Here is a 115063-nt window from a genome sequence, read left to right on the forward strand (position 1 = left end):
GGACGAGAGCTACCGCTTCGGCCTCAACGCCTTCAAGGTGCTGGGCGGCTCCTTCGCCATGGCCCGGTACATCGCCAAGGAGATGGGCCGGGACGTGTCCGACATGACCTATGACTATCTCACCAGCGAGGCCTTCCGCAAGGAGTTCGGCCAGGCCACCTTCTTCACCGCCACCGACGGCAACCACGGCCGGGGCGTGGCCTGGGCCGCCAACAAGCTGGGCCAGAAGGCCGTGGTCCACATGCCCAAGGGCTCCAGCCAGTCCCGCTACGACAACATCGCCAAGGAGGGCGCCCAGGTCACCATCGAGGACGTCAACTACGACGACTGTGTCCGCATGGCCGCCGCCGAGGCCGAGCAGACCGAGCACGGCGTCATCGTCCAGGACACCGCCTGGGAGGGCTACGAGGAGATCCCCTCCTGGATTATGCAGGGCTACGGCACCATGGCCAGCGAGGCCGCCGAGCAGCTGCGCCAGTGCGAGGTGAACCGCCCCACCCATGTGTTCGTCCAGGCCGGCGTGGGGTCCCTGGCCGGCGCTGTGGTGGGCTACTTCACCAACCTCTACCCCAATAACCCGCCCAAGTTCGTGGTCATGGAGGCCGCTGCCGCCGACTGCCTGTACAGGGGCGCGGTGGCCGGGGACGGCTCTCCCCGCATCGTCACCGGCGACCTCCAGACCATTATGGCCGGTCTGGCCTGCGGCGAGCCCAACACCCTGTCCTGGGACATCCTGCGCAACCACGTCACCGCCTTCGTCTCCTGCCCCGACTGGGTGTCCGCCAAGGGCATGCGGATGCTGGGCGTGCCCGTGAAGGGCGACCCGGTGGTCATCTCCGGCGAGTCGGGCGCCGTGGGCATGGGCGTGCTGGACGCCATCATGTCCGACGACGCCTATAAGGACCTCCGGGAGGCCCTGGAGCTGGACCGCTTCAGCCAGGTGCTCATGTTCTCCACCGAGGGCAACACCGACCCGCTGAAGTTCCGCCGGGTGATTTGGGACGGCGAGTACCCCACCACCGACTCTCCCCAGCGCGCATACTGAGCAGAGAAAACGTTTGGGATGGAACACACTGAAATGGAGGACGAATACCATGGATTTTGAGCAGATCAAGAAGGTTTCCGAGAGCTACCGCGCCGACATGACCCGCTTCCTGCGGGAGATGATCTCCTACCCCAGCGAGAGCTGCGAGGAGAAGGAGGTCGTGGCCTGCATCAAGCGGGAGATGGAGAAGCTGGGCTACGACGAGGTGGAAGTGGACGGCCTGGGCAACGTCATCGGCTGGATGGGCCAGGGCGACAAGATCATCGCCATCGACTCCCATATCGACACCGTGGGCATCGGCAACATCAACAACTGGACCCACGACCCCTACAAGGGCTATGAGGACGACGAGGTCATCTACGGCCGCGGCGGCTCCGACCAGGAGGGCGGCATGGCCTCCGCTACCTACGGCGCCAAGATCATGAAGGACCTGGGCCTCATCCCCGAGGGCTACAAGATCATGGTCGTGGGCTCCGTTCAGGAGGAGGACTGCGACGGCATGTGCTGGCAGTACATCGTCAACAAGTTCTTCCCCGCCAAGGGCATCAAGAAGGAGCAGGTGGAGTTCGTTATCTCCACTGAGCCCACTGACGGCGGCATCTACCGCGGTCACCGCGGCCGCATGGAGATCCGTGTGGACGTGAAGGGCGTCTCCTGCCACGGCTCCGCCCCCGAGCGCGGCGACAACGCCATCTACAAGATGGCCGACATCCTTCAGGACGTCCGCGCCCTCAACGAGAACGACGACGCCGACGACAAGGAAGTCAAGGGCCTCGTGAAGATGCTCAACCCCAAGTACAACCCCGAGCACTACGAGGACGCCCGTTTCCTGGGCCGCGGCACCTGCACCACCAGCCAGATCTTCTACACCTCTCCCAGCCGCTGCGCTGTGGCCGACTCCTGCTCCATCTCCATCGACCGCCGCATGACCGCCGGCGAGACCTGGGATTCCTGCCTGGATGAGATCCGGAACCTGCCCAACGTGAAGAAGTACGGCGACGACGTGAAGGTGTCCATGTACATGTACGACCGTCCCTCCTGGACCGGCGAGGTGTACGAGACCGAGGCCTACTTCCCCACCTGGATCAACAAGGAGAACGCCGCCCACGTCCAGGCTCTGGTGGACGCCCACCACGCCCTGTTCGGCGAGGAGCGCATCGGGCCCGAGGGCGCCATGCACCTGCGTCACCGTCCTCTGATCGACAAGTGGACCTTCTCCACCAACGGCGTTGCCATCCAGGGCCGTTACGGTATCCCCTGCGTTGGCTTCGGCCCCGGTGCTGAGAGCCAGGCCCACGCCCCCAACGAGATCACCTGGAAGCAGGACCTGGTCACCTGCGCCGCCCTGTACGCCGCCGTGCCCGGCCTGTACAAGGAGGAGAACAAGACCGCCGATGTGTCCCAGTTCCGCGCCGGCAAGACCGATAATGACATTAAGTAAGAACCGCTGAGCAAAGCGTAACATACAGAAGCGCTGAACCCACCAAAACAATTTAAATATTTGAAAAGGAGTCGATCCACATGGACGCCAAACTGCAGGCCTATATTGACAAGCTGAACGCGCTGAACTTCAAGGAGATGTACGAGGGCGACTTCTTCCTGACCTGGGAGAAGACCGACGACGAGCTGGAGGCCGTGTTCACCGTGGCCGACGCCCTGCGCTACATGCGTGAGAACAACATCTCCACCAAGATCTTCGAGTCCGGCCTGGGCATCTCCCTGTTCCGCGACAACTCCACCCGTACCCGCTTCTCCTTCGCCTCCGCCTGCAACCTGCTGGGCCTGGAGGTCCAGGACCTGGACGAGGGCAAGAGCCAGATCGCTCACGGCGAGACCGTCCGTGAGACTGCCAACATGATCTCCTTCATGGCCGACGTCATCGGCATCCGTGACGATATGTACATCGGCAAGGGCAACGCCTACATGCACGAGGTTGTGGACTCCGTCACCCAGGGCCACAAGGACGGCGTGCTGGAGCAGAAGCCCACTCTGGTCAACCTGCAGTGCGACATCGACCACCCCACCCAGTGCATGGCCGACATGCTGCACATCATCCACGAGTTCGGCGGCGTGGAGAACCTGAAGGGCAAGAAGGTCGCCATGACCTGGGCCTACTCCCCCAGCTACGGCAAGCCCCTCTCCGTGCCCCAGGGCGTCATCGGCCTGATGACCCGCTTCGGCATGGACGTTGTCCTGGCCCATCCCGAGGGCTATGAGGTCATGCCCGAGGTCGAGGAGGTCGCCAAGAAGAACGCCGAGAAGTCCGGCGGCACCTTCACCAAGACCAACTCCATGGCCGAGGCCTTCAAGGACGCCGACATCGTGTATCCCAAGAGCTGGGCTCCCTTTGCCGCTATGGAGGAGCGCACCGACCTGTACGCCAAGGGCGACAGCGACGGCATCAAGGCTCTGGAGAAGCGCCTGCTGGCCCAGAACGCCGAGCACAAGGATTGGTGCTGCACCGAGGAGCTGATGAAGACCACCAAGGACGGCAAGGCTCTGTACCTGCACTGCCTGCCCGCCGACATCAACGGCGTCTCCTGCGTGGACGGCGAGGTCGAGGCCACCGTGTTCGACCGCTACCGTGACCCCCTGTACAAGGAGGCCTCCTACAAGCCCTACATCATCGCCGCCATGATCTTCCTGGCCAAGTGCAAGGATCCCCAGGCCGTCCTGAAGGCCCTGGAGGAGCGGGGCGCCAAGCGCCAGTTCAGCCTGTAAGCAGTCCCATCCATACGGGCAGGGGCAGGGAGCCACCCTCTCCCCCTGCCTCTGCCCAGTCCCCGGCCCGCCCGCAGATACGGCACTCGGTATGTGCGGCCGGGCCGGGGTTTTCTTTCACAGGAGGTAATATTTTATGGATAAAAAACGCATTGTTATTGCGCTGGGCGGCAACGCCCTGGGCAGCAACCTGCCCGAGCAGATGATCGCTGTCAAGCAGACCTCCAAGGCCATCGCCGACCTCATCGAGGAGGGCCATGAGGTGGTCATCGCCCACGGCAACGGCCCCCAGGTGGGTATGATCCAGGCCGCCATGACCGAGCTGACCCGCTCCAACCCGGAGAAGTACATTCCCTGTCCCCTGTCCGTGTGCGTGGCCATGAGCCAGGGCTACATCGGCTATGACCTCCAGAACGCCCTCCGTGAGGAGCTGCTGGACCGGGGCATCAACAAGGGCGTGGCCACCGTGCTGACCCAGGTGGAGGTAGACCCCGCCGACCCCGCCTTCAAGAATCCCACCAAGCCCATCGGCGCCTTCATGACCAAGGAAGAGGCCGACAAGATGGTGGCTGAGCGGGGCTATGACATCATTGAGGACGCCGGCCGCGGCTACCGCCGTGTGGTAGCCTCCCCCAAGCCCCAGGGCATCGTGGAGATTGACACCATCCAGGCACTGGTGGAATCCGACCACGTGGTGGTGGCCTGCGGCGGAGGCGGCATTCCTGTGTTCACCACGCAGGGGCACCATCTGAAGGGCGCCGCCGCAGTCATCGACAAGGACTTCGCCTCCTGCGTCCTGGCCCAGCAGCTGGACGCCGACTGCCTCATCATCCTCACCGCCGTGGAGAAGGTGGCCATCAACTTCGGCAAGCCCGACCAGAAGTGGCTGGACTCCCTCACCCCCGACGAGGCCCGCAAGTACATGGACGAGGGCCACTTCGCCCCCGGCTCCATGCTGCCCAAGGTCCAGGCGGCGGTCCAGTTCGCCCAGTCCAAGGAGGGACGCACAGCCCTTATCACCCTGCTGGAGAAGGCCAAGGACGGCATTGCCGGCCGCACCGGCACCCGCATCCAGGCCTGACGGCTTCGCCCTGTAATAAGCGCGCCCCCGCTGTTACGGCGGGGGCGCGCTCTCATACGGCCGAAAGTCAAAAAAGGAGGCGCGTCCAGCGGACGCGCCTCCTTTTGACATATTACAGCTTCTCGGTAAAGCTCATGCAGCCGGTGGGGCAGTTTTCCACACAGGTGCCGCAGCCGGTGCACTTCATGGGGTTGACCTGGGCCAGGCAGTGGTCCATGGTAATGGCCCCCTCGGGGCACACCTTGCTGCACTTGCCGCAGCCGATGCAGCCGGCCTTGCACACGTCCATAACGGCCTTGCCCCGGTTGTAGTTGGAGCAGCGGTCAAAGACCTTCTGCTTCTTGGGGAAGATACCGATGACATGGTTGGGGCAGGTCTTTTCGCACAGGCCGCAGCCGATGCAGGCATCCCGGTCCACCACGGCCACTCCCTTTTCAATGCGGATAGCCTGCTGGGGACAGACGGAGACGCAGTCGCCGTTGCCCAGGCAGCCAAAGGCGCAGGCGCCGGCGCCGCCGAAGAGCAGCTTGGCGGCGGCGCAGCTGTGGACGCCCTCATAGTTCATGCGGGCCTGGGTCTTTTCGCAGGTGCCGCCGCAGCAGACCACGGCCACCCGCTCCTCCACGGAGCCGGCCTCCACGCCCAGCACACCGGCCACCTGAACGGCGCAGCCGGCGCCGCCGGGGACGCACAGGTTGGTGCGCTTCTCCTCGCCGGAGGCCAGAGCCTTGGCATAGCCGTCGCAGCCGGCATAGCCGCAGGCGCCGCAGTTGGCGCCGGGCAGGCACTCACGGATGGCGGGGAACATGGGGTCTTCCTTCACCGCCATAACGGTGGACGCGATGACCAGCATGACGGAGCAGATGATTGCGATGATAACAACCAGAATAACTGCAAACAGAATCGGATTCATGCCGTCACCCCCTTAATTTCCAAACAGCGTCTCCACCACGCCGGCGAAGCCGTTGAAGGAGGCGGCCACGATAGCGGCGGAGACCAGAGTGATGGGCAGGCCCTTGAAGGAGTCGGGGGCGTCGCAGGTCTCGGTGCGCATGCGGACGCCGGCGAAGATGACCATGGCCAGGAAGAAGCCCAGGCCGGAACCGAAGGAGTTGGCCATGGACTGGGCGAAGTTGTAGCCCTCGGTAATGTTCAGCACGGTGACGCCCAGCACGGCGCAGTTGGTGGTGATGAGGGGCAGGTAGATGCCCAGGGACTTATACAGGGCGGGAATGTACCGCTTCAGGATGATCTCCACCAGCTGCACCAGGGCGGCGATGACCAGGATGAACACGATGGTCTGGAGATAATCCATGTTGTTGGGGGTGAGCAGGAAGGTCTGAATAGGCCAGGTGACGGCAGTGGCCAGCAGCATGACGAAGATAACGGCGATGGACATACCGGTGGCCTGGTCCAGCTTTTTGGACACGCCCAGGAAGGGGCAGATGCCCAGGAAGCGCTGCAGCACGTAGTTGTTGACGAAGACAGCGCTCATGATGATAAAGAGGAGGTTTCCCCAATCCAGTTCCATTCCTTAGGCCTCCTTTCCAATCTTACCGCACACAGCGGCGTTGGGACAGTTGCCGCAGCCGGTGGCGGCGTGCTTCACTTTCCCGTGGGTAATCCTGGCCACCAGGGCGATGAGGCAGCCGAACACGAAGAAGCCGCCGGGCGTCTGGGTCAGGATAGGAATATTGTAGCTGGAGAAGAAGGGCACGGAGATGCCGGCGAAGGTACCGGAGCCCAGCACCTCGCGGATGGTGGACATGACCAGCAGGGTCAGGGTGAAGCCGATGCCCATGCCGATGCCGTCCAGGGCGGACTCGCCCACAGTGTGCTTGCTGGCGAACATCTCAGCCCGGCCCAGGATGATGCAGTTGACCACGATGAGGGGCAGGTACACGCCCAGGGCGTTGTACAGGTCCTGGAAGTAGGCCTGCACCAGCATCTGAACCACGGACACGAAGCCGGCGATGACCACGATGTAGCAGGGGATACGGACGGAATCGGGGATGATCTTCCGCAGCAGGGAGATTAGAATGTTGGAGCAGATCAGGACGATGGCAGCCGCAATGCCCATGCCGATGGCGGTGGACACCGAGGTGGTGGTGGCCAGGGTGGGGCAGGTGCCCAGCACCAGGACCAGAACGGGGTTCTCCTTGATGATGCCGTTGGTCAGAATGGAGAGCTTGGAAGGTGCGTTATTTGCTTTCATCTCAGCCCGCCTCCTTTACAGTCTGGAGATTGGCGATGGCCAGGTTGACAGCGTCCTTCACGGCAGAGGAGGAGATGGTGGAGCCGGAGATGCTGTCCACCTCGTCAGCGCTGGTCACGCCGGCAAACTGGCTGGTGAAGTCCTCCTCGCCGGCCAGGGTGCCCAGGCCGGGCGTCTCCTGGGAGCAGTCAGCCACAACGCCCAGAATGGTGTCGTCAGCGTCAAAGAGCACGGCAACCTTGATCTCGGACATCATGCCCTGAGCGGCGCCGTATACCACAGTGCCCGCGTCGGACACCTTGCCGCCGGCCACATCGGTGAAGGATGCGCCGGGGTAGTACTGGGCCAGCACATCGTCGGTCAGGTTGGCGGGAGCCTCGGCAGCCCCGGCGGTCTCGCCGCCCTTGTCCGCGTCAGAGCCGCCGGTGGAGCCGCCGGTGACGGCATCAGCCGCCTTTACGGTCTCCAGATTGGCAATGGCGATGTCCACAGCGCCCTTGATGGCGTCGGAGGTGATGGTAGCGCCGGAGACGCTGTCCACCTCGCTGCCGCTGGAGACGCCGATAAAGCTGTCCATAAACTCGCCCTCACCCAGAGGCTGGCCATAGCCGGGGGTCTCGGAGGAGGTGTCAGCGATGGCGCCGATGATCTTGCCGTCGGCGTCAAAGAACACGGCCACGTTCACGGGGCCCATCATGCCGGTCTCGGAGGCGTACACCACGGTACCCGCGTCGGACACCTTGCCGCCGGCCACGTCGGTGAAGGATGCGCCGGGGTAATACTGAGCCAGCACATCGTCGGTCAGGTTGGCAGGAGCCTCATACACCGTGGCCTCCACGGTGCCGCCGGTGGCCAGGGTGTAGGCGTCAAAGGCGGCCTGGATGGCAGTTTTCATGCCGTTGGAGGACATGGTGGCGCCGCTGGTGGCCTGGATGCCGGAGGCGTCGGTCATACCGATGAGCTGCTGCTGGAAGGCAGAGCCGTCGTCAGTGACCACGGTGCCGATGCCCTGGCTTTCGCCGTGGCTGAGGACTTTGGTGCCGGTAATGGCGCCGCTGCTGTCCAGACCCACCATGACGGACATGTCGCCGCCGTAGCCCCGGCCAGTGGCGGTGACCACATAGCCCGCGCCGTTGCCGGCGACCTGAATCTCAGTGACGCCCTCGGGCAGCTCCACGTCGCTCATAACCTGGAAGTCGCTGCCTTCGGGGAGCACCACCTGGAGGGCGGCCTGGGCGGCTGCGGCCTCCTGGGCGGCGATAACGGGGGCGGTGAGCTGGTTGGTGACGGCCAGCGCCGCGGTGATGACAAGGCCGATGCAGGTCAGCACCACAATGGGAGCCAGGAGCTTCCAGACCTTGTTCTCCTCCTTGTTTGGCTTCTGAATCATGCCTTTTCACCTCCAAACGCCTTGTGCTTGGTCAGCTTGTCAATGTGGGGCGTGAGAATGTTCATCAGCAGGATGGCGTAGCTGACGCCCTCGGGGGTAGCGCCCCAGAGGCGGACCATCATGGTCAGCAGGCCGCAGCCCACGCCGTAGATCAGCTTGCCCACATTGGTCATGGGGGAGGTGGTGTAGTCGGTAGCCATAAAGATGGCGCCCAGGAGCAGGCCGCCGCCCAGGAGCTGGATGGACAGGTCCTGCTGGGCGATCAGGGAGACAACAGCCACGGTGCCGATGTAAGCCACGGGGATATGCCAGGAGATGACCTTCCGCACCAGCAGGTAGATGCCGCCGATGATGAGGGCCAGGGCGCAGGTCTCGCCCAGGGAGCCGGCGTGGTTGCCCAGGAACATGACGGCCAGGCCGGGGTTGGCGGCGCCGTCGGCCAGGGGAGTGGCGGTGGAAACACCGTCCAGACTGAAGGTGGTCATAGCGCCGTTGAAGCCGCAGATGAGCAGCACCACGCGGGCGGTGATGGCGGGGTTGGCGAAGTTCTGGCCGATGCCGCCGAAGAGCTGCTTGACCACCACGATGGCGATAACGCTGCCCAGGGCGGCAATCCACAGGGGGATGTCGTAGGGCAGGCAGAAGGAGAGCAGCACGCCGGTGACCACGGCGGACAGGTCCGTGATGGTGACGGGCCGTTTGACCGCCTTCTCAAAGATAAACTCGGAGAGCACCGCGGCGGCCACGCACACAACGGTAACCAGCAGGGCGTCGATGCCAAAAATCACAATGGACGCAATGAACGCAGGAGCAAGGGCGATGAGCACGTCCCGCATGATAGACTGGGTGTCGTCCTTGGCCCAGATGTGGGGCGCGGGGGTTACGGAGAGCAGCTTCACTGCTTGCTCACCTCCTTCTTGGGCTGGCTGGCCAGGAACCGCTTGGCCAGCTTGTTGTTGGTGACCAGATCGCGGCGGGCGGGGCACACATAGGCGCAGCAGCCGCACTCGATGCACAGGTCGGCGCGGATGCTCCGCAGCCACTCCACATCCCGCTGCTCATAGGCCTTGGAGATTTCAAAGGCCATCAGATTCATGGGGCAGTGGTCCACGCAGCGGCCGCAGCGGATGCAGGCGGTGGTGGCGGGCTTGGCGGCGTCCTTCTCGTTGAGGGCCACGAAGCCGTTGTTGTTCCACAGCAGGGGGAAGTCCAGGTCGGGCAGGGCGATACCCATCATGGGGCCGCCGGCGAAGATCTTGGCGGGCTCACCCTTGAAGCCGCCCACAGCGGCGAACAGGTCGCCCACAGGGGTGCCGATGGGGGCCGTCACCACGCCGGGGGTCTTGACGGCGGAGCCGTCCACAGACACGGTCTTGCTCACCAGGGGCATGCCGGTGCGCAGATACCGTGCAATAAAGGCGGCGGTATTCACGTTGAGCACGATGCAGCCGGCGTCCTTGGGCAGCTTGCCGCCGGGGACGGTACGGCCGGTGGTCTCGTGGATGAGCATCTTTTCAGCGCCCACGGGGTAGTACTCCCGCAGCTGCTTGATCTCCACGCCCTCCATGCCCTGGAAGGCCTCTGCCAGGCCCTGAGGGGGATGCTTGACGCCCACAATGGCCTTCTCGATGCCCAGCATCTGCTTGACGATGCGGACGCCCTCGGCCATGTCGGCGGCGTAGTCCCGCATGGCGATGTAGTCCACCGTGCAGTAGGGCTCGCACTCGCTGCCGTTGATGATCAGCCGGTCCACAGTGGCGTTGAGCTTCACCCAGGTGGGGAAGCCGGCGCCGCCCAGGCCCACCAGCCCGCTCTTGCGGACGGCGCTGAGCAGCTCCTCCATGTTGGTAACAGTGGGGACCTCAATGCCGTCCCAGACGGTCTGCTGTCCGTCGGAGGCGATGACAATGCAGTCCACCACGCTGCCGTTGGGCATGCGGAGGGACTCGATTCCCTCCACCGTGCCGGACACACTGGCGTACATGGGTACGCCAATGCCTTGCCCCTGGGAGGCAATCGGCTGGCCAACGGCCACCGTGTCGCCCTTCTTCACCAGAATGGTACTGGTGTTGGCGCCCAGAAGCGACAGGGGTATCCGGACCCGCGCGGGCGCCGTCATCTGCACGGGGGTGCAGGAGGCGGTGTTTTTATGACCCGCCAGGCGGATTCCTTTTCCCATTCCCATAGTTCTTGACCACTCCTTTTCTAAAAGGCACGCGGCGTCCCGCGTGATTTGGGACAAATTCTGACACTTTTGTTATGCTCCGCGTTCCGCGGGGTACTGCCGGACACGGGGCAAGCGCCGCTCCCTCTCTCGAAGGGCGCTCAGCCGTTGTTCAGCAGGGTCAGACGATCGTTAAGCCCGGATGTCCAGCTGACCTGGTCATCCCGGGTGATAAAGACGGCTTCCACGCCGTCCAGGCCCTCCACAAAGGCGGTCCCCTCCTCCAGCCCCATGGCGAACACAGTGGTGGAGAGGGCGTCGGCGTCAAAGGCGTCGCTGGCCAGTATGGTGATGCCCGCCAGCTCGTTTTGCACGGGCCAGCCGGTGGAGGTGTCCAGAATGTGGTGATAGCGCACGCCGTCCAGATCAAAGCCCCGCTCGTAGATGCCGCTGGTGACCACAGCGCTGTCGCTGACCGGCACAACGGCGATGCTCTCGCCGGTGGTGGAGTCGGGGTCCTGAATGCCAATGTTCCAGTCGGAGCCGTCGGGCTTGGAGCCGATGACGAGCACATTGCCGCCGAAGTTGAGCATGCCGCAGGTGATGCCCCGATCCACCAGGAAATCCTTGATGCGGTCGGTGATGTACCCCTTGGCGATGGCGCCCAGGTCAATGGTCTCCCCCGCAGGGAGCTGGACCCCCTCGTCGTTCACATCCACCTTGGTGTAGTCCACGTGAGACGCGGCCTCAGCCAGTTCGGCCGCGTCGGGCAGCACACCCCGGTTCTCGCCGGTGAAATCCCACAGGGCCACACAGGGCTCAATGGTGATGTCAAACTTGCCGTCGGAGAGCGCGGAGTACTCCAGGGACTTCCTGATAATGTCCAGGGTGTCCTGGCTGACGGCCACCCGCTCGCCGTCTGCGTGGTTGATCTTCCACACATCGGAGCCCTCCTTGGTCTTGCTCAGCAGGTCGTCATACCGCTGGCACTCGGCCATGGCGTCATCCAGAAGGCTCTCGTCGTCGGTGTAAGCCTCAATGGTGATGACGGTGTCAAAGAAAAAGCCCACGCGGCTCTGCTTGGGCAGGCCCGCCTCCACAGTGGAGCCGGCGGTGGGCGCCGCTGAGGTCCCAGCGCCCTGGGGCTGACAGCCGGAGAGCAGGCTCAGGGCCAGCAGGCCGGCCAGAGCGGCGGCGATGGTACGGTGTTTCATTTATGTTCCTCCTGGGGATGCTCCTGTTTGGGTTCCTTGCCCGGCATGGACACGTTCTCCAGCCCGGAGGCCCGGAGCCCCTGAATGGCGTATTTGCCTGCAATGCCGGTGAGGACGCCGGTGACTACGGCGGCTACCAGCAGGAAGGGCACATAGCCCATGAGCGCGGCGGTGTTGACCATGAAGGCGGCCACGGCGGTCTGGCCCACATTGTGGAACACAGCGCCCACCACGGACACGCCGATGATGGACACGCCGCTGCCGCCCAGCTTCTTGACCAGCAGCATCATCACCAGGCTGCACAGTCCGCCGCCAAAGCTGAACATCATGGCGGACACGCCGCCGTACATCAGCCCGGACAGGCCCACTTTTAAGACCATGAGCAGGAAGGCGCTTTTGACGTCCAGCAGGTAGATGGCGTAGAGCAGCACCGTATTGGCCAGGCCCAGCTTGATGCCGGGGATGCTGCCTGGCATGGGAATCAGGTGCTCAATATAGCCAAGAACCACGGCTGCCGCCGTGAGAAGGGCCATGCGGGTCAGCCAGCGGACCGCCTGATGGTTCCTCCGCCGGTTCATGCGGTCTCCTCGCTGGCCAGACGCAGCTCGATGGAGATGCCGTTGGGCAGGCATACGATCCAGTTGCGCATGGGCCGGGTGTCCACGTTATCCTCAGTCATGGTGCCCTGCTCCACGCAGTCCTGATTCTCACAGGTGGAGTCAGCCATATACACCTTGCCGTCCTTAATCTGAATGTGGTTGACCATGCCGCTGCCCTGGTCGATTTCAATCAGCTTGTCCTCACTGAGGGGATCGGCCTCATAAAGGGCGTCGTTGACATAGATGTAGACGAAATCTTCCAGTCCGCTCCCGCGGGACTGAAACAGATTGGCTGCCATAAATGCGGCAAAAGCTACAACCAGTACCGCCGCAATAATGACGATGTCACGTTTCTTCATGGAAGTGCTGTCCTCCAAGCATGTGTTCATTTGGGCGTGAAGCTGATGCGGAGACAGGTTCTGCCGCCCCCGCGCGGAATTCCATAGCCGTTGCGGCCTGGGGGAACAAAACCGGCTTTGCCATATGTTTGCATGACAAAGCGCCCGTCGAAACGAGCTGTATTAGTATACCGCGACTTAGCCGGATTCGCAAGCAGTTTATACAATATTTGTTCACTTTTCTCCCGGCCTTTTCCCATTTTTACTACAATGCCCTTAATTCAAGCAAAAAAGACGGGGAGTTTGTGAAATTTGTAGCATAATTGACCAAGGGGGCTGGTATTCGTTTTATTCATTCGGAAATGTATTCCTGTGCTTGACAAACATCTGTTCTAATGCCATAATATTCGTACAAACGTTCCTATACTTTTGGAGGGCTGTCCCATGGAGCTGATGGATAAGCTGACCATACTCACCGACGCGGCAAAATATGACGCCGCCTGCACCTCCAGCGGGCTGGATCGGGCGGGCCGTCCGGGGACCATGGGCTCCACCATGGCCGCGGGCTGCTGCCACTCCTTCTCCGCTGACGGGCGGTGCATCTCCCTGCTGAAGGTGCTGCTCACCAACCGCTGCATCTACGACTGCCAGTACTGCGTCAACCGCCGGTCCAACGACGTGCGCCGCACCGCCTTCACCCCCCGTGAGCTGTGTGAGCTCACCATCGGCTTCTACCGGCGCAACTATATCGAGGGATTGTTCCTGTCCTCCGCCGTGTGGGGCAGCCCGGACAAAACCACCGAGCTGATGATTGAGACCCTGCGTCTGCTGCGGGAGGAGTACGCCTTCGGCGGATACATCCACGCCAAGGCCATCCCGGGGGCCGCCCCCCTCCTCACCCACCGGCTGGGCCTGCTGGCCGACCGGCTCTCGGTAAACATCGAGCTGCCATCGGAGCAGTCCCTGGGCCTCCTGGCCCCCGACAAGGCCAAGACCTCCATCCTCACCCCCATGGCCCAGATCCGGGACGGCATCGCCGCCTCCAAGGGTGAGCTGGCCCTGTCCCGAAAGGCGCCCAAATTCGCCCCGGCAGGCCAGTCCACCCAGATGATTGTGGGGGCTACGCCGGAGACAGACTTTCAAATTCTCCGCCTTACCGAGGGGCTGTACAAGAAATACCAGCTCAAGCGGGTGTTCTTCTCTGCCTATATGCCGGTGTCAAACAGCAAGCTCCTCCCCGCTCCCCAGGGCTTCAAGCCGCCCCTGCTGCGGGAGCACCGGCTCTATCAGGCAGACTGGCTGCTGCGGTTTTACCACTTTGAGGCCAGCGAGCTGCTGGACGAGGCCCACCCCAACTTCAACCCTCTGGTGGACCCCAAGTGCTCCTGGGCACTGGCCCACCCGGAGTTTTTCCCCGTGGAGGTGAACACCGCCGACTATGAGGTTCTGCTGCGGGTGCCGGGGGTGGGCGTCACCTCGGCCCGGCGGATTCTCTCCGCCCGGCGGTGGGGGGCCCTCACCTTTGCGGGGCTGAAAAAGCTGGGGGTGGTGCTCAAGCGGGCCCAGTATTTCCTCACCTGTTCGGGAAAGACGGCGGAGGGCCTGCGGGTGAAGGAGGACGGCATCCTCCGCCATCTGGTGGCACTGGAGCGGCCCATGCTCTCCAGGGAGGCGCCGGAGCAGCTGAGCCTGTTTGAGGAGACGGGATAATGGGAAACTATGACATGACGGGCTGGCCCCAGGTGGCCTATACCTACGATGGTACCTTTGACGGCTTTCTCACCTGCGTCTACGAGAGCTACGTCCACCGCGAGCGGGCGGCGGCATTCTCCGCCCCGGGCCAGGCCCAGATCTCCCTGTACCCCGGACGGCCGGTGGAAACTCACCCGGAACACGCCCGGCGGGTGCGGCAGTCCCTGCCGCGCCGGCTGTCTCCCCGGGGGGCCCGGCTGGTGACATACGGCTTTCTCACCGCCCTGCCTGACCGGGAGCAGAGCCTGTACGACTTCCTGGCTCTGGGGTTCCGGCGGGGGCCGTCAGTGCTCCACGACCTGACCGACCAGCGTGTGTTTGTCCTGGACCGGGCGGTAAAGCACCTGACGGGGGAGGCCCATCTTCTGAAGGGGTTTATCCGCTTTTCCGACCAGAGCGGCGTCCTGGTGGCGGAGATTGAGCCCAAAAACCGGGTGCTTCCCCTGCTGCGGACCCACTTCTGCGCCCGGTACCCGTCGGAGGCCTTTGTCATCTACGACCGCACCCACCGGGAGGCCCTCTTCTACCGGCCGGGAGAATGGGCCATCGTGCCCCTGGAGAACTTTCGGGCGGCCGGGCCGGACAAAAGCGAGCGGGACTGGCGGGCCCTGTGGCGGCGGTTCTACCACACCGTGTCCATCGAGGGGCGGTACAATCCCCGCTGCCGCATGACCCACATGCCAAAGCGGTACTGGGGCTGCATGACAGAGTTTCAGACGGAGGACACGGAGCGGCCAGCCCTGCCGCAGCGGCCGGAGTAGAGGCGCAGGGTGCAAAACAAAAACAGGGACCGGAGCGGAGCTCCGGTCCCTGTTTTCGCGCTTACTCCTCGTCCCAGTCGGCGTAGTCGTCGTACTCAGAGCGGCAGCAGCATGCTCTCTTTTCGGCGATTTTGTCCCGGGCGCAGCCTAAAAACGCGGTAATCTTGTCCCAGTAGGCGATGACGCAGCAGGCAGCGGCGGCCACTACCATGCAGACAGCCACCAGTTTCAGCACAAATTGGACGACCTTTCTCATGTCTGTCGCCTCCTATTATGAAATGATGGTAATAGTGTACACGTTTTTTGCACAAATTACAATGACCTGTACAAACTTTTTCCCTTGTATTTTGAACGGAAATAGAATAAAATAAAGGAACGAATGAGAAGAAACCAGCTGCCTCACGGCAGTCATTTTCCATAGAAAGGAAGGATCCCCATGAAGCTGCAGACCGAAAAGGGCGAGATACGCATCAGCAGTGATGTGTTCAGCAACATCACCGGCGCCGCCGCCACCAACTGCTATGGCGTCAAGGGCATGGCTGTGCGCTCCACCACCGACGGGCTGGTGCATCTGCTGCGCAGAGAGTCTATGGCCAAGGGCGTCAAGGTCCGCTATCACGACGACTCCACTGTCTCCATTGAACTCCATATCATCGTGGACAACGGCGTCAACCTGACGGCTGTGTCCCGCTCTATCATGAGCGAGGTCAAGTACGTGGTCAGCCGCACCACCGGCGTGGAGGTCCGCAACGTGGACGTCTACATTGATTCCATGGTGATCGGCTGAGAATGCGCTCCGCCGGACATGTATGACAGAAAGGAACATCGACATGAGAGATACCATTGACGGGGCGTCGTTTCAGCGGATGGTGATTCACGCCGCGGCCTCCATCAATTCACGCAAGCAGGAGATCAACGAACTCAACGTTTTCCCTGTGCCTGATGGCGACACCGGCACCAATATGTCCCTGACCATCTCCACCGCCGCGGCGGAGATGAAGAAGAAGGCCGCGTCCACCGTGGGCGAGGCCGCCGCCATGAACGCCTCCGCCCTGCTGCGGGGTGCCCGCGGCAACTCCGGCGTCATCCTGTCCCTGCTGTTCCGGGGCTTCTCCAAGGCCGTGAAGGACAAGGAGACCATTGACGGCCGGGATCTGGCCGTGGCCCTGGACTGGGGCGTGGCCGCCGCCTACAAGGCGGTTATGAAGCCCGCCGAGGGCACTATTCTCACGGTCTCCCGCCTCTCTGCGGCTCAGGCCGCCGCCACTGCCCGGGAGAACAACAGCGTAGAGGCTGTCCTCCAGGCCGCCATTGAAGAGGGCCACATCGCCCTGGACAACACCATCAACCAGAACCCGGTGCTCAAGAAGGCCGGCGTGGTAGACGCCGGCGGCAAGGGCTTCCTGGTGATTCTCCAGGGTATGCTGGACGAGCTGCGGGGCGAGCCCATGCCCGAGGGCTCCGATGACGGCGCTCCCGCCGCCCCCAAGGACCGGGCCGACTTTGAGAGCTTCTCCACCGAGGAGATCAAGTTCGGCTACTGCACCGAGTTCATCTGCGCCCGGGACAACAAGAAGAAGGACCCGGAGGCCCTCCGGGGCTTCCTCAACGCCCTGGGCGACTCTCTGGTGCTGGTGGAGGACGACGATATCATCAAAGTCCATGTCCACACCAATCACCCCGGCAAGGTGCTGGAGGAGGCCCTGACCTACGGCGCCCTCCAGACTGTGAAGATTGAAAACATGCGCAACCAGCACAGCGAGATTCTGGAGGAGGCGGCCGCCCAGCAGGCGCCCGCCCAGGAGGAGCACAAGGCTGCCGCGCCGGAGAAGCCCTATGGCTTTGTGGCGGTGTGCGCCGGCGAGGGCGTGGCTGCCGTGTTCCGGGATCTGGGCGCCGACGGCATCATCAGCGGCGGCCAGACCATGAACCCCTCCACCGAGGATATTATGCGGGAGATCGACAAGACACCCGCCGAGGTGGTCTTTGTTCTGCCCAACAACAAGAACATCATTATGGCTGCCGAGCAGTGCACCCGCCTGGTGGAGGGCAAGCAGGTTGTGGTCCTGCCCAGCAAGACCGTCCCCCAGGGCATCTCCGCCATGCTGGCCTTTGACCCGGACAGCTCCGTGGAGGAGAATACCGAGGCCATGTCCGAGGCGCTCAAGCGGGTGAGTACCTCTGAGATCACCTATGCCGCCCGGGACTCCGATTTTGACGGCTTTGCCATCAAGCAGGGGGATTATCTGGCGCTGGCTGAGCACCAGCTCTTCGGCACCGACAAGGATATCTATGCCCTGCTCCGCCGTCTGGCTGAGGCACAGCCCCAGCAGGACGCCGAGTTTATCACTGTGTTCTACGGAGAGGACGTGCAGGAGGCCGACGCCCAGAAGGCCCTGGCTATTTTCCAGGAGGCCTGTCCCAAGGCGGAAATTACCCTTCTGGCCGGCGGACAGCCTGTGTATTATTACATGATCTCCGCTGAATAACGCATTTACGCGCACGGGGGCGGCCGGCTGGCCGCCCCTGTTTTTATGAAAAAGGGAGGACTTCGCAATGTACGACTTTACCACCCTCCGCCCCCGGCGGAACATGGGCGCGGAGAAATGGTCCGCATTTGAGGCCATGAATGTGGATAACCCGGCCCTGGTTCCCTATTCGGTGGCGGATATGGAGTTTGCCGCGGCCCCTCAGATTACCGCCGCCATCCAGAAGGCCGCTTCCTTCGGCGTCTACGGCTACACCATTGCCGATGGCCCCTATAAGCAGGCGGTGTGCCGCTGGATGGCACGGCGCCACCACTGGAGCGTGGAGCCGGAGTGGATATTCCAGACCTTCGGCGTAGTGCCTGCCATGAATCTGGCTGTCCACGCCCTGACCCTGCCCGGCGAGGGGGTCGTCATCCAGCCGCCGGTGTACCCGCCCTTCCGCAGGGTGGTGGAAAACACCGGCCGCAGAGTATGGGAGAACCCTCTGAGGCTGGAGAACGGCCGGTATGTCATGGACCTGGAGAGCCTGGAGACGCTGGCAGCCCGGCCTGACGTGAAGCTGTTCTTCCTCTGCTCCCCCCACAACCCGGTGGGCCGGGTGTGGACCAGAGAGGAGCTCCAGGCGGCGGCGGACATCTGCGCCCGCCACGGCGTCACTGTGTTCTCTGATGAGATTCACGCCGACTTTGTCCATCCCGGGCATGTCCACACCCCTTTTGCCGCCCTGGACGGTCCCGCCGCCCAGGGGTGCATCGTGGGCACCTCCGCCAGCAAGAGCTTCAACCTGGCCGGACTGGCCACCGCCAACATCATTGTCCCTGACGATGGCCTGCGCGCCGCCCTGCTGGACAAGCAGGTGGGGTATACGGGAGAGTATACAAACTACTTCGGCCTGGCTGCCACCCGGGCCGCCTATGAGGAGGCGGAGGACTGGCTGGAGGAGCTTCTGGAGGTAATCCGGGGCAATTATGAGTACTGCAAGGCGTTTCTCAGGGAGAAATTCCCCTCCGTCATCACCTATCCCATGGAGGGAACCTATCTCATGTGGTGCGACTTCCGCAGCCTGGGCCTGACGCCGGAGGAACAGGAGAAGTTCTTCCTCTCCTGCCAGCTCTGCCTGGACGAGGGCTATATCTTCGGCCCCCAGGGCGCGGGTTTTGAGCGCATCAACCTGGCCTGTCCCCGCCAGTGCCTGGAGGCGGCCATGGAGCGCCTGGACCGGGCGGCGGAGGGGCTGCCCCGCTGAGTGTTTTACCTGTGAAAGCTCTGCCTCGGTATGGTGCTTTTTGCCCCATATTGTCTTGCTTTTCGAACTAGATGCTTAAATGATAAACATATTGACTTCTTCTGAAAGGAAGTTATGCTCAGGACGCGGCCTGCGCTGTCGTGCCGGCGTTCGCCCCCCCCTGAACCCATGCGGAAGGCGGCCCGCCTGCCCTGCCGGGCCTGAGTGCAGTCTGAACTGCAAATAAAAAAGTCCCGGGAGAGAAGAGAACTTCTCTCCCGGGACTTTTGCATTACAGCACCTTGGACAGGAAGTCGATGGTGCGCTGCTCCTTGGGGTTTGCGAAAAAGGCGTGGGGCTCGTTCTGCTCCAGAATGTGGCCGCCGTCCATAAAGAGCACCCGGCTGCCCACCTCACGGGCAAAGCCCATCTCGTGGGTGACCACCACCATGGTCATGCCCTCATTGGCCAGCTCCTTCATGACGTCCAGCACCTCGCCCACCATCTCAGGGTCCAGGGCGGAGGTGGGCTCGTCAAAGAGCATCACCTTGGGCTTCATGGCCAGGGCGCGGACAATGGCGATGCGCTGCTTCTGGCCGCCGGAGAGCTGGCTGGGGTAGGACTCGGCCCGGTCCTTCAGGCCCACCCGGTCCAGCAGCTTCATGGCGGTCTCATCGGCCTCTTCCTGGCCCATCAGCTTGGTCTGCACCGGGGCCAGCGTGATGTTTTTGCGGATGGTCATGTTGGGGAACAGGTTGAAGTGCTGGAACACCATGCCCATCTGCCGCCGGACGGCGTTGATGTCGGTCTTTTTGTCGTTGACTACGGTACCCTCAAAGATGATTTTGCCCTTGGTGGGGGTCTCCAGCAGGTTCATGCACCGCAGGAAAGTGGACTTGCCCGAGCCGGAGGGGCCGATGATAACCACCTTTTCTCCCTGTTCGATGTGCTCGGAGATGTCGTCCAGCACCAGGTGGCTGCCAAAGGACTTGCTCAGATGTTCAACGTCTATCACTGGTACGCAGCCTCCTTTCCATGCGGGCGAAGATGATGGACAGCACCTTGGTGATGCAGAAATAGGCCACGGCGATGATAAGCAGCGGGCCGAAGGCGTCGTATGTCTTGCTCTGAATGGCGGAGTAGACCTTGGTCAGGTCGGTCAGGGCGATGTAGCCCACCACGGCGGTCTCCTTCACCAGCACGATGAATTCGCTGGTATAGGTGGGCAGGCAGTTCTTGATGGCCTGAGGGAAAATGATGTGCCACATGGTCTGGGTCTTGGTGAGACCCAGGGAGCGGCCGGCCTCCATCTGTCCCGGGTCCACGGCGTTGATGCCGGAGCGGTAGATCTCTGCCATATAGGCCGAGGAGTTGAGGCCAAAGGCCACAATAGCCACCACCATTTTGTTGTCCGTGACGTTGAGGAGCACCACGTTGTACATAATCAGCAGCTGCACCACCACAGGGATGCCCCGGATGATGTCGATGTAGGCCTGGGCGGGCCAGCGCAGGATCTTGTATCTGGACAGCTTCATCAGGCACAGCACCATGCCCAGCACGGTGCTGATGCAGATGGCCCCCAGGGTGATGGACACCGTCACCCCCAGGCCGTCCAGGTACAGCCGCCACCGGTCCTGGTAGAGAAAGGCCTGATAGAGCTTGTCCAGCAGGTCGAGGAGCATTTCCACGGCAATCCCTGCCTCCTTGTTATAAATTGGTCATAGGGCGCAGGAGAGCCTGCTCCGCACAGGGGGCGGCGCAGGCTTCCTGGTATATCGCTTGGATTGTGGGCGCGGGGCTCAGGCCTGGGGCTTGGCCACCACGATGGACTGCACGGCCTCATAGTAGCCGTCGGTGAAGTTGGCGTTCTCCTCCCGCTCCTCGTTGCGGGTCAGGCCGGCGGCAATGAAGTCAATCCGGCCGGACTGGAGGGCGGGGATGAGGGCGTCGAAGTCCATATTCTCAATCTGCAAGTCGTAGCCCATGGTGGCGCAGAGATAGGTGGCGTAGTCAATGTCAAAGCCCACCGGATTTCCCGCGTCGTCCAGATACTCAAAGGGCTCGAACTCGCAGTTGGTTCCCATCACCAGGGTGCCCTTGGACTCATAAGCGGGCAGCTCGGGCAGCTGGGCATCCTCATTCTTGGAGATGTCCTTGTCCACAATGGCGTCGAAGGTACCGTTCTCCTTCAGGGTGGCCATGGCGGCGTTGAACTCCTCGGCCAGGGCGGCGCCCTCGTCGTTCTTCTGAGTAGCGATGGCGTAGGTCTCGCTCTCCTCGCTGGCGGGGAAGGGCAGCAGCATCAGCGCGTCAGGATTGGCGTCCACCAGGGACTGGGCGGGGTTGGTGTCGATGATGACGCAGTCCACGCGGCCGTTCATCAGCTCCATGCCGCACTGGGCGGCGGCCTTGAAGGCGCTGACCTCGGCGCCCTCGATGGCGTCAGCCACGTCGTTTCCGGTGGTGCCCTCCTGAACGGCAATCTTGGCGCCCTTCAGGTCGTCCACGGAGGTCCAGGCGGCGGGGCCGGTGACCTCAGCGGTCTGGCTCCCACTGGGAGCGGTGCTGCCGGAGGGAGCGGGGGTGCCGACGTCGTCGCCGGTGGTATCGCTGCCGCAGCCGGAGAGCAGGGAAAGGCTCATGCCGGCGGCAAGGGCAATTGCAAGAATTTTCTTCCAGGTTTTCATGCTCATTCTCTCCTTAGAATCCATCCGGGATTTTTGATTGACTGGATTATACACCTCATGCAGGAATAAAGCAAGTATTTTTTGGATTTTTGTGGGTTGCATTCAAAAATAGCTGAATGAATATTCAATATGAGACATTTTGACCAGTACGCGGAGAGAAAAGGGACCGGCGCCGCAGCCGCGGCGCCAGTCCCAAGGGTAATCAGTCAAAGCCAAGGCCGAAATAGCCCGCCCGCTCTTCGCTCCAGGCCTGTCGGAGGTCCTCTTTCAGCCATTTGATCATAGCGAAGGGCTGGATATAGCTGCCAGGCAATCCGTCCCAAAGAGCGGGGGTGCGGATGAAGTACCGGTCGGCCTGGAGGGATTCTTTGAGCAGAGAGACGGCGTTCTCCATCAGGGAGGGGGAAACCAGAAGCTCCTTGATGACCAGACTGCTGTTGCCGGTGTACTCCACAGCGGCGCAGCCCTCGCGGCCGTCAATGACCACCCGGTAGAGTCCGCCGCCGCTCAAGTGAGACACGCCCTCCTGAAAGGCCAGCAGCGCCTCGCCGTACTGGGTATGGAAGGTGCCTGCGAGAAGCCGCTCGCGCAGGCCGCCATAGGCGGCGGCGCCGACCGCCTCCAGACAGCTCCCGGCCGGGGCGGGAGGGATCATGCTCTCCAGCAGCTCCAGTTTCCGGGTAGAAAAGCAGTCGGTAAAGTCCACGGTCTCAAAGAACTTGAACAGACCTGCCTCAGCAGGCACCACGGTGATGCAGTCCACATCCCGTTCCCGCAGGTACAGCTCCGAGTACCGGAGCAGCGCGCGGCCATGGCCCTGCTTGCGGGCGTTGGGGTCGGTGGCAAGGGCGTACACATAGGCGGAGGACAGCCGCTCCCCGTCCGGCAGCTCCAGCTCCAGGGGCAGCAGGGCCAGCATGCTGCGCAGGACCCCGTCTTCTGTCAGAATCATAATGTCTTGCGGCTTGGCGCAGGTGCGGTAAAAAAGGTCGATATACGCCTCGTCGTCACCAAAGGCCGCCTTCCAAAGTGCCTTCTGATCCTTCAGCTCCTCCGCGTTGGAGGGACGGATCTCTACCATAGTATCACCCATCCTTCTATATTGAATGCTCGCCCCTTTGAGGCGGCGCCTGTGTGCCTTATGCCTGCCAGACTGCGCTGTATTTCTCCACCATCAGGTCGGGATAATAGGACTCCTTGGCCTTCCGCAGGCCCTCCACCCCCATGTCGTCCTCCCGGTTCAGGTAGCGGACGTTGGGGTGGTGTTCCCGCACCCAGCGGGCAAACTCACGGTTGATGATGGTGTAAGCGCCCTGAAGCTCGCCGTAGGCCTTCTCGAAGTGGACGTCATAGGTGTCGGAAGAGAGCATATCGCCCATCGTGAAGGCCACCACCTCACCGTATACCCGGATCAGCCCGCCCTCCAGGCCGAGCTCGTGGTAGTGGTCTATGGCCAGGCGGAGGGCGCGGCCCTCGTCGCCTAGGTCCCGCTCTTCGGCGGCGCCCTCCCGGATCATGCTCCGGCGGTACCACTCCTTATCCATCTCCAGGCACTCGGCCAGGGTGTCCGGGGTGATGGGCTCGTAGACCCAGGAGGGGTTGTTCTCCAGAAAGCGGTTGATATGGTTGCGCTTTCCGTGGAGCTTCTTGCCGCCCAAATCGGCCAGCCGGTCAATCTCATAGAGATAATCCCAGCCGTCCCGGTCGGCTTCAAACCGGAACTGGCCGGGGAACAGAGCCTCCAGCTCTTCGGTCTGCGCCTTGGGAATGCAGACCAGCCGCAGAGGCTGGCCCTGGGCCTCCGCATCAGCCCGGAGGGCGTTGATGATGGCTGTGCGGTCCCCGCTGCCGGCAGGGTAGAGGTAGCTGCAGCCCAGGCCGCCGCACAGGCGCACCAGGAGGAAATTGTCCGCCTGAGCCACTTGGTGGCGGTAGGCATCCTTCCAAGTATATAGGTTGGTAAAATTATATTCGCAGCCCCGGTAGTCGGAACGGCGGAGCAGCTGATCCATCCAGCCCTTATCCGCCAGCTGGGGCGTCCGAAAGTCTATCATAACAGGTATGCGCTCCAATGCTAAAAATTTTGCGCCGGATAAACTGCTGGCGCTTTCGTTTTATTGTACCACATTTCCTAGTTGGAGACAATGAATTTGTTACCAGAGCGGCATTTTTTTGCCGCCTGTATCCGACGGAAACAGAGAAAAAGAGAAGAGGAAATTGTGAACTTTTTCACGCAATAAAGGCGAAAAACAGAAAAGAATGTGAAGAAAATAACTCTGCTTCACAGAAAAAGAAAAATATGCTATGATAGGACAAAGGAGGGAGCATATATGACAGTCGTCCGAAAGTTCCACAGCGCGGAGGAACTCCGCCGCCTGCGCCGCATGGCCTGTTCCGTCCCTGAGGAGGTGCTGCTCCGGGAGCTGGAGGGGGACGCGCTGGCCGACGCCAAGTCCCTCATTGGCCTTTTTGCGCTGGATTACTCCCGTCCTGTCTGTATCGTTACCGACTCCCAGGACTTGCTCTCGCAGCTGGATTATCTGGACGAAAAGACGAAGTGTATGCCATCCTGAAATTAAGGACAAACTAAAGCTGTGAAAAATTGAACTCACGCCAATAATTATAGAATATAGGGTTAAAATTAGAACTCAAGAAATTTATTAATTAAAAAATAACGGGATAATAAGACATAAGATTCCGGTTAACTGGAAATGAAGATTGTGGAAAGCGACCATTGATTCAGACAAGCCTCTGATGATATACTGAGAGTGCCTAAAGGAGGTGACCTTAAATGGTTTTTGAAGCAAAGTTCGATTCCTTCAGCGAGATTGCCGAGGTGCAGAAGCTGGCCCAGGCAGTGGAAGAGCCGGTGTTTTTTGAGTCCGGGGACGGTTCTGTGCGCATTGACGCAGGGTCCTTTATCGGCCTGTTTGTACTGGACTTCTCCAAGCCGGTCAAGGTCGTCACCGACTCTGTGTATGTGATTCGCCGCCTGGAGCTGGCCAGCAGAGCAAAAGCGGCGCAGAAGGCATAAGCGCCTTCTCACAATAAAAATGAAATAAAGTGCGGCGCACTGTACAGACAGTGCGCCGCCTTTTATTTTATGATGGAGGGTTTCAGGCCACAGGTCTGGGACCCTCTCATATTATTGCTCTGCGCGGAAATAGACAATTCCGGTAGCGCCGGGACCGGCATGCGTGCCCACGACGCTGCCGATATCGCTGGTAAAGACAGTAGCGCCGGCGATGGCGCCGGCAAAGAAAGCCTGGCACTCGGCCATGGCCTCGGGGGCGTTGGAATGGCCGAAGCCCACGGGCAGAGACAGGTCTGGGGCCTCTTTTTCCATCCGCTTGGCAATCCACTGGAAGGCGGCCTTCCGGCCCCGGGCCTTGCCGATGCCCTCCACCAGCCCGTTCTCAATGGTGATGATGGGGGAGATGCCCAGCAGTCCGCCTACCACAGCGGTGGCGGTGGAGATGCGCCCGCCCATCTTCAGGTACTTCAGGGTGTCTACCACAGCCAGCAGGCGCACCCGGCCCGCCAGCGCCTCCAGGCGGGCGGCAAGCTCTCCCGCAGACAGCCCCTGGTCCCGCAGGGAGGCGGCCACCTCCACCAGCAGACCCAGAGCAAAGGTTACAGTACGGGAGTCCACAATGTGAATTTTGTCCTCGCCGTCCACCATATCCCGGGCGATAAGGGCGCTCTGGCAGGTGCCGGACATAGCCCCGGAGATAAAGATGCCCACAATTTCATCCCCCTGGTCCAGGTATTTCCGGAACAGGGCGGCAAAGACCTCCGGGTTGATCTGAGAGGTGGTGGGCAGGGTCTCCGCCTTGGACAGCCGATCGTAGAACTCCGCGTTGGTGATGTCCACGCCGTCCCGGAAAATCTCCTGGCCGAACTGGACCGAGAGGGGAATGACGTCCACCCCAATGGCCTCCCGGCGCTGGGGAGAGAGATCGCTGGTGCTGTCGGTGATAATACGGATCATTTCAAATACCTCCTGCTGCATGCTGGCAGCATCATACTGTGCGTTTCTGAAAAAACGGCTTTATGCCTCCGCTCCGGCATAGGAGGAGAACATCTTCTCGCGGAAAAACAGGGATACCTGCCCCAGCGCCCTGACAAAGACCTGCGCCTCCTCCTGGGTGAGAAAGCCGAGCAGATTCTCCACCATCTCCTCGTGGAAGCGTTCATGGGCCTGGTTGGCATGGCGGGCCTTCTCCGTGGGAAGGATACGCACGACGCGCTTGTCGTGCTCGTCCCGGCGGCGGATTAAATAGCCCTTTCGCTCCAGCAGCGACACTGCTGTGGTCAGCGTACCCGCAGTTACCCGCTGGGCCGCAGCAATGGCGGTGGCCCGGTTGTCCAGCCCCTGGTCCGCCGCGCGGCAGACCTCTTCAATCAGGTGGAGCTCCCGAAGGGACAGCTCCTTCCGCTCGCTGGAGAGGGCCAGCTCCTCGGTCTTGAGAATATCGTGAAATACCTCAACTAAAAAGCGGTTGAGTTCCTCCCGGTGCTGATCCACGGCGTTCGCCTCCTTTTTATGTTGTTTATGTTGCGGCCATACCCTGCGGATACAGCACACAGCGCTTTATTCAGCAGACATTATATAAAGGGATGGACAAAAAAGTCAAGTATGTTTTGAAAGCCAAATTAAATGCCTGTCATACCCATCTGCCCCGCCGCATAGTCTTTCCCATGAAGGGATGGGATACGGATGAAAAAGGACAGGCACAGCGGAATACAGTGGGGGCGTCTGCTCCGGCGGAGCGCGGCACTGCTGATGGTCACAGCGGCGCTGTGGGCCCTGCTGACGGCGACGGGAGCGGGGGCGGCCGCCGAGGCCTTCAAGGCCATGGGAGAGGACGGCAGCCTGGTTTCCGCCCTGCTGCGGGCGGAGCTGGGAGAGGTGGAAGGGACCGGCGGCCCCTTTGACGCCCTGGACCAGTGGGGCAGGCTGGTGGTGGGCCAGTCTGTTCTGCTGCGGAGCAACGGGGATGCGGTGGCCCGGCAGCTGGCCGGGAATGACAGGGGGGAGACGGAGCGGCCAGAGCAGGAGGACCCGGAGACGCCCGCCCCCACCCCGGAGACAGAGGACCCGGAGGACCCGGCCAACCTGCCCGCCGTCACCACGGCGCCGGATGACATTATCCCCCGCACCCTGGTGCCCACATCGGACAGCGGGTATACCCAGGCCGACGGAGTATATATCTATAACACCACCGGCGTGTCGTTTGACGCCGCCGCCCTGGCGGCTGCGCCGGTGGATATCACCCTGGGGGACCCGTCTCAGCCCCAGATTCTCATTATGCACACCCACGCCACCGAGGCCTACACGCCTGACGGCACGGACGTCTACGTCCAGACCGACAACAGCCGCACGCTGGACAACACCCAGAACATGGTGCGGATTGGAGAGGAGATGAAGGAGGTTTTTGAGGAGATGGGGCTGTCCGTCCTCCACGACGAGACCCCCTACGACTACCCCCAGTACAACGGGGCCTACTCCCGCTCCGGGGCGGGGGTGGAGGCCTATCTGGAGCAGTACCCGTCCATCAAGATTGTGCTGGATGTCCACCGGGACGCCCTCATCGGAGAGGACGGCACGGTCTACAAACCCCTCACCACAGTGGACGGACAGGACACCGCTCAGGTCATGCTGGTTATGGGCAGTCCCAATGCGGGCGACTACCCGCGCTGGATGGAGAACCTGACCCTGGCAATGAAAATTCAGAAGAGTATGAACACACTCTACCCCACGCTGGCCCGCCCCATCACCATGCGCAGCAGCTCAGTGTACAACCAGGCGCTGACCAATGGTTCTCTGCTGGTGGAGGTGGGCGCCCACGGCAACACCCTTCAGGAGGCCATCCGGGGCGCCCGGCTCTTTGCGCGGGCGGCGGGGCAGGTGCTGCTGGAGCTGGAGGAGTAAGGAGAGGACAAAGGAAAAGCCCGGAGGGTCCCATGACCCTCCGGGCTTTTTGCGCCTGGCGCCGGAAAAACAGGGCCGCCGTCGGCCTCTTTCATATTCTGTGCGTCAGCGCTCATAGGGGGTGATAGCCACCTTGACGCAGCCGTCCAGGTGGTGTTCGAAGATGTCATACCCGCGCATGATGTCGTTGAGGGGCATGGTGTGGGTAATGAGAGGGCGGCAGTTGAGCTTTCCACCCTCGATGAGCTTCATCAGGGCGTCATTGTGGCAGGCGTCCACGCCGCCGGTCTTGAAGGTCAGATTCTTGCCGTACATCAGGTGGAGCGGCAGGCTCTGGGCCTCCTCGTACATGGCGATGAGGGAGACGATGCCGTTGGGGCGGGCTGCCTGCCACGCGGTCTGGAAGGTATCCTTGCCGCCCGCCGCCTCGATGACGGAGTCGGCGCCCCGTCCGCCGGTGAGGCCCTTCACCACGGCATCCAGGTCCTCCTTGCCGGGGTTGACGGTCACGTCGCACCAGCCGTTCCGCTTGGCAAAGTCCAGCCGCTGGCCGATGACGTCCACCGCCACAATACAGGCCGGGCCGAAGAGCCGGGCGCACATCATGGCGGTGCAGCCCACCGGTCCGGCGCCCAGCACTACCACCGTATCGCCGGGCTGAATCTCCGCCAGCTCCGCGCCGAAGTAGCCGCTGGGCAGCACACAGGAGAGCATGATGACATCCTCGTATTCCAGGCTGTCTGGGATGGGGGTCAGGCCGTTGTCGGCAAAGGGCACCCGGACATACTCGGTCTGACAGCCGTCAATGCGGCAGCCCAGTTCCCAGCCGCCCTTTACGCAGTTGTTGACAAAGCCGCGCCTGCAAAACCAGCAGTCGCCGCAGAAGGTCTCCACGTTGGCGGCCACCCGCTGGCCGGGCCGGATTTTTTTGACGGCGCTCCCCACAGCCACCACTTCTCCGGCAAACTCGTGGCCCAGGATCACGTTCTCCCTGGCCCGGGGAACGGCGCCGTTGCGGATATGAAAGTCGCTGGTGCAGATGCTGGACAGGCCCACCTTCACAATGGCGTCGCCGGGGTCCAGCAGAGTGGGGACAGGCCGCTCCTCAAAGCGAAGGTCCCCCTGGCCGTGGTATACCACGGCCATCATGGTCCTGCTCATGTCGTCTCACTCCTCTTTGGCTGGCCGGACACATCTCCGGGGGCTGCATTTTGGGCGATGAGGTCCAGAATGGTCTGCCAGGGCAGCACCTCGGCGCAGTAGTTGACCTGGAGCAGGCTCAGGCCGAAGTCGTGCTCCACCTGGGTGGTGGACTCCACGCAATCCTCCGCTACTATGATGTGGTAGCCCCGCTGGAAGGCCTCGATGGCGGTCTGGGCTACGCAGACGTGGGTGCGCCAGCCGGTGAAGATGATGGTCTCGGTGCCCAGCTTTTTCAGGGTGGCCTGGAGCTTGGTGCCGATAAAGGCGTTGAAGTAGTTCTTTTTCAGCACATAGTCCTCCGGCGCGGGGGTGAGCTGCCCGATGATCTGGGCGCCCCAGGTGCCCTCCAGGCAGTGGTCGGGCCAAATCTCCAGCTCCGGGTCATTCCGGTGGTGGGAGTCCCGGACGTAAATGACCGGAATGCCCATGGACCTGGCCCGCTCCAGCATGGCCCTCAGGGGCTTGATGATGTTGTAGATGCGGCGGCAGGACATGGAGCCTCCGTCCAGAAATTCGTTTTGCAGGTCGGTGCTCACAATGGCGTACCGGCTGCGGTTCTCTGCGGCCCGAACCTTGTCGCCAATGGCGCTCCGGCAGTCATTCTCCCGCAGCACCCGGTCCAATGTGTCCCGGACCCGCTCCAGCTCCCGGATCTGGTCCTCCACATCAAAGAGCTGCCGCTTCAGGTAGCTGCGCAGATCGGTATCCGGGTCGTTGAGGATGGCGTCGATGTCCTCCAGAGAGAATTTTTGCTCCCGGTAGAAGTGAATCTGATGCAGCCGGGCCACATCTTCCTCCGAATAAAGCCGGTATCCGGCCGGCGAACGCTCCGCCGGCCGGATTAAACCGATTTTTTCATAGAAACGAATGCCCTTGACGGTGAGACCGGTCTCGTCAGCCGCTGCCTTGACGGTCAGCATTCGCGGCCGCTCTTCCGCCGTCCGCGATGGCCGCCCGGAGGCGGCAGGACGGGTCATAGCCGATCCAGAATGGTGGCGCTGTCGGTGACGGCGCCGAAGTGGGTCTCAATGTCCCACAGGGAGGACTCCTGCTCCCGGGGGCCGGTGGCCCGGACGCAGTCTCTGGGCACCACCACCTGATAGCCCCGGAAGAAGGCATCATGGCAGGTGGAGCGGACGCAGATGTTGGTCACAACGCCGGTGACCACCACGGTCTTGCGGCCCAGCTCCCGGAGCACCAGGTCCAGGTCGGTCTGGTAGAAGCCGCTGAACCGGCGCTTGGGGATCTGGTAGTCCTCAGGCTGGGGGGCCAGCTCGTCGATGACCTGGGCGCCCCAGGTACCCTCAATGCAGTGGGGGGCCCGTTTGTCAAACTCCTTGTCGTACTTGCCGGCCCGATGGGTATCGTTGATAAAGATGATGGGCAGCTTCTTGGCCCGGAAGGCGGCGATGAGCCGCTGGGTGGGCTCTACGGTCTCCATACCCTCGGGCAGCACCATGGCGCCGCCCTCCTTGCAGAAGTCGTTGACCATGTCCACAATGAGCAGAGCGGGGTCGGTCAGTTCGAAGTTGGAGCCGTCATCCACAAAATGTTCTGCGAAGCCTTTCATAAGTATAAAATCCTTCCTTTCACATGGGATTGAGGTGGAATTAAGTGCGGGTTTTCACACCGCTGCCCATGATGGCGCCCAGCACCGCCTTGACCACAAAGGCCACGATGATGCCGTTGACCACAGGCATGCCGAACGGAATGCGGGTGACGATAAAGCCCAGAATCCAGGCGATAAAGCCGGCGATGTTGATGGTGGGCAGCTCCACCTTGTCGGGGTCGGGGTAGTCCTGCTTATAGGTCACCAGGAAGTCGGCAAAGAAGATGCCGCCCAGCGGGGGCACGGTGGCGGACAGGAAATCGATATAGGAGCCGAAGTAGTTGTAGAAGCCGATGATGGCGAAGATAATGCCGATGACGCCGAAGCCGATGACCAGCCAGGTGCGCTTGGCCTTGGGCACCACGCTGTTGAGGGTCATGGAGCCGGAGTAGACGCAGCCCTGGGCAGTGGACCAGATGTTGAGCACCAGCACCAGGAAGGCGGGGGCCAGCAGGCCCTGCATGGACAGCATGATGGCCACGTCGGGGGTGCCGGTGACCACGGAGCCGATGGCGCCGGAGAGGAGCATAAAGGTGTTGCCCAGCATCAGGGTAATAATCATGACGATAATGGCGGAGCGGATGCTCTTGGAGAAGCGCATGATGTCGGGAGTGAACATGACGGCGCCCACCGCGTAGGAGCCCACGCCCAGGCCCACGGCGTAGCTGTAATCAATGGGCTCTGCAGGGACAATGCTGTTCATGTCGGCAATGCCGCCGGCGTCGTTGACTGCAATGACCATGGAGATGATGCCGAAGATAATGATGAGGGGCACGGCAATGTTGCTCAGCCAGGTCATCCACTTCATACCCCGCATGGCGGTAAAGGTCATGCCGATGCCGCCCAGGATGGCCACGGGAATGATGGGGATTATGGGGAAGAGGGTATTGGTGGTCTGGCCGATGAGGTAGGCGTCAATGGAGAACCAGCCGATAGTGGTGACCACCACAATGGCCACAGGGACGTAGGTGCCCGCCTTGCCGAAGGAATACTTGCTCAGCAGGCCGGTGCTCATGCCGGTCTTGGCCGAGATAACGCCCATGGCGCAGGCCAGCACCGCAAGAATTACGCTGCTCAGCAGCGTGGCGGTGACGGTGTCGGTAAACGTCAGGCCCACGCCCATGCTGCCGCCGGCCTGCATGCTGGTGACCACGAACACATAGCCCAGGGAGACGGTCAGCAGGCTCAGGGCCGACCTCCGGGCCGATTTGGGAACGCGCTGGTTACTGTACTCGTCGCTGTTGGCCGCTTCCGTGTTAACCGCTGCTTTGGTCTCTTTCACAATACACATCCCTTTCTCAAATAGAATTCGGACAGCCGATCCTCACGCCGGACGCCGTGTTTCGCCGCCCCTGCCACACACTCGGGGCGGTATTGTGAGACGGGACAGCACCCGCCTCCGCCCGCCGCAGCGAACCTCTGTTCAACTCCAACTATAAACCATCCTCTTAGGGGAATGTCAAGGGAATTTTGTATAAAATAAATTTAAAACAGAGGGAAAACTTTTTGATTTGCGGCGTTTTGCACATAAAAGGAAAGGAAAGAGAAAGAAAAACGGGGGCGCGGCCCCAATATGATGTTTTTTTCACAAAGGAGTATACAAAAAGCCGCCCTTCCGCGCCTGATTCAGGCGCGGAAGGGCGGAAGCACAGAAAAGGGGGAGGCTCAGGCGCCATAGACAATGGTCACCGCGTGGCGGCAGGCCTCAATTTCGGCCGTCTGGGGCGCGCCGCCGTACTCCCCGTCCAGGGTCCAGGGAGTCTCCTCGGCACAGGTGATCTTCAGCCGGGAGGTGTGGAAGCCCATCACGCCTGCGGCCTCGTCGGTGGTCTGCTTCATCAGGGCGGCGATGGCCCCCTGGAGCTCCATGGGGTTCCGGGGGGTGCGCACCAGTATCACCTCAAGCAGCCCGTCGTCCAGGGCCACCGAGTCGGCGGGAAGGCCCAGCATGCCGCCCACGCAGACGGTGTTGCTCACCATGCCGAAGATGAACTCCTCCTCCAGCACGCCGCCGTCATACTCTACCTTGGCCTGGTAGCCCTTCAGATTGCCCAGCCGGGAGATGCCCTCCAGCACATAGGCCAGGTGGCCGAACATGTTCTTCACCTGCTGGGGCGTGTCGTAGGCCACGTCCGTGAAGGCGCCGAAAGCGGCCACATAGACAAAGTAACGCTCGTTGAACCGGCCGATGTCCACCGGCCGGGGCACGCCCTCCGCCGCCACGGCGGCCATGGCCTCATACCCCTTGGGCAGCTTCAGATTGCGGGAATAGTCGTTGGTGGTGCCCGCGGGAATATATCCCAGCTCAGGCCGGCGGCTGACTTCCATCAGGCCGGTGACTACCTCGTGGAGGGTGCCGTCGCCGCCGCAGCAGACCAGCCGGTCAAACCCGCTGCCCAGCCAGGCGGCGGTGTAGGTGGCGTCCGACTTGCCCTGGGTGGGCCGGACGGTTACCAGCCATCCTGCCTTGGTGAAGATGTCCAGCACATCGGCCAGCTTGGCGCGGATCTGCCCCTTGCCGGCGTGGGGGTTGTAGATAAAGAGCAGTTTCTTCATAATTCCTCCGAGCAGATAAACTTGGCGGACCCTCCGGCTTTGAGGCGGAGGGGGAGCAAAAAAGAGAGTAAAAGCAGCGGCGGTCCGCAGGGGCCGCCGCATATATGGGAGTGATTTGGAATGGGCAGAGCCGCGTTCCGGACGGATGGAGCCGCCGCCCGAAAACTTAATGGTCTCATTATACCGTATCCTATGGGAAATGCAATCGGGCTTTGCCCAGGACGGAAAAATTGTAAACCTGTTCTTGCCTTTTTTCACAAAAAGCACTAAACTATTACTTTAACAATCTGTTGTGTGCAAGTGACAAGTAAGCAGAGGAGGAGTTTCCATGAACCGCAAGGCGCTTGCCGCCGCCTTTCCCGTCACAGTGCCGGTGCTGATGGGCTATCTCTCCATCGGCATTGCCTTCGGACTGATGCTGGAGCGGGCGGGCTACAACTTTATCTGGGCGTTTTTTATGAGCCTGACCATCTATGCCGGGTCGGGCCAGTATCTGGGGGTAGAGCTGCTGGCTACTGCCGCCGGACTGGGCACTGTGGCGGTGATGACCCTGCTCATCAATTTCCGCCATCTGGTGTACGGGCTGTCCATGCTGGAGAAGTTCAGGGGCATGGGCTGGCGGAAGTTCTATATGATCTTTTCCCTCACCGATGAGACTTATGCCCTGCTGGCCGGCGCCGCCGTGCCCGTGGGCGTGCGCCCCAGGGACTTTTACTTTGCTGTGGCAATTCTGGACCAGCTGTACTGGATTGCCGGGTCGGTCATCGGCGGCGTGGCCGGCGGCCTGCTGTCCCTGGATATCACCGGCATCGACTTTGCCATGACCGCCTTGTTTGTGGTCATTGCCGTGGATCAGTGGAAGTCGGCCAAGGAGCACCTGCCCGCCTTTCTGGGCGCGGGCTGTACCCTGCTCTTTCTCATCCTGGTGGGAGAGGAACAGATGCTGCTCCCTGCTCTGGGCGCCATTGTGGCGGCCCTGCTCCTTCTCCGGCCCCGGCTGGACAGGCAGGACGCCGAAGGAAAGGAGGCGGACACATGACCAGCGCAATGCACGCCGTGCTGGCCATCGCGGTGATGGCTGTGGTCACCTTTCTCACCCGGGCGCTGCCCTTCCTGCTCTTTGACCGGGGCGGCAATCCCCCCAAGCTGGTGCTCTATCTGGGCCGGGTGCTGCCCCCCGCCATCATTGCCATGCTCATTGTCTACTGCCTGCGGGGCCTGCGCGGCGCCAGCCTGTTCACCCCCGCCGGATGGCTGCCCCAGGTCATCGCTGTGGCGGCGGTTATCCTGCTCCACCTGTGGAAGCACAACAACCTGCTGTCCATCTTTGGCGGCACAATCCTGTATATGGTGCTGGTGCAGGTCGTATTCGCATAAAAAAGGCGCTGCCGATGCCGGCAGCGCTTTTTTGCGCCTTTAGGAGAGCAGGCTGGCCATGACCGCCACCAACGGCAGGGTGATGACCGACAGCAGAGTGGACAACGTAACCATCTGGGCGGCGGAGCCCACGTCCCGGTTGTACTGCTGAGCCAGGATGCCGCTGGTGCCTGCGGTGGGGGTGCCGGCCAGAATGACCATAGAGCAGTACACCAGAGCGGGCAGGCGGAAGGGCAGGAGCAGCAGGGCGGTAATCAGAGGGATGACAATGAGCTTGAAGATGGAAGAGACATACAGGTCGGGGCGGCGGAAGGTGCGGCCCAGGTCGGTGGAGGCCATTTGGCCGCCGATGACCACCATGGCCAGCGGGGTGTTCAGGTCGCCCAGAAAATCCACCGCGTTGCCCACCATGGAGGGCAGCCGCATCCCGCTGAGAAACAGCGCCAACCCCACAGCCAGACCGATGGTCCCCGGGTTGATAAGGGCCTGGCGGACGGATATTTTCTTCTGCCCGCCCACCAGGATCACTCCGTGGGTCCACTGGAAGAGGTTGAAGGTGATGGTGGCCACCACGGCGAAGATAACCGCCTCCTCCCCCAGTACAGCCTGGAGCAGAGGCATGCCCATAAAGCCGTTGTTGGCGTACACGGTGCCAAACCGGAGCACCAGCCGGGTATCCTCCGGACTGGAGCGGAAGAGCAGGGGCAGCAGGGAACAGAACACCACATAGTAGGCCGCAGTGATGAGGAACATAACGCCGATGTTCCGAAGAAGGCCGGGGTCGGGGTCGATCTGCATGGAGCTGATAATGACGCAGGGGATGGCCACATAGAGCAGCAGGTTGGACAGCTGCCCCAGGGTTCCAGGGGAGAGCCGCCCCAGCTTGGCCATGACAAAGCCCACCCCCATCAGTAGAAAGAGGGTGACCACCTGTCCCGCTACCACCAGCAGATTGTTGAAGATATCCCACATACCAGGAACCTCACATCCATACAGAATTTCCTTTTCAAGGGAAAGACGCTAAATATTATTATAATCCGCCCGGACTGCGGATGCAAGGGCGCCGGGCTGCCCCTTAGAAAGGGGCAGGACAAAAAGAGCGGGCGGGGAAGGTTCCCCGCCCGCTCAGATTGGGAAAGACAGATGGAGTTAGCCGGCGTCGGCGGCGGTGTCAACCGTGAGGATGAGCACGCCGTCAGACTGGACGGCCTGGATGCCCAGCAGGGTGCTGACGGCATCCGCAGAGACATAGTAGTTGCCCTGGTATACCTGGGCGGTCACCTCTACCGGCTGGCCGTCCACCAGGACGGTGATGGCGCCGGAGGCCTCAAAGGCGGGGATGGTGACGGCGGGCAGGGGATCGGCGGTATAGGCGGCGCCGGTGGTGATGATCACCTGGCCGTCAATCCACTCCACATTAAACTGCTTGCCGGTGCCGTTGAGGGCAGAGGCCAGATCCCGCAGGCGGTAGAAGCCGTCCAGAGCGGCGGCGGCCTTGGGGGCGCCGTCCACCAGCACGGGGGCGTTGTCCTTGGCCTGCGCCACCAGGGCGTCATAATCGGCCAGGTTGTAGCTCGCGCTGTAAGGAGTGGGCAGCAGGCCGGCGTTGATGTAGCCGATGAGCTCGGCGCGGCGCGGGTCGTCCTCGTTCAGATCCACGCCCACGATTTTCCAGTTGTTGTCAACGGTGGGAGCCACGGGGGAATGCTCGGCAAAATAGGCCACAATCATGTCCCGGATGGAGTTGGAGGACTCCCACTCCTTGGTGGCGGACACGATGCCCTGGGCCTTCAGAGCGGAGGAGTAGCGGTAATTGTTCACTGCCAGGGTGAGGGTCTGGTCATCCTTCAGGGGCTCGCCCTTGAACATAACGTTCTTGATGCGCTCACCCTTGGGCTGGGACAGGTCGATCTCATAGTCCACACCGGCGAACATATCATAGAGATAGTCGGGGTACTCGGGGTCGAAGGAGATGTTGATGTCGCCCTCCTTCCACTGGTTGTAGCACTCAGCGGACCACTCCATATAGGCCTTCAATTCGGCGCCGGTGACCTGGACCCGATAGAGGGTATTGTCGAACTTATAGATGTCGAAGATGTTGCCGTAGTTGATGTCCCCGGCGGGCAGATCGCTGGTGTTCTTGAACAGGGCTGCGGCGGACACATCGGCCCCCGAGTTCTCCAGCTGGACCTGGTTGATGAGGTCCATGACGGCGGTGTCCTCCAGCCTGCCCTGGGGCAGACCGGCGATCTCGTTGTCCGGCTGGAATTTGGCGGTGGTGGTGCCCAGGGGAGGCAGGGGCTCGCCGCTCTCGTCGGTGCCGCCGGCAATGTAGTCAATGGTCTTCTGATGGGCCTCGGCCACCAGGGGAATGTCCCGGATCTCCTGGCTGGGGGCAACATCCGTCATGTCCACGATCTCCACGGTGGCGTCGACCACATTCTTGTCGGCATCCAGGGTGAGATCGAAGCGGGCGATGTCCCGGCCGCCGTTGCGCACGCCGCCGATGACCACATTGCCCTGCTTCTCGTTGACCACCACATGGTTATGGGCCACCTGAAGCACGTCGATCTCCGGATTATCGTCCAGAATCTTCTGGGCGGAATCGGAGCCGCCCTCCTCGTCAAACTCTGCGTACATGCCCATGTGAGCGGAGACCACGATGACGTCGGCCTTGTCGCCGATCTCGTCGATGGCCTTGTCCACGGCCACGCTGGCGGCCTCATAGACGGCGTCGTCGATGCCCTCCTTGCCGCCGTCCCAGATGGGCACATCAGGGGTGACCACGCCGATGACGGCCACCTTGACGCCGCCCCGCTCCACAATGGTCCAGCCGGCGCCGGTAACCGGCTGGCCGGCGGCGTCGGTGACGTTGGCGGCCAGCACCGGGAAGTCGGCCTGGCTCAGGATGGCCTGCATGATGGGAATGCCCCAGTTGAACTCGTGGTTGCCCACGGTCATGGCGTCATAGCCCATGTAGTTCATGGCGGCGATGACGGGATGGGGCTCCTCGGGCGTCTTGTTATAGAGGTCGTCGGTCATAATGGTGCCCTGAATGTCGTCGCCGGCGTCAATCAGGATGGTGTTGGGATTCTCCGCCCGCACCTGCTGGATATAGGTGTAGAGGCGGGCCATGCCGTTGTTGGTGCTCTCGGCATTGTCCTCATAGGAGTAGCCCCAGATATTGCCATGCATATCCGAGGTGCCCAGAATGGTGATGTGGGTCTCGCCGGCGCCGGCGGCCAGGGCCGCGGGGACCAGGGAGACCAGCATGGCCGCGGCCAGCAGGCCTGCCAGCAGGGTGCGGACGCCGCTTTTTCTCTGTCTCATGTTCATCGCTCCTTCTGTCCGTTTTTTCAGGTTCCGGGACCTGAGATACCTCTATTGTAGATGTTTTGCATGAAATCTTCAATAGACATCTGAACAATCGTACATAAAATTTCCGGCAGGGGCGCTGCGGAATGCAGTACCCCTGCCGGACAGGGCGGGCACAAAACGCGGGGATGCAGAGGCGAACTCAGCGCTTTAAAATGATCAGAACAAGGTCAATCAAAATGAGGCAGGCAGAGGCCGCTATCATGAAAGACCAGAAAGCGAAATTATAATTCAGCTCGCGCAGGCCGGCAATGATAACAAATGTAGGGCCTATAATGGTCAGGATTCGCTTAATTGTCAGATCCCTGTCCCGCTTGCGGGCCTTCCACGCCTGCCAGAACTCAGACATAGTTTTCATAGGCAAGCTCCCTCTGCCTCTCATAATCCTCAAAGATATTTTCCGGAATCGTAAAGGTTGTGCCGGCTTCAAGCAGTGTTGGCTGATCCAAACTTCCGACCTTTGCCCAACCTTCATATGTCATGGTTTTTCCGCCGCTATAATAGGGGCCGCCTCCATTGATGAGCACGTATCTCCAATAGACTGCGCTCCCGGTATACTCCAGAAGCTCACTATTACTGGTTATTATAGAGACTCCGCCGAAAATAGCGGACAATATACCAAATGTCATTGCAGTGCTGGGATTAAACGCTAATATAGTAGCAAGAAAAGACGCTACGCTTGTTCCTGACGAAACTTCATGCAGTCTTGTACGATTCATTTCATAGCTCAGATTTTCTTTATAGTTATATTCAATGCCACCAATAATTTGAGAAACCAGACCGGTCCAGTTATAATTTGTATGCTGCGGCCCGTGGATATCTTCTAGCTGGTCCATCAGCGAACGGTACACGTCTGTATCCTCGGCCATCGGCGTAATTGCGGGAGCTTCGCGCACCGTAATATCCACCAGCGTGCTTTCGTCCCTGTGCTCCAAACAGTACTCTTTCAGAGAGGCGCGAAATTCATTGCCTTTAAATGTCTGCATATCACTTCCGGTTAAGGTATCGAGGCTAAGCTCATCCTTTGTCAGCCACAGGGAATGGGCAGGTTCTCCTATGTCTGCCCATACAACCTCTATCGCACCTGTGTCGAATAATGTAATTCCGTAGATTGTCTCGCCATTGGAGTAAAACTCCGTTGACTGTGTATCAGTAAAATAGCTGTCGATGAGGGTATATCCATTCTCTTCCCAGGTATAGCGTTCTGAAAGGGTGGATGTTGAGGACGCCGCGGATACGACAGAAAAACAAGGGAGGATGAAACTCAGGATAAGAAGCATGGAAAGCAGCTTTTTTTCATAAAATAACCTCTTTACTATTAAAGACAGAAAACAGGCTTATGAATCGTGATGTCAAAAAAGCAATGCACATAAGCCGTTCTTTTTTCAAAACGGCTTATGTGCATCAAAAATAAATTTATTATGACCTTTCCAGTAAGGAAAGCGGCAGAAAAAATTCCTGTCTTCCTTGGGAGAGCTATCGCACAATTTGATACCCATATAAAATCTCCACTTAATAAAACGACAGCGACAGGCTTCCACTATTCTTGTTATTATTATATATAGTAAAAAATAGAATGTCAACAATTTTTATGAATATTCCTGCGGTATTCCGTCTCAATGTGGCCTCCGCCGTATTTTCATTGACAAAGACCCGGCAGACTCGCTATACTGAGTTCGATTATGGAAAAGAGAAAGGAAGAATCGTTTTGTCCTCCAAGCGTCAAGGCAGGCGGGGCTATCTCCGCATTTTTGCCTCCTACTACCGCCCCCACTGGAAGCTCTTTGCCCTGGACATGGTGTGCGCCCTGTTCATCTGCATTGTAGACCTGGCCTTCCCCTACTTCTCCCGGCTGGCCATGAAGGACCTGCTGCCGGAGAAGCTGTTTGTCACCTTCTTCACCGTTATGGCTGTGCTGGCGGCGGCCTATGTGCTCAAGGGCGTGTTCTACTATATTGTCACCTACTGGGGCCACCTGCTGGGGGTGCGGATGGAGGCGGACATCCGCCGGGACCTGTTCGCCCACATGCAGGACCTGTCCTTCTCCTTCTATGACAAAAACCGCACCGGCCAGCTCATGAGCCGTGTTACCGGCGACCTCTTTGAGATCACCGAGCTGGCCCACCACGGCCCCGAGGACCTGTTCATCTCCACCGTCACGCTGGTGGGCGCGTTCATTATCATGCTCACCATCCGGTGGGAGCTGGCCCTCATTGTGTTTGCGGTGGTGCCCCTCTTCGCCCTGTTCACCATCTTCCAGCGCAAGCGGATGATGCGCTGCTCCACCGAGGTAAAGCAGCGCCTGGCGGGCATCAACGGGGAGGTGGAGTCCTCCATCTCCGGCATGCGCACCGCCAAGGCCTTTGCCAACGAGGCCGCCGAGAGCGCCAAGTTCGCCGCCGCCAACGACCAGTTCCGCAACGCCAAGCGGGGCTACTACAAGGCCATGGCCACCTACCAGTCCGGCCTGGAGCTGGCCATGGGCATGATGAGCGTGCTGGTCATCGCCTTCGGCGGCATGCTCATCATGCAGGGCAAGATGGACCTGGCCGACCTGACCGCCTTCTCCCTCTACGTCACCACCTTTATCACCCCCATCCGCAAGCTCTCCGCCTTTGTGGAGCAGTTTATGCAGGGCATGGCGGGCTTCAAGCGGTTCGTGGAGCTGATGGAGGTGGAGCCTGAAATTCAGGACGCCCCGGACGCTGTGGCTCTGACAGACGTAAAGGGCGATATTCTGGTGGACGACGTGACCTTCCGGTACGAGTCCTCCGCCGAGGATGTGCTCTCCCATGTGACCCTCCACGTCCGCCCCGGCGAGACGGTGGCGGTGGTGGGGCCCTCCGGCGGCGGCAAGTCCACCCTGTGCCAACTCATCCCCCGGTTCTACGACGTGACCGAAGGCCGCATCCTGGTGGACGGCCACGATGTGCGCACCCTGAAGCAGCACTCCCTGCGGGAGAATATCGGGATTGTCCAGCAGGATGTGTTCCTCTTCGCAGGCACTATCTACGACAACATCCGATATGGCCGCCCCGACGCCACCAACGCCGAGATCGTAGCGGCGGCCAAGCTGGCGGAGATCTACGACGACATCATGGACATGCCCGACGGCTTCCAGACCCAGGTGGGCGAGCGGGGCGTCATGCTCTCCGGCGGCCAGAAGCAGCGGGTGTCCATCGCCCGCATTTTTCTGAAAAACCCGCCCATCCTCATTCTGGACGAGGCCACCTCTGCCCTGGACTCCGTTACGGAGGAGCACATTCAGTCTGCCTTTGACACTCTGGCGGAGGGCCGCACTACCCTCATCATCGCCCACCGGCTGTCCACCATCCGCTCCGCCTCCCGCATTATCGTCATCGACGGCGCGGGCATCCGGGAGGAGGGAACCCACCAGGAGCTGCTGGCTGCCGGCGGGGAGTACGCCCGGCTGTGGAACGCCCAGAAGGGTGGACAGACAGCCTGACTTTTCCACCACGGAGGTGTTTTTGTGCATAAATTCAGACGTTTTACCCTGATTGCCCTGGTACTTGCCCTGCTTCTGCTGTCCGGCTGCGGAAGAGAAACGGCCGCTGCCGGCGGCTTTGCCGGTGTGGGCGGCCGGGCACGGGAGCTGACAGAGGAGGAGACCGCCGCCGCCCGGGAGAGGGTGGAGGCCCAGCTGGGCCTGCTGGCCGGTCAGGTGACGGAGGAGGAGTTTGACGCCTGCCTGGATCTGATGGAGCAGCTCTGGCCGCTCCGGCAGGAGCGGCTGGACAAGGATAAGTGGGAGAAATCCACCCAGGAGCAGCGGCTTGTGGACAAGCTCAACGGTCTCTACGAGGAATACACCGTCCGCTATATTGGCGACGGCGGCACATGGGGGTACGGCTACCCGGAGGAGCGGACCCTGGCCGTCTTTGACATTACGTCCAGCGGGGCGATTGTCCGCAGCCAGACGCAGCCCAGCCAGGACTCCGGCCGGGAGGAGTACACCGAGGCTGACTTCCAGCTCCTCTGGGACCAGATGACCGCTATGCTTCCGGAAGACGCCTGGGAGGATTTCGTCCGTTTTACTGTGTTCACCGACGGGGAAAACGAGACCCTGGCCTATGTCCGGCAGGCGGACAACACGGGGGAGAAGTGGGAGATCGCTGTGGACCCGGCGGACGCCGGGGACGGGCAGATGTTTGTGGAGACTGTGCTCCACGAGTACAGCCACTATCTGACGCTCAATGACGGACAGGTGAAGTACACCACCCGGCAGACCGCCTCTACTTATAACGAGCTGGGCATGGTATGCCGGGAGGGATCTTACCTGGACGATTTCTACCAGCGGTTCTGGACCGGCTATCTGGACGACCGCCTGTCCGACATGGATACTTACAACTTCTTCCTCCGCCACGAGGACGATTTTGTCACTGACTATGCCTCCAGCAGCCCTTCGGAGGACATTGCTGAGAGCTTTACCTACTTTGTCCTCCAGGACAAGCCGCGGGAAGGGGATGCGGTGTGGGAGCAGAAGCTGAATTTCTTCTTTGCCTATCCCGAGATGGTGTCCCTCCGCTCGGATATCCGTACCTGCCTGGGCCTATCCTGAACGCAACTGTCCCCCGGGCTCTGCCTTATGCAGAGCCCGGGGGACAGTTTTGCCTGTTTTAATACCGGTTCACCCAGCCCGAAATGAGCAGAGTGGGCACCAGCCACATGACCATGAAAATCAGCAGGTTGGCGGGAGAGAGGGAGACATAGGACTCCACAAAGGTGAGGTAAAAGGCCAGCAGCACGCCGACGGCAGAGCCCACAGAGGCCAGGGCGGCGCTGCCCTGTACCGCCTGCCGCAGCCTGCGGCCGCCCACCACCGCCTCGGAGAAGGGGCCCAGCCCCTCCCGGCAGAGGACGGCGCACAGGGTGTCGCTGTGTTCCTGGTCCGGATCGGACAGCTCGGTCCGCCGGGCCATCTCGGGAAATTCCATTTTCTCCACCGGCAGCTTGAACCGCTGGCGGAGCATGGCGGGAATCAGGTTGAAGTCCCGGGTACACAGCACCGGGCCGATTTTGTTGCGGATGAGGGCGGTGAGGGCAGGGCGCACCGCGCCGTGGAGACTGTAGTTCAGGGCGAAGAGTCCGGCCAGCTCCCCGTCAATGGCGCAGAACACTGCGTTCTTCACGTTGAGCCCCTGGGGCAGGGCCACCTCCATCAGGTGCATGAAGGCAGCCGAGCCCACCAGAATCTGCTCCCCCCGGATGTCTGCGGCCAGGCCGCCCTCACACCGCTCAAAGGCGGAGCAGCGGCGGTAGATGGCCCCCTGGGAGCGGAGCAGGTCGTGGAAAATCTTGTCCAGGCCGCTGCCTGAGTCCCGGATGAGGGTGGCGGTTACTGCCACCACCTTCTCCACCGAGAAGTTGCCGAAAATTTTGATGCCGTTGAGGGCCACCGAGCCGGGGGGAAAGAGATCGGTATCGGTGAGGAGAATGCCCGCACCGGCGCCTCCGGCTACCCCGTCCCAGCCGGCGATGGCGGCGCCCACGCCGGACAGACGGCGGCACAGGCTGTTCCACGGCATGCCGAAGCACAGGGCCGCCGAGAAGGAGGCTGCCGCGGTGAGAGTGGCGGACAGGCACCAGAGAATCAGCTCCGGCCGCTGCCGGCCGAGAGAGGAGAGAATGGAGAAGAGAAACGCGGCGATAAACAGCAGAGGCGCGGTGACCCGGAAGACCCGCTGGGCCCCGTCGGCGCCCTGGATCTGGCTGCCGAAGCCCGCCGGGTCTCCCGACCACTTGGTGTAGGCCTCCCGGCCGTTCCACTTACCCGGGTCCAGGGTAACCAGATAGGGCTCGTGGGCTGAGGCGGCGGTGCGGCAGGCGTTGCGCTGCCCCTGCCGCTTGAGGACAGCGCCCCACATGGTCAGGCCCAGAGCCAGAGCGGACACAGCACAGTAGGGCAGCTGCCCCGCCCGGCCGCCCAGGGAGATCATGGTGAGTGCGTCGGCCAGAGTTGCGATACAGGAGAAGGACACCAGAGTGTCCATGCCCATCTGAAGCCGCAGCAGGTGGAACAATCCCCGCAGCAGCACGTCAATGCCCAGCAGCATAACTACCCCCAGCATGCCCGCCAGGGTGTACACCTGGAGCTCATAGGAGCTGGACAGCATGCCGGGCAGGGGCATGCCGAAGAAGGGCGCCAGGGTGAGATAGATCAGAGGCAGGGACAGCAGCAGTACCATGGCGGTGCGCATCCGCAGAAACTTGAGTCCCCGGCCGTACCGCTTGAACAGCTCCGCCGGGGGAATGTCGGGGGCGGGCGGGATGACGCGCCGGGGCGGGCGGATGCGGAAGGGGGGGCGCTCCTCCTCCCGGTCCACGCCGGGGAGATACTGCTCCGCGCGGCGGACCTCCTCGTCGTCCTCGATCCCCTCCTCCTCAAACATGTGGTCGGCATACTCGTCGGCCTTCCGGCGCAGGGCGTCCAGCTTGGCGGTAAAAAAGGACTTCTCCTCCCCGCCCTGGACGCCGTCTCCGACCTCAGACGCATGGGCGGAGCGGTCCTCCTGCGGGGCCGCCTCCGGTTCTTCCGGCTCATCAATCCCGCCCGGCGCCTCTTTCCCCCGGGGGGAGGGGGCGGCGGGCCCACCGCCCTTGTCCTCCCCGGGCGGCGGGGCGGGGCGGACCTTTTTGCCGGGAAAGCGCACCACATTGTCGCCCGTCCCCTTCCGCCTGCCTGCCCGATGCTCCGGAGGCAGGTCCTGCTGGGGAATGACGGGCAGGGGGATGGTGTCGTCGTCCAGGCCGCTCTCACGGCGGTCTCGGTATTCGGCCAGAATCTCCTCCAGGGTGAATTCCGGCGTAGGCTCGCCGTGTGTATTCAGTTCGTCATCCCGATCCTTCGGCATAGGGCCTTCGTCCTCTTTCTGGGGTGTGGTTGGGGGTTACAGCCCCCGCTGGCGCACGGCCTCGTACAGCAGGATGGCCGCTGCGGCGCTGGCGTTGAGGGAATTGAGCTTCCCCTTCATGGGAATGCTGACCTTAAAGTCGCACTGCTGAGACACCAGACGGCCCATGCCGTCTCCCTCGCTGCCGATGACAATGGCGGCGGGGCCCTTCAGGTCGGCGTCATAGAGGCTGGTGGATCCGTCTGCGGCGGTGCCGAAGATCCACAGCCCCTCGTCCTTCAGCTCCTTGAGCAGGGCGGTCAGATTGGGCACCCGGGCCACCGGCACGTAGGACACCGCCCCCGCCGAGGTCTTGGCCACCACGGCGGTGAGGCCGGCGGAGCGGCGCTTGGGGATAATGACGCCGTGGGCGCCGGCGCACTCGGCGGTGCGGATAACCGCGCCCAGATTGTGGGGGTCGCTCAGCTCGTCGCACACCACGATGAGAGGAGGCTCCCCTTTTTCCCGGGCGGCGTTGAGAATGTCGTCCACAGTGGCATATTCCCGCACGGCGGCCATGGCGATGACCCCCTGGTGGGCGTGGGTGCGGCTCATGCCGTCCAGCTTCCGCCGGTCGGCCTCCACCACCACTACGCCCTTTTCACGAGCCGTGGAGGCGATATGGCCCAGGGTGGCGTCGGTTTCGCCTCTGGCCAGAAAAATTTTGTCAATCGGCGTGCCCGCCCGGAGGGCCTCAATAACCGCGTTGCGGCCCTCAATCATGCCGTCGGCCTCGGCCTCCGGCTCTCTTCTGCGGTTTTTCTGCTCTCGCATGGCATGTCCAGCCTTTCTGTTCAGTCCATAGATAAAAACAGTATAGCACATTCCTCTAGGGAGAAAAAGATAAAAATCCCCGCCGGGCGAAAAAACTGTCCGGGAGAGGGCAAGAAAATTCCGCTGTACCCCTCGCACTTCATAGAAAGTTTACAGCTTTCCGCCGGGGGCTTCCTTGTAATTCATAGTTGTCTGTGGTAAAATGACAGACAGTTTCTAATAAGAAATATCCTGATTTTCCGGCCTTTACCGGCTCAGGATTCTGAGAACAAGGAGGGCAAAGTGTTGAAGCCCGATAACCAGAAACGCAACAACCAAAATGGCGGCGGCCCCAACAACAAGAAAAATCTTGTGGGGCTCATCTCCATCATCCTGTGGGCGCTGATTCTGACGCTGCTGCTCCAGTCCGCCTTCTCCCTCTTCGAGGGATCCGACCATGTGGAGATTCCCTACTCCACCTTCCGGGAGTGGGTGCGGCAGGACTATGTGGAGCGCGTGGACGTCCAGAGCAACCAGCTGGTCATCGACCTGAAGGACGGCTTGGGCGCGGTCCAGAAGACCAAGGACGGGGATGTGACGGTCATTGACCTGACCACCGGGGAGACCCCGGCGGAGGACTGGACGCCCCCCCAGCCCGACGAGAGCCAGAGCGGCGGCAGCCAGCTGACCCAGCAGGTGGGCGGGCTGGCATTGCTGACCCAGCAGACCGGCGCCTACACCTCAGCGGTCACTGCGCCTCCCTTCAATGACCTCTCCATCATCGACCTGCTGGACGAGCACAACGTGGAGTACGGCACCGCCGTGGTCAGCAGCAGCACCGTCATCCTCAGCGCCCTGGTGCAGATGGTCCTGCCCTTCATTATCATGGTGGTGGCCATGGTGTTCCTGTTCCGCTTCATGTCCAGCAAGATGGGCGGCGGCGGACTGGGCGGCGTGGGCAAGGCCAACGCCAAGGTGTACGTGGAGAAAAAGACCGGCGTCACCTTCAAGGATGTGGCCGGTCAGGACGAGGCCAAGGAGAGCCTGGTGGAGATCATCGACTTCCTCCACAACCCCCAGAAATACACCGAAATCGGCGCCAAACTGCCCAAGGGCGCATTGCTGGTGGGCCCTCCGGGCACCGGCAAGACCCTGCTGGCCAAGGCCGTGGCAGGCGAGGCCAACGTGCCCTTCTTTTCCATCTCCGGCTCCGATTTCGTGGAGATGTACGTGGGCGTGGGCGCCAGCCGCGTCCGGGACCTGTTCAAGGAGGCCAGCAAAATGGCCCCCTGCATCGTGTTCATCGACGAAATCGACACCATCGGCAAGAGCCGCAACGACCGCTTCTCCGGCGGCAACGACGAGCGGGAGCAGACCCTCAACCAGCTGCTGGCCGAGATGGACGGCTTTGACCCCACCAAGGGCATCATCCTCCTGGCCGCCACCAACCGGCCCGAGGTGCTGGATCAGGCCCTGCTCCGGCCCGGCCGGTTCGACCGCCGGATCATCGTGGACCGGCCCAACCTGGCCGGCCGTCTGGCCACCCTCCAGGTCCATACCCGCAACATCCGCCTCAGCGACGACGTGGACCTGAAGAAGATCGCCATCGCCACCGCGGGCACCGTGGGCGCCGACCTGGCCAACCTGGTCAACGAGGCCGCCCTCCGGGCCGTACGCATGGGCCGCAAGGCCGTCAACCAGCAGGACCTGCTCACCGCCTTCGAGCTGGTCATCGCCGGCACCGAGAAAAAGGGCAGCGTGCTCACCGAGTTCGAGAAAAAGCTGGTGGCCTACCACGAGGTGGGCCACGCCATGGTGGCCTACAAGCAGAAGAACTCCGAGCCGGTGCAGAAGATCACCATTGTGCCCCATACCCAGGGCGCCCTGGGCTACACTCTCCTCATGCCCGAGGAGGATAAGACCGAGCTGCGCACCAAGGACGAGCTGCTGGCAAAGATTACCGTGTCCATGGGCGGCCGCGCCGCCGAGCAGGTGGTGCTGAACACCATGACCAACGGCGCGTCCCAGGACATCCAGGACGCCACCAGCGTGGCCCGCAGCATGGTCACCCTCTACGGTATGAGCGACCGCTTCGGCATGATGGGCCTGGCCTCCCGCCGCAGCCAGTATCTGGACGGAGGGTACGGCATGGACTGCGCTCAGAACACCGCCGCTGATGTGGACACCGCCGTCCACGACATTCTGGAGACGTGCTACCGCCAGGCCGTCCAGGTCATCCAGGATAACCGGGAGGACATGGACAAGGTGGTGGCTTACCTGCTGGAGAAGGAGACCATCACCGGCGCGGAGATGATCGCCATTCTGGAGGGCCGGGACCCGTCCCAGGCGGACAACTACGCCGCCATGCTGGAGCGGGAGGAGGCCCGCCAGGCCGCCAAGGCGGTCAAGACCCCCGACGTAATCCCTATGCCCGGGGATACGAAAGATAACTCCGCCGGGAACGGCGAGATTCCCCCCGAGGGCAAGCCCCGCTCCGACGGCGGCGGAGAGCTGCCCCACTGATACCGCATGCTTCAGAGGCCGGGCCGGTTGGCCCGGCCTCTGCCTGTTTCTCCCTTCTTCGCAGATTCCCTGTTTACCTTCCCACCCTTTTCATGTACAATATAAGGTGCCGATTGGACGAGCTTTTTCTGGAGGTGATGGTATGGCGGCCAATCTTTTTCTCCCCGGCGGCGTGGTGGCCATGCCCGCAGAGGCGGCGGACCGGCTCATTGCGTCGGGCAGTGGGGACGCGGCCCTGCTCTACCTCTATTTACTGCGGAAAAACGGCGGAGCCTCTCTGGAGGAGGCGGGCAGCGCGCTCCGGTGGGACGGCGGGCGGCTCACCGCCGCCTGGGACGTGCTCTCCGGCAAGGGCCTGGCGCCCGCCATGCCCCAGGCCGCCCCGCCCCAGCCCCAGCAGGAGGAGCCCCCGGAGTACACCGCCGAGGACATCTCCCGGGAGCTGGACGACCAGGATTCCCCCTTCCCCGCCCTGGTGGGGGAGGTCCAGCGGCGGCTGGGTAAGATTCTCTCCACCGCCGATTTGAAGACCCTCTATACCCTCTACGACTTCCTGGCCCTGCCGGCGGAGGTCATCTGCCTGCTGGTGAGCTGGTGCGTGGAGGAGATGGAGCGGAAATACGGCCCCGGCCGCAAGCCCCGCATGAGCCAGATCCGTAAGGAGGCCTTTGTGTGGCGCCGCCTGGAGGTGGATACCGCCGAGGCCGCCGATTCCTACATCAAGCGGCAGGGGGAGCTGCGCACCCGGGAGAGCCAGGTGCTCTCTCTGCTGGGCATCACCGGCCGTCCGGCGGTGGACGGAGAGCGGAAGTATATCGCCGCATGGACCGACATGGGCTTTGGAGACGAGGCCATCCGCCTGGCCTACGAGCGGACGGTGCTGAAAAAGCAGGCCATGAGCTGGCCCTATATGAACTCCATTCTCCGCTCCTGGCATCAGAAGGGACTCCATACCCCGGCGGAAATTGAGACCGGCGACACGGCCCCCGTGCGTACGCAGGGAGCCAACGCCCCCGCGCCTGCCGGACCCGGCTCTGACCGGGACGCGGGACACATGACCGGCGACATCCAGTGGATGAAGGACTTTCTGGCCCGCCAGAAGTCGGAACAGGGAGGGAACTGAGCTATGGCCTATGAACAGAACGTGCTCCGACGGGCCGTCGAGCGGCTGGAAGGCCGGCGCCGCCGCCGTGAGGAGGAGCAAAACGCCCGCAGGCGGGAGATATACGCCGCCATTCCCCGGGCGGCGGAGATTGACCGGCAGCTGCGCCGCACCATTGTGGACATCATCTCCGCCTCCCTCCGGCAGGGCAGCGACCCGGTGCCCGCCATCGGGGTGGTGCGGGACAAGAACCTGGACCTTCAGGCCGAGCGGGCCGAGCTGCTGGTGGCCCACGGCTACCCCGCCGACGCCCTGGACGACAAGCCCGCCTGCCCCAAGTGCAACGACACCGGCTGGCGGGGTGCGGTCATGTGCGACTGCCTGAAGGCCCTGTGCGCCCAGGAGCAGATCAAGGAGCTGTCCAAGCTGCTGGACCTGGGGGAGCAGTCCTTCGACACCTTCTCCCTGGACCTGTACTCCCCCGCCCCCTGGCGGGGAAGCAGCATCTCTCCCCGGGAGAACATGGAGATGGTCTACGAGATCTGCCTCAACTACGCCCAGAAGTTCGGCCGCTTCTACTTCAACAACCTGTTTCTCTCTGGAGCCCCCGGCCTGGGCAAGACCTTCCTCTCCGCCTGCATCGCCCGCACCGTGTCGGAGAACGGGTTCTCCGTGGTGTACGACACGGCGGTGAACATCTTTTCCCGGTTTGAGGACAAGAAGTTCTCCCGGGACGCGGACGACACCCGGGAGGCCCGGGATGAGACCCGGCGCTACCTGTCCTGCGACCTGCTGATTCTGGACGACCTGGGCAGCGAGATGACCACCCCCTTTGTCCAGTCCGCCCTGTACACCCTCATCAACAGCCGCCTCACCGCCGACCGGCGGACCGTCATCTCCTCCAACCTGTCCATGGAGGACGTGCGGCGGCGGTACGCCCCCCAGATTGCCTCACGGCTGGAGGGAGAATACCGTGTGCTCCCCTTCTTCGGGGAGGACATCCGCCTGCTGCGCAAGCAGAGAAGCTGACAAACTACCGCGCTCCGGCAGAACTTCTGCCGGAGCGCGGTTTTTATTTTTTGAATGGTTGACATGTGTAGACCGATATGGTACATTAGGTTTACAAGAGTAGACCAAAAAGGAGGAAGGCGTATGGAGCGGGTGAATCTGTCCGCCGGAGAGTGGCGGGTGATGGAGGAGCTCTGGAAGGCGCCGGCCACCCTGATGGAGCTGGTGCATGCCCTGGGTGAGAGCGCCGGATGGGCCAAGAGCACCGTGTCCACCGTGGTGCGCCGGATGGAGGACAAGGGCCTTATCCGGGCGGAGCAGGAGGGGCGGGCCAAGGTGTTCTACCCGGCCATCGCCCGGGAGAAGGCCGCCGCGGCGGAGACCGAGTCCCTGCTCTTCCGGGTGTACCACGGCAGCGTGGGCCTCATGGTGAGCACCCTGCTGCAAAACCGCCGCATCTCCAGGGAGGAGCTGAAGGAGCTCCAGGCCCTGCTGGACCAGGGAGAGGAGGAGCAGACATGACGGAAATTCTAGTGACCTCGTCAGTGCTCATCGTGGTCATCGCCCTGCTGCGGCTGGTGCTGCGGGGGAAAATCAGCCAGCGGGTACAGTACGCCCTGTGGCTGCTGGTGGCAGTCCGGCTGCTGGTGCCGGTGAGCTTTGTCAGCAGCCCGGTGAGCGTGATGAACGCGGTGGAGCCGGTGACCGAGACCATCCAGATTGGCCGCACAGAGCAGCAGATTCCCGCCGGGACAGGCCAAATCCAGAACGTCACCGGAGGGAACTCTGCGCCCCAGACCGGCGCGGTGGCCGCGCCGTCCCAGCCCCAGAGCGGGGACACAGCCCAGATTCAGCCCGCGGAGCCGGGTGTTGACCCGGGTACCGTCCTCCGCTGGGTGTGGCTGGCGGGCGCAGCCGCGGTGGGCTGCTGGTTCCTGTTGAGCAATCTGGTGTTCCGGCGCAGGCTGGTGCGCGCAGCCCGGCCTCTGGCCGGTGCGGACTGTCCCCTGCCGGTGTATGTGTCCGCCGGGGCACCCTCCCCCTGTCTGTCCGGACTGGTGCGGCCCGGCATCTATCTGACCCCGGACTGCCCCACTGAGGGGTCTGGACTGAAGCACATTCTGGCCCACGAGCTGACCCACCGCCGCCAGGGCGACCAGTTCTGGGCCTTGATTCGGTGCCTCTGCCTGGCTATTTACTGGTTCAATCCCCTGGTGTGGCTGGCGGCGGCCCTGTCCCGGCGGGACTGTGAGCTGTCCTGCGACGAGGGGGCCATCAAGCTGCTGGGTGAGGGGGAGCGGACGGCCTACGGCCGCACCCTGCTGTCCCTGGTGACTACCGGCTCCAACCCCGCCGAGCTGCTGCGGACAGCCACCACCATGTCCTCGGGAGCCAGAGGGCTGCGGGAGCGGATTGCCCTCATTGCAAAGAAGCCCAGGCGGGCGGCGGGGGTGCTGGCGGCGGCCCTGGTCGTTGTGGCGGTGGCGGTGGGGTGCACCTTCACCGGCGCACAGCCACAGGAGACGCTGGAGCCCTCCCCTACCGGAGACATTCAAAGCCCCAGCCCGTCCCCAACGGAGGGAACAGAGCCGGACAATTCCGCCGTGCTGGTGGACGATTTCAGCTATACCGGCATCCACCGGGACGTGACCTACTACCCCGACGCCCCCGCTGACGGCTCGGAATTTGACGAGAGCACCGCACGAACCTATACCATTGTCCTCTGCCAGCCCGTGACCCAGGGCCAGGGGGGCATCTGGTGCGTGGAGCGGTGGTACGACGACAAGGGAGAGCGGCATTTTGTCCTGCCCGACACCGACCTGCCCGCTGAGGAGTTCTACGCCCAGTGTCAGGCCCAGGCCGACGAGACGGGCAGCACCGGCAGTTCCTGGGCCGACCTGGATATCAATTGGGTGCTTTTGAATTTTGTTACGGATACGTTCCATGTAAGCAATTTCAGCTCCAGGGAGGGCAGCGACTACCTGGCCGACCGGGGCGGAACAAGGGAGACCGGAACCCGGCCCGCCGCCTCCACAGATCTTGAGCAGGCGCTGGAGGGGCTGCTGCCTGAGGGCAGCACTGCCGTCCTGACGTTGGAGCGGCACAGCGGCGGAGAGGTTACACGCAAGACCGTAACGGCCGACCCCGATCGCCTTGGTATGGGCCTGGATTGGAGGGACTGGAGCTATGCCGACGCCCCTGCGGAGGAGCCGGAGTGTGATGCGGCCATCTACCTCAGCGGCATCAGCGAACCGGCCGGCGCCGTCAGCCACCCCGCAATTGGGGATGACGGAGACTACCTGAAATTCTACCAGGGCAGCGGCCTTGTCCGACGGCACACCGATGGCACGGATATCTGGTACTATGTCCAGTCCGGCGGTGAGGAGTATGACGTGGGAGCAGAGGCCCGCTTCTGGTATGACGATGCCGAGTACATGGCGGCCCTTGCCATTGCCGTCACGCCCCAGATGCTGGAGGAGGCCAGGGACAAGTACGACATCCCGCCGGTGGATGACGACCCGGCCCATCAGGACTTTGCCCTGGTGGCCTGGGTGTGGAGCGAGCAGCTGGCGGAGAACCTGCGGAATCTGGAGCCGGACAGCCAGTACGCGGTGCTGGATGCCCAGGTGTACAGCGCGAACCTGCCCGCCTCTGGCGACTACTACGCCCCCGATCCGGGAGTGGAGGACAGCTTTGTCTTTATCCAGGAACTGGCCCTTCAGGTGCCCAACCTGTACACGGCACCCTATCAGGCGGGCAGCGGCCTCTGGGAGATTGAGGACGGCCCCTATACCGGCTGGTATGGTTGGGGGCTGTTCCGGGGCATGGAGAAGCAGGGGGACAACTGGGTGAGCAACGGAGGCTTTACCGGCTGAACCCAATAAAGCGCCTGGGCCGCTGCAAATGCAGCGGCCCAGGCCTTTTTTGCATCGTTATGCGCTCTGTTTTTCCCCGAACAGCTTCTTCAGGAAAGACAGTTTTTTGGTGAAGAGCTTCACCAGCTGGCCCACCAGCAGGGCGGAGATGACGGTGCCCTCCCGGACGCCGTTGAGCTTGTGGAAGGCGAAGAGGGCGATGATGGCGGCAATGACCGTGAGGGAGCTGTCAAAGATGACCTTCACGTTGCCGAACTGGCCCTTGCTCTTCCGGCTCAGGGCCCGGACGAAGGCCTCGCCGGGGAGCATGATCACGTCGGCAAGCACCTCCAGGGTGATGCCCAGAGACATAACCACGCAGCCGATGGCCAGGTAGAGCACGCTCATGGGATAGGGGCCGCCGTACTGGGATGGAATGAGGGAGAGAGCCTCATCCATGCACAGGCTGAAGAAGATGGTGGCAGGGATCTGGAGGGCCTGCTTCCAGGTGAAGCGCCGCACCAGCAGCGCCTCGCCCACCAGAAAGAGCATATTGAATGCGAAGGTGTACACCCCCATGGTGATGGCCACTGTGTGTCCCGCCACGGTGACAGGGGGCGTAATCAGGCTGAGCACGAAGGGAGTGGAGGAGATAGGGGAGGTGCCCAGTCCCGCCCGGGTGATGAAGGAAATGCCGGTGGCACACACCAGCACACCCACCAGGAACATGAGGTAACGCTTGCAGGTCTCTGTTTTTGACATGATGTCTCGCCTCATTTTGTCATTTTTGCCCGGGATTGGAAACGGCACCTGTAACAGGGGCTCTGGGCACGGTCGCCCAGAGCCCCTGGTTTGGGTTGCGCGCTTGTTGTTCCGGTCTTACTTTACCAGATAGCCGTAATCCTTGCGGACGGCCAGAATCAGCTGCCGCAGGTCCTCATACAGACCGCAGGCGGGATCGGTGACGTCGTAGTCCTTCACCGCGCCGCCCAGACGGACGGTGCACACGCGGTCGTCGCCGCCGTGGGGCAGCCAGCCGTCGTTGGTGCTGTTGTCAAAGTCCTCGCGGCTCCAGAAGAGAGTGAACTTGTCCTTGTAGGGACGGCTCTCGTAGGGGCAGAAGATGGCGCAGTTGCCGCACTCGTTGCACATGCCGTCCACATGGACAATCTGGCGCATCCGCTTGCCGGGCACGGTGACGTGGATGTTGGCCCGGTTGGGGCAGACCTCGGTACAAGTCTCGCACACGGTGGAGCAGCCCAGGCAGCGGGTGTCGGGGCAGGAGGTCTCGGTGCGCAGGTCGCCGTGCTTGGACAGAGGCTTGTTGTAGTCGGGGTGGACGTTCTTGTCCACGCAGAGGTCGGGATTCATGTCCGCGATGGCCTGAGCGGCGGCGGTGGCGTCGGCAATGGCCTCCACCACGGTGGCGGGACCGCGGCGGGCGTCGCCCACGGCGTACACATTCGCCACGCCGGTGGCCATGGTCTCGTTGACCACGGGACGGCCCTTCTTGTCCAGGGCCACGCCGTTGGCGGCGAACAGGGCGTCGTCCACGTGCTCACCCACGGCGGTGATGACGGTGTCGGCGGGCACCTCAACGGTGCGGCCGGTGTCCACCGGGCTGCGTCGGCCGGAGGCGTCACGCTCGCCCAGCTCCATGACGGAGCAGGTGAGCACGCCGTCCTTCACGCCCACGGGAGCCAGCAGCTCCATGAACTCCACGCCGTCGTCGATGGCCATGTGGAGCTCTTCCTCGTCGGCGGGCATGTTCCGCTGGTCGCGGCGGTACACCAGGCGCACGTTCTCCACGCCGGGGATGCGCTTGGCGGCACGGGCGGCGTCCATGGCGGTGTTGCCGCCGCCGACCACCACCACATTGGCACCCAGCTTCAGGGTGTCGGGGGCCTTCTTGGCCTGCTCCAGGAAGGCAATGACGTTCATGGCCTCGCCGTACTGGAGGTGGGCGTTGCCCGGCTTCCAGGCGCCGGTGGCGAAGATGACGTGGGTGAAGCCCTGGTCAAACAGGCTCTGGGCGGAGGTGACCTCCACGCCGGTCTGGAAATGGGCGCCCATGGCCTTGGCCAGAGCGATATCGCCGTCGATGGCGTCGTCACCAATACGGAAGGCGGGGATCACGTGACGGACGATGCCGCCCAGGGACTCCTTGCGCTCAAAGACGGTGACAGCCACGCCCTCACGGGCCAGGAAGAAGGCGGCAGCAATGCCGGCAGGGCCGCCGCCCACGACGGCAACCTTCTTGCCGCTCTGGGGAGCGGCGGGCTTCAGGGTGGGCAGCACCTCGGCCATGGCCTCGGTGGCGCACTTGAGCTTCACGCCCCGGATATCCACGGCGCTCTCGTAGTAGTTGCGCATGCACTTGTCCCCGCAGTGGTGGGGGCAGATGGTGCCGGTAATGAAGGGCAGGGCGTTGCGGCGGAGGATGATCTCCAGGGCCTCGGCGTACTTGCCCTCACCGGCCCGCATCAGGTAGGCGGGGATATCCTGGTGGATGGGGCAGCCGGTGCGGCAGCCCGCGTCGAAGCAGTCCACCAGGGGCACCTGCTTGCCGTTCTTCCGGTTGGGCAGGGGCTTGATGGGCTTGCGGTAGTGGGGATTGACGGGCACGTTGTCGCTCAGGGCGTTGACCTTGGCCACGTCCACGCCGGAGAAGGGTTCGCTGCCGCAGTCCATCAGCAGCTCGCCGATCTGGCTCAGGCGCTGATAGCCGCCGGGCTTGAGGATGGTGGTGGCCATGGTGATGGGCCAGATACCCGCGTCGAACAGGTCCTTGATGTTGGTGTAGTCGGCGCCGCCGGAGTAGGAGATGCGCAGCTTGCCGTCAAACTCGGTGGAGACCTTGGCAGCCAGGGCGATGGTCAGGGGGAACAGGGAGCGGCCGGACATGTACATCTCCTGGCTGGGCAGCTCGCCGCCGGCCACGTCCACGGGGAAGGTGTTGGTCAGCTTGACGCCGAACTCCAGGCCACGCTCCTGGCACAGGGCGATAAGGCGGCGCAGCATGGGCACCGCGTCGGCCCACTGGAGGTCCTCCACAAAGTGGTGGTCGTCAAAGACGATGTAGTCAAAGCCCAGGCTGTCCAGACGCTTGCGGGCGTACTCGTAACCCAGCAGGGTGGGGTTGCACTTGATGTAGGTGTTGAGCCCCTTCTCGGTGATGAGGTAGGTGGCGATGCGCTCGATCTCGTCGGGGGGGCAGCCGTGGAGGGTGGACTCGGTAATGGAGCGGGACACCACGGGGGAGATGGCCTTCACATAGGCCTCGTCCACCTTCTGGAACTTGTCCAGGTTGGCCAGAGTCCAGTCCATGCACTCAGCCCACACGGCGGAGCCTTCAGCGTTCTTCATGCCCTCGATGTAGGCGTCCACCTTGGGGCTCTTGATGCCTTCCAGGTCGTAGCCAACGGACATGTTGAACACAAAGGCGTCCGGGTCGCCCAGACCCAGCTCCCTGGCCATCAGCTTGCAGGCAAACCAGGCCTTGACGTACTCAGCAAAGGCCTGCTCCACGGTCAGCTCGGTGGACCACTCGCAGTTGTAGCACTCATCGGCGGCGGTGATGCAGGGCTTGGGCACGCACTTGCTCAGGGCCTCGCCGTCCATGACCTGGACGGTCTTCAGCTCGAAGAAGCGGGAGCCGGCGGCGTAGGCGGCGATGATGTTCTGGGCCAGCTGGGTGTGGGGGCCGGCGGCGGGGCCGTAGGGAGACTCAATCTTCTCCTCAAAGATGGGCAGAGCCTGGCCGTTCTCGTGGCGCACCAGCTTGGACACACCGAACACGCTGCCCTCCTTCTGGTACTCCTCCAGCACCCAGGTCATCAGCTGGGCAAAGGGAATGGGGCGCATAATATCGCTCATAGTGAAAACCTCCAGTTATTTATAACTGTTCAGATTACGACTTGTTGTCGGAATTGGCCGGAAATTAATAGGTGCGGTGGTTCAGCTCGCCCCACAGCTTCTTGGACTGTTCCATGGTCCAGGCATTAATCTTGTCCTCGTCAATGCCCACGAACTCGCGGTCCTTGTAGAGCACCTTGCCGTTGATGATGGTGGTGCGGCAGTTCTTGCCCATCATGCCGAAGAGCATGTGGCCGTCGATGTTCTCGTCAGAGAAGGGGGTGAAGGGCTTGTAGTCCATGACGATGACATCGGCGGCGGCGCCGGGCTTGAGGACGCCCAGAGGCTTCTTGAAGTACTTGGCGCCGATGGCGGCGTTGTTCTTGAAGAGCATGTCCATGGCCTCGCACCAGGCCACATTGGGCAGGCAGGCGTTGTGCCGCTGGATGATGAGGAACACCTTCAGGCTCTCCAGCATGTCGTGGGTGTAGGCGTCAGTGCCCATGCCCACGGTGATGCCCTTGGCCATCATCTGGAGCACCGGGGAACAGCCCACCGCGTTGCCCATGTTGGACTCGGGGTTGTTGACCACCATGGTGCCCGTCTCCCTGATGATATCCATCTCGGCGGGGTTGATGTGGATACAGTGGCCCAGGATGGTGCGGTCGCCCAGGATGCCGTGGTTCAGGAGGCGGTTCACCGGGCGGCAGCCGTAGTTGCGCAGGGAGTCATACACGTCGTTCATGCCCTCGGCCACGTGGATGTGGAAGCCGGTCATGCCGTCGTTGGCCTCCACCATCTTCTCAAAGGTCTTGTCCGACAGGGTGAACAGGGCGTGGCCGCCGAACATGGCCTTGATCATGTCGTCGTCGGCCTCTCTGGCCCACTTGGCGAAGTCGGCGTTCTCCCGGATAGCCTGGCCGCACTTCTCCTCGCCGTCCCGGTCGGAGACCTCATAGCACAGGCAGGCCCGCATGCCCAGCTCCTGGCACACGTCCCTGATGGCGAACAGGGAGCCGGGGATCTGGCAGAAGGAGGCGTGGTGGTCAAAGATGGTGGTCACGCCGTCCCGGATGCAGTCCAGCACGGTGGCGTAGGCGGAGGCGCGGGTGCCGTCCAGGGTCAGGTGGCGGTCGATGTTCCACCACATGCCCTCCAGTACCTCCAGGAAATTGGTAGGGTTGTTGCCCGCAATGGACAGGCCCCGGGCCAGGCCGGAGTAGATGTGGGTGTGGGCGTTGATGAGGCCGGGCATGATGACGCCGCCTCTGGCGTCCACAAATTCTGCGTCCGGGTATTTGGCCTTCAGGCCGGAGAAGGCGCCCACCTCCTTGACTATGTCGCCGTCCAGCACCACCACGCCGTCAGCCAGATAGGGCAGGGCGCTGTCCCGGGTGATCAGTTGGCCGTTTCCCACCAGAAGCATAGCAATTCCTCCTTTGAGTATAAGACGTGACGCCTCTGAACGGAGCGCCTGGACTGCTTCAGCGCAGCAAAAAGCGTCCATTCCGCCGGAATGGACGCGCCCCTCGCTGCCCCGGCGCGGCAGGGCAGGGGGGAATCTCACGTCCATTCAGCCCGTGCGCACAGCACTCCGTTGCAGCCTTGTTTCATAAAGTTTTGTGTACTATATACAGAAATATTCTCCTGACAGCTCTATTCTACCATAACATTGCTTGTATTTCAAGGTGATTTTTCAGAGTGGCTAAAAAATTTTTAGGCAAAACAATTTTTCTTGAAATTGCAGTAATTTATGTTAAAATGATGTTTACTAAATTTGCGCCCGGCGGGAAATTGTGTAAAACAACGGAAAGCGCCGCCGGAGCGACTCTGTGGAAAGCGGGTGGAACGATGGATGCTTCGGTGCTCCAGTTCATGCTTCAGCTGGCCAAGGGCCTGGCCAAACAATTTGGGCCCAACTGCGAGGTGGTGGTCCACGACCTGGACTCCAACGACCCGGACAGCTCCATTGTGGCCATTGAGAACGGCCAGGTGACTGGGCGGAAGGTGGGGGACGGCCCCTCCCATGTGGTGCTGGAGGCGCTTCACAGCGGCCGGGAGGACCTGGAGGACCACCTGAGCTACCTGACCCGCACCAAGGATGGGAAGATCCTCAAGTCCAGCACCATCTACCTTCGGGACGACGACGGCAGGGCCATCGGCATTTTCGGCGTCAACTACGACATCACCCTCATGCTGGCCATGGAGGACCAGCTCCACAAGTTTACCAGCACCGACGCCCCCCAGAAGGAGCCGGAGCGGATCTCACGCAACGTGGCCGACCTGCTGGACGAGCTCATCGACCAGAGCGTGGCCCTGGTGGGCAAGCCGGTAGCCATGATGACCAAGGAGGACAAGGTGAAGGCGGTCCAGTTCCTCAACGACACCGGCGCCTTCCTTATCACCAAGTCGGGGGACAAGGTGTGCAAGTTCTTCGGCATCTCCAAGTACACCCTGTACAGCTACATCGACGAGGGAAAATCCTGACCTTCCGGGCCGGGAACAGCCCTGAAATCGGGGAATGTAAACCGCTGGTTGACAAAAATCCACCCTCCGGTTGGTGGTTTTAGGGCCCGTCCCTGTGCTAAGGTGGAGAAGGAAAGGGGGCGCGCGCCTATGACAGTGGGACAGCGCATCGCGCAGAAACGAAAGGAGCTGGGCCTCTCTCAGGAGGGGCTGGGAGATAAGCTGGGGGTGTCCCGGCAGGCCATCTATAAGTGGGAGTCGGACGCCAGCCTGCCCGAGGTGGAGAAGCTGGTGGCATTAAGCAGGATTTTCTCCGTGCCGGTGGGCTGGCTGCTGGGAGAGGAGGAGCACCCCGCCGGGCAGGCGGACGGCCAGAGCGCGGAGCTGACCGAGGCCCAGATCAAAATGGTCCAGGAGATTGCGGACCGGTACCTGGCCGCCCAGACGGCCCGGATGGAACAGCCGCCTCAGCCTCCCGCCAGGCGGCGGTGGCCCCTGATTGCCGGCGGCGCGGCGGCGCTGGTGGCGGCGGCGCTCTTTCTCAACCTGTTCAGCCAGCTCAACCGGGTGAGCCAGGACTATGGCAACCTGCAAAGCACCATCTCCAACGTATCCTCCAACGTAAACAGCCAGATTGGCTCCATCACCAGCCGGGTGGAGGAGATTCTCAAGGCCCAGAACAGCCTGACCGCCAGCTACAACGCGGAGTTTCTCTCCTCCGACCCAGGGGCGGGGACCGCATCCTTTGCCCTGGAGGCGGTCCCCAAGACCTATGTGGAGGGCATGGAGGCGGTCTTTCTGGCCGACTGCGGGGACGGTCCCCTGGAGTTCCCCGGTGTCCTGGGGGAGGGCCAGTCCTTCTCCGCCCAGGTAACCGTGCCGCTCACCGACTCCATTACCCTCTCGGTGGTCTTTGTGAACGGAGAGCGGCGGGAGACCCAGATGCTGGATGTGTTTACCTACCTCCTGTCCGACACCTATCCCTATGTGAGCTGTGACGGCTCCGATCTGTGGGGCAGCACCGGGAAAGACGGCGTGCTCCGCAATTCCAGGTACACCTTCATCACGGTGGACGAGGCGTTTACAGGCGGCCCGTGTACCAAGATAGCGGACATCCAGGTGGGCCTGTTCCGGGACCAGAAGCTGGTGGCCCGGTATACCCCCTGTGAGCAGCCTGACAGCTATAAAGGGGACTGGGAGAACGCCCGGTTCTTTGAGGGCCCGGAGACCATTACCCTGGAACCCGGGTACACCTACTGCATGGCCGCTCTGGTCACCGACGAGTACGGACGGCAGTGGGTGGTGCATGGTACCCCGGCGGTCTACGACCCGGAGGAGGAATTTGTGGAATACGCCGACATTGCGGAGGACTACTCCAGCGACCCGGCGGACTGGGACTTTACAGTGGGATAAAAAAGAAAAGAACCGCCCCGGAGCAGTGCTCCGGGGCGGTTTGTGATGTATGAATTACTTCGCGGCGGTCTCGGCGGGAGCCTTCTCCCTGGGGAGGATCAGGTTGAGCAGGATGGCCATCAGAGTGGCAACCACCACGGAGGAGGAGCCGAACACGGTGTGGACCCAGTCGGGGAAGCCGTTGCCGCTCAGGCAGCCGGATACCTGGGTGATGCCCACGCCCAGGGCCACGGACAGACCCACCACGGTGCTCTTCCGGGCGGAGAAGCCGCCGTCGGTGATCGTGCGGATGCCGGTCATGGTGATGGTGGCAAACACGGAGATGGTGGCGCCGCCCACCACGCACTGGGGAATGGTGGAGAGGACGGAGGCGAACTTGGGGATGAAGCCGGCCACCAGCATGATGAGGGCGGCCAGGGCGAATACCGCCCGGTTGATGACCCTGTTGACGGTGACAATGCCCACGTTCTGGCTGTAGGAGGCCACGGGCAGGCCGCCGAAGAAGGCGCCCAGCACGCTCATGACGCCCTGGCCGATGATGCCGCCGGACAGCTCCCTGTCGGTGGGCAGGCGGTCCATGCCGCCCATGGTGGTGGAGGACAGGTCGCCGATGGTCTGCACCGAGTTGACCACGTACACAATGGCCAGGGAGGCGATGGCGGCGGGCTCAAAGGCGAGCTCGAAGGGTATGAACTTGGGCAGGGCAAACCAGGAGGCGGAGGCCACAGAGGACAGGTCCACAATGCCGAAGCAGAAGGCCGCGATGTAGCCCACAATCATGCCGAACAGAAGGGCGCCCAGCTTCCAGATACCCTTGGTGTAGTTCTGAAGGAAGATGACAACGGCAAAGGTGATGAGAGCCACCGCCCAGCTGCGCACGCCGCCGAACCACTCGCTGGCGGTGTCGCCGCCGGCCATGTACTTCACGGCGGTGGGATACAGGGACAGGCCGATGGTAAAGATAACCGTGCCGGTGACCAGGGGTGGGAAGAGCTTGCGGATGGGGCGGACAAAGAGGCCGAAGAGAATGGCTACAAAACCGCCCACCAGCTCCGCGCCCAGAATGGCAGGCAGGCCGAAGCCGGCGCCGATGGCCTGGAGGGTGGGGACGTAGGCAAAGCTGATGCCCATGATGACCGGCAGGCGGGAGCCGATGCGGCCGAAGATGGGGAAGAGCTGCAGCAGGGTGGCCAGCGCGGTGACCACCAGGGACACCTGGATCAGCAGGGTCTTTTCCTCAGCGGAGAGCCCGCAGGTGCCCGACACAATCATAGCGGGGGTGATGACGCCCACCACCGCTGCCACAACGTGCTGGAGTCCCAGGGGAATCAGCTGTCCCGCAGGGGGAATGCCCTGGTAGGAGAACACCAGGTCGGGGCGGCTTTCCGTGGCCTGTGCCATTACACATCACCTCATAAAAAATTTTTAGCAAAAAATATTTTTCAGAACAAGGAGATCATAATTGATTTGTCCTCCTGGCACAAGGGAAAAGTGTGAAGCGGACGGAGAAAATATATTGCCGTTTTTATGCAAAACGCCCAAATATCAAAAAATGTTGTCGGACAAGGCCTTTCGGGGGGAGAAAGAGTGTGTTATAATCAGGAAATCTACTGGCTGGTGCGCCGGAGAGGAGACATTTTATGGATAATCAGCAGCTGCCTGCACTGAAGATCATCGCCCGTATCCACAGCGACTTTTCCGGCAAATTCGGCATTCCCCGCCAGAGCGGACTGGTGGAGGAGCTGGAATCGGCGGTGGTGTTTGAGCCGGAGTACCGCCGGGAGGACGCCCTGCGGGGGATTGAGGACTTCAGCCACCTGTGGCTCATCTGGGGCTTCCACAGAGCGGTGCGGGAGCGCTGGTCCCCCACGGTGCGGCCGCCCCGGCTGGGGGGCAACACCCGCATGGGGGTGTTTGCCACCCGCTCCCCCTTCCGGCCCAATCCCATTGGCCTGTCGTCGGTAAGACTGCTGGGGGTGGAGCGCCATCCGGAGCACGGACACATCCTGCGGGTTGCGGGCGCTGACCTGATGGACGGGACTCCCATCTTCGACATCAAGCCCTACCTGCCCTACGCCGACAGCCACCCGGAGGCCTCCGGCGGCTTTGCCGGGCAGGACGGGGGCAAGGTGCTGGAGGTGGACTTCCCGCCCCAGCTCCAGGCTCTGGTGCCGCCGGACAAGCTGGCCGCCCTCACCGGCGTGCTGGCCCACGACCCCCGGCCCGCCTACCAGCAGGACCCCGAGCGGGTGTACGGCATGACGTTTGCCGGGCTGAACGTCCGCTTCTCCGTGGAGGGCGAGGTGCTCACCGTCCGGCAGGTGGAGAAGCTGGGAGAATAGACGAGTATAGCAGGAGGAGGACCATTTTGGTCCTCCTCTTTTGCGACTCATAGAAAAACCTGATAACAGACTGTGGATCATATCAAAATGCAATTTCACATGGAAGGCCAGATTCGGTATACTGAACAAAAAGGACACCGGAAAAAGCGGGCACGCTGAAGCCCAAGACAAAAATGGAGGGAATTACAATGTCCGACTATGTTCAGATGTGGAAAGACCTGGGGATGGATCTGGAGAACCACGACCTGCTCTGCCAGGTGCTGCCCACGGCGGTGGGAGACGTGTTCCTGTCTCAGGAGAACCGGCCCAAGGCCATGGATTTCTGGGATCTGGTCATCTCCGAAGTCCACGGCATCCGCCCCGCCGAACTCATTGAGGCCCAGAAGCAGGGACGCAAGGTGTTCGGCACCTTCTGCGTCTATGTGCCCGACGAGGTAATCATTGCCGCAGACGGCATCTTTACCGGATTGTGCGGCGGCTCTCAGTTCTGGGTACCCGACGGTGAGAAGGTGCTGCCCAAGAGTACCTGCCCCCTGGTGAAAGCCTCGGCGGGCGCCCGGTTGGGCAGAACCTGCCCCTTCTTCCGCATCGCCGACATGTACGTGGGCGAGACCACCTGTGACGGCAAGAAGAAGGCCTACGAGATTCTGGGCGAGGACGTACCCATGTACATTATGGATGTGCCCCAGATGAAACGGGAGAAAGACATTCTCAAGTGGAAGGAGGAGATTGCAGACTTTGCCAAAATGGTGGAGGAGTTCACCGGCAACACCATTACCCCCGAGAAGCTGGGGGAGGCCATCCACATCATCAACGAAAAGCGGAAGGCCCTGGCCCGGGTCTACGAGTGCCGCAAGTCGGAGTGTCTGCCCATCTCCGGCCGGGACGCCCTGCTGATGACCCAGATCTCCTTCTTCGACGACCCGGTCCGCTGCGCCCAGATGTGCAACCGGCTGGCCGACGAGCTGGAGCAGCGCATCAGGGACGGGGTGAGCGTGGTGCCCGCAGGGACCAAGCGCATCCTCATCACCGGCACCCCCATGGCCGTGCCCAACTGGAAGCTGCACAACATCGTGGAGACCAGCGGCGGCGCCGTGGTCTGTGAGGAGATGTGCACCGGCACCCGGTACTTTGAGAACCTGGTGGATGAGACCAAGACCACCCTGGACGAGCAGTTCATGGCCCTGTCCCAGCGGTACATGAAGACCAACTGCGCCTGCTTTACCCCCAACACCGGCCGTATCGACGACATCCTGCGCCTGGTAAAGGAATATAAGGTAGACGGCGTCATTGACTGCAACCTGAAATTCTGCTGCCTGTACGACACGGAGAAGTACTCTGTGACCAGGGCCCTGAATGAGGCGGGGGTGCCGGTGCTCAGTCTGGAGACCGACTACGCCGACACCGATGCCGAGCAGCTGCGCACCCGGATCGGCGCCTTTATCGAGCTGCTCAATGGCTGAGGGACATGTCCGGTACTATATTCTCTTTGCCAACTATGAGCAGGGCCTCCGTCTCCACGACCTGCTGGACGGGGAGAACATCCCCAACCGCATCGCTCCCGCCCCGCGGTCCATCCAGGGGGAGCTGTCCTGCGGCATGTCCCTGCTGCTGGAGCCCGAGGCGGTGGATGCGGCCCGGGCCTGCATTGAGAAAAACCAGGCGGAGTACCACGCCATTGTCCCTCTGGCTGGTCAGATTAGAGCCAGGCGGGACAAGTATTGTTGAAGACTAAAACAAGAGAGCCGTGGAACTGGCATTTTTGTCCGGTTCCACGGCTCTTTTTGAAGGCAAAACTATGAAATGCCACCGGGGGCGGCCTGCGCAGGCCGCCCCCGGTGGCAAGCAGAGGGGGAATTAAGGAAGGGTTACTGGTTGAAGAAGCGCATGAGCATGGTAGCCACTTCGGCGCGGGTGGCGCTGTCGGTGAGCGAGAGCAGGCTGCCGGGCCTGCCGGTGATAATACCTTCCTTCACAGCCCAGGACATGCCATCGGCGGCCCAGGTGTGGACAGAGGCGCTGTCGCCATAGGCGGCAAGGACAGATGCGTCGGCCTTGGCTGTCCCGCCGGTGGAGAGGACGTACTGATAGAAGATAGTGGCAATCTGCTCACGGGAAACATTATCATCAGGGGCGAAGCGATTGCCGCCAACACCCTTGACAATGCCCCTGGAGGCGGCCCAGTTCACGGCGTCGCTGTACCACAGACCGTCAGGCACATCGGTGAAGCCGGCGGAGGAGGTGACGGCAGGGGAGCCGGCAGCGCGGTAGAGCACAGTGGCCAGCATGGCACGGCTCATGGTCATTTCGGGGGCGAAGCCGCCGCCGGAAATGCCCTGGAACAGCTTTCTCTCGGTGACAAAGCGGATGGCATCATAGGCCCAGTAGCTGTCGGACACGTCAGAGTAGGGATTCTCCCACTCGGGCTCGGTGGGTTTGGAGCCGCTGCCGGTCTCCGGGGGGACATAGGGGGCGGTGCCGTGGATCAGCAGGTCGGCCACTACGGGGCGGTGGTCAGAAGCCTGGCTGTTGATCTCAAAGGCATTCACAACCTCCACGGAGGAGGGGGTGGTCAGGATGTAGTCGATTCTCCGGTCGGGATTGTCGGAGGGATAAGAGTTACCGTCGCCCTTGCCGGCCAGCGCCCAGGCGTCATCAAACTTCTCCAGCAGAGGGTCAAAGACCTCGGCGGCGGTAGGATCGGAGACGTCGGCGTTCATATCGCCTGTCAGGATGGTGGGGTAGGTGGAGGCGTCCATGATGCGGAGCATGTCGTTGACCTGATCCAGACGGATGGTGTGAGGATAGCCCTCGGGGTTCTCGCCGCGGTAGTCCAGGTGCGTATTGTAGACGCGCATATACACTCCGTTTACGTTTACCACAATTTCACCAAAGCCGGGCTTGGTGCCGGGGAAGCCGGGGTCGCCGGGTTGGGGATCGCCGTCCTGGGTGCTCCAGCGGGTAATCTCGTGGTTGGAGGAGGAGACGATGGGGTACTTGCTCAGGAAGGCCACGCCGAAGCGCTCGTTGGGGTACTCTTCGCCTCTGGAGGAGGGCTTGTCATAGATGTAGGCGTTGTAGGACTCCATACCGGTCATCTCGGCCAAGATAGCCAGGGTGTCGTCGTAATTGCTGCGCTCACCCCAGTTCACATCCACCTCCTGGAGGCAGACGATGTCGGCGCCGGAGGAGGTGATCACGTCGGCGATGGCCTGGAGGTCATACACGTTCTCAAGGCTCTGACCGAAGTGGATGTTGTAGGACATGACCCGGACCAGCCGGTCATAGGTGTCCACGTCAGTCAGCCGGCGCAGAGCCTCAGAGATCTGGAGGGCCATGGCCTTGTTGGCGTCGGTGGGGCGGGCGTAGGAGACCTCATAGGCCAGCTCAGCAATGGAGTTGGCGGCGCGCATCAGGGGGTGATCGGCGTCCTCCAGATTCTCGGCGTCGGCCAGGCGGATCTTGTCCACGGCCATGTCGCCCAGGAGGGCGTCCAGAGCGGGCTGGATGTCGTCGGCGGTGCTGTTGGCGGTGATGCCCTGATAGAGAATGTTGGTCACAAAGCCCAGGGTGGAGGAGGTGTACCAGTTGCCGTCAAACTGGTTGGCGTTGACGGTGTTGTCGGTGACGGGGGAGTTGATCTTGTTGGTCAGGTAGACCACAATCAGATCCTGCTCAGGGTCGATGGCGGTGAGGGTGCCGGTCCAGCCCTGATGGCCGATGGTGTTCCGGGAGGCCTGGACGCCGAAGTACCAGGGGCGGCCGCAGTCGGCCTGGCGCCACCAGCCCTGGCCCCAGGTGGCGGAGGAATCCTTGCGGGAGGTGAAATACTCGTTCACGTTGGCGCTGAAGAGGCGGTTGGAGCCGTAGCCGCTGGGGTTGAGCATCATCTGGGCCAGCTTAGCCAGATCCTCGGCGTTGGCGAACAGGCCCGCGTGGCCGGAGACGCCGCCCATGGCGTACCAGGCCTTCTCGTCGTGGACCTGGCCCTGGATGGTGCCGGTGCGGATGCCTGTGAAGTTAATGGCGCCGTCGCGGCTGTTGCCGTTGAGCTCGGTGGCGGCGCAGTCATTGGCAGAAAAGCCGTTGTCCAGGGGGTTGTAGGTGATGTGGGTCAGGCCCAGAGACTGCCAGAAGGTCTCCTTCAGAAAGGTGTTCAGGTCCTTGCCGGTGACCTGCTCCACGATGAGGCCCAGGAGCATGTAGTCCACGTCGGAGTAGACGGTCTTGGTGCCGGGCTCGTAGACCAGAGGAGCCTTGCAGATGGCCTGGGCCACAGCCTCCTTGCCGATGGCGTAGAGCACATTGTCGGTGTTGGGGTCGGGCAGCTGGGTGACCTGGTTGAACTTGTCGTTGTGGAACTGGGGATCGGGGGCGAAGCCGGCCTGGTGCTGAAGGATATCCGCCACAGTCAGCTCGGCCTTCCAGGCCTTGGCGGTTTCCAGGTCGGGGGCGCCGGTGCCGTTTGCGGTGTCGTAGTGGATTTCAATGGTCTTGTCCACAAAGTCGGGGAAGTACTTGGTAATGGGGTCGCTGATGTCAAAATTCATGTAAATATCATCATCAGTACCCGGCTTCTTATCGGGGCCAACACCGGAATTGGCCTGAAGATACTGGATGGCATAGTTGGTGGCGTACATCTTGGTGTTGGACGCCAGGTCGTACAGGGTGTCGGTGGTGACGGCGGGGCTGTCGGTCTTGGGAGCGCCGTCGGGGTTGTAGGCGTTCACAGTGCCCCAGGCGTTGGAGTAGACCATCTGACCGTCCTTGATGATGGCCAGCTGGGCGGAGGTGAAGCCGTTGGCAACATCGTTGCTGATGATGGAGTCGATCATGTCCAGGGCCTTGGAGTCGATACCGGCGTTCTTCAGTGCGTCGGGATCGTCGGTCTTGTCCACCACGGTGGGGTTGTAGACAGCCACGGCGAAGGAGCGGTTGGCGTTGATATTGGGGATGCAGAACTCAACGCTGTTGCGGCCGTTGCGGGCCACGCTGGACACGTCCACGGTGTAGATGCCGTCCTGGCCGGTCAGGTTGGAGTTGTCCACCTCCACGCCGTTGACGAAGATGCGGATGCCCTGGTCGCCGCGGACGCTGTCGGCGCTGCTGCTCATCTTGATGTACAGGGTGCCCTGGCCCTCGTAGCCGTCAAACCAGGTGCCGGTGTTGTAGAACACGGTGGAGGTGGATCCGGTGGGGGAGTAGGGACGGGGCAGGAACACGTAGTTCTGGTCGCCGCCGCCGAAGGGGGTGCCTTCCGTGGCAGCGGGATCGGCGGAGACCTGCACGGCAGTCAGACCGGGGGCGGCGGGAACGGAGCCGTCGGTAACAATGGCGTTAATGCGCTGCTGGAGCTGGGCGGACCAGGCGGCGGCGTTGGCCTTGTTCTCCTCCTTGGCCACATAAAGGGCCACAAAGTCGTTGATGTTCTTCAGGGCCAGCTGAGCGTTGTTCTTGGTGACCTCGCTTCTGCGCTGCTCGGCGATGGTCACCAGCAGGTCCACCAGAGCGTAGGAGTCGTTCATGTGGGGCGCCTCATCGTAGGCGTCCTTGTGGCTTATCATCAGGCGGATACGGTCGTTGGCCATCTGGAGGGCAACGGCGTCCACAGCGTCCACACTGGAGCGCATGGAGTCATAGACCAGCCCTACCACGGCGCCCAGAGCGCCCAGAACCATATTGTCGGAGTAGAAGTCGTTGGTATCCTCGGTGTTGTCAATGACGGGGGAGTTCTTATTGTTGGTCAGCAGCACCACAACCAGGTCGTTCTCGGGGTCGATGACGGTGAGGGTGCCGGTCCAGCCCTGGTGGCCGATGGTGGAGTTGGAGGACTGCACGCTGAAGTAGCTGCTGCGGCCCAGCTCAGCCTGGCGGTACCAGCCCAGGCCCCAGGTGGGGTAGTCCAGGCTCTTGGGCTTGGTGAACTCGTCCATGATGTCCTTGCTGAAGAACTGGTTGCCGCCGTAGCCGCCGGTCAGCATGACGGAGGCCAGCTTGGCCAGATCCTCGGCGTTGGCGAACAGGCCCGCGTGGCCGGAGACGCCGCCCATGGCGTAGTAGGCCTTCTCGTCGTGGACCTCGCCCTGGATGGTGTCGGTGCGGACGTTCTTGAAGCTGATGGCGCCGTCCCGGGTGTTGCCGTTTAGCTCGGTGGCGGCGCAGTCGTTCTTCTCAAAGCCGTTCTGGAGGGGGTTGTAGGTGATGTGGGTCAGGCCCATGGGATCCCAGAAGGTCTCCTTCAGGAACACGTCCAGGCCCTTACCGGTGACCTTCTCGATGATGAAGCACAGCAGCATGTAGTCCACGTCGGAGTAGACGGTCTTGCTGCCCGGCTCGTAGGTCAAGGGAGAGGCCAGCACCATCTGGAGGGTGTTCTCCCGGTCCTGGGAGAACAGGGGGTTGTCCACGCCCTGCTCCGGCTTCTGGGTGACCTGGTTGAACTGGTCGTTGTGGTACTGGGGGTCGGGGTCAAAGCCGGCTTGGTGCATCAGGATGTCCCGGACGGTCAGCTCAGACTTCCACTGGAGGATCTGAGCCTGGTCCTCGGCACTGGTGCCGTTCTTGAAGATGGTCTTGCCCGCGTCGTCAAACTCGGGGAAGAACTTGGTGATGGGGTCGTCCAGGGAGATGTCATACACGCCGGTGCCCTGGGTGAGCATGTACTGCAGGGCGTAGTTGACGGAGTACATCTTGGTGTTGGACGCCAGGTCGTACAGGGTGTCGGTGGTGACGGGGACGTAGTTCTCAGCGCCCTCCTCAATCCGGGTGCCGTCGGGGTTGTAGCCGTTGACGGCACCCCAGGCGTTGGAGTAGACCAGCTTACCGTCCTTCACCACGGCCAGCTGGGCGCCGGAGAAGCCGTACTTCACCTCGGAGGCGATGAAGTCGTCAATCACATTCAGGATCTCCCCGCTCATGCCCACGTCGGAGGGCAGGCCCTCGATGACGGTGGGATAGGGGATGCTGACGGTGACGGCACCCTCCAGGGTGGAGGGGGTGATGGCGGAGACCTGGACGGTGTTGGTGCCGTTCACGGTCAGGCCGGAGATGTCCACCTTGTAGGTGCTGCCACCTTTCATGGCGGAGGTGTCCACCTCGGCGTTGTTGACGAACAGCCGCAGGCTGGTGACGCCGGCGGCCAGGGTGACGTACAGCTCGCCCTGGTCGGCGTAGCCGTCAAAACTGTACAGGCTGTTCATGGCCAGGGTGTCATCCACATAACCGGCCCAGTCGGGGAAAGTGACCTGAGCCTGCCAGCTCCACTGAGGAAGCGCAGCTTCTGTTACAGCAGACGGGACAGCTGGGCTTCCCGAGGTGCGGGAGCTTCCGGCGGCTGCGGCGGGCGCAGCCAGCGAGAAGGTCAGCGCCGCAGCGAGAATCAGCCCGGTTGCCTTTTTGAGCATAGTTCTCATAAAAAATCCTCCTCATCCATGTATACTTGTTCAGTATGCTGAATCTGAAAGCATCATAGCATATTGAACAAAAATGAACAAGGAATTGGAGGAATGCTGGAACAAAATTTCTAAAGTTGATAAATTTTGGGGAGTTCTCCAGAAAAAAGAGAAAAAATGAGGACAATTGTCCGTATTAATGTCCGGAGATATGAAGCCCGGCATCCTCCCCTCCTTCCAGCATGGGCTTGCGCATGGAGCTGGGTTTACGGATATGGGTCCGGGAGAGCTGCTCCAGGCAGTACTCATATTCGCTGTTGGCAAAGGCGGTGTACAAGATGTCGATGAGGTTGAGCTGGGAGATACGGGAGGACATGGCGCCGCTGCGGAAAGTGGACTCGTTGGCAGTGGTGTAGAGTTTATAGTCCGCCAGATCGGACACCGGGGAGCTGACGCAGCGGGTGATGGCGATGATGGGGGTGTGATTTTCACGCATGGCCTTCATGCACTCTACCATCTCCACGGTTTCGCCGGAGTAGGAGATGACAATGCCTAGGTCGTCCTTGGTGGCGTTGCGTGCCTGAAGGAATTGGGAGTGCCAGTCGTCGTTGACCATGCAGGGCTTGTTGAGCCTCAAAAACTTGAGGTAGGCGTCCCGGGCGGCGCAGAGGGACGCACCCATACCGAAGAGAAGCACGGTCCGGCATTTGCGCAGCAGCTCCACGCATTGCTGGAGCGTGTCCGCATCCAGCAGATTCTTGGTGTCCTCCAGAGACATGATATTCTTGTAGGTGATTTTCTCGATGATATCCTCAATGCTGTCGGAACGGGCGATCTCCTTCCGCTCCTCCTCCTCGCTCTGCTTCCGCACGGCCATCTCGTAGGTCACTGCCCGGCGAAACTCCTTATAGCCGTCAAAGCCGATGCGGTGGCACATACGGATCATGGTGGACGGAGAGGAGAAGGTGCGCTCCGCCATCTCGTGAATACTCAGCTCCATAGCCTCTTCAGGGTGTGAGAGCAGGTAATCGGCAATGGAGCGTTCGGTAGCACTGAGGGAATCTCTGGCCTCCCGAAGTCTGAGCAGCGCGCTTTTCATAAGGCTTCCCTCCCTGTGATGGTTCTTGCGGGTGATGTTGTTACCGGTCCAGAATTTTAGCCTTGGTCTCCAGAATGGCGCCAGGCGTCATGGACAGCTCGTCCACGCCCAACTCCATGAAGAAATCGGTGAGAGTGGTGTCGGCGGCCAGCTCGCCGCAGATACCCGCCCAGATACCGGCGGCGTGGGCGTTTTCCACAGTGGTGCGGATGAGCCGCAGCAGGGCCTCGTGGTGCCGGTCGCAGAAGGACTCTACCTGGGCGTTCTGCCGGTCCACAGCCAGGGTGTACTGGGTCAGATCATTGGTGCCGATGCTGAAAAAGTCCACCTCACGGGCCAGCAGGTCGCTGATGACTGCGGCGGCGGGGGTTTCAATCATGATGCCCAGCTCCACCTTCTCGTCAAAGGGGACGCCCTCGGCCTTCAGCTCGGCGCGAACCTGGGCGCACATTTCCTTTACCCGCAGCACCTCGCTGACTGAGGTGATCATGGGGAACATGATGCCCAGTTTGCCGTGGGCGGAGGCACGGTACAGGGCCCGCAGCTGGGTGCGGAACACCTCCGGCCGGGTCAGGCAGATGCGGATGGCCCGCAGGCCCATGGCCGGGTTCTCCTCCTTGGGCAACTGGAAGTAGTCGGCCTGCTTGTCGGCACCGATGTCCAGGGTGCGGATGACCACCATGCGGCCGTCCATGGCCTCCAGCACCTGGCGGTAGGCCTGGTACTGGTCCTCCTCGGGGGGATAGTTGTCCCGGCCCAGATAGAGAAACTCGCTGCGGAACAGTCCGATGCCGTCGGCGTCGGCGCCCAGAACGGCCTCCAGATCCGTGGGCGCGCCGATGTTGGCGCACACCAGAATTTTGTGTCCCGTGGGAGTCACGGCCTCCCGCCCCCGGAAGGTGTCCAGATAGCGGCGGTGGGCTGTCTCTTTGTCACGGCGGTTCTCCAGCTCTGCGGCGGTTCGGGCGTCCGGGTCTACATATACCTGGCCGGAACCGCCGTCCACGAACACGTCCTTGCCGTCGAACTCCTCCAGCAGGCTGTCCCCCAGGCCTACCACGGCGGGGATACCCATAGTACGGGCAAAGATGGCAGTGTGGGAGTTGGAGGAGCCCCGGGCAGTGATAAAGCCCAGCACCTTGCTTCGGTCCAGCCGGGCGGTTTCGCTGGGCGCCAGGTCGTCGGCGGCGATGATGCAGGGCTCGCTGCCACCCAACTCCTCGTCCTCCCGGCCAGTGAGCAGCCGTATGACCCGCCGGGACACATCCAGTACGTCGGCGGCCCGCTCTTTCATATAGTCGTCGTCCATCTGGGCAAACATCTCGGAAAACTGGGCGGCGGTCTGGTCCACCGCGTATTCCGCGTTGACGTGTTCATCCCGGATCATGCCGGTGACGGAGTCACGGTAGTCCAGATCCTCCAGCATCATCTGGTGGATCTGGAACAGGAGGGACTTTTCCTCGCCCAGTCTGGCCTTGGTCTCCACGTAGAGCTTGGCCAGCTGGACCACGGCCTCGCCGCGGGCCTTGTCAAACCGGGCCACCTCCGCCTCCGGATCGGCTACTTCCCGGCGGGGCTGGGCCTGAGCATCCCGGCGGAGGAAGCGCAGCCGTCCCGAGGCCACACCCCGGGATACGCCTTCGCCTTGCAGTACCGTCATAACACGCGTCCTCCTCTTTTAAAAGTTCTCCTGAAAAAATTTCTCCAGAGTCTTAGCGGCCTCTGTCTCATCGGGGCCCTCCACGGCCACCTTCACGGTCTCCCCGCACTTGACGCCTAGGCCCATGACGGCAAAGAGCCGCTTTAAATCGGCGCTCTTCTCGCCCCGGGTCAGCGTTACAGTACTGGAAAACTTCTGGGCCTCTTTTACCAGCAGGCCGGCGGGACGGGCGTGAAGTCCGTTGGGATCGGTGATGTTATATTGAAACTGCGTCATATTACATTACCTCGTTTTCTTTCTTCAATATCAACAGATGTGAGTCAGGTATTTTTAGTCAGGGTGATGATCGTGTCGCCGGGGCGCACCTCGCCGCCCTGGGACTTTTCCATGGTGAACTCGTCGCCGTTGCTCACCACCACGGGAGTGGCCAGGTCGAAGCCCTCGGCCAGGAGAGCCTCACGCTCAAAGGTCAGGAGCAGCTGGCCCCGTTTGACCTTGTCGCCCTCCTTCACATAGGCGGAAAAATGCTTTCCGTTGAGGGAGACGGTGTCCCTGCCCACGTGAATCAGCAGTTCTGCGCCGCCGGTGGTGAGAATACATACGGCGTGATGACTGTCCAGCAGGCTCTCCACCGTGCCGTCGGCAGGAGAGTAAACCTTTCCGCCGGCGGGGATAATGGCCACGCCGTCGCCCAGAATTTTATCAGCGAAAACCTTGTCAGACACCTGCTCAATCCCGATAACCGTTCCGGCCAAGGGGCTGCCCAGACGCTCCACACCGGGCTCCTCGGCGGGGGTCTGTATGCCGCCCTTCTTTTTGCCCAGGAACCAGGAGGAAAATCCTCTTTTCTCAGACATGTAAAATGCTCGCTCCTTTCAAGCTGCTGCAATGACTGTGCCGCGTAAAAAGAAAAGACGTCCCTCCGGACAGAACTCTCCCGGGGACAATACCCCGGCGCAGAGGACTTTCCGGAACGGACGTCAGAACGCACAAAACTCAGGCGGCTATTGTATTCAACTTTTGCTTGCGAGCACAGTATAGCAACGAAAATTTCAAGTGTCAAGGGAAAAGATAAAACTTTCTTCGCACCATATGTGCATATCAGACAATTTGAAACTTTTTGTCCTGGAAAGTTTCATCAAAATGCCGAGAATGAAAGAAAAGAAATCAGTTAGCGAAACAATGTGCCATAAACTGCTCAAATAATTGACATGAAATGCAGTATTTATTAGGATGAATGCACAGCGAAGGCTGTTGCTTGCAGCAATATGATTTCTCCTCCTGGCTTTCGGACGGGCTGAGAGGAGATGGAGCGGAACGCACCACCGGCTCCACTCAGGCGCGGAAGGAGAATGGGCGTTGAATTTAAATCTGGACGCAATGACCACGGAGACCCGTAATCAGGCCACCATGAATCTGGACACCATGACCCCGCTGGAGGTTGTGACGGCCATGAACCGGGAGGACGCCAGAGTTCCCCAGGCCATTGAGCCGCAGCTGCCCAACATTGCCAAGGCAGTGGAGTGGGCCATTGACTCCCTGGAGAAGGGCGGACGGCTGTTTTATATGGGCGCCGGTACCAGCGGCCGCCTGGGCGTGCTGGATGCCGCCGAGTGCCCCCCCACCTTCGGCGTGTCCCCCGACCTGGTGGTGGGTCTCATCGCCGGCGGCGAAAAGGCCTTCATCAAGGCGGTTGAGGGCGCCGAGGACAGCCGGGACCTGGGCCGGGATGATCTGAAGGCCCACAATCTGAGCAAGGACGATCTGGTGGTGGGCATCGCCGCCAGCGGCCGCACTCCCTATGTGCTGGGCGGCCTGGACTATGCCCGGGAGCTGGGGTGCCGCACGGTGGCAATTTCCTGCAACGTCGGCTCTGCCGTAGGCCAGGCGGCCGACCTGGCCATCGAGGTGGTGGTGGGTCCCGAGGTACTCACCGGTTCCACCCGGCTCAAGGCAGGGACAGCCCAGAAGCTGATCCTCAACATGATCTCCACTGCCACAATGGTGGGTGTGGGCAAGGCTTACCAGAACCTGATGGTGGATGTGATGCAGACCAACGAGAAGCTCCATGTCCGGGCAGAGAAGATTGTCGTGGAGGCCACCGGCGTGGACCGCAGCACGGCCAAGGCCGCTATCGCCGCGGCAGGGGGCAGCGTAAAGACCGCCATTACCATGATTCTGGCCAACTGTGACGCGGGAGAAGCCAAGGTCCGCCTGGACAAGGCGGGAGGCCATGTCCGCGAGGCCATCCGATAATTCCGGCGCCGGCCGGAAGCTGATTATGGCCAAAACAGCCGCGCGGCTGTTTTGCGTTCCGCTCAGCGGAACGATTGTGTGTAACCCCAATAGAAAAGGAGAGGTGCAACATGACAAATCAGGAACTTTCCAACAAGATCCTGGAGTTGGTCGGCGGCAGAAGCAACGTCGCCAGCGCAACCAACTGCATGACCCGCGTCCGTATCCATGTCAAGAATGACGGGGCCATCCAGGACGAGGCCCTGAAGAAGGTCGAAGGCATTCTGGGCCTGGTGCACGACAACCCCGGCTATGTGGAGGTCGTTGTCGGCCCCGGCAAGTGCCGCAAGGTGGCCGATATCTACAAAGAGATGGGTATCCCCGTCTCTGCCGAGAATGGCGGCACCGGCGTGTCCGCCAGCAGCGACTGGAAGGCCAACAAAGCCGCCATCAAGGGCGCTCAGAAGGAGAGCAAGGTCAAGGCCATGCTCAAAACCTTCGGCGAGATCTTCGTACCTCTGATTCCCGGCGTCATTGCGGCCGGCATCTGTTCCGGCCTTGCTACTCTGCTGGCCCAGGCCATTCCCAACTACACGGAGAACGCGGTCTGGAACATTATCTATAATCTGCTCAGTCTCATCAACACCGCATTCATGACCTATATCACTGCCTGGGCTGGATACCGGGCTGCCGAAAGGTTCGGCGGCACCCCCATTCTGGGCGGCATGGTGGGTATGATCACCACCCTGGGCGGCATTGACACCATTTCCAAGATCATCGGCCTGTATAATGAGGCTCAGCCGCTTGACGCCATTCTCCGCGCTGGCCGCGGCGGCGTTCTGGCTGTCGTCATTGGCGTGTGGGTTATGTGCAAAATCGAGAAGGCCATTCGAAGCAAAATGCCCGACGCTGTGGACATCTGCTTCACCCCTATCCTGACTCTCATTATCACCCTGATCCCCTATATCCTCATTGTTATGCCCATCACCGGCCTCATTTCCACCGGCCTGTGCAAGGTGGTCGAGGTTGTGGCCATGAGCACCAATCCCGTGGTCCGTATGGTGGCCGGTTATCTGGGCGCCGCCCTGTTCCTGCCCATGGTGGCCATGGGCATGCACCACGGCCTGGTGGCGCTGTACACAGTCCAGCTTGAGGCCTTCGGCTACGTCACTCTGTATCCCGCCCTGGCCATGGCCGGCGCCGGCCAGGTGGGCGCTGCCATCGCCCTCTCCATCAAGGCAAAGCGCACCGGCAATCACCGCCTGCGCCAGGTTATCGGAGGCGCTCTGCCTGCCGGTATCCTGGGCGTGGGTGAGCCCCTCATCTACGGTGTCACCCTCCCCATGGGCAAGCCCTTCATCACCGCCGGCCTGGGCGCCGGCTTCGGCGGCGCCTTCGTCATGCTGATGCAGGTAGCTGCCACGACCTGGGGCCCCTCCGGCCTGCTGGGCATCTTCGTTATGACTGCCGGTCCCAATGGTGCCGCCATGTCCATCGTCTACTTCCTCATCGGCCTGGTGATCAGCTACATTATGGGCTTTATCTTCACCTGGCTCGGCATTAAGGAGCAGGATGTGGCCGCGGCCTGAGCCCCTGGGCTATTCGGTCTACCTGGCCTCCTTTGCGCAGCAGCGGGAGGAGTTGGAGACCCTCGCTGGCAGCGGCGCGGCCGTGTTCCTCTCCCTCCACATCAGCGAGGAGTTCTCGGCGGACTACTGCCGCCGGGCAGAGGAGGTCTGCCGGTGGCTCAGCGCCCGGAACTTTCGGATAATTGCGGACATCTCCACCAAAACCGTTTCTCAGTTTGGCCAGCCGGATCTGATCCGGCTGGCCGAACGGCTTGGTGTCTGGGCACTCCGGGTGGACTACGGATTCACCACGGAGGCGATTGCCGCCCTGGCAGCCCGCATTCCCGTTGTGGTCAATGCCTCCACCACCGCTCCGGAGGACGCGGCGCGCATTGCCGCTGCCGGGCCGCTGGTGATGGCCATGCACAATTTCTATCCCCGGCCTGAAACCGGCCTGGACGATGAATTTTTCCTGAAGACCACCAGAGCCCTCCAGTCGGCGGGCCTGAGGGTGTTGGCCTTTATCCCAGGCGACAGGGAGCTGCGGGGGCCCATCCATGAGGGCCTGCCCACCCTGGAGCGCCACCGGGGACTTCCGCCTTCGGCCTGCTTTGCCGATCTGGCGGTCCGGCTGGGTACGGACGGCGTCTTTGTGGGCGATCCGGGTATCTCTTCCCGGGAACGGGCGCGCATCCTCCGGTTCTGCCGGGAGGGTGTGCTGGAAATTCCCGCCCGCCTGTTGCCCGGGGCTCAGTGGCTCTATGACCGGGTGTTTACCAACCGGCCCGACGCGCCGGCATGGCTTATCCGCGTTGCAGAGTCGAGAGAATATTCCTGCTCCGGCAAGCAGGTGGAGCCGTGGAATTGCCTGCCCCGGATGCGGGGCAGCATTACCATGGACAACGACGGCTATGGCCGCTACTCCGGTGAGGTGCAGCTGGTCCGATCCGATCTGCCGGCGGACAGCCGGGTCAACGTGGTGGGACAGGTAGAGATGCCCTGGATTCTCCTGGCAGACTGTGTCCGCAACGGCGGGAAGTTCGTTCTGACCCGCAGCTGAAATCCTTATGGACAAACAGCAGGCCGCGGGCCCTTTCCGGGGCCTGCGGCCTGCTGTTGCCTCTGCTGCCGGTTGCGGCGGACGGGGAGAAAATCTGCCGGGCCGGAGAAACACCGCCCGTCAGACAGGAGGGGCCCGCATACGATTTAGAAAGAGAGGTGTTCCCAAGATGGAATTTTCTCTGCTTGCCATGGATTTGGATGGGACCGCCCTTCTGGATGACCATAAGACCTTCACCCCTCGGCTGTACGCCGCTTTGTCATCGGCGGCCAGAAAGGGTGTGGCCATTGTTCCCGTCACTGGGCGGCAGTACGCCATGCTGCCCCCTGCCGTCCGCACCGGCGCGGACTGGGAGAACCTGTGCGTTCTGTGCAACGGCGGCGAGATCCGCTGCCTCCGCACCGGCGAACTGCTGGAGACCCATTATATTGAGACGGACACGGCCCGGCAGGTGATGGAGATTGCCGCCAGCCTGGGCCTGCCCGTGGAGCTCTCCGCAGGCGGACGGCTCTATCTTACCCGGGAGAGCTGGGATATGCAGCGGGAGCACAGAGAGGCCCTCCGGTTCCACCTGAACAGCATTCTCAATACACGGGGGCAGGAGGTGCCCAGCCTGGATACGGTGCTGGAACAGCCCGATCTGGCCCTGGACAAGGTCAACCTGCCCTACATCCCCTGTGAGCTGAGAGCGGACGCGGAGCGGCTTCTGGCCGGAGCCCCCATCGCCTTTGCCTGGTCCAGCCCCCAGAGTGTGGAGATCACCCACAGCCAGGCCACCAAGGCCAACGGCATGCTGTCAGTCTGCCGAATTTTGAACATCGACCCGGCGCGTACCATGGCCATCGGTGACAGCGGCAACGACATCACCATGCTCAGAGCCGCCGGCCTGGGGATAGCCATGGGCGGCGCCCCGCAAGAAGTCAAAGACGCGGCGGCCGTGGAAACCGCCTCCAATATGGAGGACGGCGCCGCCGTCGCCATTGAGCGCTATATCCTGGGCGGACAGTGAGCCGCCCCAGAGAATGAAAAAGGAGAAACGTGCCATGATTCGGATTTATGCAGCGGAAAACTACGAAGAGATGAGCGAGAAGGCGGCCCGCATCATTGCGGCGCAGGTGATCCTGAAGCCGGAGTGTGTGCTGGGTCTGGCCACCGGCTCCTCTCCCGTGGGCACCTACCGGCGGCTGGTGGAGCGTTACAGGGCGGGCAAGATTTCCTTTGCCGGGGTGACCACGGTGAACCTGGACGAGTACAAGGGGCTCTCCGGCGCCCACGACCAGAGCTACCGCTACTTCATGCAGCACAACCTGTTTGACCATGTGGACGTGCGGCCCGAGTGCACCCATGTGCCAAACGGCCTGGCTGAGGACGCCCAGGCCGAGTGCGCCCGGTACGACGCCTTTGTCCGCAGCCTGGGCTGCGCCGACCTGCAGCTGCTGGGCGTGGGCCGCAACGGCCACATCGGCTTTAATGAGCCCTGCGGCGAGTTCGTGGTGCCCACCCATGTGGTGGACCTGACTGAGAGCACCATCGAGGCTAACGCCCGCTTCTTCGCCTCCCGGGACGAGGTGCCCCGCCAGGCCCTGACCATGGGCATCGGCGTGATCATGGGCGCCCGGAAGATTGTGATGGTGGCCAGCGGCGCGGACAAGGCGGACGCGGTGTACGGCATGGTGAAGGGCCCTGTGACCCCCCAGCTGCCCGCCTCCATCCTGCAGCTCCACCCTGATGTGACCCTGGTGGCGGACAGGGCGGCTCTGTCCAAGCTGTAAGAAAGCGACATATGCGCCGGACGGCACAGGGAGAAACATACGCAGGACAGCTGCGACGCGACCTGATTTTCCAGATAAAAACCGCAGGACAGAACAGCATAAACGCTGTTCTGTCCTGCGGTTTTGGTGTTGTTTTGGGACGCTGCCCTGCGGACAGGCTGTGCGTCAATTAGCCGTCGGCCACGGAGTTGGTGTTAAAGTTCAAGGTGGCGGTGCCGTCGCCGTTGTCGATCCAGACGCCGTCAATATGGGCGGCGGTAATAAAGGCCCACTGGGAGTGGGACAGGGTGGCGGTGCCGTCCTCCCGCAGTTCCAGCGTGCCCTCGCCCTGATCCACAAAGTAAATGTCCACAATGTAGGTGTAGGCGGAGCCGGCAGAGGGCGTGGTGGGTGTGCAGTTGTAGGAGTAGGCGCCGGCAAAGCCCACCAGGTCACCGGCGGAGCCGCCGTTGGCCAAGTCGAAGTTTTCGGTCAGTAGGGGGAAGTTGATGGAGCCATGGGTATAGGAGTAGCCTGGGCTGAGTATATTCAGATCGCCCAGGGCGGCATTCTCCGCCACCACCGTCTCATCGCTGGTGGCGTTGGTGACATAGGGGCTGTCGCTGATCGCGCGGGCGGTGAGGGTGTAGGTCTGGCCCTTGGTGAGGGGGGTGGAGAAGTTGGCATTGTCCGGCGTAACCCCCTCCAGCACGGCGGTCACCGTGTCAGACGGGTCGTTGACATTGGTGCGGGTGACCTCCACCTCGGCGGGATAGGCCTCGTAGGTGTAGGCGCCCGCATTGGACAGCTGGAGATTCATGGTGTCGGAGAAGGGGTCCCAGAAGTACTCCAGCATGGGGGCGGACTGTTCGCCCACTGCGGTAAAGGGGGCGGCGGCGGGAGCGGACATGCTGTGGCTGGTGTCGCCGATGGCAGGGCAGGCCACCACACGGGCCAGATACTCTCCGTAGGCGGCGTTAATCACATCCAGATAGCTGCCGGTGTAGGTGCCCGCACTGCTGTCGGAGGGAATGGGCTCGCTGGAGTAGAGGAAGCTGTCGTCCCCCTCGGCGGTGTCAGGGGCGCAGAAATAGAGCAGGTAGTAGTCCGCGCCCTCCACGCCGGTAAAGGAGTAGGTGCCGTCCTCGCTCATCACAAAGTCGGTAGGGGTGTTCAGAGGTTCGGCGGTCACGGTCTCGCCTCCGCTGCCGGAGGGGGCAGAGACATCGGTGCTGGCAAAGAGGGTATTCAGAATGGCGCCGGAGCTGTCCAGATAGCGCTGGGCGTTGGACACGGCGGTGGTGGCGCAGGAGGTGCACAGCAGGCAGATCAGCGCCGCCAGAGGCAGCAGTTTTTTTGCCTGTTTCATTTGCCCACATCCTTTCCCTTGGCGGTAAAGCAGGAGATAATTCCGGTGACGCAGCAGACCAGCAGCAGCACGATAATGGCTACCACGGGGGCGATGCCGCCCCGGGAGCCATACATGGTGAAGTTGCCGTACCAGTCGGCCCAGACAGGATAGCTGTTGAGGAAGAACAGGCCCACAGCGTAGGCATAGCAGGCCACGCCGAACATGTTGAGCAGCTGGGCGGGCCGGGCGGAGGAGAGCACATAGCCCTCCATGCACACCACGCCCAGGGCGATGGTCAGCAGGACCACCAGGTCAAAGTACTGAAACACGGCGCCGTAGATGCAGAAGGCCACCAGGCTCACCAGCCCCAGAAGGGCGCTGAACTGGCTCAGCTTTCCGCTGACGCCGGAAGCTTTTATGCGCTTGCGCATGCTTAACCCTCCTTCTCGTCAGAACGCTTCTTGCCGCCCAGGGTCCACACGGCGGTGAGCACCGCGCACAGGACAAAGCCCACGCCGGATACGGCCGAGATGGCCAGCAGGGTGGTCTCCCACCAGGGGACGATGGAGACAATGGCGGTATTGCTGCTCAGGCCGTTCTGGATAAAGGTGCGGGAGATAGCGTAGATATTGTGTTTGGTGATGTCCCGCAGGCGCTGGAGCATGAAGCCGTCGCCCGCCTCGATGTAGCTCTTGACGGCGTCGCCGTAGTCGCTGTTGCTGGCGCAGGTGTAGTCGATGCCGGCGGTGGCCTCCTCCTCAAAATGCATCTTGAAGCCGGACTGGGTGTAGCCGTCGGTAGTGGCGTGGCCCTTGAAGCCCCACTCGCCCTTGAGGACGTTGTGGACCAGGTTGTAGTTGGCGGAGGCAAAGCGGCAGCCCAGACGGTTGAAGCTGGTCATGATGCCCAGCGCGCCGCCGTCGCAGATGGCGCCCTCGAAGGAGCGCATGTAGATCTCGCGGATGGACTGCTCGTTGGCAAAGGTGGAGATGCCCTCGCGGAAGGTCTCCTGGTCGTTGAGGACAAAGTGCTTGGGGCAGTAGATGACACCCTGGGACTGCATGCCGATGGCCTCATAGGTGCCGATGATGTAGCCGAAGTTGCCGTCCTCGGAGTAGTACTGCCAGTTGCGGCCGCCCACGGGAGTGCGGTGGATGTTGCCGCCGCCGTACCAGATCTCGGTCAGGCCGCAGAAGGTGGCCTCAATGCCCATGACCCGGCCGCGGGACTCAAAGAGGGCCTTGTTCCAGGTGCGGGCGGTGAGGGCCTCGGTGACCCACTTGATGCCGTTGGCGCCCTCGGAGAGCAGGGGGCCGAAGCCGCTGTTGTCGTCGGTGCGGGGGGCGGCGGGCATGGCGATGCTCTCAATGGCGGCAGTGCCCCGGGAGTCCATGAGCATGCTGGCCATCTCGTCGATGGTGAGCTGGTCGATGAACTTGTTCCAGGTCTCCTCATCGTCCCACTCCACCAGGCGCATGTCGGAGAAGGTCAGGCCGTTGTCCGCGCCCTGAGTGAAGTCGGACACCGCGGGGGCGTCGGCGGGCTGCTCATACCAGTCCAGACTCAGCTCCTCCAGCAGAGCCTCGTTCATCTCCAGATGCATCTGCTCTACAGGGAAGGTGCCCGCCCAGTCGGAGCGGGAGAGGTAGGTCATCTCAATGCCGAAGGTGTTCAGGTCGGTGTGATCGAACTGGTTGGTGACCTCAATGGAGCTGTCAACCCGGGAGAGACGATAGCTCTCGGTGTCCAGGTCGGCCTGGGTCCAGGAGTAGGTCTTGGCGGCGCTGCCGTCGGCGGTCATGCCGTCGGCGGTGGTGTAGCCCTTGGCGGCCAGCACGTTGTTCAGGGCGTCGTGGGCGCTGTCGCCCACGGACAGGTAGTAGGTGCCGGCGGAGAGGATGTAGCCCTTGGCGCCCTTGGAGTCATAGCTGGCCAGGAAGTACCGCTCCACAGGGACGGTGACGGTCTGGCTCTCGCCGGGCTGGATCGTATCGGTCTTTTCAAAGCCCACCAGCTGGATGGCGGCCTTCTCTACATTGTTCTGCTTCTCATAGTCGCCGTAGGGGGTCTGGGCGTAGACCTCCACCACGCTCTTGCCCGCCACAGACCCGGTGTTGGTCACCTGGACGGTCACCTGATACTGGTCCTCCACGGCGTCGAACTCCACACCCTGGAGCACCTGGTCGAAGGTGGTGTAGCTCAGGCCGTAGCCGAAGGGATAGACCACCTCGTCGGCGTAGTTCCAGCCGCCGCCGGTGGAGGAGCCCACCGGGCTGGAGGCGCCGCCGCTGCCCATGACCGCGTCCTCATACCGGGTCTCGTAGTACTTGTAGCCCACATAGATGCCCTCGGCGTAGATGGTGTAGTGGAGGATGTTGGTGCCGTTGCCGTCGTTATCGGCGCAGTTGGCCAGAATCCAGTCCGCGTTGGCCCAGTTCATGGCGTTGCCGGCGGCATAGGTAATGGCCGGGGAGGACAGAGAGTTGGCGGCATAGGTGTCCACGGTGTGCCCGGAGGGAGCCACCTTGCCCACCATCACGTTGGCGATGCCCGTCCAGCCCACGGCGCCGGGCAGGCCGGAGAGCAGGCAGGCGTCCACGCCGTACTCATCCACCCAGTCCAGTTCCATCATCTGGTCGGAGTTGATGACGGCAATGATCCGGGAGAACACGCCGGCATCCTTCTGGCTCTTCAGATACTCCATCAGGGCCTCCTCGTTCTCGGACAGGCCCAGATAGTGACGGCCCTCAGCAGTGACCATGGCGCTGTCGTTGCCCTCGGAACCCACCCGGGTGAAGGTGACCACGGCGGCGTCGTTGTAATCGCTCTGCCAGGTGCTCTCCTTGGCCTTTACATCGGCGATGGGGGCCTCGTACACCTCGTCCTTGATGGTGAGGCTCAGCTTGGAGTAGACCTCCACCAGGGCGGTGTTCACGTTGTCCGCGCCCAGGGCCTCCTGGAGGGCGTCCACCATGCCCACGGCGGGGATGGACTCAAAGGCGGTGGCGTTGACGGCGGCGCTGGCCGAGTCCACCGAGTTGACCGAGCCGTTGCCGAAGATGGTGATCCGCTCGCCGGACTGGAGGGGCAGGGCGTTGTTGTCGTTCTTCAGCAGCACGGCGCCCTCCTCTGCCTGGGCGATGTTCTCAGCCGCCACAGCCAGCTCCATGTCCATGGTGGCCTGGCGGTTGGTGGTGTCGGTACCGAAGGGATTGTCGTAGTAGATGGTGTTGCCGGTCTCTCCCTCACCCAGCTCTACCACCTTGCTGGTGCTCAGGTTGAGCGCCTGGTTGATGATGCCCGCATTGTCGAACATCAGCACGGACGCCGACACGGAAAGGAACAGCACCAGTGCCATGACAGCGGCCAGGCCGCGGGTAATGAGTGCTTTCTTTTTCATAGGGAACCTTCCACTCTCCTTCCACTGAATTGCAGCAGCGGTTATGCTCCGGCGGGCTCCGGTGCATGAGACAGACCTCCTTCCTGAACGTGTGGGCCCGCCGGAATTCTGATATTCAGAATGCCAGAAATGGAAAGGCGTGGCGCACACTTTGCCCAAACGGCGGTTTTTCCTGCCGCAACGGTTCGGGCAAAAAATAAAACCGCCCCCACCGACCCTTGCAGGGGCGGATTGGGGGCGGTTTTGGCTGTTTTTGTCACATGGGCACGGGCACGCTCACGCGGAGCAGGAAGAGATTGTTCTCGGTGTGCAGGGTCATCTGCCCGCCGTATTTTTTGGCGGTCTCCCGGATGCTCTTCATGCCGTAGCCGTGGTAGTCCTCGGAACCCTTTGTGGTGCGGGGCAGGCCGTCGTCAAAGCTGAGCTCACCCTCGAAGTAATTCTCAAACTGAAAGAGGGCCAGGCCGTTCTTGGTCCACACCGACACGGCGATGACCCGCTTCTGGGGGTCGTCCAGCCGGAGCACTGCCCGGATGGCGTTGTCCAGGGCGTTGCCGAAGATGGCATAGATGTCCATGCTGTCCATAAAGGCCAGCCCGCTGCCGTCGGCCACGCAGGTCATGTTGATCTGATGGGTGTCACAGTAGAGGCTCTTCTCGGTGAGGATGGTGTCCAGCACCTCGTTGCCTGTCTCCAGGGTGGAGTCGTAGATGTGGATGGAGCGCTCTACCTCGTCCAGGTAGGCCTTCCGCTGCGCCTCGGGGACAATGGTTCGCAGGGCGGCCATCTGGTGCTTCAGGTCGTGGCACTTGCGGTTGATGAGGTCGATGTTCTCACGGGTCAGCTCGTACTGCTCCCGCTGCCGGTCCCGCAGCACCTGCTGGAAGGTGAGCTGCCGCTCCAGCCGGGAGCGGCGGATCTGGCTGACCTGAATCCACAGCAGGAAGAAGCAGCAGAACATGTCGTACAGGTTGCACACGATGTACAGCCGCTCCATGCCTGCCTCAAAGGCGGTGCTGGCTGCAATGCTGAAGATCCATACAATGATGAGCACGGTGATGGTGGAGGCCAGGGAGTGGTGGGTGTCCATATTGTACTGTTTTTTCTCCGCCATCTGCCGGGCAAAGAGAAAATAGGCCGGGACGGTGCTCACAAGAATAACCGCGATGCTGACAGCACTCCAGCCGGGCGCCATAACGACCGTGTCGGGGATGCCGGCGGCCAGACGGACGGCTTCCCGAAGGGCGTAGCAGAAGTGCTGCCAGGCATAGCCACAGGCCACGCAGTACAGGGCGTCCTGAGGGGTTACGGCGCAGCACAGCCAGACCATGCCCGCCGCCCCAAGAAAATAGAAAAACAATTCGGCGCCAAAGGGCAGACTGATAAGGCTCATGGCGCACAGGCAGCACAGACTGAGAATCAGCCTGAGCCAAAGGTGCTTTCTTTTGGCCAGCGGCAGAAAAAATGGGAGTATGCCCAGCAGCAGCTCCGAGAGGAACCGCAGGTGCAGGAGCATATTGGACAGCGGCTCATTCATGTGCCCCCACCTCCGTAGTAGTCGGTTACTGCGCTGAGAAATTCCTCCCGCTTTCGGCGGGAGATGATGAGCTGATCACCGCCCACCCGCACGGTGTCGGCGGTGATTTGCCGTACGTGGCGCAGATTGACCAGATATCCTTTGTTGCACCGGGCAAAGCCCGCGTCCCTGAGGGTGTTCTCCATCTCCGACAGGGTCCCGGGGGCGGTGTATATCCCGCTCTCCGTATGGATAATGAGCTGGTGGCGGGCCACCTCAATATAGGTAATCTCCTCTGCTGACAGGCGGAGCATACCTCCCTTGAAGGACAGGAGTACGCTGGGCCTTTTCCGCCGCGACAGGGTGGACAGAGCCTTGTCCATCTTCATGGCAAAGGCAAAGTATCTCACCGGCTTGAGCACAAAGTCCAGGGCGTCCACCTCATACCCCTTAATCGCGTATTTGGCCATGTTGGTGATGAAGATAATGATGACGTCCTGGTCTGCCGCCCGGATGCGCCGGGCTGCGGACATACCGTCCATCAGGGGCATTTCAATGTCCATCAAAATTACATCCCACACTGGCCGGTAATCCTCTGCAATGTCAAGGCCGTCGGGAAAGGAGGTGACCGCCAGCGGGGTATTCCGCTCCGCCTGGTACCGCTCCAGATAGTCCAGAAGCGTCTTGGCGGCGGCGGGATCGTCCTCAATGACAGCGACCTGTATCATGGGCGCTTCATCTCTCCTCTTTTTAAAATGTGCTGTGTTTTGATGCTGGGATTGCAGGGAAATTCGGTTTATTTTTATTATTATACACCGAAGCGCCAGGCCTTGGAAAGGACCAAAAAGAAGCGCATGCCAGACAGCGGCAGCTTAAAATAAGAGGGCAGTTATGGAGAGGAACCGCGGAGATACAGCGGGCGGCGGCGTACCGTCGAAATACGGTGACGGAAACTGCCAGACAAGATAAAATTTTCTGAGAGAAGGAAAAAGGAGACATTTTTTGCCGGTGCAGAAGAATTTCAGTATCTTTATATGTCAAAAATCGGATAAAAAGCGAAATGACATTTATAAATATTGCATAAATATTATGGCGAAATTTGGGATAAATTGAGATTGATAAAACTATAACAATGAAGTATACTGTGATTGTGAACGTGTTCATAAAAACAGGAGGCGCCTATGCCAAAGATCATTGACGAAGCCCGGACCCGGATTCTTATTACGGCCCGGCGGAAGCTGTTTGCCGAGGGGTACAGCGGTCTGACGCTGCGGAGCGTGGCCCGGGAGTGTTCCATTGCGGTGGGCACCATCTACAACTACTTCAAGGACAAGGACACTCTGGTGGCCTCAATTATGATGGAGGACTGGGTGGAGGTGCTTGCCCAGATGGACCGGGCCTGCGCCGGAGCGCCCACGGCAGCCGACGGCCTTGTGGACATCCAGCGGGCCATTAAGGGCTTTGGGTCCCTGTACGGGGCGGTGTGGGAGCAGTTCTCTCAGACCGGCGGGTCCTCCGGGGCCATCAACAGCCGCCACCGCATGCTGCGGGACCAGATCTCCCAGCGTATTCTGAGCATGATGGAGCGGCTGGACATGGAGGACAGGATACTGGCCCCTGTGCTGGCGGAGACTGTGTTGGCGGCGGCGTTACAGCCGGATATCGGCCAGGAGGAGATCCGGATTCTGGCCGGACGGCTGCGGTAAGACCAGGAAACAAAGAAAAGGGAGCGAGAAATTATGAGCAGCTTTAAGGACCTACGCATTGTGGACAATTTCTACCAGACTTCCGCGTTTTTTCCCATGCCGACCGTGATGATCGGCACCCTGACCGACGACGGCAAGACCACCTTCGGTCCCTACTCGCTGTGCCAGCCCTACTACATCGCGGGCAAGGAGTTCTACGCCATGCTGCTGTGCTGCCGCAATTCCTCCAACACGGCCCAGAACATCCTCAAGCATAAGAAGTGCACCATCAACTTCATTCCGGACAGCCGCAGGCTGTTTAAGGAGGCGGTGCGGATGGGCTTCCCCGGCGACACCCCGGAGGAGAAGATGAAGGACTGCATCTTCACCCTGGAGGACGGCCTGCGCAAGGAGGCCGACCCGGAGGGCGTGTATCCCCAGGTCATCGCCGAGTGCTTCCAGGTGTTTGAGTGCACCTGGGTGGACACCCTGGACAACGCCCAGGACGACCAGCCCGGCCTGCTCAACGGCTACCCCGGGCCCTACCACGACTTCAACGGCATCACCTCTGAGTTTGGCGCCCACTTCATCCTAAAGGTGGAGAAAATCCTCATGAAGGAGAAGCAGTACAACGCCATTGTCAACGGCGTCACAGCCAGCGGCTTCCCCCGGGTGCCGGTGGACTACGGCTACCGGGACTCCAAGAACTTCTGGTACACCAAGTTCCGCCGTCCCATCCCCGAGCTGCTGCCTGTGCGGCAGACCACGGTGGAGTCGGTGAAATACGCCGCCGACCGCATTGACGACAAGATCAAATTCACCGACGAGGCCTGCGCCAAGCTGGTGAAGGTGCCCCGCATCTTCCTGCCCACCGCCCTCAAGGGCTGCGTGGCCTGGGCCAGGGAGCACAATGTGACCCTCATCACCGCCGAGCATATGGACATCATCAACGACAAACGTGCAAAGGAGAAGAACAAATGAAAGTAGTACTTGCCGGCGCATTTGGCAACCTGGGCACCGATATCCTGCGCGCCCTGGTCCGGGGCGGCTATGAAGTGGTGGCCGCCGACCTGAAGGTCAAGGAGGTGGAGGGCCTCTCCGGGGGCTATACCGCCCGGTCCATTGACGTGACCAGGCCGGAGACCATGAGCGGCCTGTGCGACGGGGCGGACATTGTCATCACCACCGTGGGCCTCACCGGGGCCTCCGCCACCATCACCAACTACGACATTGACTACCAGGGCAACCTGAACCTGCTGCACGAGGCCCAGAAGGCGGGGGTAAAGGGCTTCACCTATATCTCGGTCATTCAGGCCGACAGCGATCCCAAGGTGCCCATGCTCCACGCCAAGGCCATGTTTGAGGAGGAGCTGAAAAAGAGCGGCATCCCCTATGTCATCCACCGGCCCACCGGCTACTTCTACGACATTGCAAAGGTGTTCATGCCCATGATTGAGAAGGGGGAGGTGACCCTGCTGGGCAAGGTGGACGCCCACGCCAACGTCATCGACACCGCCGACTTTGCCGATTTCATCCTTCTGCACATGCTGGACCACAACAAGATCTATGATGTGGGCGGAAACGAGACCTACTCCTACGAGGAGATTGCCCGCATGTTCTTTGAGGCGGCAGGCAAGCCCGCCGTTATCAAGCGGGCGCCGGTGTTCCTCTTCGACGTGCTGGCCTGGGTGAATAAACGGAAAAAGAACGGCAAAGAGGCCATCATCCGCTTCTCCAAGTGGACCCTGACCCACGAGCTGGTGGGCAAGGATACATACGGCAAGAAGAGCTTCCGGGCTTATATCGCGAGCTGCTACGGCAAATAACGGAGGGATGCGTCATGGAGCTTTCTGAAATGCTGAGGCTGGCCTTCCCGGCCACCATCTGGGTTGTGCTGGCAGTGTGCGCCCTGCTGAGCGCGGTGGGGTTTTATAAATTTGTGTACTTTCTCTCCGTGGGGTACGGCTTTGCCGTGTGCGGCGCAGGAGCGGCCATCCTGGTGATGTACGGCGGCTCTCTGACGGTGTGGAGCATTCTGCTGTGTGTCCTGCTGATGGTGTACGGCGTCCGCCTGGGCGGTTTCCTGCTGTGGCGGGAGATCAAGAGCGCCTCTTACCGCAAGACCCTGAAGGAGGCCACCGGCGGGGACAAGCCCATCCCGGTGTTTGTCAAAGCGGCCATCTGGGTGTGCGTGGCCATCATGTATGTGCTGCAGGTCTCCCCGGTGTTCTACCGGGCGGCCAACGGCGACCAGGGCGGCGTGATGGCCCCGGTGGGCGCGGTGATCATGATTCTGGCCCTGGTGCTGGAGAGCGTGGCCGACAAGCAGAAATCGGCTGCCAAGGCCAGAAATCCCCGCCGCTTCTGCGACACCGGGCTGTACCGCCTGGTACGCTGCCCCAACTACCTGGGCGAGGTGCTGTTCTGGACCGGTGTGCTCCTGTCCGGCGCCGGCGCCCTCAGGGGGGCTGTTCAGTGGATCGTCGCCATTCTGGGCTATATTCTCATTGTGTATGTCATGTTCAGCGGCGCCAAGCGGCTGGAGCTGCGGCAGAACAGAAACTACGGCGCCGACCCGGAGTACCAGGCCTATGTGAAGCGCACCCCCATCCTGCTGCCCTTTATCCCCTTGTACCATCTGGAAAATGTGAAGTTTATCGTGGCCTGAGCCGTCTGTACACAGGAAGAAGGGAACGAATATGAACGGAATTACTGTCCCCATGGCAGTCGTGGACTTTATCCCCGTGGTGCTGTTCTTTGCCGCCGCTGTGCTCCTCCAGCGGGATTTGTACAACAAGATGATCAAGGGAGCCTACGCCCTGCTGGCCACCGGATCCATCATGGTGCTTATCGGCGGGCTGTTCAAGGCGGGATGGAAGATCCTCTACGCCCTGGCCGTCTGCGACTATCCGCTGCTGGAGAACAGCTTCTTCCCCATGCAGGGGCCCGGGTTCCTGCTGGTGTTCCTGTCCCTGGCGGGCATGTTTACCCGCTGGAACAGGGGCAGAACAGCGGTCATGAGCGTGGCCGCCGTTCCGGTATACACCAGCTCCATCCCCTTTGTCATCATGCAGACCGTGGGCTGCGCCGGCACCCAGTGGTCCCTGTTCGCCCTGTCCCTGAAGATGAAGCAGCGGCTGGCGGCAGTTCTGTATGTGGTCTCCTTCTGCTTTATGGTGGGGATGGGCTACCTGAGCGCCACCTTTGACGACAGCTCCGGCATGCACTGGACGGCCCAGTGTGTAAACATTGTGTCCCAGGGCGCGTTCCTGTGGGGCACCGTGCTGCTGCACAGGGCCGGGCTGGCCGACTGGAAGTTTGAGAACAAGAAAATCGCCGCCTGCTGAGAGCGCGGGAGGAAACAGAGGAGAGAGGGCGGCACAGATTGCCGCCCTCTCTGATATTGAGGTGAGAATGTGAGAAAGGATCAGCTGATTGCCCGCTGGGCCCGGGACTTTTCCCTCTCCCAGGTGGATTTGGGAGAAAACGCCCGCCTGAAGGTGGGACCCATGACCTTTTCTCTGAAACAGTGGCAGGTGGCAGACGTGGGCAACCTGTCAGTGATGGCAGGCAGCGCTTTGCTTGGGCTGATGAAGATGGACACCGTCATCCTGACACCCCTGTACCGGGACGCGCCTCTTTTCTCCTATGATCGCATCCGGGTTCTGGGGGCGGACACCATGCTTGTGGAGCTGTACGACACCCAGGTGGCAGGCGCGGCCTGCCTGGAGGGGAGCCTGGCGGCGCTGGAGGAGCTGAAAGCGTCTCTGGGGGATATTGGGAATTATAGTCAGGGCGCCCGGTGGTACGACGCCATCCGCCTGCCTCAGAGCCTGGCCAAAAAGGGGCGGGGCATGTCGGAGCGGCTGGACCGGGCCGCCCTGAGGGCCGCTGAGCTGTACAGCGCCCTGCTGAGCCGGGCGCCCAGGTGCGGCCGGGAAGAAAAGACGGCAAAGACCATGGACTATGTGCAGGGGCTGCTGGACCACGGCGGCGCCAGCACGGACCTGTTTGTAAAAAAGCTGGGGCAGAGCCGTACGGCGTATATCTTCCGGCACATCCTCTTTGGCGTGGAATAGGCTGAGCGGCTGAAAGAAGAGAGAGACACTGCGTCCCGCCGGAGCATATGCTCCGGCGGGACGCGCTGTCTTGAGGGAAGAGCGGAAGGTTAAATCTGCTGAATAAACTGCGCCACAAAGTAGAGGGCCGCGCCGATGCAGTTGGAGTGGTCATAGTAGCGGCAGATGGACAGATAGGGCTTCTCCTGATAGAACGGGTCCAGTCGCCGCAGACGCTGATCCAGGGCGTCAAAATTCTCATCCATAAAGCGGGAGAGCTTTCCGCCCAGCACAATTTCACAGTCCAGCGCGGCATAGATATTGGCAATGCCCACGGCCAGATCGTCCAGATAGCGCGCCCAGAGGGCGGAATAGGCGGCGTCGCCCCGGGAGAGGGCCTGGAAGAAGCCCTCCAGGGTGACGCCTATATCGTCGGAGAGCCGGGCGGTGGAGCAGTAGGCCTCCAGGCAGCCCCGGCGGCCGCAGCTGCACGGGGCGCCGCCGGGATGGATGCACATGTGGCCAAACTCGCCGGAGCGGCCGTTGGTGCCCAGATAGGCTGTGCCGGAGGTGAGAATGGCGCCTCCCACGCCCCGGCTCACAGACAGATAGGCCATGTGCTGCACGCTGCCGGTGCGCTCCCAGCACTCGGCAAAGCCTCCTGCATTTGCGTCGTTGACCAGGCAGACCGGGTAGGGGATGTGCTCGGCAATGCAGTGGACGTCCAGTTTGCGCACACCCAGCGTGGGGGCGGCGGTGACGTACCGCTGGCCGTTGTCCACAATGCCGGGGATGCTGATCCCCACCCCCAGCAGCCTGCTCCGGTCCAGGCCCAGCTCGTCAATGAAGCACTCGATGGTCTGGGACAGGCGGACAGAGTACTCCTCGCCTGTATGGAAGGGCAGATTGATAACCCGGAAGCCCAGCTCGTGGACCTGGAGATCCAGGGCCGCCAGACGGATATGCTGAGAGGAGATCTCCACCCCCAGCGCCCAGCGGGCCCGGGGCACCACAGAGAGAATCCGGGGTTTGCGCCCGCCGTTGGAGCCGGCCGTCTCGGAGTTGTCCACCAGGCCCATTCCAATGAGCTCCGTCAGGTTCTGGGTCAGAGTGGGCAGGCTCATGGAGAGCCGATAGGCCAGCTCCTGCTTCGTCAGCGGCTCCGCTGCATGGTAGAGATAGTGAAATACCCTGTTTCGATTGATTTTTCGCAGTTCCACGGTGGAGTGAGGAGAGGACTTGCCCATAGAAATCACCATTTTTACAAAAGTGTTTTATAAAAATAATATCACAGTTTTTATAAAATACAAGGGAGATTATAAAAAATTATAGGAAATCCAGAGGGAAAGAAGAACTATTTTCCGCAAGAGACTTGACAATATACAAGGGCTGCCGTACAATATGACCGGAACTTATAGAAAATATTTTAATAAAAGTTTTAAACGAAAATGCTTTCTGAAATGGAACGGAGGAACGGGCATGGAGCAGGCGTTTAATCCCTATCTCCCCAGCTGGGAGTACATCCCGGATGGGGAACCCCACGTATTTGACGGCCGGGTGTATGTGTACGGCTCCCACGACCGCTTCGGCGGGCCGCTCTTCTGTATGAACGACTACGTCTGCTGGTCCGCGCCTGTGGACAATCTGAAAGACTGGCGGTATGAAGGGGTCATCTACCGCAAAAATCAGGACCCCATGAACAAGGGGGGCCATCGGTGCCTGTACGCGCCCGATGTGACCCGGGGACCGGATGGCCGGTACTACCTCTACTACGCCTTTGACTTCCTGGGGGTTATGGCGGTGGCGGTGTGCGACACCCCGGCGGGACACTACCGGTTCCACGGCCATGTGAAGTTCCCGGACGGGCACATCTGGGGCACCAGGTCGGGGGAGCCCTTTCCCTTTGACCCGGGCGTGCTCACCGACGACGACGGCCGGGTCTGGCTCTACTCCGGCTTTGCCACCAAGGTGCCTGCCGTGGCCTCCGGGTTCCACAGCCTGACCAACCCGGGGGGCGTGGTACTGGAGCTGGAGCCGGACATGGTGACCATCAAGTCCGGACCCGACCTGCTCTTCCCCACCAAGGGGAAGCCGGGGGCCTTTGAGAATCACGCCTTCTTTGAGGCCAGCTCCATCCGCAAGGTGGACGGGCAGTACTGCTTTGTCTACTCCTCGGAGCATAACCACGAGCTGTGCTGCGCCATGGGGCCCACGCCCAGGGGCCCCTTCACCTTCGGAGGCACTCTGGTGGATATGGGCGACCTGTTCCTGGACGGCAATACCGATGAATCAAGAGCCGTCAACTACCTGGGCAACACCCACGGAGGAATTGTGGAAATTGGGGGAGCGTGGTATGTGTTCTACCACCGCCAGACCAACCGGCACTCTTACTCCCGCCAGGCCTGCGCCGAGAAGCTGGAGCGGACGGCGGAGGGCGGCTTCCGCCAGACGGAGGTGACGAGCTGCGGCCTGAACGGCGGGCCGCTGAAGGGGGAGGGGGAGTACCCGGCCCGCATCGCCTGCAACCTGTGGAGCGGGAAGGGGACCGCCCGGTACGACATCCGGTTCCCACGGCTGCGGCTGGCCGCCCACCCCTACTTCACCCAGGAGGGGAAGGACGGCGAGGAGCGGGACAGCCAGTATATTGCCAATATGAGAGATGGGGCGGCGGCAGGCTTCAAGTATTTTGCCGTTCAGTCCCTGAAATCCGTGTCCGTCCAGGTAAGGGGCCGGGCCGATGGAGCGCTTCTGGTGTCCGATACGCCGGACTGCAAGTCCCCGGCGGCCCGGATTGCGGTAAAGCTCAGGGGGGACGGCTGGAAGGAACTGGGCGCACCCTGTGCCATCCCCGACGGAACACGGGCGCTGTACTTCAAATTTATGGGGCGGGGAAGGCTGGACTTCCGCTCCTTCACGCTGACAGGCGGCGCGCCGTGACGCCGGCGGAGGAATTTTTTGCACTCACAATAAAATGTTAAAAACAGAGGAGAAGGTGTGCGTATGGAGCTTCTGCTGGGCATTGACCTGGGCACGTCGGGAACAAAGGCCGTGCTTTTTGACAGCGGCGGCCGCCGCGTGGCCGGCCATACCGTAGAGTATCCCCTTTACCAGCCCAAAAACGGCTGGGCGGAGCAGGACCCGGAGGACTGGTGGCGGGCGGTACAGGAGACGGTGCGTACCGTGCTGGCAAAAAGCGGCGCCAGGCCTGAGGATATCCGGGGCGTGGGCATCGCCGGCCAGATGCATGGCCTGGTCATGCTGGACGGCCATGGCCAGGTGCTGCGGAAGGCCATTTTGTGGTGTGACGGCCGCACCCAGCTCCAGTGCGACCAGATTACAGAGCTGGTGGGACGGGAGAAGCTGCTGTCCATCACTGCCAACCCCGCCCTCCCCGGTTTCACCGCCGGGAAAATCCTGTGGGTGCGGCAGCATGAGCCGGAGATTTATGAAAAATGCCGCCACATCCTTCTCCCCAAGGACTATATCCGCTATAAGCTCACCGGGGAATTTGCCACTGAGGTGTCGGACGCCTCGGGCATGAACCTGCTGGATGTGCCCAAGCGGCAGTGGAGCAACGAGATCCTCTCCCTGCTGGACATTGACCGGTCTATGCTGGGAACGATGTACGAGTCCTGCCAGGTGACCGGCCAGGTTACAAAGGCCGCGGCGGAGGCCACCGGCCTGGCTGAGGGTACCATTGTGGTGGGCGGTGCGGGGGACAATGCCGCCGCCGCCATCGGCACCGGCGTGGTGGAGAAGGGCAGGGCCTTCACCACTCTGGGCACCTCGGGGGTTATCTTCGCCCATGCGGACAGCGTGACCATCGACCCCCAGGGCAGGGTGCATACCTTCTGCTCCGCCGTGCCCGGCGCGTGGACGGTGATGAGCTGCACCCTGGCCGCCGGACTTTCCCTCCAGTGGCTGCGCAACCAGCTCTGTCCCGCCGAGCGGGAGACCGCTGCCGCCCTGGGGGTGGACCCCTATGAGCTGATGACAGCGGAGGCGGAGAAGAGTCCCATCGGCGCAAATCGTCTCATCTACCTGCCCTACCTGATGGGGGAGCGGTCCCCGCTGCTGGACTCGGACGCCAGAGGCGTGTTCTTCGGTCTGTCTGCCATCCACACCCGGGGCGACCTGATCCGGGCGGTGATGGAGGGGGTGGCCTACTCCCAGCGCCAGTGTCTGGACGTGTTCCGGGAGATGGGGGTGGACGTGTCCGACATGGCGGTCTGCGGCGGCGGCGGGCGGAGCCGCCTGTGGCGTCAGATGCTCGCCGACCTGTACGGCTGCCCGGTCAAGACCATCGCCTCCGAACAGGGCCCCGCCCTGGGGGCGGCCATCCTGGCGGGCGTGGGCGCGGGTGTGTACGGTACCGTGGCACAGGGCTGCGCCGCGGCGGTGCGCACGGGAGAGCGCACCGCGCCGGACGGCGCCGCCTCGGCGGCCTACGAGCCCTGCTACAATCTATACCGTAACCTGTATCCGGCGCTGCGGGAGCAGTTCCGCGCGCTTGCGTCCCTGGGGTAAGGAGGAGAGAAAATGGAGATCAGAAGCGTCTTTGACAGCGCATTTGCTTCCTACGGTCAGGTTCACACAGGCTATGACCTGGCGGGGCTGCTGAGCGCCATGGAGTCCATTCCCCTGCCGGAGCAGGGGACGGCCTACCGGCCCTCCATCCCGGAGCTGGAGGGGGCCGACTGCTTCCGGGAGCTGGAGGACCGGGCCTTTGGCGGCCTGCCCATCCAGGTGGGCATGTGCTGGGGCCGCAACACCAGGCTCAACTGCCTGGAATATCACCGCAGCAGCGAGTTCAATGTGGGCGCCTCGCCCTTTGTGCTCCTGCTGGCCCACCAGTGGGAGATAGAGGGCGGCGTGCTGGACACGGACAGGGTAGTGGGGTTCTATGTGCCCGCCGGCATCCTGGTGGAGGTGTACGCCACCAGCCTGCACTATGCCCCCTGCCATGTGGACGGGGAGGCGGGGTTCCGGGTGGCAGTGGTGCTACCCAGGGGCACCAATACGGAAAAGCCGGAGCTGACCAATCTGCCGGGTGAGAGCCGCAGGCTGTGGGCCCGGAACAAGTGGCTCCTGGCCCATCCGGACAGCGCTGAGGCTCAGACAGGCGCTCCGATTGGGCTGCGGGGCAAAAACACAGAGATAGAAGAAGAGGCGTAACAGAGGAGGAGAAGAACATGCTGGAAAATATTCCTGAGGTCAAGCTGGGAATCGTGGCGGTGAGCCGTGACTGCTTCCCCATCGCCCTGTCGGAGCGGCGGCGGAGCGCCATTACGGCGGCCTACAAGGGCGCGCTCTATGAGTGCCCTGTCACCGTGGAGAATGAGGGCGACATGCTCAAGGCGGTGGAGGACGTCAAGAAGGCCGGCTGCAATGCGCTGGTGGTCTTTCTGGGCAATTTCGGTCCCGAGACGCCTGAGACCCTGATCGCCAGGTACTTTGACGGACCCTGCATGTTTGTGGGCGCCGCCGAGGGGGACGGCGACCTGATCAACGGCCGGGGCGACGCCTACTGCGGCATGCTCAACTGCTCCTACAACCTGGGCATGCGCCATCTGAAGGGGTACATCCCGCCCTATCCGGTGGGCACGGCGGAGGACGTGGCCGGGATGATTGCCGAGTTCGTGCCCGTGGCCCGGGCGGCCATCGGCGTGAAAAATCTGAAGATCATCACCTTTGGCCCCCGGCCTCAGGACTTTTTCGCCTGCAACGCCCCCATCAAGGGCCTCTATGAGCTGGGCGTGGAGGTGGAGGAGAACTCCGAGCTGGATCTGCTGGTCAGCTTCCAGGCTCACAGGGACGACCCCCGCATCCCCGGCGTGTGTGCCGACATGGCCGCCGAGATGGGGGAGGGGCGCTACTACCCCGACCTGCTCGCCCGTATGGCCCAGTTTGAGCTCACTCTGCTGGACTGGGCGGAGGAGCACAGGGGCGCCCGGAAGTATGTGGCTTTTGCCGACAAGTGCTGGCCCGCCTTCCCCAGCCAGTTTGGCTTTGAGCCTTGCTATGTCAACTCCCGCCTAGCCAGCCGGGGCATCCCCGTGGCCTGCGAGGTGGATATCTACGGCGCTCTCAGCGAGTACATCGGCGCCTGCGTCTCCCGGGACGCGGTGACCCTGCTGGATATCAACAACTCTGTGCCCAGGAGCCTGTACGACGCGGAGATTTCCGGCAGGTTTGACTACAAGCTCACCGACACCTTCATGGGCTTCCACTGCGGCAACACCCCTTCCTGCAAGATGTGCGCCGGCCGGGCGGTGAAGTACCAGCTCATCCAGAACCGGCTGCTGGAGAACGGCGGCGAGCCCGACTTTACCCGGGGCACCCTGGAGGGGGACATCGCCCCCGGCGACATCACCTTCTACCGCCTCCAGTGCGACAGCGAGGGCGTTCTGCGGGCCTACATCGCCCAGGGCGAGATCCTGCCGGTGGCTACCGGGTCCTTCGGCGGCATCGGCATCTTCGCCATCCCGGAGATGGGACGCTTCTACCGACATGTGCTGCTGGAGAAGCGCTATCCCCACCACGGCGCGGTGGCCTTCGGGCACCACGGCCGCGCGCTCTTTGAGACCTTCCGCCTGCTGGGCGTGGGGGACATCGCCTATAACCGGCCCGCCTCCCTGCCCTATCCCACGGAAAATCCCTTTGCCTGATTTCTTCGGTGGGCATGGTTCCCCTGATATCGATGCGGGCGAATTCAATGCCATACCGCCGGCCGGGGTTCAAGATGTGGTATTTTGCAATCCGGGAGTAAAAACTGTCGGAGTGGAACACGAAAAGCGAGTGGTTTTTTTAGGCGCGTTGTGCTATCATAAAATAAAATGGCATAAAGCGGCAGGCAATATCCTGGTTTGCCGGGTTATCGGACCCAATATGCTGACAAAACCAAAACATCTCAATGAAAGAATGGGAGGCCCCATATTTTATGAGCATTACCGTTTCTGATCTGCTCGATCTGTCCCACACCATGGCGGGGGAATACCTCAGCCGGTTTCGGTACCCCTGGGAGGCTCTGGACGGCATCAAGGAGCTGATCCTCTCCCTGGGCAGCCAGCTCTCCCCGGAGGAATACAGCCAGCCCCAAGAGCACGTCTGGGTTCACAAGACCGCGGTGGTGGCGCCCACCGCCTACCTGGGTGCGCCCTGTATCATCGGCCCGGAGACCGAGGTGCGCCACTGCGCATTCATCCGGGGCTCCGCCCTGGTTGGGGCCCACTGCGTGGTGGGCAACTCGGTGGAGCTGAAAAACGTCATCCTCTTTGACAACGTCCAGACACCTCACTACAACTATGTGGGCGACTCCATCCTGGGTTACAAGAGCCACATGGGCGCAGGCTCCATTACCTCCAATGTGAAGTCGGACAAGACGCTGGTGGTGGTGAAGGGAGAGACAGACATGCCCACCGGACGGAAGAAGATGGGCGCCATCCTGGGCGATTTTGTGGAGGTAGGCTGCAACTCGGTTCTCAACCCCGGCACCATCCTGGGCCGGCACAGCAGCGTCTACCCCACCTCCTGCGTCCGGGGCGTTGTCCCCGCCAACTGCATCTATAAGGACAAGGACCATATCGTCCCCCGGCAGGAGCGATAAGCTGCGGACAGAACATAAAAATGCGGCAGGCACTTATTTGCCTGCCGCATTTTGTTTCCCTGTTGCATTGGGGAAAGGGGGGCCGCTGAGGGACAGGAAGCGGCCGGGGTGGGACTGGCGGTGTGTGCAGGTTCAGGCCGGACACTGCCTGCCGGTGTGGTCAATGGTATAATCAGTGCCGCAGGTGCCCGGAAGGATGAGCTGGGAGATGGGAACAAAGGTGTACCCTTCCTGGAGCAGGGTCTCCAGAATGGTGGGCAGGGCCTCGGGCGTATGGAGGGCGGCGTTGTGAAAGAGAACGATGGAGCCGGGCTGCACCTTGCTGGTAACCCGCTGGACGATTTCAGAAGCGGGCAGGTCCTTCCAGTCCAGACTATCGCTGTCCCAAACAGGTTCAAGCTGCCGGGGCCCGGGCTCTGTGAGACCCGCAAGGATAAAAGGCGCTGGCGGAGTACAGCCGCCGGAAGCGGACAGGGGAAATTAACCATTGGAGGGGTTGAGTACGGGGATGAAGATGGTGTATACCACCAGAACCAGCACGGCCAGAAGGGCGATAACCGTCACATAGAGGGCCAGGCTGGCCAGGACGCGGTTCATATCGCCGCGCCTGTTGTAGAGCACATTTCCCGCGATGGCGCCGATCAGGCCCAGGACAATCAGGGCCGCGCCGACATAGACCACCGGGGACAGGGACAGGTTGACGCCGATGCCCTCCTGTACGGAGAGGACCAGACAGCCCACCAGGGCCAGAATCAGACCCAGCAGCGCCGCGGCAATGGAGGCCGCGTTGATGAAATCCAACTTATTGAGCTTCATGTTTATCCTCCTTCTTCGCGCTGAGCTTATTCAGGACGGGCGTCATGGCCAGCAGATAGAGCACGTAGATGACGGCCGCGTCCACTGCATACAGGCCATAGACCCAGGCGGGGGTGACGGGGATGACCCGGGAGGAGGAGGACAGGCCGTTCATCAGGTTGGAGTTGACATAGGCGTAGCAGATGCGGTGGGCGGAATCCCGGAGGGCATTGAGCACGTCGGGGTCGCTCTGGTAGCCCTCGATGAACATGGACTGGTCGCTGACGGTGCAGAGGAACAGGTCGGTGCCGGCCAGGACCATCTCGCGGGGGACCACCTTGTCGCTGGGGCCGCTGACGAAGTCGGTGATGACCACACCGTGGAAGCCCCATTCGTCCCGCAGGACGCCGGTGCACAGGTTGTAGTGAGAGCTGGAGTAGGTGGTGCCCACCCGGTTCATGGAGGTCATGATGCCCATACCGCCGCCCTCAGCCACAGCCATCTCAAAGGGCTTGAGGTAAATTTCGCGGATGGCCTGCTCGTTGGAGAAGGTGCACACGGAGGAGCGGTTATTCTCCTGCTCGTTGAGGGCAAAGTGCTTGGTGTAGGTCACCACGCCGTGGGCCTGGGCGGTGGAGGCAACGGCGTAGGCCATGGCGCCGGAGAGATAGGCGTCCTCGGAGAAGTACTCCCTGGTACGGCCGCAGATGGCTACCCGGTGGATGTTGCAGGCGGGGGCGTACCAGCCGGTGGTGCCGGTCAGCAGGCAGTCCTGGGACACAAAGTAGCCCAGCTGGGCTACCAGCTCTCTGTTCCAGGTGCAGGCCAGCATGCTCTCAGAGGGGAAGGTGTAGCAGCTCTCGCCGCCCAGCTGGGAGGAGTCCAGGCCGGCAGGGCCGTCCTTGTCCACGGAGGCGGGCTTGTTGATGCTGCTGACCATGTTGGTTTTAAAGCCGCCGTAGGCCACGATGGACATGAGCTCCTCCGCTGTGAGCTGGTCCAGAAGCATGTCCCAGTACTCGTTGTCGTATTCCAGCCCCATCAGGGCCATGATGGTCAGGCCGTTGCTCTGGCCCGTGGCGGGGGCGGGTTCCCCGCTGGACTCGAACGTGGGGTTGAAGCTGCCCAGCAGCGCCTTAGTGGCCTCAATGTCCCCCGCCTTCTGGGCAGGAATGGTGCCCATCCAGTCGTTCCGGGTTACATATACCGTGCCGGGATAGTAGTAGTTCATGTTCACGTCGTCAAACCGGTTGGTGATTTTCTCGCCGTTGGCCCCGTAGGAGTAGGTCTCGGCGTCAAAATTCTCCTGGGTGTAGGTGCCCGCCAGGGAGGCGTCGCCGGGGGCGGTCATTTTGGAGGCATCCATGGCAATGCCTGCGGCGCCCTTGGCGGCCAGAATGTTGTTGACGGCGTCGTGGGCGTTGGCGCCTGCGGCGAAGTAGTACAGGCCGTCGTCCACAATATAGGTTTTGAGATTATTGGCGTCGTAGGCCCGCATCTCGGCCTTGTCCACCTCGACGGTCAGGGTCTCGCGCTCGCCGGGGGCCAGCAGCTGGGTCTTGGCAAAGCCCACCAGCTGCACGGAGGACTTCTCCACGCCGTACTGCTTGTCATACTCGGTGTAGGGGGACTGCATGTAGAAACCCACAGCCTCTTTGCCTGCGTAGGTGTCGCCGGTGTTGGTGACCGTTACGGACAGGGTGAAGCTGGTGGGATTCTCCTGAAGGGAAAAGTCGGAGTAGGCGAAGGTGGTGTAGCTGAGGCCGTAGCCGAAGGGATACTGGACGGTGGCGGCGTAGTCAAAATCGCCGGCGTTGCCGGTGCCCAGGACCACGTCCTCATACCGGGTTTCAAAGTAGCGGTAGCCCACATAAATGCCCTCGACATAATTAATGTAGTTGCCGACCCGCTCTCCGCCGCTCATCAGGCCCTGGTCCTCGGCGCTGTTCTCGTAGTTGAGCATGGCGATGGGGGACTCCACGTCGTAGGCAAAGGTATCCGTGGTCTTGCCGGAGGGGTTGATCTCGCCGGTGAGGATGCGGGGGATGATCCCAATGCCGGCGTCGCCGCTGAAGTTGATATAGAGCACGGAGAGGTTGTCAAACTGCTCCAGATAGCCGCACTCCACTGTGTTGGAGGTGTTGAGCAGAACCACCACGTTGGTGAAGTTTTCAGAGGCATACTGAATAAGGGCCTCCTCGGTGTCGGTAAAGCGCAGGTCGTCCACCGTAATGTCCATGGCCTCGGCGCCGCCGCTGAAGAGCACCACGACAGCCAGGTCATTGTAAGAAGAGATGGAGTCTCTGACCTCGGCGGGGAATTCGGCAGGGTCGGCCTCCTCGGTAAGGCTCTGATAGTAGGAGATCATGGTGGGGTTGACCGCAAAGCCGGCGTCGGTGAACTGCTGTTCCATGGAAGGGGCGTTGTCCGAGACGGATACGCCGGCGGAGAGCATGTCGTCCCGGCTGTAAATGCCCAGGAAGGTGGTTCTGGCGGGCTCCACGGGCAGGCCGTTGTTCTGCAGGAGGATTACGCCCTCGGACTGGACCTCCTCGGCGTAGGCCCGCTCATCGGCCTCCAGCTGCTCGCTGGAGGTGTAGTCCAGATTGAAGTAGTTGGTATTTTCGCTGCCTGCGTTCTCATCCGCCTCAATTCGGAAGGCGGACTGATGGAAGAAATTGCTGACCAGGGTGCTGTATGAAAACGCAAAGTAGTTCAGCGCGATCAGGACCGCCAGAAAGAAGGCCACGACCACGTACAGAAGCCCATAGAGCTCTTTTCTCTTAATTTTCATGGATCAACCCTCCATATCCGCAACGGAGGCGCTGCCGGAGAAGGTGACGATATCGCCGTGTCCCAGTCCCCAGTTGTACTGTGCCTCAATTGCAATCTGATAGCTGCCCGTGGCCTCGTCGTACTGGGCGTGGTACTCATAGGGGTCTGTGAACAGCTGGTAGGTATCCTGGAGCTCGCTGACCAGGAGGTGCGTGCCGTACTCGGGCTCTTCCGCGCCTATGGGGAACTTGGTCCAGAGGATGTAGTCGCCGGCCGGGTCCTCGTGGATGTCGAAGTTTCCGTCGGTCAGGGAGATGGTGGAGTCGGTGAATACGATGACGTACTCGTCGGCCGCCTCGTCGTACGTCCAGTTGCCGGACCGGTTGAAGTACCAGCCGGCGCCGGTGTTGGTCAGGCTGGCCGAGACGGTGCCGTCCTCGGCACAGAGCAGAGTGCCATAACCGTAGTGCTGATAGGTGGTGTAGCCGGTGAGGGAAAAGACAGGCGGCTTCCGGCCCAGGCCCACGCCGTCGTACTCGGCGGCAAAGTCCTCGTCTAGGTAAGTAAGCACTACCCGGGGCTGGCCGAAGTTGCCCATGTCGTAGTCAAAGGTCAAGGAGAAAGTTTCGGTGTCAGGATTGTAGCGGCTGTACGCGAAGGTGCCGTTGGCGTCGCCCAGAAAGACCTTGTAGCCCTTGCCCTCCGTAAAGGTCCAGGTGCCGGCCAGATTCAGGGCCGGCATCTCCTTTACCGTCAGGTTCAGGGTCTGTCCCTCGTCTCTGTTTCCGATCATGTCCAGAGTAAAGGTACGGCCTGTGGCCGTCTCCACTGTGCCGGTAAAGACGAACTCATAGTCGCCCTGGGGCGTGCTGGCTTCCGGTTCGGCGGCGGCTGTGGCCGGCCGGCTGTTGGCAAAGTGCATGCCGACCATGACGGCTGCGATAACGGCATACACGACCAGCGGAGCAAGCAAAATGAACAGTTTCTTCGTTTTCGTTGCCAATTTCAATCTCTCCTCCTTAAAATATTGCTTTTTTAAGCGCTCTTATTGTAGCATGTGCAGAGCCCTTTTCGGCGGTTTTACTCATGACTGGTCGGGATTCAGGTCCCATCTGCGTGCGCGTTGCACAAATGGTATGTTTTCGCGCACGACCGGTGTTTTGAATGCCGGCGGGAAAGGTGACGTTCGGCGTTTTGCACAAATGGCGCGGGACCACCTTCAGGACAGAAGAAAAGCGTGACTGCGGGTGTGCAGTCACGCTTTTCTCAAAATATTTAATTTTCAGGGCTCCCGCCGCTTGGCATCCAGAGAGAGCAGCGCCGAGACGATAAAGACGTCGCCCTCCTGGCGCATCAGCAGGTTCCCGCCGTAGAGATCGTGGATGATGTAGTACATGCTCTTGGTTCCAAAGCCGTGGAGGCTTTTGTCTCCCTTGGAGGTTCTGGGGAGCCCGTTGCGGAACTCGGGCTGGCGCTCATTGTAGTTCTTGATGACGATGCTGACAAAGCCGCCGTTCTGCCGGCAGACGCTGACCGAGATGCTTCGCTTCTCCTCCGGGCAGCGCTGCTGGCACTCGATGGCGTTGTCCAGGGCGTTGCCGAAAAAGGAGTAGATATCCGTGGCGCTCATAAAGTCCAGCGCCGCGCCGTCCACCGTGCAGGTCAGCGCAATCTTTTCGCTCTGGCACAGCAGACTCTTCTCGGTCAGAATCAAATCCAGATACTTGTTTCCCGTCTTAAAGAAGCTGTCGTAAATTTGGATAAAGTCCAGCGTCTCGCGCAGATACGTCCCGTCGGAAGCGCCGCCCTCCTTCCGGCTCAGGGCCAGCAGCTGGTGTTTCATGTCGTGGCACTTCATGTTAATCATGGAGATGGTGCGCTCGGACAGGCTGCGCTGCTTCTCCTGCTCCAGCAGCAGCTGGCGCAGGGTGTCTTTTTCATACTGGGTATAGGACCTGTCGTAGACGCCTGCCAGCAGCAGGATAATCAGGGCGGTACAGATGCTGAAGAGCAGGCAGTTGTTTGACAGGGTAAACGAGTCCAGGCTGGTGTTCTGCATGTAGGAGTTGAGAACGTTCAGGATCAGCAGAATTGCGGTGGCGGACACCAGCAGATACATCTTGTTGATGCGCAGCTCCAGTTTGAACTTGCGCACCCAGGACCGAATAAAGGTGAAGCAGAACACAGCATAGAGCGCCAGCATCAGCGCAAGCGTCAGGCTTTCAAACAGAAGGGACGAGACGGAGAAAAAGCGGTAGAGGAGAAAGTATTTTATGCTGGCGAACAGGTTTTGCATGCTGTATGCCACAACGCTGATATAGGCCAGCTGCTCCACATCCAGCCTGTGGCAAAAGGCCATGGCAAAGACCGAATAGATAAACCAGACCAGGAAGCTCCAGGTATAGTTGCGGACAATAAAAAAGGAACTGTCAAAGCTGTTGTTGAAGAACAGCGGGAGAAGGAGGAAGGGGAGCCACACCAGCACCCGCAGCCCGAAGAGCCGCCTGCGGGGGAGGTGAACAAAAAACAGCAGCTCTGCCCAGAACAGGCGAAACTGATAGGACTGTATGCTCTCGATTCCCCAGGCCAGAAGGTTCAGAACGGAGTCTCCGCCCATAACGGTCAGCCTCCTGTCTCGAAAAAGACGGTCAGCGCGTTGAGAAAGCCCTTCCGCCGCGCCCGGCTGATCTTCAGCTGGCTGTCGCCTACCCAGAGGGTATCGCCGTCAATTTTGTTTACATAATGCAGGTTAACCAAAAAGCAGTTATTGCAGCGGACAAAGCGGCTTCCGGCCAGCGGACCCAGCTTTTCCTCCACGCTTTTTAATGATTCCCATGACTCCAGGTCCCCGTTCACCGTGTGGTACACGACCAGATGCTTGTTGACCTCGACGTAGCAGATGCTGTCCGTGTCGATCCGGGAGAGGCCGCTCTGCGTTTTCAGGAGGACGGCGTGGTGCTGCCTGCCCTTGGCGGAGGCAACCGCCTTGTCAAAGCGCAGCGCAAAGGAACCGTAGGTCACCGGCTTGAGAATATAGTCGCTGGCGCCCACCTCATAGCCGTTTAAGGCGTACTGCGCCATCTGCGTGACAAAAATAAGGCATACGCTGGGGTCCACGATGCGCAGCCGCTTTGCCGCGCTCAGCCCGCTCATGAGCGGCATATTGATGTCCATAAAAATAATATCGTAGCGCGGTTCATAGCCTTCGATGAAGGCCAGTCCATCGGAAAAGCGTTCAATGGCAAAGCGCTCGTTTTTCTCCCGGCCATACTGCTCAATGCACTTTATAAGCTGCTGCGCTTCGTCCTCCAGATCCTCTACAACGGCGATGCGGATCATGGCCCCTCAACCTCCCTGACGCAGAGTAAATAGGTTGAGAATATTATCGCATAGATGCAATAACTTGGCAATACTTGATTAAATCCGGCAAAAATATGCACAAAAGACAGATGGCATTGCCCGATCGGCCAATGAAACGAAGCGGTATGCAGCTCCGCTGCTCTTTTTGCACGGCCCAATTTCTTGTTTTTGAGGGGACAGATGAAAAAATATCCGGGGAGGATGGGACGGCCGTCTCATACGCGCCAGAAAACTTCCGCCGTCTCTCCGGACAGCCTGATTTCCTGGATAAACTGAGCGGCCACCAGCTTTTTCTGCCCAAATTCCAGGGGGGCGAATTTCAGATGCTGCATTTTGTGGGACGGACCGGCATGCTGCCTGGCCTGGAGCTCCAGCAGACTCTGCCGCCTGGACTCCAGCTTTTTGACGGTGCGGTTGATATATGACATAGTCAGGTCGCTGCTCTCGGCCAGGGCGGAGATAAGCCGGTCAATTTTCCGGTCGATTTCGGCCAGAGCCGCAGTGTTCTCCCGGGTCTCTGACTGAGGGGGGCTTTCATCCGGGCACTCCGCCAGCAGCCGCTCCAGCTCCGCCTCCACGGCAGCCTCCAGCGTCCGCAGGTCCACCTGGATGGACGAATGGCACAGCCCCAGGTTGGAACGGCCGCTGCACACCAGGTAGTACTTGTCTTTGTCCCGGTTGACCTTGACGCTGTACCCGCAGGAGGCGCATTTCAGCAGTCCTGAGAGCCAGGTGTGCTTCCCACGGCCGGAATTGCCCAGCTGCCGGTTATGCTCCAGCTTATACTGGCACCGGAGCCACAGGCCGGAGGGAATCAGCCCGCGGTGGGTGGACAGGGAGAAGCGCTGCTCCTTCAGGTCCTGGTACTTGCCTGCGCTCCGGTCCCGTTTTCCCACAATCATACCGCCGTGAAGGCCGTCGAACTCCTCCAGCCTGTTGGAGAAAATCAGGCCTTTACCCTGATAGTATAGATAGACATCCTCGTCGGCCATGACGTATAATGGACTATGTAAAATGCGGGAGAGGGACACATTGTCCCAGACCGCCCGCCTGGGGGCGGGGATGCCGTCGCCGTTGAGGGAGCGGGCCACGCTGCCCAGGGAGGCCTCCTCCCGGGCGTAGGACTGGAAGATGCGCTCCACAATGGCGGCGTGCGCATTGGGAAGGAGGCTGGGAGCCGGTTTTCCGTCCGGCCCGGGCAGCTTCCCGATGGAGAAGCCGTAGGGAGCCGGGCCGCCGGGCCAGGAGCCCAGCCTGGCCCGCTGGTAGTAGTTGTCCCGCACCCGCTCTGCGGTGGTCTCCCGCTCCAACTGGGCAAAGACCATGATGATGTTGAGCATGGCCCGGCCCATGGGCGTGGAGGTGTCAAAGGTCTCGTTGATGGAGACAAACTCCACGCTGTGCTCTCTCAGAACCTCCCACAGCCGCCCAAAGTCGGCGATGGAGCGGGAGAAGCGGTCCAGCCGGTAGACGATAATTTTCTGGATCAGACCGCGCTCCACATCCCCCATCATCTGCTGAAAGGCCGGACGGTTGGTATTCTTGCCGGAGTAGCCTTTGTCCTGATAGATTTGAAATTCCGCGCCGGCCTTTTGCCTGCACAGGTTGATTTGTCCCTGTATGGAGAGGCTGTCTGCCTTGTCCACGGACTGCCGGGCGTAGATGGCGTCCAGAGGAGATGCCTCCTTTCTCCTTGCCCACGGCCTGCACTGCGGGGAGGACTAGGTGCGCAATGTCCTATGAAGAGCCGCCATACAGGCGCGATAAAGTGCGGCCAGAACTGCGGCGCGCTGTGTGCCGCTGTTCTGAACCGGATGCCGGTGCAGGATATTCATGGCGCTTACCTCTCTTTCATCGGGTATTCTGGGAGCATTCTATGTAAGGCCCCGGGAATATATGCCGCCAGGACGTGACACCCTTCAACGACATGCGGCGGAATTCCAAATGGCGCCGCGCCCTGCCCGGCTCATGTTCCTGCGGCGGCAACAACGCCGCGTAAGAAGAAAATTCGGACGGCGGAGGGAGCGCCGGAGACAGCTGGCTATATTGCGAAAAATACATGCGATAAATTGTACAATTCGGAGGATAAAAAACAGGCTAAAAAAGGACACATGACCTTTCTGATTGTGAGATATAGCGGATATAATGAAACCGTAAGGAGCGGTATCTGTGCCATTTGCTGATTCTGGAAGCTGCGCATTCTGAGGAGATGGATGTATTTGGAAATCTTTAAAGAGCTGCCCCAGGAAAAGCGGGCGCGCATGGAGCTTCTCTTTCGCAACTGTACCGAAGAGGTCCGGTATTACATGTCCCTGGTGGAGATCCCGGCCAATCAGACCTTTATCAAGGCGGGGACGGAGTGCACCCATATTTTCATGATTCTGTCGGGAAAGGTGACGGGGGTGGAGTGGCCCGCCCACGACCGGTGCTATCCGTTCAAGGACTTTGGGCCGGGCGATTTTTTCGGAGAAATTGAGTGCTTTGCCGGTCTGCCCTGCTACCGCATCAGCATCCTCTCGGCCACGAGGTGCCGGGTGCTCACCATCCCGGCGGTGTGCTACATGGAGTGGATGCGCATGGATGTGGACGCGCTGTTTATGCGCACCCAGGAAAACATGCACCGGCTGATTACCCAGACGGCGGAGGCCAGGAAGTACCTCTTTATGGAGGGAAAGGACCGGCTGATGGTCCACCTTATCCGGCTGTTTGAACAGCGGCAGCCCCAGCCTGACTGCCTGGAGCTGAAAAAGACCAGACAGCAGCTGGCGGAGGAGATAGGCTTTTCCGTGAAAACCCTCAACCGGAGCATCAAGCATCTGGAGGAAATGGGGCTGATCCAGGTGCGGAAAGGGAAGGTTGTCATCCCCCGGGAGGGATTCTGTCAGATGAAAGTCCATGTGGAGCACCATGTCAACGGCTGAGGGGCGTCCCGGTCCCTCTTCAGCCATCAGGAAACAGGAGGAGAGCACCATGTATGTAGGGAAGAATGTGACACGGGTAGACGCCTATGACAAGGTGACCGGACGCACAAAATATACCGACGATCTGTGCGACAGGGGCGCCTATGTGGCCCAGGTTCTGCATGCAACCATTCCCAGCGGGCGGGTGGTGTCCATGGACGTGTCGGCCGCTGAGGCCATTCCCGGCGTGATCCGGGTATTTACCTGCTTTGACCTGAAGGAGAAGCACTATTTTCCCACCGCGGGCCATCCCTGGTCCACCGATGTAAGCCACCAGGACGTGGCCGACCGGCTGGTCCTCACCGAGCGGGTGCGCTTCTACGGCGATGACATCGCCGCCGTGGTGGCGGAGGACGAGGTGGCCGCCGCCCAGGCCCTGCGGGCCATCAAAGTGGAGTACGAGGAGTACCCCTTTGTGCTGGATGTCCAGGAGGCCATGAAGGACGGGGCGCCTCAGCTCCATGAGGAATACCCCAACAACATTCTCAAGCACACATCCATCCGCAAGGGCAACTATGAGGAGGCCATCAAGGAGCCCGGCCTCATCAAGGTGGAGGGCTGGTATGACACCCCCACCGTCCAGCACTGCCACATCGAGAACTTCATCTGTACCGCCGAGATGACGGGGGACCGGATCAAGATCGTCAGCTCCACCCAGATTCCCCACATCGTCCGCCGGGTGGTGGGTCAGGCCCTGGGCCTGCCCTGGGGCAAGATACAGGTCATCAAGCCCTATATAGGCGGCGGCTTCGGCAACAAGCAGGACGTGCTCTACGAGCCCCTGTGCGCCTGGCTGTGCATGCAGCTGGGGGGACATCTGATCAAGATCGACATCCCCCGGGAGGACACCTTTGTCTCCAACCGGGTGCGCCACGCCATCCGCAGCCACATCATCTCCTGGGTGCGGCCCGACGGCACCTACGCCGCCCGCAAGCTGGAGGCCTTCTCCGACCAGGGCGCCTACGCCTCCCACGGCCACAGCATCGCCGCCAAGGGCATGGGCTGCTTCCCCCAGCTCTACCCCTGCGACAACGTGGAGGCCGACGCCTACACCGTGTTCACCAACAAGCCGGTGGCGGGCGCCATGCGGGGCTACGGCATCCCCCAGGCCATGTGGGCGGTGGAGTGCCACACCGAGGACGTGTGCGCCAGGCTGGGGCTGGACCCCATTGAGTTCCGCCGGAAGAACCTGATGCCCGTGGGCTTCACGGACCCCTTCTCCAAGAACGAGCTCTACTCCGACACCTTCAACCAGTGCATGGACAAGGGCATGGAGGTCACGGACTACCTGCGGAAGTACAAGGAGTACCAGAACCAGACCGGCGACGTGCGCCGGGGCATCGGCATGGCCGTGTTCTGGTACAATACCGCCGTGTGGCCCATCTCTCTGGAGACTTCCTCCTGCCGCATGGTGCTCAACCAGGACGGCTCCCTCCAGGTCCAGCTGGGCGAGACGGAGATCGGCCAGGGCGCCGACACCGCCTATACCCAGATGACGGCGGACATTGTGGGCGTGCCTCTGGACGCGGTTCACGTGGTCTCCTGCCAGGATACCGACGTGACCCCCTTCGGCACCGGCGCCTATGCCTCCCGCCAGACCTACACGGCGGGCTTCTCCATCCGGCAGACCGGCGCCCTGCTGAAGGAGCGCATTCTGAAGTACGCCCACCAGCTGACCCGGATGCCCCCCTACAACCTGGACATCGTGGAGGGCAACATTGTCCGCATCACCGACGGGCGGGTGCTGATGACCCTGGGCGAGCTGGCCACCGAGGCCCTGTACAGCCTGACAGACAGCCAGCACATCACGGCTGAGAGCACCGCCCAGATTAAGTCCAACGCCTACTCCTTCGGCTGCACCTTCGCCGAGGTGGAGGTGGATATCCCCCTGTGCAAGGTCAAGCTCCTGGACATTGTCAACGTCCACGACGCGGGCACCATCATCAACCCGGCCCTGGCCGAGGCCCAGGTCCACGGCGGCATGAGCATGGGCATCGGCTATGGCCTGTCGGAAAAGCTGATGTTTGACCCCAGGACCGGCCGGGCGCTGAACAACAACCTGCTGGACTACAAGCTCTCCACCTTTATGGATCACCCCCGCCTGAGGGCCTATTTCGTGGAGAACCCGGAGCCTACCAGCGCCTTCGGCACCAAGGCCCTGGGCGAGCCGCCCACCTGCTCGGTGGCCCCCGCCATCCGCAACGCCATCTACCACGCCACCGGCGTGGCAGTGGATGAGGCGCCGGTCAACCCCCATATCCTGTTCCGCAGATTCCGTGAAGAAGGTCTGATCTAAGGAGGCGGCAGTCTATGTATGATATCAAAGCGCTCTATGAGGCTGAGAGCGTACCCCACGCGGTACAGCTTCTGGTGGAGCACCCCGAGGCCCAGATCATTGCCGGCGGCAGCGACGTGCTGGTTCAGATCCGGGAGGGAAAGCGGGCCGGCAAGGAGCTGGTGAGCATCTATGGGCTGGACGAGCTGCGGGGCGTGTCCTGCGAGGAGGACGGCGCCCTCCGGATCGGGTCCCTCACCAGCTTCTCCCACATCGCCCGGGCCCCCCTGATCCAGGAGCACATCAAGGTGCTGGGCGAGGCAGTGGACATGGTGGGCGGGCCTCAGATCCGCAACATCGGCACCATCGGCGGCAACACCTGCAACGGCGTCACCTCTGCCGACTCCGCCTCCACCCTCTTCGCCTGGGACGCCATCGTGGAGATCACTGGCCCCGAGGGGGTGCGGCGCATGCCCATCCAGGCGTTCTACATCAAGGCCGGCCAGGTAAACCTGCGCCCCGGCGAGCTGCAGACCGCCATCATCATCCCCAAGGCCGCCTATGAGGGGTACAAGGGGCACTACATCAAGTACGCCATGCGCAACGCCATGGACATCGCCACCATCGGCTGCTCGGTCAATGTCAAGCTGTCGGCGGACAAGCAGACTATGGAGGATGTGCGCATCGCCTACGGTGTGGCGGGCCCCATCCCCATGCGGGCCGTCCACGCCGAGGAGCGGGCCAAGGGCCGGCCGGTTGCCGGGGAGGAAGTCAGGGCCGCAGCCCGGGCTGTGCTGGAGGACATCCACCCCAGAGACAGCTGGCGCGCCGCCAAGGATTTCCGGGAACACATCGCCGTGGTGCTGGCCGAGCGGGGACTCAGGGAGGCAATCCGTCTTTCGGGAGGTGAAATCCATGCCTAATCAGTATAAGCTGGTATCCTGCACCATCAACGGCAAAAAGGTCGAGAAGATGGTGGATGTGCGCGCCTCTCTCACCGACATGCTTCGAAACGATTTCCGCCTGACCAGCGTGAAGAAGGGGTGCGAAGTGGGCGAGTGCGGCGCCTGCAATGTGCTCATCAACGGCGAGACCTTCAACTCCTGCATCTATCTGGCTGTCTGGGCCGACGGCAAGGAGATTGTGACCCTGGAGGGCCTGGCCGGCCCCAACGGCGAGCTCTCCGACATCCAGCAGGCCTTTATCGACGAGGCCGCAGTGCAGTGCGGCTTCTGCACCCCCGGCTTTGTGATGAGCGCTGCGGAGCTGCTGGCCGCCGGCCGGGAGTTCTCCGACGATGAAATCCGCAAAATGCTGTCCGGGCACCTGTGCCGCTGCACCGGCTATGAGAATATCTTCCGGGCCGTGAAGAAGACCATGCTGCGCCGGCTTGGAAAGAATGCCGAGGCGGACGCGGTATAACCGCCCCGGAAAAAGCGCCTGAATCCATATCCGACCCCAAATGTCACGCCCTCCGGCTGCGTCAGTGTCCGATCCAAACTGTGAGAGAGCTGCGGCCAGCCGGAGGCATTTTTCCAGCTTATAGCTAAAAAATAGTTATGTGCAATGAAAAATAAAATTTATTCGTCAGACGATGAGAGGTGCGAAATGGAAAACAAGGAAGCGAATGTGAAGACCGTCACCGTGGAAAATATCTACCGGCTCAATGGGCGCGTCCCGCTGTCCAAGGCCATCCCCTTCGGCCTGCAGCATGTGTTGGCCATGTTTGTATCCAACCTTGCCCCGGTGCTCATTGTGTGCAGCGCCGCCCTGGTGCGGGGGACGGAAAATCACCTCACCGCAGTGGAGATCACCCGCCTGCTCCAGTGCGCCATGTTTGCCGCCGGTATCGGCACCTGCATGCAGCTCTACCCCATCTGGAAAATCGGCTCCAAGCTGCCCATCGTAATGGGCGTCAGCTTCACCTTCCTTGGAAGCCTCCTGATCATTTGCACCAATCCGGATCTGGGCTATGAGGGGATGATTGGCGCGGTCATCCTGGGCGGCATTTTTGAGGGCCTGGTGGGCCTGAGCGCCCGGTACTGGAAGCGCTTCCTCACGCCTGTGGTGTCCTCCTGCGTGGTTGTTGCCATCGGCCTGTCCCTGCTGCCCGTGGGCATGAACTCCTGGGGCGGCGGCAGCGGCTCTGCCGACTTCGGCTCCTGGTATCACCTGGTGGTGGGCCTGTTCACCCTGCTGGTCTGCCTGGTGTCCCGCTACCTCCTCAAGGGCGTGTACAAGAACCTGAACATTCTGGTGGGCCTCATCGCCGGATATATTCTGGCCGGTATTTTTACCCTGGCCGGCGTGGCGCCGCTGGTGGACTTCTCCGGCATCGGCAGGACGGTGGGGGAGATCGGCTTCTTCAGCCTGCCCCGGCCTGTATTCTTTACCGGGCATATGCCGGTGTTTGACCTGGGCGCGTTCTTTACCATCGCCATCGTATTCCTGGTCTCGGCGGCGGAGACCACCGGCGCCACCACCGCGGTGTGCAAGGGCGCCCTGGACCGGGACCTGAAGATTGAGGAGCTCCAGGGCTCCCTGGCCGTGGACGGCTTCTCCAGCACCATCTCCGGCTGCTTCGGCTGCCTGCCGCTGACCTCCTTCAGCCAGAACGTGGGCCTGGTGACCATGACCGGCGTCATCAACCGCTTCACTATCTTCATGGGTGCGCTGATTATGATTCTGGCCTCCCTCTTTCCGCCGCTGGGCGCCTTCTTCAACTCCCTGCCCCAGTCCGTTCTGGGAGGGTGCACGGTGATGATGTTCGGCTCTATTCTGTATGAGGGCGTCAAGATGCTCAAGGACTGCAAGTTCAACGACCGCACCATGATCATCGTCTCCCTGTCCTTCTGCGTGGGCGTGGGCCTGACCCAGACCGACGGCAACTTCTTCAGCGCGTTCCCCGCCGCTGTGGGCGACATTTTCAACGGAAATGCCGTGGCCGGTGTGTTTGTGGTGGCGCTGCTGCTCAGCCTGTTCCTGCCCAAGAGCAAGGATACCGACGAGGAGTGAGCCGGCGGAAATACCGCAGAGATCAAATCAGACATAAAACCAGCCCCTGCCGCCAAGCGGCAGGGGCTGGTTTCGTTATGAGTGCGTCTGCTCTGGGAGGCAGGGGCTTGAAGCTGTCTGGGAAACATCCACGTCCCACTGGATGGGTTCCATGCCGATGGAGCGGATGGCGCTGATGACGGTGTCGTTGTATTCGCCGTAGGGCGGGCGGATCAGAGTGGGACGCACCCCTGTGACCGCCTCAATCTTGTCGCTGCACGCCTCCACATCTGCGATGATCTCCTCCCGGGAGAGCTTTGACATATGGGCGTGGGTGTTGGAGTGATTCATCACCTCATGCCCCGCGTCGTGGAGAGCCTTGACAGACTCGGGATATTTGTCCACCCAGTCCCCCACCACAAAAAAGGTGGCCTTTACATTGTACCGGCCCAAAATGTCAATGAGTTCCTGGGTGTCCTCATTTCCCCAGGCGGCGTCAAAGGAGATGGAGATCATCTTCTGATCCCGCTGCACGCAGTAGATGGGCAGCTGGCGGGTGG

General features: G+C 61.6%; 98 protein-coding genes (1 of these 98 cut by a window edge). 48 read left to right on the forward strand and 50 right to left on the reverse strand.

Features of this window, described 5'->3' with window-relative positions; genetic code table 11:
- From dpaL to arcC, 4 genes are all read left to right on the forward strand, one after another.
- Positions 1 to 1045: diaminopropionate ammonia-lyase (gene dpaL, locus Q0K06_RS00005; RefSeq protein WP_294546894.1), on the forward strand; the 1045-nt coding region annotated here is incomplete at its 5' end.
- 49 nt (positions 1046 to 1094) lie between these two features.
- Positions 1095 to 2486 carry a YgeY family selenium metabolism-linked hydrolase gene (locus Q0K06_RS00010; protein WP_294546897.1) on the forward strand — a complete coding sequence of 464 codons (1392 nt, stop codon included), beginning with the start codon at positions 1095 to 1097 and terminating at the stop codon, positions 2484 to 2486.
- An 80-nt stretch (positions 2487 to 2566) separates the two neighbouring features.
- Positions 2567 to 3766 carry a knotted carbamoyltransferase YgeW gene (gene ygeW / locus Q0K06_RS00015; RefSeq protein WP_294546900.1) on the forward strand — a complete coding sequence of 400 codons (1200 nt, stop codon included), beginning with the start codon at positions 2567 to 2569 and terminating at the stop codon, positions 3764 to 3766.
- Positions 3767 to 3902: 136 nt separating this feature from the next.
- A complete protein-coding gene (gene arcC / locus Q0K06_RS00020; protein WP_294546903.1) occupies positions 3903 to 4847 on the forward strand; it encodes a carbamate kinase in 945 nt (314 codons plus the stop codon).
- A gap of 112 nt (positions 4848 to 4959) precedes the next feature.
- Here arcC and Q0K06_RS00025 read toward each other — a convergent pair whose 3' ends face one another.
- From Q0K06_RS00025 to Q0K06_RS00065, 9 genes are all read right to left on the reverse strand, one after another.
- On the reverse strand, positions 4960 to 5760 hold the full coding sequence (locus Q0K06_RS00025; RefSeq protein ID WP_294546906.1) for an RnfABCDGE type electron transport complex subunit B: 801 nt from the start codon (positions 5758 to 5760) through the stop codon (positions 4960 to 4962).
- A 12-nt stretch (positions 5761 to 5772) separates the two neighbouring features.
- Positions 5773 to 6378, reverse strand: a complete 606-nt coding sequence (locus Q0K06_RS00030; RefSeq protein WP_294546908.1) for an electron transport complex protein RnfA — start codon at positions 6376 to 6378, stop codon at positions 5773 to 5775.
- Between the two features lie 3 nt (positions 6379 to 6381).
- Positions 6382 to 7062: an electron transport complex subunit E gene (locus Q0K06_RS00035; RefSeq protein ID WP_294546911.1), complete on the reverse strand. Its 681-nt coding sequence runs from the start codon at positions 7060 to 7062 to the stop codon at positions 6382 to 6384.
- Between the two features lies 1 nt (position 7063).
- A complete protein-coding gene (locus Q0K06_RS00040) occupies positions 7064 to 8452 on the reverse strand; it encodes an FMN-binding protein (protein WP_294546914.1) in 1389 nt (462 codons plus the stop codon).
- A complete protein-coding gene (locus Q0K06_RS00045) occupies positions 8449 to 9351 on the reverse strand; it encodes an RnfABCDGE type electron transport complex subunit D (RefSeq protein WP_294546917.1) in 903 nt (300 codons plus the stop codon). Before Q0K06_RS00045 ends, Q0K06_RS00040 begins: the two co-directional genes overlap by 4 nt.
- Entirely contained in the window at positions 9348 to 10637 is a 1290-nt protein-coding gene (locus Q0K06_RS00050; RefSeq protein ID WP_294546920.1) for an RnfABCDGE type electron transport complex subunit C, read from the reverse strand. The genes Q0K06_RS00045 and Q0K06_RS00050 overlap by 4 nt, the downstream gene beginning before the upstream one ends.
- A gap of 140 nt (positions 10638 to 10777) precedes the next feature.
- Positions 10778 to 11830, reverse strand: a complete 1053-nt coding sequence (locus Q0K06_RS00055; protein ID WP_294546922.1) for an FAD:protein FMN transferase — start codon at positions 11828 to 11830, stop codon at positions 10778 to 10780.
- Complete coding sequence (locus tag Q0K06_RS00060) at positions 11827 to 12408, reverse strand: Gx transporter family protein (protein ID WP_294546924.1); 582 nt, start codon at positions 12406 to 12408, stop codon at positions 11827 to 11829. Before Q0K06_RS00060 ends, Q0K06_RS00055 begins: the two co-directional genes overlap by 4 nt.
- Positions 12405 to 12788, reverse strand: a complete 384-nt coding sequence (locus Q0K06_RS00065; protein ID WP_294546926.1) for a NusG domain II-containing protein — start codon at positions 12786 to 12788, stop codon at positions 12405 to 12407. Before Q0K06_RS00065 ends, Q0K06_RS00060 begins: the two co-directional genes overlap by 4 nt.
- A gap of 423 nt (positions 12789 to 13211) precedes the next feature.
- On the opposite strand from Q0K06_RS00065, the gene Q0K06_RS00070 reads away from it, so the two are divergent.
- Together Q0K06_RS00070 and Q0K06_RS00075 are read left to right on the forward strand one after the other, a co-directional pair.
- Positions 13212 to 14477 carry a putative DNA modification/repair radical SAM protein gene (locus Q0K06_RS00070; protein ID WP_294546928.1) on the forward strand — a complete coding sequence of 422 codons (1266 nt, stop codon included), beginning with the start codon at positions 13212 to 13214 and terminating at the stop codon, positions 14475 to 14477.
- Positions 14477 to 15280, forward strand: coding sequence for a TIGR03915 family putative DNA repair protein (locus Q0K06_RS00075; protein ID WP_294546930.1), 804 nt, complete (start codon positions 14477 to 14479; stop codon positions 15278 to 15280). Before Q0K06_RS00070 ends, Q0K06_RS00075 begins: the two co-directional genes overlap by 1 nt.
- Positions 15281 to 15341: 61 nt before the next feature.
- Here Q0K06_RS00075 and Q0K06_RS00080 read toward each other — a convergent pair whose 3' ends face one another.
- Positions 15342 to 15536: a hypothetical protein gene (locus Q0K06_RS00080; protein WP_294546932.1), complete on the reverse strand. Its 195-nt coding sequence runs from the start codon at positions 15534 to 15536 to the stop codon at positions 15342 to 15344.
- 180 nt (positions 15537 to 15716) lie between these two features.
- Between Q0K06_RS00080 and Q0K06_RS00085 the strand changes: the two genes are divergently transcribed.
- The 3 genes from Q0K06_RS00085 to Q0K06_RS00095 all read left to right on the forward strand — a co-directional run bounded on the left by Q0K06_RS00085 (position 15717) and on the right by Q0K06_RS00095 (position 19015).
- Entirely contained in the window at positions 15717 to 16067 is a 351-nt protein-coding gene (locus Q0K06_RS00085) for an Asp23/Gls24 family envelope stress response protein (RefSeq protein WP_294517919.1), read from the forward strand.
- A 43-nt stretch (positions 16068 to 16110) separates the two neighbouring features.
- A complete protein-coding gene (locus Q0K06_RS00090; RefSeq protein WP_294546934.1) occupies positions 16111 to 17769 on the forward strand; it encodes a DAK2 domain-containing protein in 1659 nt (552 codons plus the stop codon).
- 67 nt (positions 17770 to 17836) lie between these two features.
- A complete protein-coding gene (locus tag Q0K06_RS00095; RefSeq protein ID WP_294546936.1) occupies positions 17837 to 19015 on the forward strand; it encodes a MalY/PatB family protein in 1179 nt (392 codons plus the stop codon).
- Between the two features lie 271 nt (positions 19016 to 19286).
- On the opposite strand, the gene Q0K06_RS00100 is transcribed toward Q0K06_RS00095, so the two are convergent.
- The 5 genes from Q0K06_RS00100 to Q0K06_RS00120 all read right to left on the reverse strand — a co-directional run bounded on the left by Q0K06_RS00100 (position 19287) and on the right by Q0K06_RS00120 (position 23735).
- A complete protein-coding gene (locus Q0K06_RS00100) occupies positions 19287 to 20009 on the reverse strand; it encodes an amino acid ABC transporter ATP-binding protein (RefSeq protein WP_294546938.1) in 723 nt (240 codons plus the stop codon).
- Complete coding sequence (locus tag Q0K06_RS00105; RefSeq protein WP_294547244.1) at positions 19996 to 20676, reverse strand: amino acid ABC transporter permease; 681 nt, start codon at positions 20674 to 20676, stop codon at positions 19996 to 19998. Before Q0K06_RS00105 ends, Q0K06_RS00100 begins: the two co-directional genes overlap by 14 nt.
- Before the next feature lie 117 nt (positions 20677 to 20793).
- Complete coding sequence (locus Q0K06_RS00110; RefSeq protein WP_294546940.1) at positions 20794 to 21681, reverse strand: transporter substrate-binding domain-containing protein; 888 nt, start codon at positions 21679 to 21681, stop codon at positions 20794 to 20796.
- A 202-nt stretch (positions 21682 to 21883) separates the two neighbouring features.
- Positions 21884 to 22762: a GNAT family N-acetyltransferase gene (locus tag Q0K06_RS00115; RefSeq protein ID WP_294546942.1), complete on the reverse strand. Its 879-nt coding sequence runs from the start codon at positions 22760 to 22762 to the stop codon at positions 21884 to 21886.
- 58 nt (positions 22763 to 22820) lie between these two features.
- On the reverse strand, positions 22821 to 23735 hold the full coding sequence (locus tag Q0K06_RS00120; RefSeq protein ID WP_294546947.1) for a phosphatidylglycerol lysyltransferase domain-containing protein: 915 nt from the start codon (positions 23733 to 23735) through the stop codon (positions 22821 to 22823).
- 276 nt (positions 23736 to 24011) lie between these two features.
- Between Q0K06_RS00120 and Q0K06_RS00125 the strand changes: the two genes are divergently transcribed.
- Together Q0K06_RS00125 and Q0K06_RS00130 are read left to right on the forward strand one after the other, a co-directional pair.
- Positions 24012 to 24254, forward strand: coding sequence for a hypothetical protein (locus tag Q0K06_RS00125; RefSeq protein WP_294546950.1), 243 nt, complete (start codon positions 24012 to 24014; stop codon positions 24252 to 24254).
- Positions 24255 to 24472: 218 nt separating this feature from the next.
- Complete coding sequence (locus Q0K06_RS00130; RefSeq protein ID WP_294546952.1) at positions 24473 to 24715, forward strand: hypothetical protein; 243 nt, start codon at positions 24473 to 24475, stop codon at positions 24713 to 24715.
- A 111-nt stretch (positions 24716 to 24826) separates the two neighbouring features.
- On the opposite strand, the gene Q0K06_RS00135 is transcribed toward Q0K06_RS00130, so the two are convergent.
- Together Q0K06_RS00135 and Q0K06_RS00140 are read right to left on the reverse strand one after the other, a co-directional pair.
- Positions 24827 to 25672, reverse strand: coding sequence for a DegV family protein (locus tag Q0K06_RS00135; RefSeq protein ID WP_294546954.1), 846 nt, complete (start codon positions 25670 to 25672; stop codon positions 24827 to 24829).
- Between the two features lie 60 nt (positions 25673 to 25732).
- On the reverse strand, positions 25733 to 26209 hold the full coding sequence (locus Q0K06_RS00140; protein ID WP_294546957.1) for a MarR family transcriptional regulator: 477 nt from the start codon (positions 26207 to 26209) through the stop codon (positions 25733 to 25735).
- 192 nt (positions 26210 to 26401) lie between these two features.
- On the opposite strand from Q0K06_RS00140, the gene Q0K06_RS00145 reads away from it, so the two are divergent.
- Complete coding sequence (locus Q0K06_RS00145) at positions 26402 to 27616, forward strand: stage II sporulation protein P (RefSeq protein WP_294546959.1); 1215 nt, start codon at positions 26402 to 26404, stop codon at positions 27614 to 27616.
- A gap of 105 nt (positions 27617 to 27721) precedes the next feature.
- On the opposite strand, the gene Q0K06_RS00150 is transcribed toward Q0K06_RS00145, so the two are convergent.
- From Q0K06_RS00150 to Q0K06_RS00170, 5 genes are all read right to left on the reverse strand, one after another.
- The gene (locus tag Q0K06_RS00150) at positions 27722 to 28777 is read right to left on the reverse strand and encodes an alcohol dehydrogenase (RefSeq protein WP_294546962.1); all 1056 of its coding nucleotides are present in this window, start codon (positions 28775 to 28777) and stop codon (positions 27722 to 27724) included.
- Positions 28774 to 29739, reverse strand: a complete 966-nt coding sequence (locus Q0K06_RS00155; RefSeq protein ID WP_294546965.1) for an isochorismatase family protein — start codon at positions 29737 to 29739, stop codon at positions 28774 to 28776. Before Q0K06_RS00155 ends, Q0K06_RS00150 begins: the two co-directional genes overlap by 4 nt.
- A 53-nt stretch (positions 29740 to 29792) precedes the next feature.
- Positions 29793 to 30389: an isochorismatase family cysteine hydrolase gene (locus Q0K06_RS00160; RefSeq protein ID WP_294546968.1), complete on the reverse strand. Its 597-nt coding sequence runs from the start codon at positions 30387 to 30389 to the stop codon at positions 29793 to 29795.
- 40 nt (positions 30390 to 30429) lie between these two features.
- Complete coding sequence (locus Q0K06_RS00165; RefSeq protein WP_294546971.1) at positions 30430 to 31719, reverse strand: cytosine permease; 1290 nt, start codon at positions 31717 to 31719, stop codon at positions 30430 to 30432.
- 374 nt (positions 31720 to 32093) lie between these two features.
- Positions 32094 to 32984 (reverse strand): YegS/Rv2252/BmrU family lipid kinase, encoded by an 891-nt coding sequence (locus Q0K06_RS00170; protein ID WP_294546974.1) that lies wholly within the window; start codon positions 32982 to 32984, stop codon positions 32094 to 32096.
- Between the two features lie 328 nt (positions 32985 to 33312).
- Here Q0K06_RS00170 and Q0K06_RS00175 point away from each other — a divergent pair, with 328 nt between their 5' ends.
- Positions 33313 to 34023 carry an AzlC family ABC transporter permease gene (locus tag Q0K06_RS00175; RefSeq protein WP_294546977.1) on the forward strand — a complete coding sequence of 237 codons (711 nt, stop codon included), beginning with the start codon at positions 33313 to 33315 and terminating at the stop codon, positions 34021 to 34023.
- Complete coding sequence (locus Q0K06_RS00180) at positions 34020 to 34361, forward strand: AzlD domain-containing protein (RefSeq protein ID WP_294546980.1); 342 nt, start codon at positions 34020 to 34022, stop codon at positions 34359 to 34361. The genes Q0K06_RS00175 and Q0K06_RS00180 overlap by 4 nt, the downstream gene beginning before the upstream one ends.
- A 39-nt stretch (positions 34362 to 34400) precedes the next feature.
- On the opposite strand, the gene Q0K06_RS00185 is transcribed toward Q0K06_RS00180, so the two are convergent.
- From Q0K06_RS00185 to Q0K06_RS00195, 3 genes are all read right to left on the reverse strand, one after another.
- Positions 34401 to 35333 (reverse strand): AEC family transporter, encoded by a 933-nt coding sequence (locus Q0K06_RS00185; protein ID WP_294546985.1) that lies wholly within the window; start codon positions 35331 to 35333, stop codon positions 34401 to 34403.
- 177 nt (positions 35334 to 35510) lie between these two features.
- Positions 35511 to 37691 (reverse strand): 5'-nucleotidase C-terminal domain-containing protein, encoded by a 2181-nt coding sequence (locus tag Q0K06_RS00190; protein WP_294546988.1) that lies wholly within the window; start codon positions 37689 to 37691, stop codon positions 35511 to 35513.
- A gap of 386 nt (positions 37692 to 38077) precedes the next feature.
- Positions 38078 to 39016 (reverse strand): hypothetical protein, encoded by a 939-nt coding sequence (locus Q0K06_RS00195; protein ID WP_294546991.1) that lies wholly within the window; start codon positions 39014 to 39016, stop codon positions 38078 to 38080.
- A 515-nt stretch (positions 39017 to 39531) separates the two neighbouring features.
- Between Q0K06_RS00195 and Q0K06_RS00200 the strand changes: the two genes are divergently transcribed.
- Both Q0K06_RS00200 and Q0K06_RS00205 read left to right on the forward strand, forming a co-directional pair.
- The gene (locus tag Q0K06_RS00200) at positions 39532 to 41202 is read left to right on the forward strand and encodes an ABC transporter ATP-binding protein (RefSeq protein WP_294547245.1); all 1671 of its coding nucleotides are present in this window, start codon (positions 39532 to 39534) and stop codon (positions 41200 to 41202) included.
- A 24-nt stretch (positions 41203 to 41226) separates the two neighbouring features.
- On the forward strand, positions 41227 to 42315 hold the full coding sequence (locus Q0K06_RS00205) for a hypothetical protein (protein WP_294546994.1): 1089 nt from the start codon (positions 41227 to 41229) through the stop codon (positions 42313 to 42315).
- 58 nt (positions 42316 to 42373) lie between these two features.
- Here the strand turns inward: Q0K06_RS00205 and Q0K06_RS00210 are convergent, their stop codons facing one another.
- Together Q0K06_RS00210 and rlmB are read right to left on the reverse strand one after the other, a co-directional pair.
- Positions 42374 to 44608, reverse strand: coding sequence for a hypothetical protein (locus Q0K06_RS00210; RefSeq protein ID WP_294546997.1), 2235 nt, complete (start codon positions 44606 to 44608; stop codon positions 42374 to 42376).
- Between the two features lie 36 nt (positions 44609 to 44644).
- Positions 44645 to 45421, reverse strand: coding sequence for a 23S rRNA (guanosine(2251)-2'-O)-methyltransferase RlmB (rlmB, locus tag Q0K06_RS00215; RefSeq protein WP_294547000.1), 777 nt, complete (start codon positions 45419 to 45421; stop codon positions 44645 to 44647).
- 285 nt (positions 45422 to 45706) lie between these two features.
- Here rlmB and ftsH point away from each other — a divergent pair, with 285 nt between their 5' ends.
- From ftsH to Q0K06_RS00240, 5 genes are all read left to right on the forward strand, one after another.
- Complete coding sequence (gene ftsH / locus Q0K06_RS00220) at positions 45707 to 47923, forward strand: ATP-dependent zinc metalloprotease FtsH (protein WP_294547004.1); 2217 nt, start codon at positions 45707 to 45709, stop codon at positions 47921 to 47923.
- Positions 47924 to 48065: 142 nt separating this feature from the next.
- On the forward strand, positions 48066 to 49046 hold the full coding sequence (locus tag Q0K06_RS00225; RefSeq protein ID WP_294547007.1) for a DnaD domain protein: 981 nt from the start codon (positions 48066 to 48068) through the stop codon (positions 49044 to 49046).
- 3 nt (positions 49047 to 49049) lie between these two features.
- Positions 49050 to 50054: an ATP-binding protein gene (locus tag Q0K06_RS00230; RefSeq protein WP_294547010.1), complete on the forward strand. Its 1005-nt coding sequence runs from the start codon at positions 49050 to 49052 to the stop codon at positions 50052 to 50054.
- A gap of 123 nt (positions 50055 to 50177) precedes the next feature.
- Positions 50178 to 50555, forward strand: coding sequence for a BlaI/MecI/CopY family transcriptional regulator (locus Q0K06_RS00235; RefSeq protein WP_294547013.1), 378 nt, complete (start codon positions 50178 to 50180; stop codon positions 50553 to 50555).
- Positions 50552 to 52909: a M56 family metallopeptidase gene (locus Q0K06_RS00240; protein WP_294547016.1), complete on the forward strand. Its 2358-nt coding sequence runs from the start codon at positions 50552 to 50554 to the stop codon at positions 52907 to 52909. The genes Q0K06_RS00235 and Q0K06_RS00240 overlap by 4 nt, the downstream gene beginning before the upstream one ends.
- A gap of 57 nt (positions 52910 to 52966) precedes the next feature.
- Here the strand turns inward: Q0K06_RS00240 and Q0K06_RS00245 are convergent, their stop codons facing one another.
- From Q0K06_RS00245 to ssnA, 3 genes are all read right to left on the reverse strand, one after another.
- Positions 52967 to 53650: a DUF6198 family protein gene (locus Q0K06_RS00245; RefSeq protein ID WP_294547019.1), complete on the reverse strand. Its 684-nt coding sequence runs from the start codon at positions 53648 to 53650 to the stop codon at positions 52967 to 52969.
- 117 nt (positions 53651 to 53767) lie between these two features.
- The gene (gene ygfK / locus Q0K06_RS00250) at positions 53768 to 56764 is read right to left on the reverse strand and encodes a putative selenate reductase subunit YgfK (RefSeq protein ID WP_294547022.1); all 2997 of its coding nucleotides are present in this window, start codon (positions 56762 to 56764) and stop codon (positions 53768 to 53770) included.
- A 64-nt stretch (positions 56765 to 56828) separates the two neighbouring features.
- Positions 56829 to 58169 carry a putative aminohydrolase SsnA gene (gene ssnA, locus Q0K06_RS00255; protein ID WP_294547025.1) on the reverse strand — a complete coding sequence of 447 codons (1341 nt, stop codon included), beginning with the start codon at positions 58167 to 58169 and terminating at the stop codon, positions 56829 to 56831.
- Positions 58170 to 58594: 425 nt separating this feature from the next.
- Between ssnA and Q0K06_RS00260 the strand changes: the two genes are divergently transcribed.
- Complete coding sequence (locus tag Q0K06_RS00260; RefSeq protein ID WP_294547028.1) at positions 58595 to 59230, forward strand: helix-turn-helix transcriptional regulator; 636 nt, start codon at positions 58595 to 58597, stop codon at positions 59228 to 59230.
- A gap of 129 nt (positions 59231 to 59359) precedes the next feature.
- Positions 59360 to 60622, forward strand: a complete 1263-nt coding sequence (locus Q0K06_RS00265) for a helix-turn-helix domain-containing protein (protein WP_294547031.1) — start codon at positions 59360 to 59362, stop codon at positions 60620 to 60622.
- Between the two features lie 54 nt (positions 60623 to 60676).
- On the opposite strand, the gene Q0K06_RS00270 is transcribed toward Q0K06_RS00265, so the two are convergent.
- Positions 60677 to 62023: a nucleobase:cation symporter-2 family protein gene (locus tag Q0K06_RS00270; protein ID WP_294547034.1), complete on the reverse strand. Its 1347-nt coding sequence runs from the start codon at positions 62021 to 62023 to the stop codon at positions 60677 to 60679.
- A gap of 239 nt (positions 62024 to 62262) precedes the next feature.
- Here Q0K06_RS00270 and tsaA point away from each other — a divergent pair, with 239 nt between their 5' ends.
- The 3 genes from tsaA to Q0K06_RS00285 all read left to right on the forward strand — a co-directional run bounded on the left by tsaA (position 62263) and on the right by Q0K06_RS00285 (position 64692).
- Positions 62263 to 62964: a tRNA (N6-threonylcarbamoyladenosine(37)-N6)-methyltransferase TrmO gene (tsaA, locus tag Q0K06_RS00275; protein ID WP_294547037.1), complete on the forward strand. Its 702-nt coding sequence runs from the start codon at positions 62263 to 62265 to the stop codon at positions 62962 to 62964.
- A 188-nt stretch (positions 62965 to 63152) separates the two neighbouring features.
- Positions 63153 to 64427 carry a double-cubane-cluster-containing anaerobic reductase gene (locus tag Q0K06_RS00280; protein ID WP_294547040.1) on the forward strand — a complete coding sequence of 425 codons (1275 nt, stop codon included), beginning with the start codon at positions 63153 to 63155 and terminating at the stop codon, positions 64425 to 64427.
- On the forward strand, positions 64420 to 64692 hold the full coding sequence (locus tag Q0K06_RS00285; RefSeq protein ID WP_294522020.1) for a DUF3343 domain-containing protein: 273 nt from the start codon (positions 64420 to 64422) through the stop codon (positions 64690 to 64692). The genes Q0K06_RS00280 and Q0K06_RS00285 overlap by 8 nt, the downstream gene beginning before the upstream one ends.
- 140 nt (positions 64693 to 64832) lie before the next feature.
- Here the strand turns inward: Q0K06_RS00285 and pbp4b are convergent, their stop codons facing one another.
- From pbp4b to Q0K06_RS00310, 5 genes are all read right to left on the reverse strand, one after another.
- Positions 64833 to 70376, reverse strand: coding sequence for a penicillin binding protein PBP4B (gene pbp4b, locus Q0K06_RS00290; RefSeq protein ID WP_294547043.1), 5544 nt, complete (start codon positions 70374 to 70376; stop codon positions 64833 to 64835).
- A 175-nt stretch (positions 70377 to 70551) separates the two neighbouring features.
- Complete coding sequence (locus tag Q0K06_RS00295; RefSeq protein WP_294547046.1) at positions 70552 to 71454, reverse strand: MurR/RpiR family transcriptional regulator; 903 nt, start codon at positions 71452 to 71454, stop codon at positions 70552 to 70554.
- 40 nt (positions 71455 to 71494) lie between these two features.
- Positions 71495 to 73114 (reverse strand): phosphoenolpyruvate--protein phosphotransferase, encoded by a 1620-nt coding sequence (ptsP, locus tag Q0K06_RS00300; protein ID WP_294547049.1) that lies wholly within the window; start codon positions 73112 to 73114, stop codon positions 71495 to 71497.
- 18 nt (positions 73115 to 73132) lie between these two features.
- On the reverse strand, positions 73133 to 73390 hold the full coding sequence (locus tag Q0K06_RS00305) for an HPr family phosphocarrier protein (protein ID WP_294547052.1): 258 nt from the start codon (positions 73388 to 73390) through the stop codon (positions 73133 to 73135).
- 44 nt (positions 73391 to 73434) lie between these two features.
- The gene (locus tag Q0K06_RS00310) at positions 73435 to 73971 is read right to left on the reverse strand and encodes a PTS glucose transporter subunit IIA (RefSeq protein WP_294547055.1); all 537 of its coding nucleotides are present in this window, start codon (positions 73969 to 73971) and stop codon (positions 73435 to 73437) included.
- A 502-nt stretch (positions 73972 to 74473) separates the two neighbouring features.
- Between Q0K06_RS00310 and murQ the strand changes: the two genes are divergently transcribed.
- The 5 genes from murQ to nagB all read left to right on the forward strand — a co-directional run bounded on the left by murQ (position 74474) and on the right by nagB (position 79749).
- Positions 74474 to 75370, forward strand: coding sequence for an N-acetylmuramic acid 6-phosphate etherase (gene murQ, locus Q0K06_RS00315; RefSeq protein ID WP_294547058.1), 897 nt, complete (start codon positions 74474 to 74476; stop codon positions 75368 to 75370).
- A gap of 110 nt (positions 75371 to 75480) precedes the next feature.
- Positions 75481 to 76938 carry a PTS transporter subunit EIIC gene (locus Q0K06_RS00320; RefSeq protein WP_294547061.1) on the forward strand — a complete coding sequence of 486 codons (1458 nt, stop codon included), beginning with the start codon at positions 75481 to 75483 and terminating at the stop codon, positions 76936 to 76938.
- Positions 76922 to 77977 carry a MupG family TIM beta-alpha barrel fold protein gene (locus Q0K06_RS00325; protein WP_294547064.1) on the forward strand — a complete coding sequence of 352 codons (1056 nt, stop codon included), beginning with the start codon at positions 76922 to 76924 and terminating at the stop codon, positions 77975 to 77977. Before Q0K06_RS00320 ends, Q0K06_RS00325 begins: the two co-directional genes overlap by 17 nt.
- A 169-nt stretch (positions 77978 to 78146) precedes the next feature.
- On the forward strand, positions 78147 to 78986 hold the full coding sequence (locus tag Q0K06_RS00330; RefSeq protein WP_294547067.1) for an HAD family hydrolase: 840 nt from the start codon (positions 78147 to 78149) through the stop codon (positions 78984 to 78986).
- 37 nt (positions 78987 to 79023) lie between these two features.
- Positions 79024 to 79749: a glucosamine-6-phosphate deaminase gene (gene nagB, locus Q0K06_RS00335; RefSeq protein ID WP_365924128.1), complete on the forward strand. Its 726-nt coding sequence runs from the start codon at positions 79024 to 79026 to the stop codon at positions 79747 to 79749.
- Between the two features lie 169 nt (positions 79750 to 79918).
- On the opposite strand, the gene Q0K06_RS00340 is transcribed toward nagB, so the two are convergent.
- From Q0K06_RS00340 to Q0K06_RS00360, 5 genes are all read right to left on the reverse strand, one after another.
- A complete protein-coding gene (locus Q0K06_RS00340) occupies positions 79919 to 81097 on the reverse strand; it encodes a hypothetical protein (protein WP_294547073.1) in 1179 nt (392 codons plus the stop codon).
- A complete protein-coding gene (locus tag Q0K06_RS00345) occupies positions 81094 to 81510 on the reverse strand; it encodes a hypothetical protein (RefSeq protein ID WP_294547075.1) in 417 nt (138 codons plus the stop codon). Before Q0K06_RS00345 ends, Q0K06_RS00340 begins: the two co-directional genes overlap by 4 nt.
- A 2-nt stretch (positions 81511 to 81512) precedes the next feature.
- Positions 81513 to 84479 (reverse strand): glycoside hydrolase family 3 protein, encoded by a 2967-nt coding sequence (locus Q0K06_RS00350; protein ID WP_294547078.1) that lies wholly within the window; start codon positions 84477 to 84479, stop codon positions 81513 to 81515.
- Between the two features lie 256 nt (positions 84480 to 84735).
- Positions 84736 to 86016: an ATP-binding protein gene (locus Q0K06_RS00355; protein WP_294547081.1), complete on the reverse strand. Its 1281-nt coding sequence runs from the start codon at positions 86014 to 86016 to the stop codon at positions 84736 to 84738.
- On the reverse strand, positions 86013 to 86723 hold the full coding sequence (locus Q0K06_RS00360) for a LytTR family DNA-binding domain-containing protein (RefSeq protein ID WP_294547084.1): 711 nt from the start codon (positions 86721 to 86723) through the stop codon (positions 86013 to 86015). The genes Q0K06_RS00355 and Q0K06_RS00360 overlap by 4 nt, the downstream gene beginning before the upstream one ends.
- A 453-nt stretch (positions 86724 to 87176) precedes the next feature.
- Here Q0K06_RS00360 and Q0K06_RS00365 point away from each other — a divergent pair, with 453 nt between their 5' ends.
- From Q0K06_RS00365 to Q0K06_RS00390, 6 genes are all read left to right on the forward strand, one after another.
- Positions 87177 to 87701 carry a TetR/AcrR family transcriptional regulator gene (locus Q0K06_RS00365; protein WP_294547087.1) on the forward strand — a complete coding sequence of 175 codons (525 nt, stop codon included), beginning with the start codon at positions 87177 to 87179 and terminating at the stop codon, positions 87699 to 87701.
- 33 nt (positions 87702 to 87734) lie between these two features.
- Positions 87735 to 88661: a flavin reductase gene (locus Q0K06_RS00370; RefSeq protein WP_294547090.1), complete on the forward strand. Its 927-nt coding sequence runs from the start codon at positions 87735 to 87737 to the stop codon at positions 88659 to 88661.
- Complete coding sequence (locus Q0K06_RS00375; protein WP_294547092.1) at positions 88658 to 89506, forward strand: NmrA family NAD(P)-binding protein; 849 nt, start codon at positions 88658 to 88660, stop codon at positions 89504 to 89506. Before Q0K06_RS00370 ends, Q0K06_RS00375 begins: the two co-directional genes overlap by 4 nt.
- Positions 89507 to 89520: 14 nt before the next feature.
- Positions 89521 to 90348 carry a DUF1295 domain-containing protein gene (locus tag Q0K06_RS00380; protein WP_294547095.1) on the forward strand — a complete coding sequence of 276 codons (828 nt, stop codon included), beginning with the start codon at positions 89521 to 89523 and terminating at the stop codon, positions 90346 to 90348.
- A 31-nt stretch (positions 90349 to 90379) separates the two neighbouring features.
- A complete protein-coding gene (locus Q0K06_RS00385) occupies positions 90380 to 91027 on the forward strand; it encodes a hypothetical protein (protein ID WP_294547098.1) in 648 nt (215 codons plus the stop codon).
- Between the two features lie 69 nt (positions 91028 to 91096).
- On the forward strand, positions 91097 to 91759 hold the full coding sequence (locus tag Q0K06_RS00390) for a hypothetical protein (RefSeq protein WP_294547101.1): 663 nt from the start codon (positions 91097 to 91099) through the stop codon (positions 91757 to 91759).
- A gap of 89 nt (positions 91760 to 91848) precedes the next feature.
- On the opposite strand, the gene Q0K06_RS00395 is transcribed toward Q0K06_RS00390, so the two are convergent.
- Positions 91849 to 92985: an ROK family transcriptional regulator gene (locus tag Q0K06_RS00395; protein WP_294547104.1), complete on the reverse strand. Its 1137-nt coding sequence runs from the start codon at positions 92983 to 92985 to the stop codon at positions 91849 to 91851.
- A 232-nt stretch (positions 92986 to 93217) separates the two neighbouring features.
- Between Q0K06_RS00395 and Q0K06_RS00400 the strand changes: the two genes are divergently transcribed.
- The 6 genes from Q0K06_RS00400 to Q0K06_RS00425 all read left to right on the forward strand — a co-directional run bounded on the left by Q0K06_RS00400 (position 93218) and on the right by Q0K06_RS00425 (position 99344).
- On the forward strand, positions 93218 to 94675 hold the full coding sequence (locus Q0K06_RS00400; RefSeq protein ID WP_294547107.1) for a family 43 glycosylhydrolase: 1458 nt from the start codon (positions 93218 to 93220) through the stop codon (positions 94673 to 94675).
- A 63-nt stretch (positions 94676 to 94738) separates the two neighbouring features.
- Complete coding sequence (gene xylB / locus Q0K06_RS00405) at positions 94739 to 96265, forward strand: xylulokinase (protein ID WP_294547110.1); 1527 nt, start codon at positions 94739 to 94741, stop codon at positions 96263 to 96265.
- A gap of 12 nt (positions 96266 to 96277) precedes the next feature.
- A complete protein-coding gene (locus Q0K06_RS00410; protein WP_294547113.1) occupies positions 96278 to 96913 on the forward strand; it encodes a DUF4867 family protein in 636 nt (211 codons plus the stop codon).
- Positions 96914 to 96930: 17 nt separating this feature from the next.
- Entirely contained in the window at positions 96931 to 98406 is a 1476-nt protein-coding gene (locus Q0K06_RS00415) for a fucose isomerase (RefSeq protein WP_365924082.1), read from the forward strand.
- Entirely contained in the window at positions 98399 to 98698 is a 300-nt protein-coding gene (locus tag Q0K06_RS00420; protein WP_294547116.1) for a hypothetical protein, read from the forward strand. Before Q0K06_RS00415 ends, Q0K06_RS00420 begins: the two co-directional genes overlap by 8 nt.
- Complete coding sequence (locus Q0K06_RS00425) at positions 98679 to 99344, forward strand: UDP-N-acetylglucosamine pyrophosphorylase (RefSeq protein WP_294547119.1); 666 nt, start codon at positions 98679 to 98681, stop codon at positions 99342 to 99344. The genes Q0K06_RS00420 and Q0K06_RS00425 overlap by 20 nt, the downstream gene beginning before the upstream one ends.
- Before the next feature lie 132 nt (positions 99345 to 99476).
- Here Q0K06_RS00425 and Q0K06_RS00430 read toward each other — a convergent pair whose 3' ends face one another.
- From Q0K06_RS00430 to Q0K06_RS00460, 7 genes are all read right to left on the reverse strand, one after another.
- Complete coding sequence (locus Q0K06_RS00430) at positions 99477 to 99662, reverse strand: hypothetical protein (protein WP_294547121.1); 186 nt, start codon at positions 99660 to 99662, stop codon at positions 99477 to 99479.
- A 162-nt stretch (positions 99663 to 99824) separates the two neighbouring features.
- Positions 99825 to 100160, reverse strand: a complete 336-nt coding sequence (locus Q0K06_RS00435; RefSeq protein ID WP_294547124.1) for a hypothetical protein — start codon at positions 100158 to 100160, stop codon at positions 99825 to 99827.
- The gene (locus tag Q0K06_RS00440) at positions 100147 to 102933 is read right to left on the reverse strand and encodes a glycoside hydrolase family 3 N-terminal domain-containing protein (RefSeq protein WP_294547127.1); all 2787 of its coding nucleotides are present in this window, start codon (positions 102931 to 102933) and stop codon (positions 100147 to 100149) included. The genes Q0K06_RS00435 and Q0K06_RS00440 overlap by 14 nt, the downstream gene beginning before the upstream one ends.
- Before the next feature lie 3 nt (positions 102934 to 102936).
- Complete coding sequence (locus tag Q0K06_RS00445) at positions 102937 to 103917, reverse strand: hypothetical protein (RefSeq protein ID WP_294547129.1); 981 nt, start codon at positions 103915 to 103917, stop codon at positions 102937 to 102939.
- 279 nt (positions 103918 to 104196) lie between these two features.
- A complete protein-coding gene (locus tag Q0K06_RS00450; protein ID WP_294547132.1) occupies positions 104197 to 105531 on the reverse strand; it encodes an ATP-binding protein in 1335 nt (444 codons plus the stop codon).
- A 5-nt stretch (positions 105532 to 105536) separates the two neighbouring features.
- On the reverse strand, positions 105537 to 106253 hold the full coding sequence (locus Q0K06_RS00455) for a LytTR family DNA-binding domain-containing protein (protein ID WP_294547135.1): 717 nt from the start codon (positions 106251 to 106253) through the stop codon (positions 105537 to 105539).
- A gap of 236 nt (positions 106254 to 106489) precedes the next feature.
- The gene (locus Q0K06_RS00460) at positions 106490 to 107947 is read right to left on the reverse strand and encodes a recombinase family protein (RefSeq protein ID WP_365924131.1); all 1458 of its coding nucleotides are present in this window, start codon (positions 107945 to 107947) and stop codon (positions 106490 to 106492) included.
- Between the two features lie 540 nt (positions 107948 to 108487).
- On the opposite strand from Q0K06_RS00460, the gene Q0K06_RS00465 reads away from it, so the two are divergent.
- The 5 genes from Q0K06_RS00465 (at position 108488) to Q0K06_RS00485 (ending at position 114524) form a co-directional block, all read left to right on the forward strand.
- Entirely contained in the window at positions 108488 to 109195 is a 708-nt protein-coding gene (locus Q0K06_RS00465) for a Crp/Fnr family transcriptional regulator (protein WP_294547138.1), read from the forward strand.
- Between the two features lie 49 nt (positions 109196 to 109244).
- Positions 109245 to 111530 (forward strand): xanthine dehydrogenase subunit XdhA, encoded by a 2286-nt coding sequence (gene xdhA / locus Q0K06_RS00470; RefSeq protein ID WP_294547142.1) that lies wholly within the window; start codon positions 109245 to 109247, stop codon positions 111528 to 111530.
- Between the two features lie 14 nt (positions 111531 to 111544).
- A complete protein-coding gene (gene xdhB, locus Q0K06_RS00475) occupies positions 111545 to 112432 on the forward strand; it encodes a xanthine dehydrogenase subunit XdhB (protein ID WP_294547144.1) in 888 nt (295 codons plus the stop codon).
- Entirely contained in the window at positions 112425 to 112931 is a 507-nt protein-coding gene (gene xdhC / locus Q0K06_RS00480) for a xanthine dehydrogenase subunit XdhC (protein ID WP_294547147.1), read from the forward strand. Before xdhB ends, xdhC begins: the two co-directional genes overlap by 8 nt.
- A gap of 186 nt (positions 112932 to 113117) precedes the next feature.
- Entirely contained in the window at positions 113118 to 114524 is a 1407-nt protein-coding gene (locus tag Q0K06_RS00485; protein WP_294547150.1) for a nucleobase:cation symporter-2 family protein, read from the forward strand.
- Between the two features lie 75 nt (positions 114525 to 114599).
- On the opposite strand, the gene Q0K06_RS00490 is transcribed toward Q0K06_RS00485, so the two are convergent.
- On the reverse strand, positions 114600 to 115063 hold the 3' portion of the coding sequence (locus Q0K06_RS00490) for a polysaccharide deacetylase family protein (protein ID WP_294547153.1). 112 nt of this gene lie beyond the right edge of the window; the window shows 464 of its 576 coding nt (coding positions 113-576); its start codon lies beyond the right edge, outside the window; the stop codon is at positions 114600 to 114602.

The organism is uncultured Pseudoflavonifractor sp. (genome assembly GCF_944387805.1).
In the GTDB taxonomy this organism is placed as follows: domain Bacteria; phylum Bacillota; class Clostridia; order Oscillospirales; family Oscillospiraceae; genus Pseudoflavonifractor.

Excerpts from the sequence above, each read along its gene's own strand:
- Q0K06_RS00010 (WP_294546897.1), top strand. The coding sequence starts at position 1,095 with ATGGATTTTGAGCAGATCAAGAAGGTTTCCGAGAGCTACCGCGCCGAC.
- ygeW (WP_294546900.1), top strand. The coding sequence starts at position 2,567 with ATGGACGCCAAACTGCAGGCCTATATTGACAAGCTGAACGCGCTGAAC.
- arcC (WP_294546903.1), top strand. The coding sequence starts at position 3,903 with ATGGATAAAAAACGCATTGTTATTGCGCTGGGCGGCAACGCCCTGGGC.
- Q0K06_RS00025 (WP_294546906.1), bottom strand. The coding sequence starts at position 5,760 with ATGAATCCGATTCTGTTTGCAGTTATTCTGGTTGTTATCATCGCAATC.
- Q0K06_RS00030 (WP_294546908.1), bottom strand. The coding sequence starts at position 6,378 with ATGGAACTGGATTGGGGAAACCTCCTCTTTATCATCATGAGCGCTGTC.
- Q0K06_RS00035 (WP_294546911.1), bottom strand. The coding sequence starts at position 7,062 with ATGAAAGCAAATAACGCACCTTCCAAGCTCTCCATTCTGACCAACGGC.
- Q0K06_RS00040 (WP_294546914.1), bottom strand. The coding sequence starts at position 8,452 with ATGATTCAGAAGCCAAACAAGGAGGAGAACAAGGTCTGGAAGCTCCTG.
- Q0K06_RS00050 (WP_294546920.1), bottom strand. The coding sequence starts at position 10,637 with ATGGGAATGGGAAAAGGAATCCGCCTGGCGGGTCATAAAAACACCGCC.
- Q0K06_RS00055 (WP_294546922.1), bottom strand. The coding sequence starts at position 11,830 with ATGAAACACCGTACCATCGCCGCCGCTCTGGCCGGCCTGCTGGCCCTG.
- Q0K06_RS00060 (WP_294546924.1), bottom strand. The coding sequence starts at position 12,408 with ATGAACCGGCGGAGGAACCATCAGGCGGTCCGCTGGCTGACCCGCATG.
- Q0K06_RS00065 (WP_294546926.1), bottom strand. The coding sequence starts at position 12,788 with ATGAAGAAACGTGACATCGTCATTATTGCGGCGGTACTGGTTGTAGCT.
- Q0K06_RS00070 (WP_294546928.1), top strand. The coding sequence starts at position 13,212 with ATGGAGCTGATGGATAAGCTGACCATACTCACCGACGCGGCAAAATAT.
- Q0K06_RS00075 (WP_294546930.1), top strand. The coding sequence starts at position 14,477 with ATGGGAAACTATGACATGACGGGCTGGCCCCAGGTGGCCTATACCTAC.
- Q0K06_RS00080 (WP_294546932.1), bottom strand. The coding sequence starts at position 15,536 with ATGAGAAAGGTCGTCCAATTTGTGCTGAAACTGGTGGCTGTCTGCATG.
- Q0K06_RS00085 (WP_294517919.1), top strand. The coding sequence starts at position 15,717 with ATGAAGCTGCAGACCGAAAAGGGCGAGATACGCATCAGCAGTGATGTG.
- Q0K06_RS00090 (WP_294546934.1), top strand. The coding sequence starts at position 16,111 with ATGAGAGATACCATTGACGGGGCGTCGTTTCAGCGGATGGTGATTCAC.
- Q0K06_RS00095 (WP_294546936.1), top strand. The coding sequence starts at position 17,837 with ATGTACGACTTTACCACCCTCCGCCCCCGGCGGAACATGGGCGCGGAG.
- Q0K06_RS00105 (WP_294547244.1), bottom strand. The coding sequence starts at position 20,676 with ATGCTCCTCGACCTGCTGGACAAGCTCTATCAGGCCTTTCTCTACCAG.
- Q0K06_RS00110 (WP_294546940.1), bottom strand. The coding sequence starts at position 21,681 with ATGAAAACCTGGAAGAAAATTCTTGCAATTGCCCTTGCCGCCGGCATG.
- Q0K06_RS00115 (WP_294546942.1), bottom strand. The coding sequence starts at position 22,762 with ATGGTAGAGATCCGTCCCTCCAACGCGGAGGAGCTGAAGGATCAGAAG.
- Q0K06_RS00120 (WP_294546947.1), bottom strand. The coding sequence starts at position 23,735 with ATGATAGACTTTCGGACGCCCCAGCTGGCGGATAAGGGCTGGATGGAT.
- Q0K06_RS00125 (WP_294546950.1), top strand. The coding sequence starts at position 24,012 with ATGACAGTCGTCCGAAAGTTCCACAGCGCGGAGGAACTCCGCCGCCTG.
- Q0K06_RS00130 (WP_294546952.1), top strand. The coding sequence starts at position 24,473 with ATGGTTTTTGAAGCAAAGTTCGATTCCTTCAGCGAGATTGCCGAGGTG.
- Q0K06_RS00135 (WP_294546954.1), bottom strand. The coding sequence starts at position 25,672 with ATGATCCGTATTATCACCGACAGCACCAGCGATCTCTCTCCCCAGCGC.
- Q0K06_RS00145 (WP_294546959.1), top strand. The coding sequence starts at position 26,402 with ATGAAAAAGGACAGGCACAGCGGAATACAGTGGGGGCGTCTGCTCCGG.
- Q0K06_RS00150 (WP_294546962.1), bottom strand. The coding sequence starts at position 28,777 with ATGAGCAGGACCATGATGGCCGTGGTATACCACGGCCAGGGGGACCTT.
- Q0K06_RS00155 (WP_294546965.1), bottom strand. The coding sequence starts at position 29,739 with ATGCTGACCGTCAAGGCAGCGGCTGACGAGACCGGTCTCACCGTCAAG.
- Q0K06_RS00160 (WP_294546968.1), bottom strand. The coding sequence starts at position 30,389 with ATGAAAGGCTTCGCAGAACATTTTGTGGATGACGGCTCCAACTTCGAA.
- Q0K06_RS00165 (WP_294546971.1), bottom strand. The coding sequence starts at position 31,719 with ATGTGTATTGTGAAAGAGACCAAAGCAGCGGTTAACACGGAAGCGGCC.
- Q0K06_RS00170 (WP_294546974.1), bottom strand. The coding sequence starts at position 32,984 with ATGAAGAAACTGCTCTTTATCTACAACCCCCACGCCGGCAAGGGGCAG.
- Q0K06_RS00175 (WP_294546977.1), top strand. The coding sequence starts at position 33,313 with ATGAACCGCAAGGCGCTTGCCGCCGCCTTTCCCGTCACAGTGCCGGTG.
- Q0K06_RS00180 (WP_294546980.1), top strand. The coding sequence starts at position 34,020 with ATGACCAGCGCAATGCACGCCGTGCTGGCCATCGCGGTGATGGCTGTG.
- Q0K06_RS00185 (WP_294546985.1), bottom strand. The coding sequence starts at position 35,333 with ATGTGGGATATCTTCAACAATCTGCTGGTGGTAGCGGGACAGGTGGTC.
- Q0K06_RS00190 (WP_294546988.1), bottom strand. The coding sequence starts at position 37,691 with ATGAGACAGAGAAAAAGCGGCGTCCGCACCCTGCTGGCAGGCCTGCTG.
- Q0K06_RS00195 (WP_294546991.1), bottom strand. The coding sequence starts at position 39,016 with ATGCTTCTTATCCTGAGTTTCATCCTCCCTTGTTTTTCTGTCGTATCC.
- Q0K06_RS00200 (WP_294547245.1), top strand. The coding sequence starts at position 39,532 with ATGGTGTGCGCCCTGTTCATCTGCATTGTAGACCTGGCCTTCCCCTAC.
- Q0K06_RS00210 (WP_294546997.1), bottom strand. The coding sequence starts at position 44,608 with ATGCCGAAGGATCGGGATGACGAACTGAATACACACGGCGAGCCTACG.
- rlmB (WP_294547000.1), bottom strand. The coding sequence starts at position 45,421 with ATGCGAGAGCAGAAAAACCGCAGAAGAGAGCCGGAGGCCGAGGCCGAC.
- Q0K06_RS00225 (WP_294547007.1), top strand. The coding sequence starts at position 48,066 with ATGGCGGCCAATCTTTTTCTCCCCGGCGGCGTGGTGGCCATGCCCGCA.
- Q0K06_RS00230 (WP_294547010.1), top strand. The coding sequence starts at position 49,050 with ATGGCCTATGAACAGAACGTGCTCCGACGGGCCGTCGAGCGGCTGGAA.
- Q0K06_RS00235 (WP_294547013.1), top strand. The coding sequence starts at position 50,178 with ATGGAGCGGGTGAATCTGTCCGCCGGAGAGTGGCGGGTGATGGAGGAG.
- Q0K06_RS00240 (WP_294547016.1), top strand. The coding sequence starts at position 50,552 with ATGACGGAAATTCTAGTGACCTCGTCAGTGCTCATCGTGGTCATCGCC.
- Q0K06_RS00245 (WP_294547019.1), bottom strand. The coding sequence starts at position 53,650 with ATGTCAAAAACAGAGACCTGCAAGCGTTACCTCATGTTCCTGGTGGGT.
- ygfK (WP_294547022.1), bottom strand. The coding sequence starts at position 56,764 with ATGAGCGATATTATGCGCCCCATTCCCTTTGCCCAGCTGATGACCTGG.
- ssnA (WP_294547025.1), bottom strand. The coding sequence starts at position 58,169 with ATGCTTCTGGTGGGAAACGGCCAACTGATCACCCGGGACAGCGCCCTG.
- Q0K06_RS00260 (WP_294547028.1), top strand. The coding sequence starts at position 58,595 with ATGGATGCTTCGGTGCTCCAGTTCATGCTTCAGCTGGCCAAGGGCCTG.
- Q0K06_RS00265 (WP_294547031.1), top strand. The coding sequence starts at position 59,360 with ATGACAGTGGGACAGCGCATCGCGCAGAAACGAAAGGAGCTGGGCCTC.
- Q0K06_RS00270 (WP_294547034.1), bottom strand. The coding sequence starts at position 62,023 with ATGGCACAGGCCACGGAAAGCCGCCCCGACCTGGTGTTCTCCTACCAG.
- tsaA (WP_294547037.1), top strand. The coding sequence starts at position 62,263 with ATGGATAATCAGCAGCTGCCTGCACTGAAGATCATCGCCCGTATCCAC.
- Q0K06_RS00280 (WP_294547040.1), top strand. The coding sequence starts at position 63,153 with ATGTCCGACTATGTTCAGATGTGGAAAGACCTGGGGATGGATCTGGAG.
- Q0K06_RS00285 (WP_294522020.1), top strand. The coding sequence starts at position 64,420 with ATGGCTGAGGGACATGTCCGGTACTATATTCTCTTTGCCAACTATGAG.
- pbp4b (WP_294547043.1), bottom strand. The coding sequence starts at position 70,376 with ATGAGAACTATGCTCAAAAAGGCAACCGGGCTGATTCTCGCTGCGGCG.
- Q0K06_RS00295 (WP_294547046.1), bottom strand. The coding sequence starts at position 71,454 with ATGAAAAGCGCGCTGCTCAGACTTCGGGAGGCCAGAGATTCCCTCAGT.
- ptsP (WP_294547049.1), bottom strand. The coding sequence starts at position 73,114 with ATGACGGTACTGCAAGGCGAAGGCGTATCCCGGGGTGTGGCCTCGGGA.
- Q0K06_RS00305 (WP_294547052.1), bottom strand. The coding sequence starts at position 73,390 with ATGACGCAGTTTCAATATAACATCACCGATCCCAACGGACTTCACGCC.
- Q0K06_RS00310 (WP_294547055.1), bottom strand. The coding sequence starts at position 73,971 with ATGTCTGAGAAAAGAGGATTTTCCTCCTGGTTCCTGGGCAAAAAGAAG.
- Q0K06_RS00320 (WP_294547061.1), top strand. The coding sequence starts at position 75,481 with ATGACAAATCAGGAACTTTCCAACAAGATCCTGGAGTTGGTCGGCGGC.
- Q0K06_RS00325 (WP_294547064.1), top strand. The coding sequence starts at position 76,922 with ATGTGGCCGCGGCCTGAGCCCCTGGGCTATTCGGTCTACCTGGCCTCC.
- Q0K06_RS00330 (WP_294547067.1), top strand. The coding sequence starts at position 78,147 with ATGGAATTTTCTCTGCTTGCCATGGATTTGGATGGGACCGCCCTTCTG.
- Q0K06_RS00340 (WP_294547073.1), bottom strand. The coding sequence starts at position 81,097 with ATGAAACAGGCAAAAAAACTGCTGCCTCTGGCGGCGCTGATCTGCCTG.
- Q0K06_RS00345 (WP_294547075.1), bottom strand. The coding sequence starts at position 81,510 with ATGCGCAAGCGCATAAAAGCTTCCGGCGTCAGCGGAAAGCTGAGCCAG.
- Q0K06_RS00350 (WP_294547078.1), bottom strand. The coding sequence starts at position 84,479 with ATGAAAAAGAAAGCACTCATTACCCGCGGCCTGGCCGCTGTCATGGCA.
- Q0K06_RS00355 (WP_294547081.1), bottom strand. The coding sequence starts at position 86,016 with ATGAATGAGCCGCTGTCCAATATGCTCCTGCACCTGCGGTTCCTCTCG.
- Q0K06_RS00360 (WP_294547084.1), bottom strand. The coding sequence starts at position 86,723 with ATGATACAGGTCGCTGTCATTGAGGACGATCCCGCCGCCGCCAAGACG.
- Q0K06_RS00365 (WP_294547087.1), top strand. The coding sequence starts at position 87,177 with ATGCCAAAGATCATTGACGAAGCCCGGACCCGGATTCTTATTACGGCC.
- Q0K06_RS00370 (WP_294547090.1), top strand. The coding sequence starts at position 87,735 with ATGAGCAGCTTTAAGGACCTACGCATTGTGGACAATTTCTACCAGACT.
- Q0K06_RS00375 (WP_294547092.1), top strand. The coding sequence starts at position 88,658 with ATGAAAGTAGTACTTGCCGGCGCATTTGGCAACCTGGGCACCGATATC.
- Q0K06_RS00380 (WP_294547095.1), top strand. The coding sequence starts at position 89,521 with ATGGAGCTTTCTGAAATGCTGAGGCTGGCCTTCCCGGCCACCATCTGG.
- Q0K06_RS00385 (WP_294547098.1), top strand. The coding sequence starts at position 90,380 with ATGAACGGAATTACTGTCCCCATGGCAGTCGTGGACTTTATCCCCGTG.
- Q0K06_RS00395 (WP_294547104.1), bottom strand. The coding sequence starts at position 92,985 with ATGGGCAAGTCCTCTCCTCACTCCACCGTGGAACTGCGAAAAATCAAT.
- Q0K06_RS00400 (WP_294547107.1), top strand. The coding sequence starts at position 93,218 with ATGGAGCAGGCGTTTAATCCCTATCTCCCCAGCTGGGAGTACATCCCG.
- xylB (WP_294547110.1), top strand. The coding sequence starts at position 94,739 with ATGGAGCTTCTGCTGGGCATTGACCTGGGCACGTCGGGAACAAAGGCC.
- Q0K06_RS00410 (WP_294547113.1), top strand. The coding sequence starts at position 96,278 with ATGGAGATCAGAAGCGTCTTTGACAGCGCATTTGCTTCCTACGGTCAG.
- Q0K06_RS00415 (WP_365924082.1), top strand. The coding sequence starts at position 96,931 with ATGCTGGAAAATATTCCTGAGGTCAAGCTGGGAATCGTGGCGGTGAGC.
- Q0K06_RS00425 (WP_294547119.1), top strand. The coding sequence starts at position 98,679 with ATGAGCATTACCGTTTCTGATCTGCTCGATCTGTCCCACACCATGGCG.
- Q0K06_RS00435 (WP_294547124.1), bottom strand. The coding sequence starts at position 100,160 with ATGAAGCTCAATAAGTTGGATTTCATCAACGCGGCCTCCATTGCCGCG.
- Q0K06_RS00440 (WP_294547127.1), bottom strand. The coding sequence starts at position 102,933 with ATGAAAATTAAGAGAAAAGAGCTCTATGGGCTTCTGTACGTGGTCGTG.
- Q0K06_RS00450 (WP_294547132.1), bottom strand. The coding sequence starts at position 105,531 with ATGGGCGGAGACTCCGTTCTGAACCTTCTGGCCTGGGGAATCGAGAGC.
- Q0K06_RS00455 (WP_294547135.1), bottom strand. The coding sequence starts at position 106,253 with ATGATCCGCATCGCCGTTGTAGAGGATCTGGAGGACGAAGCGCAGCAG.
- Q0K06_RS00465 (WP_294547138.1), top strand. The coding sequence starts at position 108,488 with ATGTATTTGGAAATCTTTAAAGAGCTGCCCCAGGAAAAGCGGGCGCGC.
- xdhA (WP_294547142.1), top strand. The coding sequence starts at position 109,245 with ATGTATGTAGGGAAGAATGTGACACGGGTAGACGCCTATGACAAGGTG.
- xdhB (WP_294547144.1), top strand. The coding sequence starts at position 111,545 with ATGTATGATATCAAAGCGCTCTATGAGGCTGAGAGCGTACCCCACGCG.
- xdhC (WP_294547147.1), top strand. The coding sequence starts at position 112,425 with ATGCCTAATCAGTATAAGCTGGTATCCTGCACCATCAACGGCAAAAAG.
- Q0K06_RS00485 (WP_294547150.1), top strand. The coding sequence starts at position 113,118 with ATGGAAAACAAGGAAGCGAATGTGAAGACCGTCACCGTGGAAAATATC.